This is a genomic window from Jiella pacifica, from assembly GCF_010500815.1.
Lineage (GTDB): Bacteria > Pseudomonadota > Alphaproteobacteria > Rhizobiales > Rhizobiaceae > Jiella > Jiella pacifica.
In genome coordinates, this window is sequence record NZ_JAAAMG010000021.1 from 1 (window position 1) to 103,158 (window position 103,158).

Annotated in this window: 88 protein-coding genes, 2 tRNA genes and 3 pseudogenes; 57 read left to right on the plus strand and 36 right to left on the minus strand. The window is 65.6% G+C overall.

What is annotated here, in order from left to right; translation table 11 throughout:
• Window positions 1-120 (plus strand): annotated as a pseudogene (locus GTK09_RS20655) (IS481 family transposase); the annotation flags it as partial.
• Window positions 121-181: 61 nt separating this feature from the next.
• On the opposite strand, the gene GTK09_RS20660 reads toward GTK09_RS20655, so the two are convergent.
• Both GTK09_RS20660 and GTK09_RS28175 read right to left on the minus strand, forming a co-directional pair.
• Window positions 182-1,381, minus strand: a complete 1,200-nt coding sequence (locus tag GTK09_RS20660; protein WP_246218033.1) for a hypothetical protein — start codon at window positions 1,379-1,381, stop codon at window positions 182-184.
• A gap of 30 nt (window positions 1,382-1,411) precedes the next feature.
• Window positions 1,412-1,606, minus strand: a pseudogene (locus GTK09_RS28175) (HNH endonuclease); the annotation flags it as partial.
• A 354-nt stretch (window positions 1,607-1,960) separates the two neighbouring features.
• Here GTK09_RS28175 and GTK09_RS20665 point away from each other — a divergent pair.
• The 6 genes from GTK09_RS20665 to GTK09_RS20690 all read left to right on the plus strand — a co-directional run bounded on the left by GTK09_RS20665 (window position 1,961) and on the right by GTK09_RS20690 (window position 10,427).
• Window positions 1,961-2,911: an ABC transporter ATP-binding protein gene (locus GTK09_RS20665; protein ID WP_203561141.1), complete on the plus strand. Its 951-nt coding sequence runs from the start codon at window positions 1,961-1,963 to the stop codon at window positions 2,909-2,911.
• Window positions 2,908-3,666 (plus strand): ABC transporter permease, encoded by a 759-nt coding sequence (locus tag GTK09_RS20670; RefSeq protein ID WP_163465295.1) that lies wholly within the window; start codon window positions 2,908-2,910, stop codon window positions 3,664-3,666. Before GTK09_RS20665 ends, GTK09_RS20670 begins: the two co-directional genes overlap by 4 nt.
• Before the next feature lie 287 nt (window positions 3,667-3,953).
• Window positions 3,954-4,409 carry a hypothetical protein gene (locus tag GTK09_RS20675; RefSeq protein WP_163465296.1) on the plus strand — a complete coding sequence of 152 codons (456 nt, stop codon included), beginning with the start codon at window positions 3,954-3,956 and terminating at the stop codon, window positions 4,407-4,409.
• Between the two features lie 185 nt (window positions 4,410-4,594).
• On the plus strand, window positions 4,595-5,833 hold the full coding sequence (locus GTK09_RS20680; protein ID WP_163465297.1) for an efflux RND transporter periplasmic adaptor subunit: 1,239 nt from the start codon (window positions 4,595-4,597) through the stop codon (window positions 5,831-5,833).
• Window positions 5,830-8,910, plus strand: coding sequence for an efflux RND transporter permease subunit (locus GTK09_RS20685; RefSeq protein ID WP_163465298.1), 3,081 nt, complete (start codon window positions 5,830-5,832; stop codon window positions 8,908-8,910). Before GTK09_RS20680 ends, GTK09_RS20685 begins: the two co-directional genes overlap by 4 nt.
• Window positions 8,911-9,584: 674 nt before the next feature.
• Entirely contained in the window at window positions 9,585-10,427 is an 843-nt protein-coding gene (locus GTK09_RS20690; RefSeq protein WP_163465299.1) for a hypothetical protein, read from the plus strand.
• A gap of 268 nt (window positions 10,428-10,695) precedes the next feature.
• Here GTK09_RS20690 and GTK09_RS20695 read toward each other — a convergent pair whose 3' ends face one another.
• Together GTK09_RS20695 and GTK09_RS20700 are read right to left on the minus strand one after the other, a co-directional pair.
• Window positions 10,696-11,595, minus strand: a complete 900-nt coding sequence (locus tag GTK09_RS20695) for a LysR family transcriptional regulator (RefSeq protein WP_163465300.1) — start codon at window positions 11,593-11,595, stop codon at window positions 10,696-10,698.
• Between the two features lie 421 nt (window positions 11,596-12,016).
• A tRNA-Gly gene (locus tag GTK09_RS20700) sits at window positions 12,017-12,091 on the minus strand.
• A 224-nt stretch (window positions 12,092-12,315) separates the two neighbouring features.
• Here GTK09_RS20700 and GTK09_RS20705 point away from each other — a divergent pair.
• The 4 genes from GTK09_RS20705 to GTK09_RS20720 all read left to right on the plus strand — a co-directional run bounded on the left by GTK09_RS20705 (window position 12,316) and on the right by GTK09_RS20720 (window position 14,990).
• Window positions 12,316-12,810, plus strand: coding sequence for a prolyl-tRNA synthetase associated domain-containing protein (locus GTK09_RS20705; RefSeq protein ID WP_203561144.1), 495 nt, complete (start codon window positions 12,316-12,318; stop codon window positions 12,808-12,810).
• A complete protein-coding gene (gene trxA / locus GTK09_RS20710) occupies window positions 12,810-13,838 on the plus strand; it encodes a thioredoxin (protein ID WP_163465302.1) in 1,029 nt (342 codons plus the stop codon). Before GTK09_RS20705 ends, trxA begins: the two co-directional genes overlap by 1 nt.
• A gap of 174 nt (window positions 13,839-14,012) precedes the next feature.
• A complete protein-coding gene (locus tag GTK09_RS20715; RefSeq protein ID WP_163465303.1) occupies window positions 14,013-14,687 on the plus strand; it encodes an LON peptidase substrate-binding domain-containing protein in 675 nt (224 codons plus the stop codon).
• A gap of 111 nt (window positions 14,688-14,798) precedes the next feature.
• On the plus strand, window positions 14,799-14,990 hold the full coding sequence (locus GTK09_RS20720) for a Trm112 family protein (protein ID WP_163465304.1): 192 nt from the start codon (window positions 14,799-14,801) through the stop codon (window positions 14,988-14,990).
• A 75-nt stretch (window positions 14,991-15,065) separates the two neighbouring features.
• On the opposite strand, the gene GTK09_RS20725 is transcribed toward GTK09_RS20720, so the two are convergent.
• Both GTK09_RS20725 and GTK09_RS20730 read right to left on the minus strand, forming a co-directional pair.
• The gene (locus tag GTK09_RS20725; protein WP_163465305.1) at window positions 15,066-15,563 is read right to left on the minus strand and encodes a hypothetical protein; all 498 of its coding nucleotides are present in this window, start codon (window positions 15,561-15,563) and stop codon (window positions 15,066-15,068) included.
• Between the two features lie 436 nt (window positions 15,564-15,999).
• Window positions 16,000-17,910 (minus strand): ABC-F family ATP-binding cassette domain-containing protein, encoded by a 1,911-nt coding sequence (locus GTK09_RS20730; protein ID WP_163465306.1) that lies wholly within the window; start codon window positions 17,908-17,910, stop codon window positions 16,000-16,002.
• Between the two features lie 295 nt (window positions 17,911-18,205).
• Here GTK09_RS20730 and GTK09_RS20735 point away from each other — a divergent pair, with 295 nt between their 5' ends.
• Together GTK09_RS20735 and GTK09_RS20740 are read left to right on the plus strand one after the other, a co-directional pair.
• Window positions 18,206-18,913 (plus strand): P-loop NTPase family protein, encoded by a 708-nt coding sequence (locus GTK09_RS20735; protein WP_163465307.1) that lies wholly within the window; start codon window positions 18,206-18,208, stop codon window positions 18,911-18,913.
• A gap of 192 nt (window positions 18,914-19,105) precedes the next feature.
• Window positions 19,106-20,773: an AMP-binding protein gene (locus GTK09_RS20740; RefSeq protein WP_163465308.1), complete on the plus strand. Its 1,668-nt coding sequence runs from the start codon at window positions 19,106-19,108 to the stop codon at window positions 20,771-20,773.
• 27 nt (window positions 20,774-20,800) lie between these two features.
• Here GTK09_RS20740 and phoB read toward each other — a convergent pair whose 3' ends face one another.
• The 8 genes from phoB to GTK09_RS20780 all read right to left on the minus strand — a co-directional run bounded on the left by phoB (window position 20,801) and on the right by GTK09_RS20780 (window position 29,840).
• Complete coding sequence (gene phoB, locus GTK09_RS20745) at window positions 20,801-21,526, minus strand: phosphate regulon transcriptional regulator PhoB (RefSeq protein WP_163465309.1); 726 nt, start codon at window positions 21,524-21,526, stop codon at window positions 20,801-20,803.
• A gap of 5 nt (window positions 21,527-21,531) precedes the next feature.
• Complete coding sequence (phoU, locus tag GTK09_RS20750; protein WP_163465310.1) at window positions 21,532-22,275, minus strand: phosphate signaling complex protein PhoU; 744 nt, start codon at window positions 22,273-22,275, stop codon at window positions 21,532-21,534.
• Between the two features lie 28 nt (window positions 22,276-22,303).
• The gene (gene pstB, locus GTK09_RS20755; protein ID WP_376768037.1) at window positions 22,304-23,050 is read right to left on the minus strand and encodes a phosphate ABC transporter ATP-binding protein PstB; all 747 of its coding nucleotides are present in this window, start codon (window positions 23,048-23,050) and stop codon (window positions 22,304-22,306) included.
• A 75-nt stretch (window positions 23,051-23,125) separates the two neighbouring features.
• Entirely contained in the window at window positions 23,126-24,448 is a 1,323-nt protein-coding gene (gene pstA / locus GTK09_RS20760) for a phosphate ABC transporter permease PstA (protein WP_163465311.1), read from the minus strand.
• Entirely contained in the window at window positions 24,445-25,935 is a 1,491-nt protein-coding gene (gene pstC, locus GTK09_RS20765; protein WP_163465312.1) for a phosphate ABC transporter permease subunit PstC, read from the minus strand. The genes pstA and pstC overlap by 4 nt, the downstream gene beginning before the upstream one ends.
• Before the next feature lie 170 nt (window positions 25,936-26,105).
• Window positions 26,106-27,155, minus strand: a complete 1,050-nt coding sequence (locus tag GTK09_RS20770) for a substrate-binding domain-containing protein (RefSeq protein WP_163465313.1) — start codon at window positions 27,153-27,155, stop codon at window positions 26,106-26,108.
• Between the two features lie 143 nt (window positions 27,156-27,298).
• On the minus strand, window positions 27,299-28,564 hold the full coding sequence (locus tag GTK09_RS20775; RefSeq protein ID WP_163465314.1) for an ATP-binding protein: 1,266 nt from the start codon (window positions 28,562-28,564) through the stop codon (window positions 27,299-27,301).
• A gap of 157 nt (window positions 28,565-28,721) precedes the next feature.
• Window positions 28,722-29,840, minus strand: a complete 1,119-nt coding sequence (locus GTK09_RS20780) for a hypothetical protein (RefSeq protein WP_163465315.1) — start codon at window positions 29,838-29,840, stop codon at window positions 28,722-28,724.
• Window positions 29,841-30,043: 203 nt separating this feature from the next.
• Here GTK09_RS20780 and GTK09_RS20785 point away from each other — a divergent pair, with 203 nt between their 5' ends.
• The 4 genes from GTK09_RS20785 to GTK09_RS20800 all read left to right on the plus strand — a co-directional run bounded on the left by GTK09_RS20785 (window position 30,044) and on the right by GTK09_RS20800 (window position 35,409).
• Window positions 30,044-31,912 (plus strand): glycoside hydrolase family 15 protein, encoded by a 1,869-nt coding sequence (locus GTK09_RS20785; protein ID WP_246218035.1) that lies wholly within the window; start codon window positions 30,044-30,046, stop codon window positions 31,910-31,912.
• The gene (locus GTK09_RS20790) at window positions 31,899-32,708 is read left to right on the plus strand and encodes an SDR family oxidoreductase (protein WP_163465316.1); all 810 of its coding nucleotides are present in this window, start codon (window positions 31,899-31,901) and stop codon (window positions 32,706-32,708) included. The genes GTK09_RS20785 and GTK09_RS20790 overlap by 14 nt, the downstream gene beginning before the upstream one ends.
• Window positions 32,709-32,852: 144 nt before the next feature.
• Window positions 32,853-33,650, plus strand: coding sequence for an SDR family NAD(P)-dependent oxidoreductase (locus GTK09_RS20795; protein ID WP_163465317.1), 798 nt, complete (start codon window positions 32,853-32,855; stop codon window positions 33,648-33,650).
• A gap of 157 nt (window positions 33,651-33,807) precedes the next feature.
• Entirely contained in the window at window positions 33,808-35,409 is a 1,602-nt protein-coding gene (locus tag GTK09_RS20800) for a putative bifunctional diguanylate cyclase/phosphodiesterase (protein ID WP_163465318.1), read from the plus strand.
• A 234-nt stretch (window positions 35,410-35,643) separates the two neighbouring features.
• Here the strand turns inward: GTK09_RS20800 and GTK09_RS20805 are convergent, their stop codons facing one another.
• On the minus strand, window positions 35,644-36,543 hold the full coding sequence (locus tag GTK09_RS20805) for a polyprenyl synthetase family protein (protein WP_163465319.1): 900 nt from the start codon (window positions 36,541-36,543) through the stop codon (window positions 35,644-35,646).
• A gap of 183 nt (window positions 36,544-36,726) precedes the next feature.
• Here GTK09_RS20805 and GTK09_RS20810 point away from each other — a divergent pair, with 183 nt between their 5' ends.
• Together GTK09_RS20810 and rpmF are read left to right on the plus strand one after the other, a co-directional pair.
• Window positions 36,727-37,416 (plus strand): biosynthetic peptidoglycan transglycosylase, encoded by a 690-nt coding sequence (locus GTK09_RS20810; RefSeq protein ID WP_163465320.1) that lies wholly within the window; start codon window positions 36,727-36,729, stop codon window positions 37,414-37,416.
• Between the two features lie 261 nt (window positions 37,417-37,677).
• A complete protein-coding gene (gene rpmF / locus GTK09_RS20815; protein ID WP_163465321.1) occupies window positions 37,678-37,857 on the plus strand; it encodes a 50S ribosomal protein L32 in 180 nt (59 codons plus the stop codon).
• A 406-nt stretch (window positions 37,858-38,263) separates the two neighbouring features.
• Here the strand turns inward: rpmF and GTK09_RS20820 are convergent, their stop codons facing one another.
• The 3 genes from GTK09_RS20820 to GTK09_RS20830 are packed head-to-tail and all read right to left on the minus strand — an operon-like array spanning window position 38,264 to window position 40,999.
• Window positions 38,264-39,076 (minus strand): cephalosporin hydroxylase family protein, encoded by an 813-nt coding sequence (locus GTK09_RS20820; RefSeq protein WP_163465322.1) that lies wholly within the window; start codon window positions 39,074-39,076, stop codon window positions 38,264-38,266.
• The gene (locus GTK09_RS20825; RefSeq protein ID WP_163465323.1) at window positions 39,063-39,797 is read right to left on the minus strand and encodes an FkbM family methyltransferase; all 735 of its coding nucleotides are present in this window, start codon (window positions 39,795-39,797) and stop codon (window positions 39,063-39,065) included. The genes GTK09_RS20820 and GTK09_RS20825 overlap by 14 nt, the downstream gene beginning before the upstream one ends.
• Window positions 39,794-40,999, minus strand: coding sequence for an FkbM family methyltransferase (locus tag GTK09_RS20830; RefSeq protein WP_163465324.1), 1,206 nt, complete (start codon window positions 40,997-40,999; stop codon window positions 39,794-39,796). The genes GTK09_RS20825 and GTK09_RS20830 overlap by 4 nt, the downstream gene beginning before the upstream one ends.
• A 118-nt stretch (window positions 41,000-41,117) precedes the next feature.
• Here GTK09_RS20830 and GTK09_RS20835 point away from each other — a divergent pair, with 118 nt between their 5' ends.
• Genes GTK09_RS20835 through GTK09_RS20845 form a run of 3 tightly spaced genes read left to right on the plus strand, consistent with a single transcriptional unit; the run spans window position 41,118 to window position 44,330 of the window.
• A complete protein-coding gene (locus tag GTK09_RS20835) occupies window positions 41,118-42,068 on the plus strand; it encodes an NAD-dependent epimerase/dehydratase family protein (protein WP_246218036.1) in 951 nt (316 codons plus the stop codon).
• Entirely contained in the window at window positions 41,998-43,071 is a 1,074-nt protein-coding gene (locus tag GTK09_RS20840; protein WP_163465325.1) for a radical SAM/SPASM domain-containing protein, read from the plus strand. The genes GTK09_RS20835 and GTK09_RS20840 overlap by 71 nt, the downstream gene beginning before the upstream one ends.
• On the plus strand, window positions 43,068-44,330 hold the full coding sequence (locus GTK09_RS20845; protein WP_163465326.1) for a glycosyltransferase: 1,263 nt from the start codon (window positions 43,068-43,070) through the stop codon (window positions 44,328-44,330). Before GTK09_RS20840 ends, GTK09_RS20845 begins: the two co-directional genes overlap by 4 nt.
• A 67-nt stretch (window positions 44,331-44,397) precedes the next feature.
• Here the strand turns inward: GTK09_RS20845 and GTK09_RS20850 are convergent, their stop codons facing one another.
• From GTK09_RS20850 to GTK09_RS20880, 7 genes are all read right to left on the minus strand, one after another.
• The gene (locus GTK09_RS20850) at window positions 44,398-45,588 is read right to left on the minus strand and encodes a class I SAM-dependent methyltransferase (RefSeq protein ID WP_163465327.1); all 1,191 of its coding nucleotides are present in this window, start codon (window positions 45,586-45,588) and stop codon (window positions 44,398-44,400) included.
• A gap of 92 nt (window positions 45,589-45,680) precedes the next feature.
• Window positions 45,681-46,991 (minus strand): glycosyltransferase family 2 protein, encoded by a 1,311-nt coding sequence (locus GTK09_RS20855; protein ID WP_163465328.1) that lies wholly within the window; start codon window positions 46,989-46,991, stop codon window positions 45,681-45,683.
• The gene (rfbC, locus tag GTK09_RS20860; RefSeq protein ID WP_163465329.1) at window positions 46,988-47,518 is read right to left on the minus strand and encodes a dTDP-4-dehydrorhamnose 3,5-epimerase; all 531 of its coding nucleotides are present in this window, start codon (window positions 47,516-47,518) and stop codon (window positions 46,988-46,990) included. Before rfbC ends, GTK09_RS20855 begins: the two co-directional genes overlap by 4 nt.
• On the minus strand, window positions 47,518-48,600 hold the full coding sequence (gene rfbG, locus GTK09_RS20865) for a CDP-glucose 4,6-dehydratase (RefSeq protein ID WP_163465373.1): 1,083 nt from the start codon (window positions 48,598-48,600) through the stop codon (window positions 47,518-47,520). The genes rfbC and rfbG overlap by 1 nt, the downstream gene beginning before the upstream one ends.
• Window positions 48,591-49,364 (minus strand): glucose-1-phosphate cytidylyltransferase, encoded by a 774-nt coding sequence (gene rfbF / locus GTK09_RS20870; RefSeq protein ID WP_163465330.1) that lies wholly within the window; start codon window positions 49,362-49,364, stop codon window positions 48,591-48,593. Before rfbF ends, rfbG begins: the two co-directional genes overlap by 10 nt.
• Before the next feature lie 145 nt (window positions 49,365-49,509).
• A complete protein-coding gene (locus GTK09_RS20875; RefSeq protein WP_163465331.1) occupies window positions 49,510-51,546 on the minus strand; it encodes an O-linked N-acetylglucosamine transferase, SPINDLY family protein in 2,037 nt (678 codons plus the stop codon).
• A gap of 205 nt (window positions 51,547-51,751) precedes the next feature.
• The gene (locus GTK09_RS20880) at window positions 51,752-52,669 is read right to left on the minus strand and encodes a dihydrodipicolinate synthase family protein (protein ID WP_163465332.1); all 918 of its coding nucleotides are present in this window, start codon (window positions 52,667-52,669) and stop codon (window positions 51,752-51,754) included.
• 422 nt (window positions 52,670-53,091) lie between these two features.
• Between GTK09_RS20880 and GTK09_RS20885 the strand changes: the two genes are divergently transcribed.
• From GTK09_RS20885 to GTK09_RS20935, 11 genes are all read left to right on the plus strand, one after another.
• Window positions 53,092-54,135: an HD-GYP domain-containing protein gene (locus tag GTK09_RS20885; protein WP_312869933.1), complete on the plus strand. Its 1,044-nt coding sequence runs from the start codon at window positions 53,092-53,094 to the stop codon at window positions 54,133-54,135.
• Between the two features lie 269 nt (window positions 54,136-54,404).
• The gene (locus GTK09_RS20890; protein WP_163465334.1) at window positions 54,405-54,731 is read left to right on the plus strand and encodes an STAS domain-containing protein; all 327 of its coding nucleotides are present in this window, start codon (window positions 54,405-54,407) and stop codon (window positions 54,729-54,731) included.
• A 132-nt stretch (window positions 54,732-54,863) separates the two neighbouring features.
• On the plus strand, window positions 54,864-55,232 hold the full coding sequence (locus GTK09_RS20895) for a response regulator (protein ID WP_163465335.1): 369 nt from the start codon (window positions 54,864-54,866) through the stop codon (window positions 55,230-55,232).
• Entirely contained in the window at window positions 55,229-57,307 is a 2,079-nt protein-coding gene (locus tag GTK09_RS20900) for a chemotaxis protein CheA (RefSeq protein WP_163465336.1), read from the plus strand. Before GTK09_RS20895 ends, GTK09_RS20900 begins: the two co-directional genes overlap by 4 nt.
• Window positions 57,304-57,804: a chemotaxis protein CheW gene (locus GTK09_RS20905; RefSeq protein ID WP_246218037.1), complete on the plus strand. Its 501-nt coding sequence runs from the start codon at window positions 57,304-57,306 to the stop codon at window positions 57,802-57,804. The genes GTK09_RS20900 and GTK09_RS20905 overlap by 4 nt, the downstream gene beginning before the upstream one ends.
• Complete coding sequence (locus tag GTK09_RS20910) at window positions 57,801-59,909, plus strand: HAMP domain-containing methyl-accepting chemotaxis protein (RefSeq protein WP_246218038.1); 2,109 nt, start codon at window positions 57,801-57,803, stop codon at window positions 59,907-59,909. The genes GTK09_RS20905 and GTK09_RS20910 overlap by 4 nt, the downstream gene beginning before the upstream one ends.
• 234 nt (window positions 59,910-60,143) lie before the next feature.
• Window positions 60,144-62,108, plus strand: coding sequence for a methyl-accepting chemotaxis protein (locus tag GTK09_RS20915; protein ID WP_163465337.1), 1,965 nt, complete (start codon window positions 60,144-60,146; stop codon window positions 62,106-62,108).
• A 69-nt stretch (window positions 62,109-62,177) separates the two neighbouring features.
• On the plus strand, window positions 62,178-62,642 hold the full coding sequence (locus GTK09_RS20920) for a chemotaxis protein CheW (RefSeq protein WP_163465338.1): 465 nt from the start codon (window positions 62,178-62,180) through the stop codon (window positions 62,640-62,642).
• Between the two features lie 399 nt (window positions 62,643-63,041).
• Window positions 63,042-63,929 carry a CheR family methyltransferase gene (locus GTK09_RS20925; RefSeq protein ID WP_163465339.1) on the plus strand — a complete coding sequence of 296 codons (888 nt, stop codon included), beginning with the start codon at window positions 63,042-63,044 and terminating at the stop codon, window positions 63,927-63,929.
• A 10-nt stretch (window positions 63,930-63,939) separates the two neighbouring features.
• Complete coding sequence (locus tag GTK09_RS20930) at window positions 63,940-65,085, plus strand: protein-glutamate methylesterase/protein-glutamine glutaminase (protein ID WP_163465340.1); 1,146 nt, start codon at window positions 63,940-63,942, stop codon at window positions 65,083-65,085.
• A complete protein-coding gene (locus GTK09_RS20935) occupies window positions 65,082-66,833 on the plus strand; it encodes a hypothetical protein (RefSeq protein WP_163465341.1) in 1,752 nt (583 codons plus the stop codon). The genes GTK09_RS20930 and GTK09_RS20935 overlap by 4 nt, the downstream gene beginning before the upstream one ends.
• Window positions 66,834-67,097: 264 nt before the next feature.
• Here the strand turns inward: GTK09_RS20935 and GTK09_RS20940 are convergent.
• Window positions 67,098-67,173, minus strand: a tRNA-Ala gene (locus GTK09_RS20940).
• Window positions 67,174-67,416: 243 nt separating this feature from the next.
• Here GTK09_RS20940 and GTK09_RS20945 point away from each other — a divergent pair.
• The 5 genes from GTK09_RS20945 to ligD all read left to right on the plus strand — a co-directional run bounded on the left by GTK09_RS20945 (window position 67,417) and on the right by ligD (window position 72,693).
• On the plus strand, window positions 67,417-67,719 hold the full coding sequence (locus tag GTK09_RS20945; RefSeq protein ID WP_163465342.1) for a YggT family protein: 303 nt from the start codon (window positions 67,417-67,419) through the stop codon (window positions 67,717-67,719).
• A gap of 23 nt (window positions 67,720-67,742) precedes the next feature.
• Window positions 67,743-68,081: a DUF167 domain-containing protein gene (locus GTK09_RS20950; protein ID WP_163465343.1), complete on the plus strand. Its 339-nt coding sequence runs from the start codon at window positions 67,743-67,745 to the stop codon at window positions 68,079-68,081.
• Window positions 68,078-68,707 carry a hypothetical protein gene (locus GTK09_RS20955; RefSeq protein WP_163465344.1) on the plus strand — a complete coding sequence of 210 codons (630 nt, stop codon included), beginning with the start codon at window positions 68,078-68,080 and terminating at the stop codon, window positions 68,705-68,707. The genes GTK09_RS20950 and GTK09_RS20955 overlap by 4 nt, the downstream gene beginning before the upstream one ends.
• A 179-nt stretch (window positions 68,708-68,886) precedes the next feature.
• Window positions 68,887-69,921 (plus strand): non-homologous end joining protein Ku, encoded by a 1,035-nt coding sequence (gene ku, locus GTK09_RS20960; protein ID WP_163465345.1) that lies wholly within the window; start codon window positions 68,887-68,889, stop codon window positions 69,919-69,921.
• 3 nt (window positions 69,922-69,924) lie between these two features.
• Window positions 69,925-72,693 (plus strand): DNA ligase D, encoded by a 2,769-nt coding sequence (gene ligD / locus GTK09_RS20965; RefSeq protein ID WP_163465346.1) that lies wholly within the window; start codon window positions 69,925-69,927, stop codon window positions 72,691-72,693.
• A gap of 26 nt (window positions 72,694-72,719) precedes the next feature.
• Here ligD and GTK09_RS20970 read toward each other — a convergent pair whose 3' ends face one another.
• A complete protein-coding gene (locus GTK09_RS20970) occupies window positions 72,720-73,871 on the minus strand; it encodes an acyl-CoA dehydrogenase family protein (RefSeq protein ID WP_163465347.1) in 1,152 nt (383 codons plus the stop codon).
• A gap of 106 nt (window positions 73,872-73,977) precedes the next feature.
• Window positions 73,978-75,180 (minus strand): pimeloyl-CoA dehydrogenase large subunit, encoded by a 1,203-nt coding sequence (gene pimC / locus GTK09_RS20975; protein ID WP_163465348.1) that lies wholly within the window; start codon window positions 75,178-75,180, stop codon window positions 73,978-73,980.
• Between the two features lie 275 nt (window positions 75,181-75,455).
• Between pimC and GTK09_RS20980 the strand changes: the two genes are divergently transcribed.
• The 3 genes from GTK09_RS20980 to GTK09_RS20990 all read left to right on the plus strand — a co-directional run bounded on the left by GTK09_RS20980 (window position 75,456) and on the right by GTK09_RS20990 (window position 77,600).
• Window positions 75,456-75,953, plus strand: coding sequence for an SRPBCC family protein (locus GTK09_RS20980; protein ID WP_163465376.1), 498 nt, complete (start codon window positions 75,456-75,458; stop codon window positions 75,951-75,953).
• A complete protein-coding gene (locus GTK09_RS20985; RefSeq protein ID WP_312869934.1) occupies window positions 75,950-76,957 on the plus strand; it encodes a YncE family protein in 1,008 nt (335 codons plus the stop codon). Before GTK09_RS20980 ends, GTK09_RS20985 begins: the two co-directional genes overlap by 4 nt.
• 298 nt (window positions 76,958-77,255) lie before the next feature.
• Window positions 77,256-77,600, plus strand: coding sequence for a hypothetical protein (locus GTK09_RS20990; protein ID WP_203561146.1), 345 nt, complete (start codon window positions 77,256-77,258; stop codon window positions 77,598-77,600).
• Window positions 77,601-77,616: 16 nt separating this feature from the next.
• Here GTK09_RS20990 and GTK09_RS20995 read toward each other — a convergent pair whose 3' ends face one another.
• Window positions 77,617-78,459 (minus strand): quinoprotein dehydrogenase-associated SoxYZ-like carrier, encoded by an 843-nt coding sequence (locus GTK09_RS20995; RefSeq protein ID WP_163465349.1) that lies wholly within the window; start codon window positions 78,457-78,459, stop codon window positions 77,617-77,619.
• Between the two features lie 246 nt (window positions 78,460-78,705).
• Entirely contained in the window at window positions 78,706-79,605 is a 900-nt protein-coding gene (locus tag GTK09_RS21000; protein ID WP_163465379.1) for a quinoprotein relay system zinc metallohydrolase 2, read from the minus strand.
• Between the two features lie 783 nt (window positions 79,606-80,388).
• On the opposite strand from GTK09_RS21000, the gene GTK09_RS21005 reads away from it, so the two are divergent.
• From GTK09_RS21005 to GTK09_RS21025, 5 genes are all read left to right on the plus strand, one after another.
• Complete coding sequence (locus GTK09_RS21005; RefSeq protein ID WP_163465350.1) at window positions 80,389-82,230, plus strand: methanol/ethanol family PQQ-dependent dehydrogenase; 1,842 nt, start codon at window positions 80,389-80,391, stop codon at window positions 82,228-82,230.
• Between the two features lie 313 nt (window positions 82,231-82,543).
• A complete protein-coding gene (locus tag GTK09_RS27600; protein WP_246218040.1) occupies window positions 82,544-83,383 on the plus strand; it encodes a c-type cytochrome in 840 nt (279 codons plus the stop codon).
• A gap of 2 nt (window positions 83,384-83,385) precedes the next feature.
• Window positions 83,386-84,309 (plus strand): substrate-binding domain-containing protein, encoded by a 924-nt coding sequence (locus tag GTK09_RS21015; RefSeq protein ID WP_163465351.1) that lies wholly within the window; start codon window positions 83,386-83,388, stop codon window positions 84,307-84,309.
• A gap of 1 nt (window position 84,310) precedes the next feature.
• Window positions 84,311-84,925, plus strand: coding sequence for a PQQ-dependent catabolism-associated CXXCW motif protein (locus GTK09_RS21020; RefSeq protein ID WP_203561142.1), 615 nt, complete (start codon window positions 84,311-84,313; stop codon window positions 84,923-84,925).
• Between the two features lie 88 nt (window positions 84,926-85,013).
• Window positions 85,014-85,478: a DUF411 domain-containing protein gene (locus tag GTK09_RS21025; RefSeq protein ID WP_163465352.1), complete on the plus strand. Its 465-nt coding sequence runs from the start codon at window positions 85,014-85,016 to the stop codon at window positions 85,476-85,478.
• A gap of 37 nt (window positions 85,479-85,515) precedes the next feature.
• Here the strand turns inward: GTK09_RS21025 and GTK09_RS21030 are convergent, their stop codons facing one another.
• The 3 genes from GTK09_RS21030 to GTK09_RS21040 all read right to left on the minus strand — a co-directional run bounded on the left by GTK09_RS21030 (window position 85,516) and on the right by GTK09_RS21040 (window position 88,467).
• On the minus strand, window positions 85,516-86,292 hold the full coding sequence (locus GTK09_RS21030) for a glutaredoxin family protein (protein ID WP_163465353.1): 777 nt from the start codon (window positions 86,290-86,292) through the stop codon (window positions 85,516-85,518).
• A 148-nt stretch (window positions 86,293-86,440) separates the two neighbouring features.
• A complete protein-coding gene (locus GTK09_RS21035) occupies window positions 86,441-87,598 on the minus strand; it encodes a TDT family transporter (protein ID WP_163465354.1) in 1,158 nt (385 codons plus the stop codon).
• Window positions 87,595-88,467, minus strand: a complete 873-nt coding sequence (locus tag GTK09_RS21040; RefSeq protein ID WP_163465355.1) for a LysR substrate-binding domain-containing protein — start codon at window positions 88,465-88,467, stop codon at window positions 87,595-87,597. Before GTK09_RS21040 ends, GTK09_RS21035 begins: the two co-directional genes overlap by 4 nt.
• 230 nt (window positions 88,468-88,697) lie before the next feature.
• Here GTK09_RS21040 and GTK09_RS21045 point away from each other — a divergent pair, with 230 nt between their 5' ends.
• On the plus strand, window positions 88,698-90,071 hold the full coding sequence (locus GTK09_RS21045; RefSeq protein WP_163465356.1) for an NAD(P)-dependent oxidoreductase: 1,374 nt from the start codon (window positions 88,698-88,700) through the stop codon (window positions 90,069-90,071).
• 198 nt (window positions 90,072-90,269) lie between these two features.
• On the opposite strand, the gene GTK09_RS21050 is transcribed toward GTK09_RS21045, so the two are convergent.
• Together GTK09_RS21050 and GTK09_RS27875 are read right to left on the minus strand one after the other, a co-directional pair.
• A complete protein-coding gene (locus tag GTK09_RS21050; protein WP_163465357.1) occupies window positions 90,270-90,500 on the minus strand; it encodes a type II toxin-antitoxin system HicA family toxin in 231 nt (76 codons plus the stop codon).
• Window positions 90,501-90,558: 58 nt separating this feature from the next.
• Window positions 90,559-90,738: pseudogene (locus GTK09_RS27875) on the minus strand (type II toxin-antitoxin system HicB family antitoxin); the annotation flags it as partial.
• Window positions 90,739-90,816: 78 nt separating this feature from the next.
• Here GTK09_RS27875 and preA point away from each other — a divergent pair.
• Together preA and GTK09_RS21065 are read left to right on the plus strand one after the other, a co-directional pair.
• Window positions 90,817-92,160, plus strand: a complete 1,344-nt coding sequence (preA, locus tag GTK09_RS21060; protein ID WP_163465358.1) for an NAD-dependent dihydropyrimidine dehydrogenase subunit PreA — start codon at window positions 90,817-90,819, stop codon at window positions 92,158-92,160.
• Between the two features lie 321 nt (window positions 92,161-92,481).
• Window positions 92,482-94,929 carry an EAL domain-containing protein gene (locus tag GTK09_RS21065; protein WP_163465359.1) on the plus strand — a complete coding sequence of 816 codons (2,448 nt, stop codon included), beginning with the start codon at window positions 92,482-92,484 and terminating at the stop codon, window positions 94,927-94,929.
• A 99-nt stretch (window positions 94,930-95,028) separates the two neighbouring features.
• On the opposite strand, the gene GTK09_RS21070 is transcribed toward GTK09_RS21065, so the two are convergent.
• Window positions 95,029-95,688: a TetR family transcriptional regulator C-terminal domain-containing protein gene (locus GTK09_RS21070; RefSeq protein WP_163465360.1), complete on the minus strand. Its 660-nt coding sequence runs from the start codon at window positions 95,686-95,688 to the stop codon at window positions 95,029-95,031.
• Window positions 95,689-95,842: 154 nt separating this feature from the next.
• Here GTK09_RS21070 and aptA point away from each other — a divergent pair, with 154 nt between their 5' ends.
• The 8 genes from aptA (at window position 95,843) to GTK09_RS21110 (ending at window position 102,680) form a co-directional block, all read left to right on the plus strand.
• Window positions 95,843-97,171 carry an omega-aminotransferase AptA gene (gene aptA / locus GTK09_RS21075; protein ID WP_163465361.1) on the plus strand — a complete coding sequence of 443 codons (1,329 nt, stop codon included), beginning with the start codon at window positions 95,843-95,845 and terminating at the stop codon, window positions 97,169-97,171.
• A gap of 332 nt (window positions 97,172-97,503) precedes the next feature.
• Window positions 97,504-98,751, plus strand: a complete 1,248-nt coding sequence (locus GTK09_RS21080; protein WP_163465362.1) for a Zn-dependent hydrolase — start codon at window positions 97,504-97,506, stop codon at window positions 98,749-98,751.
• 32 nt (window positions 98,752-98,783) lie between these two features.
• Window positions 98,784-98,987 carry a hypothetical protein gene (locus GTK09_RS21085; RefSeq protein ID WP_163465363.1) on the plus strand — a complete coding sequence of 68 codons (204 nt, stop codon included), beginning with the start codon at window positions 98,784-98,786 and terminating at the stop codon, window positions 98,985-98,987.
• Window positions 98,972-99,361, plus strand: coding sequence for a type II toxin-antitoxin system PemK/MazF family toxin (locus GTK09_RS21090; protein ID WP_163465364.1), 390 nt, complete (start codon window positions 98,972-98,974; stop codon window positions 99,359-99,361). Before GTK09_RS21085 ends, GTK09_RS21090 begins: the two co-directional genes overlap by 16 nt.
• Window positions 99,358-100,809: a dihydropyrimidinase gene (gene hydA, locus GTK09_RS21095; protein ID WP_163465365.1), complete on the plus strand. Its 1,452-nt coding sequence runs from the start codon at window positions 99,358-99,360 to the stop codon at window positions 100,807-100,809. The genes GTK09_RS21090 and hydA overlap by 4 nt, the downstream gene beginning before the upstream one ends.
• A 154-nt stretch (window positions 100,810-100,963) precedes the next feature.
• Entirely contained in the window at window positions 100,964-101,272 is a 309-nt protein-coding gene (locus tag GTK09_RS21100; protein ID WP_163465366.1) for an endonuclease domain-containing protein, read from the plus strand.
• A gap of 139 nt (window positions 101,273-101,411) precedes the next feature.
• Window positions 101,412-102,113 (plus strand): SDR family oxidoreductase, encoded by a 702-nt coding sequence (locus GTK09_RS21105; protein ID WP_163465367.1) that lies wholly within the window; start codon window positions 101,412-101,414, stop codon window positions 102,111-102,113.
• A 234-nt stretch (window positions 102,114-102,347) separates the two neighbouring features.
• On the plus strand, window positions 102,348-102,680 hold the full coding sequence (locus tag GTK09_RS21110) for a hypothetical protein (protein WP_163465368.1): 333 nt from the start codon (window positions 102,348-102,350) through the stop codon (window positions 102,678-102,680).
• Window positions 102,681-103,158: the final 478 nt, after the last annotated feature.

Below are 103,158 nucleotides of genomic sequence, written 5' to 3' on the forward strand. Positions count from 1 at the left end.
CAGGCCGATCTCGACGCCTGGCTCGTCCACTACAACACCGAACGCCCGCACCTCGGCTACCGCAACATGGGCCGTAGGCCAGTCGAAACCGTCATGTCATTCGTCAGTCAAGAAGCTTAAGTGGACACCTTATGTGACGCCTCCGTGCTATTTAGGCTGTTTGCGGCAAAGCTCCGTCCTGTTAGCGCAGGCGCCGCAACAAGGCAGCCTCACTAATGCGCGCATCTGTTTTAGACACACCGTATGGCCGCCTGGAACGGGTTCGAAGCCGCTCAAGTGCTGCATCTAAGATGAAGACTCGTAGTTCTGACGAATATTTATCAACACCACCGTTCTGTCCGAGATCGTTGAGCAGCAGGTGAATGTCGTCGAAAGTACGATGACCAGTCCAGAAATCGATGTCGCGCAGGAGCGAAGCCTCGTCGATCAGTCCTTCTCGCCAATCGAGTTGATGTTTACGTCTCGCATTTGAGCTTGCTTGATTGAGTGCCAGGTTGTCGCCCTGAGGAGCGCGCGAGCTGGCGGCGTCAAGGACCTGGCGGGCTACCCCGAGGAGCGCATCCTCTTCCAGCAAGAGAGCGGCATCGGTCAAATAAGGGACATGTTCGACCCGAGCCGCATCGCAGATTCGCCGTGCCTGATCATGGAAGGCTGTGGTCAGACACCGCGCCCCGTTCTCCTCATCCCTCAGCTGTTCCACAAGGCCCTTCAGGAGGTGGCCAGGAATGAGGTCGTCGGACCATATCTCCGGGGTCGCGCCTGCCTGCTGCCTGACGCTCAACCATTCGGCGAGGCACCGGTCGTGGTAGCGCCGCGCGTTACGGCGAGCATGCGAAACAGCCGCAGGACCATTGGGCCCACAGGCGGCTATCGTCGCGACTCTGAACCAGATGAGAGACAGGAGCCAAAGGCAGCGGATCCGAATTTCGGGCCAGCGGCCCCTGCTCCTTCGAGCAACGGTTAAGCAATCGATCATGCTTCTACGAAGCGAGCGAGGGTCGGCAGTCAACATTGAGATCTCGGCACCCATACATTTTAGGAGCAGATCGATCTTTAGCCGTACTTCCGGTTTTGCTCGTTGCACCTCATCGTCACTCCGCAACAAGGCCGCAAGATGTTCGAATGCGGTGCCATCATTTCGAAGCACCATCGTCCTCAGCCGATACAACGGGATGGTGATGCGCCTTGATCCGAGCTCGTCCGCCAGGGGCCAGCCCCAGACCTGAAAATTCACGCCTCGTCGATTTCCCCAGAGCAAGTCCGCCGTTGCACGTCCCTCAGCGGTTCTTCCTAACGGCTTGCCGCCCATGTCGTCTTCAAAGAAATGCTCGTCCCAATCTTGCCACCTGGGATCAAAGAGGGGAACCTCTTCGTTCGTCATAGTGTCCCAGGCGCGCTGGTGCGCTCCTTTGAAAACGTTACAATTCCGGCACGCGAGTGCTCTGTTCTCAAGCCCATCCACGCCGCCCCGGGCAAGCGGTACGATGTGATCGGGTTCGCCAGAATGCCGGTCACAAGGAGCGTGGCAATACTCACAGCGATAATCGGCTCGCTTCGCAAGCCTCTCGCGATCATCTGGCGTCAAGGGGCGGCCAGACCGCTTCATCCTGCATATCCTCGCTACGATCAAGCCGGTCAAGTAGAGATCGGGACGAGATCCATAGGTTACAAGCCTGTGCACTACGCTTCAATGACCTCGCGCCCATCGGTGGCCCGCGTCTCCAATCATCGGCCGCATGGGGCGAGACGAACAGCCGCCAATGTAAATGGTCTGGATGCAGCGTGATGTTCTGAAGAGCTGTTCCACGATGGCGTTTGCGAACAACGTGGAGCAACGAGCCGCCGCGCTGTTCCCATAGACGGTCGCCGATCGCGAGGCCGCCTTCTCGACCCCCCGTAATGTCCCCGCAATTCGCCAACCGCACGGTCGCCCGCATCAACGACAGAGCGGAGCAAGACCATGTCCTGGACCAAAGCGGATTCCAAGTTGATGGGCGCCATGTGCATTCGAGCGCACGGCCTTACGAAGCGATACGGCGGCAAGACCGCGGTGGACGGGCTGTCGTTTTCGGTCCAGCCTGGCGTCATTACGGGATTTCTCGGCCCCAACGGTGCCGGCAAGAGCACCACGCTGCGAATGCTGCTCGGGCTGATCCGGCCGACGCAGGGAGCGATCACCATCGGCGGTCGTCCCATTGCCGAGCTCGAACATCCGGCGCGGACGATCGGTGCGCTTCTGGATGCCCGCGCGGTCCATCCTCAGCGTACCGCATACGATCATCTGCTCGCTTTCGCGCATGCTGCCGGCCTCGGAAAAGCACGCGTCGACAAGATGCTGGATCTCGCAGGGTTGAGTAATGCCGCGACCAGCCGCCCCGACCAATTCTCCCTCGGGATGTATCAGCGGCTCGGCCTCGCGACCGCCCTGCTCGGCGATCCGGACGTGCTCGTCCTGGACGAGCCGCTCAACGGCCTCGATCCCGAAGGGATCCGATGGATGCGCAGCCTGATGCGGTCTCTCGCCAGCAAAGGACGCACCATTCTGTTCTCCAGCCATCTCATGTCGGAGATGGAGATCACCGCCGACAACCTGATCGTCATAGGCAATGGCCGCCTCATCGCGGACTCGTCGCTGGCCGAGTTCATCAAAGCTCACACGTCGACAGTGGTCTTGGTCCGAACGGCGGCGAGGGAACAGCTCGCCCGCGCGCTGAGCGATGCTGGAATGCGATTCAAGGCCATAGCATCCGACACACTCCACGTCGCCGGGGCCGACCCGTCCTGCGTCGGCGGAATGGCCGCGAAAGAGGGTATCACCCTCGACGAATTGACCACGATTCGCGAACCGCTGGAAAAGGCTTTTCTTCGGCTGACCCGCAGCGTCACCCAGTACGAAGGCCAATTGGCATGAACGTTCTCGGCTTCGAATGGATCAAGATGCGCAGCATATCGAGCCCGTGGCTGACGGCCCTGAGCGCGATCTTTGCGGGAACCACGCTCAGCATGCTGGGAGTATCCGACCTGATCGGCGTTTCACCGGCCGATCTTCCGGATGGCTGGGATCCGACGGCGGAGAGCCTGAAGGGGTTCCTGTTCGCACAGCTGCTCGTCGGGATGCTCGGCGCCCATAGCATCACCTCCGAGTATGCGACGGGGCTAATTGGTACGAGCCTTGCCGTGGTGCCGGCGCGGTTTCGGCTGCTCGCCGCCAAGACAACCGTGGTCTGCGTAATGTCGCTCGGCACCGGCATCGCCACGACGCTTCTCAGCTTCACCGCCATTCAGGCCATGCTGGCGGGTGCCGGACTTGCCTCAGCCGGAATCGCTGATCCGGGCGTAGCCAGAGCGCTCGTCGGCGCTATGCTCTACCTGACGCTGGTCGGCCTGATGGGTCTGGCTGTTGGCGTGTTGACCCGATCGACCACAGCCAGCCTCGCCACGCTCATCGGCGTCACTCTCCTCGTTCCAGCGATCGCCCCCGGGATTCCCGGAGCCGTTGGCGGCTGGTTGCAGCACTATTGGCCCATAAGCTCCGGGCAAGCGGCCTATCGGGTCGTTCCGGTGGACGCGGTGGTCGGTCCCGAACTGGGTCTCGGCATACTGGCAGCAGTGACCGCGGCGGTGGGAACTGCCGCTTTTGTCAGCTTCAGTGTCCGCGACGCCTGATCGAGCACGATGCGACGGCGCGCGAGGCAGGCACGGACCGGCACGTCGCCCATCGCGGCGGCTGGCAGATGACCAGCATGTCGGCCGAGCGCTCCTGGCCATTGGCAGTGGCCGCGCCTTCGTGCCGTGGCCGATCACGCAACGGCTTCACCGCCCGCAGCTCAAAAAGCCTGCCCGCTCTTGCGGAATTATCCAGCCTCGGTCGGACCCCGTAATCCTGCGGCAATTCTCCGCGCCCAGGGTCGCCTCAAGCGGAACAAGCGCAGCGGCAATCAGGGGTGCAACCAATGATGCAGATCGACAAGCATCGCGGGGAACGGCCCCGTCCTGGCGACGCATGTTCTTCCAGCTTCGGTGCACGGCGCCAGCGGAATCTGCGGCCTGGTGCGCTGAGATCGACAGGTCGCACGATCGCCCTGACGGTCGGCCTGCTTTCGGTCGGCAATGCGGGGTTCGCGGCGGCGCCGACACCGGCCGTGAAGGAAGAATGCGGAACTGAGATCCGATCGATGTGCCTGCGGCCATGGCGGCTGACCCCCAGCGCCATTTCAGCCTGCGTCGCGGACCATCAGTCCGAACTCTCTCCGACATGCCAGGACTTCTGGGAAACCGCTCAGATCTGCCAGCACGAAATGGTGGAGGTGTGCGGAGGGCTGAACCCGTTCACGATCAAGAGCTGCCTGCGAAACTCCAAGGCCAAGTTTTCTCCTCTGTGCCAGGAAACGCTGGATATCGATGAATAGCGCTCTTCGCCGCACCGGCCGGATTCGTCGTTCACCACGCTGCCTTCTGCTCCCCAACCGGCGCAGCCTCGACAGTCGACTGCCTCCCCCGATCGACCTGCGATCAAGAGTGCCCACCCGCAGACGCGGCGGCATCGGAGCGGTTTTTACGTTCGGTCGCCCGTCACTTTCGCCTTAGGAAGAAGATGTCTCGATTCTCAGTCATTCTGCTCCTGTCGGGCGTCGCGCTTGTCGCCGCCGGCGCCTTTGTCGGTATCCGCGCCTTGTCTCGTCCGGCGGAGGTGCCGATGGCGAACGAGCCGGCTCGCGTCCCGGCAGTGACGGTCGCAGAAGCTGCGGAAAGAGAATTTGTCCAGCCGGTGACCTTTTCAGGAACCCTCGTTCCACGGGAAGAGGTGCTCATCTTTCCCGAGATCAACGGCTACCGGATCACCCGCCTCGACGCCGAGATCAGCGACCGGGTCGAGGCCGGAACGGTCGTCGCACAGCTCGAAGATCGGACGCTGCACCTCGACGTGGCTCAGGCGGAAGCCGAACGGGCACGGGCCGAGGCCGCAGTCCGACAAGCCGAAAGCCAGATCGCCTCGGCCGAGGCGGGGCTGGCCCAAGCTCAGCAGACGCTCGAGCGAGCCAAGGCGCTGCGAGAGCGCGGCACCGCCACGCAGGTCGCCCTCGACGACGCGATTGCCGCCGAACGCACGGCAGAAGCCAATCGCGATTCCGCGCTGAGTGGCAAGGACGTCGCCGAGGCTCAACTCCGGCAGGCTCAGAACTCTCTCGATATCGCTCGCGAGAAGCTCGCCGATGCTAAAATCAAGGCGCCGGTTTCTGGCGTTATCTCGGCGCGGAGCGGACGAGTGGGGTCCATCGCGACCTCCAGCGTCGACCCGATCTTTCGGATCATCCGCGACGGAGAGGTCGAGGCCGAGGTCAAGGTGGTCGAGACCAGTCTGGGGCTGGTCAGGGAAGGCCAGCCGGCCACGGTGGAGATTGCCGGCCTCGGCCCGGTCGAGGGCCGTGTTCGGCTGATCTCGCCGCAAGTCGACCCCAAGACGCGCCTCGGAACGGTCCGCATCGCGCTGGAGCCGCAGGACGACCTGCGTGCGGGGCTGTTTGCCGGCGGCCGGATCACGGTCGACCAGCGCCGCGACCTCGCGGTTCCGGCAACCGCTGTGATGACCGCTGCGGACGGCGCCTACGTCCTGCGCGTGCGGGACGGCGTCGTCGAACGCCGCAGCGTCGACCCCGGCATGATCTGGCAGGGATGGCGGCAGATCGGTTCAGGTATGGCAGCGGGCGACGAGGTGGTCGCGCAGGCCGGTGCCTTCTTCGACACCGGCGACGCGGTCCGGCCGTTGCGGGCCGACGAAGCGGCGCCTCTCGCCGAAGAGCGCAGCGCCGCTCAGGCGGAGGCGGCACGATGAACATGTCGACCTGGGCGATCCGCAATCCCGTGCCGCCGATCGCGCTTTTCCTGGTCCTGTGCGTGCTGGGACTGATCAGCTTCTTCCGGATGCCGGTGACGGAGATGCCGAATGTCGATCTGCCGATGATCTCGGTCTCGGTCGACCTGCCGGGGGCCGATCCCGCCGAGATTGTCAGCCAGGTGATCCGCCCGATTGAGGCGCAGATCGGCGATGCGGCGGGCGTCCGCCACGTCAGCGCCAAGGCGGCGGACGGCACCGCCAGCCTCACCGTCGATTTCGTCGTCGGCACCAACACGGAGCGCGCGCTGAACGACGTCAAGGATGCCGTGACACGAGCCCGAGACGACATACCCGAGGGCATCGGCGAACCGGTGGTGCGGCGGCTCGATGTCGAAGGCGGCGCCATCCTGACCTATGCGGTCGCCGACCAGACCCGCTCGATCGAAGGCTTGTCCGCCTTCGTCGACGACGTGATCACCCCGGAGCTCCAGGCGATTAAGGGCGTCGGAGGCGTTGTGCGGATGGGCGGTACCGACCGCGAGATCGACGTCGAGCTCGTTCCCGACCGCCTTCTCGCCTTCGGCGTGACGGTGGCCGAAATTAATGCGCAGCTCACCCGGATGAACGTCGATCTCGGCAGCGGCTCCGGGCAGTTTGCCAGCCAGGCCTATTCGATCCGGGCCACGGGATCGGCCGAAAGCGTCGATGCGCTGGCGGCAACGCCGATCCGCTTGGCGTCGGGGGACACCGTTCAGCTCGACGCGCTGGGAGCCGTCACTGAGGACGCGGCGACGCCGGAACGCTTCGCCCTTCTCGATGGCAAGCCGGTCGTCGCCTTCGCCGTGTTCCGCGCGACGGGAGCCAGCGATCTCGCCGCCGCCGAGGCCACGAAAGAGCGCCTGGCGCATCTGTCTCAGACGCATCCGAACGCGCACTTCACGTTGATCGACGATGCGACGGTCTTCACGGCCGCCAATTACGACGCGGCCATGGACACCCTCTACGAGGGCGCCGTTCTGGCGATCGTCGTCGTCTTCCTGTTCCTGCGGGACTGGCGGGCGACGCTGGTGGCGTTCGTCAGCCTGCCGCTCTCCGCCATCCCGACCTTTGCGGTGATGGATCTCCTCGGCTTCTCCCTGAACACGCTGAGCCTCCTCGGAATTACCCTCGTGGTGGGGGTGCTGGTCGACGATGCAATCGTCGAGATTGAGAACATCGAGCGCCACATGCGCTCGGGCCGACCCGCCTTCCAGGCGGCAGAGGAGGCGGCGAGCGAAATCGGCATGACGGTGATCGCGATCAGCCTCACCATCGTCGCCGTATTCACGCCGGTGGTCTTCATGGGCGGCGTCGCCGGGCAGTATTTCGGCCAGTTCGGCATCACCGTCGCCGTTGCCGTGCTCTTCTCGCTGCTGGTGGCGCGTCTGATCACGCCGATGTTCGCGGCTTATTTCCTCAAAAGCCGCGGCGATGCCGGCGAGGCGAAGGACGGCCGACTCATGCGGTTCTATCTGCGCCTCCTCGGATGGACCCTGCGCCACCGGTTCGTTACCCTCGCCCTCGGCGGCCTGATCTTCGCGGGCTCGATCTACTCCAGCACGCTGCTGCCCACCGAGTTCGCGCCGAGTTCGGACATCGGCCGCGCGATCGTGACGATACAGCTTCCGCCGGGCTCGCGCCCCATCGACGCCCGCCGGGTCGCCGAGCGCGCCACGGCGCTCGTGTCGGACGTCCCGGAAGTTCGGAGCGTCTTCGTCGACGGTGTCTCCGCCACCGACCTGACGGTGCGGATCAACTACGGCCAGCGCCACGAGCGGGACCGCCCGGGCCGCGCGATCGATGCCGCCATCGAGGATCGGCTCGCCGCCATTCCCGATACGCGGTTCTTCGTCGCCGGCGGCAATGCGGGGCGCGACGTCTCGGTCAACGTCCTGGGCGACACCGAAGCCGCCACGTCGACAGCTGCGCAAGCCCTTGCCCGGGCCATCGGGCCCTTGCCCGAGCTGCGTAACGTCTCGACCACGGCAGCCCTGATGCGGCCCGAGGTCCGGATCACGCCGATGCCCGAGCGGGCGGCCGAGCTCGGCGTGAGCACTGCGGCACTGGCCGAGACGATCCGTCTGGCGACGCTCGGCGACGCGGACGCGAACCTGCCGCAATTCAACGCCGGCGAAACCCGCATTCCCATCCGGGTCCGGCTGGAGGAGGCGGCGCGCGACGACCTCACGCGCTTGTCGGAGCTGCGCGTCCTTTCCGCCTCGGGCGAGCAGGTGCCGATCGGCGCGGTAGCGGAGGCTCACCTCACCCGGGGACCCAGCACGATCGAACGCTACGACCGCCGCTATCGCGTGGCCGTGGAGGGGGATCTTGCGGGCGGCGCGGTGCTCGGACCGGCGATGGATGCCGTCATGCAGGCCGCCGACAGGATCGATCGCCCTGAGGGGACGTCCGTGCGGGCGGCCGGCGACGCGGAGTTCATGGAAGAGGTCTTCGCCAGCTTCATGGTCGCCATGGGCACCGGAGTCCTGTTCGTCTACGTCGTCCTGGTGCTGCTGTTTGCCAGCTTCCTGACCCCGATCACGATCCTCCTGTCGCTGCCGCTGGCGATCGGCGGCGCGATCTTCGCGCTCGCCCTCTACGGGGCGGGGCTTGGCCTGCCCGTCGTGATCGGCGTGCTCATGCTCATCGGCATCGTCGCCAAGAATGCGATCATGCTGGTCGAATTCGCGTTCCAGGCCGTCGAGGCGGGAGCGGGCCGCGTCCCGGCCGTGATCGACGCGGCGCACAAGCGGGCGCGACCGATCATCATGACGACGGTCGCCATGTCGGCCGGCATGGTGCCGTCCATGCTGACGCGCGCGACGGGCGGCGAATTCCGCGCCCCCATGGCGGTGGTCGTCATCGGCGGCCTGCTCTTGTCGACGCTCCTGTCGCTGCTCTTCGTGCCCTCGCTCTTCATCGTCGTCGAGAGCCTCAAAGACTGGTCCCGGAAGGGCCTCGCCTGGGTTCTCGGCTCCGACCACCACCCGGCGACGGGCGGCGGGACCGAAACGACGGCCGCCACCCCACCCTGAGGCCCTCGCTCGTCGCCGCCCCAGCCGGCCCCGCCCGGATCATCCTGCACGCCCATTCCCGCAAAGATGCATTCACGCATCCTATGGAGCATCCCAATGACCCTTCTGACGACATCCCATCCGAGAGATCATCGGGCGGCGGAGCTGCGCCGCAGCCGCGGAACCGGCCGAGGCCTGCCAACTCTGGCCGGGGCCACCGCGATGGTCGTCCTGTTGGGAGGCTGCGCCTCCCACGGCACCAACGGCAAGTTCTTCGACTATGCCTCGCCGCAACCGCGGGCAGCGGCGACGACAGAAGCCGGCCGGAAAAAGGCCCGGTGGAAACGCCCAAAAGCCGATCGGCCGCGACCCTCCTCGGGTCCTACCGGACGGGCGCGGGCTACGCGGTCCAACCGGAGGTGACGAGCGACGGGCGATACGACACCTACACCTTCACGACCAAAGCCGGCTCCTACACGGTCGCCGGGGACGACCTCGCCCGCAAGCATGTCCAGGAGCTGCTCGCTCTAGATGCTCTCAGGAAGCGCTCGCCGGCCGGAGAGTTCTTCCAGGGCGCCGGAGGCGCCGTCACCCGCCCGGTCGTCGCCGTCTACCAAACCGTGACGGATCCAATCGGAGCGACGGAAACGGGCTATTCCAACATCAAGCGCAAGGTGCATGCCGTCAGGCGCGGCGTGTCCGACGCCGGTGAGTTCGTCACCACGCTCGGCCATCCCGCGCCGAAGCGGCCGGACCGGGAAGACGACAGCCTGATCGAAACGTTCGTCGGCATCGCTAAGGCGAAACGCCGCCTCGCGGGGCAACTGAATGTCGATCCCTATACGCATTATTTGCCGCTTGCCGACGAACTCGGCAAGGTCGCGTCCTATTCGGCGGTGGGCGGCTTCGGTATCGACAAGGCGCTCGGCTTTGTTCCCGGAGTCGGCGGCATGGTCATCTCCGGACTCGGCACGCTCGATTCCGTCACCGACCGAACCCTCGACCTCGACCCCGGCGAAAGCGCCGCAGCCAATCGCGAGCGCCTTGAAAAGCTGCGCATGCCCGAAAAGACCATCAACGAGCTGTTGTTGAACGACAAGCTCACGCCGACGGAGAAAACACAGGCCGTCGGCTATCTGGTCGCCCTGTCCGGCACATCGGGCCTGTCCAGCCTTGCGTCCTTCGTCGCCACCAGCGACACGCGGCGCGATGCGTTTGCCGCGGTGCAGGCGCTGGCCTACATCGCGTCGCGCGTCGCCAAGGACGACCGCATCGCAGGCTTGCATGTCATCGACGACATTCCGGTTGTCACGGTGGGCGGCGGCAAGAACGTTGCTGTCTTCACAGCCGATGCACTCGCCTGGACCCCCCGCAATGCCGATCAGCTGACGAAGCTCACCCGCCTCGTCCCGGGCGGTGGCAAAGCAGGCGGCGATCGGGAATTGCGCATTTCGGGAGACGTGTCGGCCTTAGCCACGAAGGAATTGCGACGTCTCGGATGGGCGGTGAAGGCGAACTCCTTCGCCGCGTTGCGTTGATCAGCCGAACATGAAGGGCGACGTCGATGGTTGGGCCGGATTCGCTTCCGCCTCGTTCTCGAAGCAGCGCGCGAGACGCGCTGCGGAATGACGCCTACCGCCGATCCGACGAAGTGGTGAAGCTCGCGACGTCGGCTGCGTCAGCCGTGAGAGTGGGCGCTAGGAGCCGCGTCCGCTGTCGGCGATTGTTCGATTTGTTTAGGAAGAGTGCGTTGCCTCCGACTGTGGCGCCTGGTCGCCGCCGAGTGCCGAATGCGAGCAGCCGACTTCAGCGGGCGAGAGCGCGGGCAAGGCTGACGAGACGGCGCAGCGCGGGATTGTCGTTCTTGGCAGACCAGACGGCCATGTATGGAAGGATGTCCTGCGGAGCCTTCAGTGGACGAAGAACGAGTCCCGGGAATCTGACCGCTGCCCAAGATGCCTGAACGACAGTGATTCCTTGCCCCAAGCAAACGAGAGCCATCAACGTTTCGCCGCAAGCCTCCTTCAGTTCGATGTTCGGGTGGATCGCGTACGTTGCCGTCCGACGCAGAATGCAGTCGCGAACCTCTGGTCCCGTAGAAAATCGGCTCACGATGAAGTGCTCTGTTATGATGTCGGGCCAATCAAGCCTTCGCCGACGGGCAAGATCGTGCTTGCCCGGGAGGGCGACATATACTCTCTCCTGCCACAGTTCCGCGGATTCGCATCCCTGCACCAGTCCTGTGCCTGGGATGAACGCAATGTCGAGCCTGTGCGACCGGACAGCTGCTATATGTTCCTCACGGCTGCCATCGCAGATGTCGATGCGGACTTCCGGATGCCGTTCCAGGAACATGGACACGGTGGTCTGGACAAATTTGCTAATGGGCGGCGAGTGGAGGCCGACGCGAACCGTTCCTGTGTCTCCGCGTCCAGCCCCCATTGCGGCGCGCTGCGCCTGACCCAACTGTGCAAGTGCCGGTCGCACTTCGCTGAGGAACTGTCGGCCGGCATTGGTGAGTTTCGTACCTGTGCTGCGTCGTTCGAGTAGCGAAACGCCCAGCCTGTCCTCGAGGCGCAGGACAGCGCGGCTGACACTGGACTGCCTTGTGCCTAGGGTTTCCGCGGCCCTCCGAAAGCTCTCGTGCTCAGAAACCGCGAGGAAGCAGTGGATCTCGTCCAGTCGGAGGAAGGGCTTCGGTTCCATTTTATCTGCCGCCCAACTACTCTACACGAGGGGAAAGCTGGCAATCTGGCGGACAGGCTTTATGGCCGTGACACTCAACGGCGATTGCTGGCGTTTCCGAATGCATGGGGTCGTTCCGGTCGACCGATCCGCTCGCACGCCGAGCCTCTGCTCAGTGGCAGGCACACGGTGCGCACCTTATAGGATGCATGATAGCATCTTATCAGGTGGGGAGGCGCCGTCAATAAGCTCCCCGCTGCTATCTCCGTGCCGCTGCATTGTCGTTTGGCTGCGGATCAAAGCGCCGAACGCGCGCCGAACTGTCCGGCGACTTTCTTCCGGCTGCATAGAATGTGCTTTGGAAGAGGTCCTAGACTGCAATTCAAAGCAACGTAAGCGCCGCCTTTGGCAGCGTAACTCATTGGAACTAAATAGGAAATTTTGGAGCGGGCGAAGGGATTCGAACCCTCGACCCCAACCTTGGCAAGGTTGTGCTCTACCCCTGAGCTACACCCGCCCGCTCCGTGCGGCGTGGGTAACCAGCGCCGCGGACGGGCGGTATATGACGGAAAGAATCGGACAATGCAACACTGAATTTGACGACGCGGGAAAATCGCCCGAGGAGCCGCCGGACTGGCCGCGACGGGGTTCACCGGGAGCGCGCCGTCGGCTATTGCCGGAACCGTTGAATGGCAGGCGACAGCGAGGGGACAGGCCTTGGCGGCGACGCGTGACGAACTGATGACGTATCTCGGCGGTCTCGGCATCGAGGTTTCGACGCTCGATCACCCGGCGCTTTTCACGGTCGCCGAATCGCAAGGCCTGCGCGGCGAGATCGCCGGCGGGCACACCAAGAACCTCTTCGTGAAGGACAAGAAGGGGCGGCATTTTCTCGTCGTCGCCGAAGAGAGCCGGGCGGTCGACCTGAAGTCGCTGCACAAGGTGATCGGCGCGCAGGGGCGGCTGTCCTTCGCCGGCGGCGAGGCGATGATGGAGATGCTGGGTGTCGAGCCCGGCTCGGTCACGGCCTTCGGCGTCCTCAACGACCGGGACGGCCGCGTCACGGTGGTGCTTGATGAGGGCTTGCTTGCGCACGATATGGTGAACTGCCATCCGTTGACGAACACGGCGACGACGACGATCGCCACCGACGGATTGATGACATTCTTCCGATCGACCGCGCACGAGCCTCTCGTCGTCCGGCTCGACGGTGAAACGCTTGAGGGGCGGGACTGATGAGCGACAATCCTTACGGCAATCCCTATGGCGGCGGTTTCGGCCAGCAGACGGTCGGCCAGGGGCCCTCTCAGGCGCCGGCCCAGCGTCAGCCGGCCGCATCCCAGCCGGGCGGGCTGCAGGGCCTCGGTGCTTCGGCTGCGGTCTCCGATGCCGATCTGATCAAGGAGACGACGACGGCGAAGTTTGCCGCCGACGTCGTCCAGGAATCGCGCCGACAGCCGGTGCTGGTCGACTTCTGGGCGCCCTGGTGCGGCCCTTGCAAGCAGTTGACGCCGATCCTCGAAAAGGCGGTCAGGGCGGCCGGCGGCAAGGTGAAGCTGGTCAAGATGAACATCGACCAGCATCCCGCCATTGCCGGTCAGCTCGGCGTCCAGTCGATCCCCGCCGTCTTCGCCTTCGTCGGCGGCCAGCCGGTCGACGGCTTTATGGGCGCGCTGCCCGAAAGCGAGGTCGCCGCCTTCATCCAGCGCCTGACCGCCGGCCAGCCGGGCAACGAAGACCCGATCGGCGAAGCGCTCGAACAGGCGAACGCGCTGCTGGCGGCCGGCGACGTCGGCGATGCCGCCCAGCTCTTCGGCGCCATTCTGCAGCATGAGCCCGGCCATGCGGGCGCCGCTGCGGGGCTTGCCGAATGCTATCTCCAGACGGGCGATGCGGTGCGGGCCGAGGCGGTCATCGACCAGGTTCCGGCCGACAAGGCCGAGGATCCCGCCGTGGCGGCGGTGAGGACCAAGCTGAAACTGCAGCAGGAAATCGCCAAGCTGGGCGATCCCGTGCAGCTTCAGGCGCGCCTCGAAGGCAATGCGGACGATCATCAGGCCCGCTTCGACCTCGCTCTCATCGCCAATGCCAAGGGCGACCGGCAGACGGCGGCGGGCCATCTGCTCGAGATCATGCGCCGCGATCGCAGCTTCGGAGAGGATGCCGCGCGGCTGAAACTCCTGGAGTTCTTCGCGGCCTGGGGCCCGACCGATCCGGCGACGAAGGAGGCGCGGCGCCGGCTCTCTTCGCTGCTGTTTTCATGACACCGGACGGCGGCGGCTGGCACCGGCAAAGGGTGCGCGGACAGTTGCCCGGGAAACGATCGGCGGGCGACGCCAAACGCCGGCGTGATCGCTGGATAGGCGGCTACCCGCACGGGAGCCCTTGAGATTGCCCGCCGCCCTTCCACATCCCGGGAAGGTCGAGGGAGGCAATCTTTGGTTCAGGCGGGCAACTTCAGCTATACGGACGAAACCGATCTGCCGGCGACGATCCCGGTCTTTCCGCTGACCGGGGCGCTGCTCCTGCCGGGCGGGCAGCTGCCGCTCAACGTCTTCGAGCCGCGCTACGTCATGATGATCGACGACGCGCTCGCCGGGGCGCGGATCATCGGCATGGTCCAGCCGAGCCTCGACGGCGCTCTCAGGGCCGACGGCGAACCGAAGCTCTGCGAGGTCGGCTGCATGGGCCGGATCGTCTCCCTCGCCGAATCCGGCGACGGCCGCTACATCATCAATCTGCAGGGCATCGCGCGGTTCCGGATCGTCGAGGAAGCCGCGGTCAGGACGCCCTATCGGTCATGCCGCGTCGCCGCCTTTCTCGGAGATCTCGACGCCGGCCAGGGCGAGGAGGAGGTGGACCGCGAAGGCCTGCTGCGGGCCTTGCGCCGCTTCTTCGAAGCCAACGAGATGGAAGCGGACTGGGACTCGATCGCCAGGGCTTCGAACGAGACCCTCGTCAATGCGCTGTCGATGATGTCGCCCTATGGCGCGGCGGAAAAGCAGGCGCTGCTCGAAGCCAGCGATCTGAAGATCCGAGCCGAGACGCTGGTCGCCATCACCGAGATCGCGCTCGCCCGCGATGGCGACGACGGCTCGACGACGCTGCAATGACCGGGCGGATGCGATCGGGACACCGTCACGGCGTGAGCCGGACGGCCGACGCGTGACTTTGCGACGGGCCGTGCTAGAAGCTGCAGCCTGACGCCAAGCGGACGGGATGCCATGAGCGAACGCAACAAGGACGGCCAGCCGGACCCCAAGCTCCTCGAGCTCCTGGTCTGTCCCCTGACCAAGAAACCCCTCGTCTACGATCGCGCCGCCAACGAGCTGATCTCGAAGGCGGCCAAGCTGGCATTCCCGATCCGCGACGGCATTCCGATCATGCTGCCGTCCGAGGCGCGCGAGATCGAGTAGAGTGGCCGACTTAACAATAAGTTTCCTCTCGTTCATTTTCCCTGGGCTCTGACGACCAGCTGCGCTGCTGTTTTATTAGGGTGAGAGCAAACGCTGCTTTTCGTTGAGAAAGACACGTGCACAGATTTCGCCGAAGGAACTGTCAACGATGGTTGAGGATACCTCGTCGCTCAATAAATCTTTGCTGCTGAAAATCGAGAGGCAGTGCGCGCGCCAAAGAGAGTATCGCTCCGGATCAGCTCGCATGTCAGCTGCTTGAAAATAGGAAAGAAAAAGTGATACGGAAAATACCATAGCGCAGATTGGTATTAAAGCGCCCTTCGAGCGGTCTACACCAAAAAGATATGTAACAAGCGCGCCAATTAGACTGAGCGCGGCAGCGATAACTTGACCAGCTACGCCAACGCGACTGAGGCCGCCGATAAAGCCAGCGGTTGAGGCAATCATCGATATTGCGGCCAAGACGGCAAAGACTGTGAGCCTCTCCGAATTGCTGACAAATCCAGCCACCAACACCCAAGATAGGACTGTGACACCGGCGCCTACCAAAAGCCAGTACGGGACGACACTCACGTTTGTCCTTCCCGAAATATGAAAGTCTCGCTTTCCATCGACCTGTCAAAATCGAACGTCGTATCGGGCATCATCGTAGTTGAATGAGGGGTTCGAATATAATCCGTCGCTCCGCAAAGAGTGGCTCGGAAATTTTTCAGTTTTTCCGGAAGAGCTGATACGCAAGAGTCAAACTCAGATCTTTCATCCGGCTCGTTTCCTAATTTGAGCGGCGTTTCGGGCTGTTCTGTATTTGTCGATGACGTTCCGTCGCGGCCTTGGGCAAACGAAACGTTCGATATCGCGCTGCAAATGCAGACTACTATCGACGGTATGATCCGAGTTTGTAGACGTCCCAACTTCTGTATCCGTCTCGTCATCACTTCGGTACAGAATGCAACATCACTTATCGTAATGCAACTCAAAATAGATCACTAGCTTGCTGCCTATCTCGCGGTTACTCCGCCGCCATGGCGGCGTCGTGTTCGGCGGTCAGCCCCAGCCAGTCCTCCTCGCAGGATTCCAGCGTCTTCGCCGCCTCGGCCCTCTGCTTGTTGAGGCTGGTCGCCCGGGCCGGGTCCTTGGTATAGAGCGCCGGGTCGGCGAGCTTCTCGTCGAAATCGGCGATGGTCTTCTGCAGCCGCGAGATCTGGATCTCCAGCTGGCTGATCTTCTTCTTGAGCGGTTTCAGCGCCTCGCGCCGTTCGGCCGCCTGGCGGCGCTGGTCGACCTTGGAAACCTGCGGCTCGACGATCTCGACCGGCTCGCTCCCCGCACCCCCCGCTGCGCCGCCGCCGGAACGTGCGCCGGAGAGGATCAGCTTCTTGTAGTCTTCGAGGTCGCCGTCATAGCGCGACACCGTGCCGTCGCCGACGATCCATAAACGGTCCATCGTCGCCTCGACCATGTGGCGGTCGTGGCTGATCAGGATGACGGCGCCCGGATAGTCGTTGAGGGCATGGACGAGGCTCTGGCGGGCCTCGATGTCGAGATGGTTGGTCGGCTCGTCGAGGATCAGGAGGTTCGGCGCGTCGAGGGTGGCGAGGCCCATCAGGAGCCGCGCCTTCTCGCCGCCCGAGAGCTTCTCGGCGGCGGTGTCCATCTTCATCGTCGGCAGGCCCATCTGCGCGACCTTCGCCCGGACCTTCGGCTCCGTCGCGTCCGGCATCATCCGGCGCACGTGCTGGACGGCGCTTTCGGCGGGCCGCAGATCGTCGATCTGATGCTGGGCGAAGAAGGCGATCTTCAGCCCCGGCGCGCGCGTGACCGTCCCGGCCTGTTCCTTCAGGCGCTCGGCGAGGAGTTTGGCGAAGGTCGACTTGCCGTTGCCGTTCTGGCCGAGCAGGGCGATGCGGTCCTCGGTGTCGATCCTGAGGTTGAGGTTGGTCAGGATCGGCCGGCCGGGCTGGTAGCCGACCGAGACGTTCTCCATGCGGATGATCGGCGAGGCGGCCTGCTTTTCCGGTGCCGGAAAGACGAAGGGCGTGACGTTCTCCTCGACGATCGACTGGATCGGGCCCATCTTTTCCAGCGCCTTGAGGCGGGACTGGGCCTGACGCGCCTTGGACGCTTTCGCCCGGAAGCGCTCGACGAAGGCCTCCATGTGCTTTCGCGCCGCATCCTGCTTGGCGATCGACTTCTGCAGGAGTTCGATCTTCTCGGCCCGCTGGCGGGCGAACTGGTCGTAGTCGCCGCGATAGAAGTTCAGCTTCTGCTGATCGAGATGGACGATCGAGGAGACCGCGTTGTTGAGGACGTCGCGGTCGTGGGAGATAACGAGGACGGTGTAGGGGTAGCGCTGGACGAAGTTTTCCAGCCAGAGCGTTCCCTCGAGGTCGAGATAGTTGGTCGGCTCGTCGAGGAGCAACAGGTCCGGCCGCGAGAACAGAACGGCGGCAAGCGCGACGCGCATGCGCCAGCCGCCGGAGAAGGACGAGGCCGGCCGGGCCTGGGCCGCCATGTCGAAGCCGAGGCCGGAGAGGATCGAGGAGCCCCGTGCCTCGGCCGAATGGGACTCGATGTCGGCGAGGCGCGTATGGATGTCGGCGATGCGCGTCGGATCGGTGGCCGTCTCGGCTTCCTGGAGCAGCGCCAGCCGCTCGGTGTCGGCCTTCAGCACGATCTCGATCAGCGATTCTTCCGTGCCCGGCGCCTCCTGCGCCACCTGGCCGAGCCGGGTGTTCTTGGGAAAGGACACCGACCCCGTCTCCGGCGCGAGGTCGCCGGTGATGACGCGGAACAGGGTCGACTTGCCGGCACCATTGCGGCCGACGAGCCCCGCCTTCGTGCCGGTCGGCAGCGTCAGGCTGGCATGGTCGATGAGCAGGCGCCCGGCTACGCGCGCGGTAAGGTCGGTAATCTGAAGCATGGTGGCCTTTTGCCATGCGGCGGGTCAGGGCGAAAGGGGGCAGCAGTGCGATCGGATGGGAGAGATGCGCCTGCCGCGCAGCTGCAGGGCGAGGCAAAAGCTAACCGCCCCTTAAGCTTCGCCCAAGCTGACTGACATTAACTCGTGCGATCAATTCGTTCGCACTGCCAGACCGCCGCATCGCCAGCCGACAGCCCGAACGATCTTCCGCTCGCCCGCCGGCGCCGCGTTCTGCGGAACGCGGCTGTCGACCCATCCTCCGCGTGTCCGTTCGGGAACGCAGAAAGGCCTTGCCATGATCTCCGTCGTCTCGGTCGGCTCGCTCAAGACCGCCGGTTCGTCCACCGTTGCCCTCACCTTGGCGAGCGTCGCGGCGGCCGCCGACATTCCCGTCCTCGTCATCGATGCGGCGCGCGACGGCGATCTCGCCGCCTGGGCGAAACTGGCCGGCCTCCCGACGAAGATCACGGTCGAGCGCGGCCGCGACGAGGCGACGATCGAAAAGCTGGTGCGCGCGGCCCGCAAGCGCGGCGACCTCGTCGTCATCGACGCCGGCGACGAGGCGGCGACGATCCGTCTCGGCGCGAAACTCTCCGACCGCGCGGTGATCCCGGTGCGGTTCTCGCCGGTCTCGGCGTCCTACGCGGTCGAAACCGACCGACTTCTCGGCAAGGATGCGGGCCGTGGCCGGCGCTCGCGCGACCGGTGTTTCGTGGCGAGCGCCGTTGCGACCATTCCGAGCCGGATCGCCCGCAGCGTCGAGGCGATCATCGAGGCGTGCGACACCCCGCGCCTGCCGATCGGCCTCGTCCAGCGCGCCGCTTACGAGGCGCCGTTCCTTTCCGGCGGGACGATCTTCACGCTCGACGAGGAACAGGCGCCAGGTCTCGACCGGGCCCGCGCCGAGGCGGCGAGCCTCGCTTACGAGATCGGCATTCTCGGCACCCGCGAGGGCAGGACGCGCCCGGCGAGGACGGCCGAACGGGTGCTGGAAGCTGCCTGACCAATTCTTCCGCAGAAATGCGGACGAAGTGCGAGGCGCGGGCTCCCGCCGGGGCCCGCGCCTCGCGTCTTTGAGGGGGGCGGGTTGCGGGCGTCGAGCCGCCTTGCAAAGCCCGTCCCGGCAACCCCATGTCCGCCCTGCTTGGCGTCGAGCGAACTTTTACGCTAACGTCAAAGTCAGGGAGGAACAAAGATGAACAAACCATGGCTCGGGCACTATCCGGATGGGGTGCCGTCGGATCTCGGCGAGGTCGGGTACCGCTCCCTGGCCGAGCTCTTGGAAAACGCCTTTCAGACCCATGCGGAGCGCGACGCCCTGCATTTCATGGGCGCGTCCTTCACCTATCGCCGCTTCGGCGCGCTGGCGCGGGATTTCGGCGCCTATCTGCAGGGCCTGGGGCTGCAGAAGGGCGACCGCATCGCCCTGATGATGCCGAACGTGCCGCAATATCCCGTGGCGATCGCCGGGGCGGCAATGGCGGGACTGACCATCGTCAACGTCAATCCGCTCTACACGCCCGGCGAGCTGGCGCATCAGCTGAAGGATTCAGGGGCCAAGGCGATCGTCGTCCTCGAGAACATGGCGGCGACCCTCGAAAAGTGCCGCGCCAAGACCGAGGTCGAGCATGTCGTCGTCACCGGCCTCGGCGATCTTCTGCCGAGAGTGAAGGGTGCGATCGTCAACTTCGTCCTGCGCCGGGTGAAGAAGATGGTCCCGGCCTACGACCTTCCCGGCGCCGTGCGCTTCAAGCGCGCTCTTTCCATCGGCAGGAAAGGCATGGTGAGAACGCCCGCCATCGCGCCGGACGACATCGCCGTCCTGCAATATACCGGCGGGACGACCGGCGTCGCCAAGGGTGCGATGCTGACACACGCGAACATCGTCGCCAACGTCCTGCAGTCGCAGATGTGGAACGCGCCGGCGCTTAAGCAGCTGGCGCCGGGCGAACAGTCGATCGTCGTCTGCGCGCTGCCGATCTACCATATCTTCGGCTTCACGGTGAATCTGATGCTGTCGGTGCGCAATGGCGGTGCGGCGATCCTGATCCCCAATCCTCGCGACATCCCGGCGCTGCTGAAGGCGATCAAGCCGTTCCGCTTCCATTCGTTCCCGGCGGTCAACACGCTCTACAACGCCATCGCGCTGCATCCGGAGGCCAAATCCGTCGACTGGTCCGCGATGAAAATCTGCCTTGGCGGTGGCATGGCCGTTCAGGCGGCGACGGCCGAACGTTGGAAGAAAGCCACCGGCGTTTCGATCTGCGAGGGCTACGGCCTGTCCGAGACCTCGCCATCGGCCTGCTGCAACCCCACCGACCGCTCCGAATATACCGGTACGATCGGCGTGCCGCTCCCGTCGACGGATCTCGCCATCCTCAACGAAGAGGGGGCTCACCTCCCCCCGGGCGAGGTCGGCGAGATCGCCATTCGCGGGCCGCAGGTGATGGCCGGCTACTGGAACCGGCCGGAGGACACGAGGGCGGTGATGACCGCGGACGGTTTCTTCCGCTCCGGCGACATCGGGGTGATGAGCGAGGACGGGGTCTTCAGGATCGTCGACCGCAAGAAGGACATGATCAACGTCTCGGGCTTCAACGTCTATCCGAACGAGATCGAAGAGGTGGTGACGCAAATGCCGGGCGTCGTCGAGGCCGCGGCCATCGCCGTTCCCGACGAGGCGTCGGGGGAGGCGGTCAAGCTCTTCGTCGTCAGGAACGACGAGGCGATCGGCGAGGACGAGATCCGGTCCTACTGCAAGGCCAATCTGACCGGCTACAAGCGGCCACGCATCATCGAGTTCCGGGACGAACTGCCGAAATCGCCGGTGGGCAAGGTGCTCAGGCGGGAACTCAGGAACTGAGGCGGGCCGACGCCATCGTTCGGCCGCTCAGCCGGCGGCCTTCTCCTTGCCCGCCTTCGCGCCGGTGAAGTTCTCGTCGAGCGCGTAGCCGGCGCCGCGCACTGTGCGGATCGGATCACGCTGGCGGCCGCGGTTGATCGCCTTTCTGAGGCGTCCCACATGGACGTCGACGGTGCGCTCGTCGACATAGATGTCGCGGCCCCAGACGCCGTCGAGCAGCTGTTCGCGCGAGAAGACCCGGCCGGGCGACTGCATGAAGAATTCGAGCAGCCGGAATTCCTTGGGGCCGAGCTTGATCTCCCGGCCGGCACGGCGGACCCGGTGGGTCTCGCGGTCGAGGTCGATGTCGCCGGCGCCGAGATGGGTGGCGATCTTTTCGGGCTTGGCGCGCCGCAGCATCGCGCGGACCCGGGCGACCAGTTCCGGCGTCGAGAACGGCTTGACGACATAGTCGTCGGCGCCGACGGAGAGGCCGCGAACCCGCTCCGATTCCTCGCCTCGGGCCGTCAGCATGATGATCGGCAACCGGTCGGACCCCTCGCGCTGGCGAAGCCGCCTGCAGAGTTCGACGCCGGACAGACCGGGCAGCATCCAGTCGAGGATCAAGAGGTCGGGCAGCTCTTCCTTCAGCCTCAGGTCGGCATCGTCGCCGCGGGCGATGACGTCGACCGTGTAGCCTTCGGCCTCGAGGTTGTAGCGCAGGAGAACGCCCAGGGCCTCCTCGTCCTCGACCACGGCGATGCGGGTGTTCATCCGGTTCAGGCTCCGTTTCCACCGGGCGCCGGCGACGTCGTCACGTCGGTGTGGGCCAGCGAAGCCGTCTGATCGTCCTTCGGCCGCTCCGCTGCCATCTGTTCGCCGGTCTTGATGTAATAGACCGTCTCGGCGATGTTCGTCGCATGGTCGCCGATGCGCTCGATGTTCTTGGCGGTGAACAGAAGATGCGTGCAGGCGGTGATGTTGCGCGGATCTTCCATCATGTAGGTGAGGAGTTCGCGGAAGATCGACGTATAGACGGCGTCGATGCTCTCGTCGCCGTCGCGCACGGCCATCGCCTGCTTCTCGTTGCGGGTGGCGTAGGCGTCGAGGACTTCCTTCAACTGCTCGAGCGCGAGTTCCGACAGATGCTCGAGGCCGCGCACCAGCTGCATCGGCTGGGAATGCTCATGCACGGCGATCACCCGCTTGGCGATGTTCTTCGCCAGGTCGCCGATCCGCTCGAGATCGTTGGAGATGCGGATGGCGCCGACGATCTCGCGCAGATCGACCGCCATCGGCTGGCGCTTGGCGATGGTGCGGATCGCCCGCTCGTCGACTTCCCGCTGGACGGCATCGAGAAGGACGTCGTCGGCGACGACCGACTGCGCCAGGGCCCAGTCGGAGCGCATCAGCGCGCTGACCGACTGTTCCACCATGCGCTCGGCCTGGCCGCCCATCTCGGAGATGCGGCGGATGATGAACTTCAGCTCGTCCTCGTAGGAGGTGACGATATGTTCGGCCATTTGCGCGGCCTCCTTCGTGGTTGGAACGTCAGCCGAAGCGGCCGGTGATGTAGTCCTGCGTGCGCTTGTCGTCCGGGTTCGAGAACATCTTCTCGGTCGGGCCGACTTCGGCGAGGTCGCCCAGATGGAACATCGCCGTCAGCTGCGAAACGCGCGCCGCCTGCTGCATCGAGTGGGTGACGATGACGATCGTGTAGTTCTCGCGCAATTCGTCGATCAGCTCCTCGACCGTCGCCGTGGCGATCGGATCGAGCGCCGAGCAGGGCTCGTCCATCAGGATGACTTCCGGCGAGACGGCGATCGCACGGGCGATGCACAGGCGCTGCTGCTGGCCGCCGGAAAGGCCGGTGCCGGGCTCGTCGAGACGGTCGTGCACCTCGCGCCAGAGGCCGGCCTTGCGAAGGCTGGTATGGACGATTTCGTCCATCTCCTGCTTGGAGTGGGCGAGGCCGTGGATCTTCGGTCCGTAGGAGACGTTCTCGTAGATCGATTTCGGGAACGGATTGGGCTTCTGGAACACCATGCCGACCCGGGCCCGGAGCTCGACCACGTCGATGTCGGGATCGTAGACGTCCTCGCCGTCGAGCAGGATCTTCCCCGCGACCTTGGCGGAGTCGATCGTGTCGTTCATCCGGTTGAGACAGCGCAGATAGGTGGACTTGCCGCAGCCGGACGGGCCGATCAGCGCAGTCACCTGGCGTTCGGGAATATCGAGCGTGATCCCGTTCAGCGCCTGCTTGGCGCCGTAATGGACGATCACGTCCTTGCTCGTCATCTTGATCGGTCTGGAAGCTTCCACGGCCGGGCCCTTGTGCAATGTCGCTTGAATGTTTTCCATCATCGAAGGCTCCTACCAGCGGCGCTCGAAGCGGCGGCGAAGCAGGATCGCCGACACGTTCATGATTGCAAGAAAACCCAACAGGATGATGATCGCGCCGGACGTCCGTTCGACGAAGGCGCGTTCGGCTTCGTTGGCCCACATATAGATCTGCACGGGCAGGGCCGTCGACGGGTCGAGCGGCGTCGACGGATAGTCGGCGACGAAGGCGACCATGCCGATCAGGAGCAGCGGTGCCGTTTCGCCGAGCGCCTGGGCAAGGCCGATGATCGTTCCGGTCAGAATGCCGGGCATGGCCAGCGGCAGGACGTGGTGGAAGACCGTCTGGTTCTTCGACGCGCCGAGGCCGAGGGCCGCGGCTCGGATGGATGGCGGCACGGCTCGCAGCGCCGCGCGCGTCGCGATGATGATGGTCGGCAGGGTCATCAGCGTCAGCACCAGCCCGCCGACCAGCGCAGCCGAGCGCGGCAGGCCGAACCAGTTGATGAAGACGGCAAGACCCAGAAGACCGAAGACGATCGACGGCACGGCCGCGAGATTGTTGATGTTGACCTCGATGAGGTCGGTGAATTTGTTCTTCGGGGCGAATTCCTCGAGATAGATCGAGGCGGCGACGCCGATCGGCAAGGCGAGGACCAGGACGATCAGCATCATGTAGAGCGAGCCGATGATGGCCACGCCGACGCCCGCCGTCTCGGCGCGCGAAGAGGCGCCGGAGGTGAACAGGCCCCAGTTGAAGCGCTGCTCGATCGCCCCCTGCTGCTCCAGCTTGTCGATATATTCGAGTTGCAGGTCGCTGATCGGGCGGCGATTTTCGGGAACGTTGAGATCGTACTGGCCCTTCAGGGCGCTGTCGAGCTCCGAGCTGGCATAGAGCCAGACGTTCTCGGTGGTGCCGATCACCGACAGATCGTTCATCACGATGTCGCGCAGGGTGACGCGGGTGCCGGAGGAGATCAGGCCATTGGCGGCGCTTACCGCCTTCTTGTCGTCGGCGGAGATGCCGAGCAGCTGGATCAGGCCGTCGCGGGCGAGCTGCGGATAGTTCGCCATCAAAAGCTTGGTCTGGCTGTCATTGGCCTGTTCGGCGGTGCCGATAACCTGCTCGGAGAAGGTGATCGGAACCTGGATCTCGGTCTGCCAGAAGGCCGTGTAGCCCTTCGAGAAGATGCTCCACATCAGCATGACGAGGAAGCCAAGGCCGATGGCGATGGCGATGATGCCGTAGGCCTTGAAGCGCCGTTCGGCGGCGTAGCGCTTCTTGATGCCGATGTCGCGTCTCGGCTTGCGGCCGGCAGCCGTGTCGGCGATGCCGTTTGCGGTGGCGTCGCTCATTCGTACTGCTCCTTGTATTTGCGCACGATGTAGAGGGCGTAGACGTTGAGGCAGAGCGTGATGACGAACAGCGTCATCCCGAGGGCGAAGGCGACGAGGGTCTGCGGCGTGTTGAACTCGAGGTCGCCGGTGAGCTGTGCGACGATCTTGACCGTGATCGTCGTCATCGGCTCGAAGGGGTTCAGTGTCAGATTGGCGGCGACGCCGGCGGCAAGGACGACAATCATCGTCTCGCCGATGGCCCGCGAGGCAGTGAGGAGCACAGCCGAAACGATGCCGGGCAGGGCGGCGGGGAGAATGACCCGCTTGATCGTCTCCGAGCGGGTCGCCCCGAGGCCGAGCGAGCCGTCACGCAGCGACGTCGGAACCGAGGTGATGATGTCGTCCGACAAGGAGGAGACGAAGGGGATCAGCATGATCGCCATGACGAGGCCGGCGGTCAGGACGCTCTGGGCCTCGATGAAGCTGACATAGTTGCCGCTGACGAGGCCGCTGATTTGCGCCGACAGGTCCCGCAGGAACGGGCCGACCGTGATCAGGGCGAAGAAGCCGTAGACGATGGTCGGGATGCCGGCGAGCACCTCGAGCAGCGGCTTGACGATCGAGCGGGTCCTGTTGTCGGCATATTCGGCCATGTAGATCGCGGCGAAGAGGCCGATCGGCACGGCGATCAGCATGGCGACCGCACCGATGTAGAGCGTGCCTGCCAGAAGCGGGATGAAGCCGAAGCTGCCGGCGTTGCCCGACGAACCGACGTTGGAAAAGCGCGGCTCCCAGACCGTGCCGAAGAAGAACTCGGCCGGCGAGATCCGCGAGAAGAAGTCGATGGTCTCGAACAGCATCGAGAAGACGATGCCGACGGTCGTCATGATGGCGATCGACGAGGCGGCGATGAGCGCGCCGTTGACGATCCGCTCGACGTTGTTGCGGGCCCTCAGCCGCGGGGCGATCTGGCGGTAGGACCAGAACGTTCCGGCGACGGCGACGACGAAAACCACGAGGGTCATCGCCCAGCGGCTCCAGAACTGCAGGGAGTTCAGCTGGAGCGCCAACGGGACCATCCAGTCGGTGGCTGCCGAAGCGGTCGGGATGCCGCGATTGCGCAGGAGGGCGGTGACGTCCGCGACCGGCGTCGTGTCGGTGATCGTCGCCCGCTCGTCGTCGGGCAGGACCCTGAGGCCGGTGCCGATGGATTCGACGATGCCGTAGGCGAGGCCCTCTGTCAGCTGCGATTGCGCGAGGACGCCCTCGGGAAAATTGCCACTGACATTGGTCGAGATGACGATCGGCGAGACGATCAGCCAGACGGCGAGGGTGAGCAGCGCCGGGATGATCCCCCAACAGGCCACGAACGAGGCGTGGTAGGTCGGCCGGGAGTGCATCTTGACGCCGTCTTTGCCCACGAGAGCGCGGGATCGCCTATAGGCCATGACCGCGCCGACGAGGCCGATGACGAAGACGATGGGAATGATCGTGAAGGTCGACACGGGGGCACTTTCGCCGAAGGAATTCCGGGGGACAAGGGGTTCGGTGCGGCGTGACGTCCTGTGGACGGCACGTGTCGATCACCCTCGTACGGCGAATCCGCTGGCCACGATTGCGGCCAGCGGAGGAGATCGCTCGCGGGGCGAGACGATCCGTTCGAGCCGTGGCTCGATCAGGACTTGGAGCCGAGGGCGGTGCCGTTCTCGAAGTTCGAGATCTGCTCTTCACGCTCATTGGCCGGCAGGGCGACCAGGCCGTAATCGACGGTCGGCGAACCTTCGCCGGTCATCTGCTCCGACAGGAAGAACTGGACGTATTCCGACAGGCCGGGAACGACGCCGAGATGGGCGCGCTTGACGTAGAAGAACAGCGGACGCGACACCGGATATTCGCCCGACGCGATCGTCTCGGCCGACGGGACGATGTCGTTGATCGTGGCGACCTTCAGCTTGTCCTGGTTCTGCTCGTAGAAGGCGAGACCGAAGACGCCGATCGCCTGCTTGTTGGCTTCGATGCGGGCGAGGGTCTCGGTGTAGTCGCCGGAGATCTCGGAAACCGAACCGTCGTTACGGACGGACATGCAAGCCTCTTCGGCCGCATCTTCGTCCATACCGGACTTCGTGAACGCTTCCATCGCGCCCGAGTCCTTGCAGCCCTGCATCAGGACCTTTTCTTCGAAGACTTCGCGGGTACCGTGGTTGGAAGCCGGGATGAAGGCGGTGATCTGCTGGTCCGGGAGCGACGCGTCGACCTGGTTCCAGGACTTGTTCGGGTTCTCGACGACCTTGCCGTCCTGGGGAACCTTGGCGGCCATCGCCTGGAAGACCAGCGCCGGGGTCAGCTTGAAGTCCGGGCCGGAGGCCGACGAGGCGAAGACGATGCCGTCATAGCCGAACTTGACTTCCGAGATCTCGGTCACGCCGGCGTCGGCGCAGGCCTTGATCTCGCTCTCGCGGATGGAGCGCGAAGCATTGGCGATGTCGATGGTGTCGGGACCGACGCCAGCGCAGAACTGCTTGAGGCCGGCCGAGGAACCGCCCGACTCGACGACGGGGGTCTGGTAGTCCGGGAAGGTCTCGCCGAAGTTCTCGGCGACGATCTGGGCGTAGGGAAGCACGGTCGAGGAACCGGCGACGTGGATCTGCTGGTTGCTCTGGGCCTGGGCCGAACCAATGAAGGCGGCGGTGCCGAGCGCGAGGCCGGCAATGAAGGTCTTGTTCATAGAGAGGGTACTCCCTGAGGGATTTCGGTTCGAACCGTGTTTCATCAGCCGATCTGTGCGGCTGTGGTTCGCGGCTCTTGCTAAAGCCTGCCGACCAAACCCTTATGACAAAGACATAACGGTTTTACGACGCTCCAAGTCGTTCAGGAATATGATGATTCCAGATTCTTCGGCGCGGCGAGCGGAATTTCTGTCGCAATCGGGAAGCGGGCGGTGAAGGTCGAGCCCTGACCTACGACGGAATCGACGATCAGCCGGCTCTTGTGGCGCAGCAGGATGTTCCGGACGATTGACAGGCCGAGACCGGTGCCGCGCTTGGAGCGCGACGCGCCGGCATCGACCCGGTAGAAGCGCTCCGTCAGCCGCGGCACGTGCTCGGCCGGAATCCCGGGTCCGAAGTCGCGCACCGAGGCATCGATGACCTGTTCGCCGCGCTCGCTCGTCCGCTGGATCGAAATTTCCACGCGACCGCCGTCGCCGGCGTATTTGCAGGCGTTCTCGACCAGATTGGCGAAGACCTGGATGAGTTCGTCCTCGTCGCCGACGACCGGCATCGGTTCTCCGGGCTGGGTGAATTCGAGCGTCAGGCCGAGATCGTCGGCGAGCGGCTGCATCTGCGCGCGCACCTTGCCGAGCGCCGCTGCGAGGTCGACCCGCGATTGCGGCGCGACGTGGCGGCGCATCTCGATCCGGGAGAGGGAGAGGAGGTCGTCGATGAGGCGGGACATCCGGCTCGCCTGTTCGCGCATGATCTTGAGGAACTGCTCGCGCGCCTCTCGATCGTCCCGTGCCGGCCCCTGCAGCGTCTCGATGAAGCCGGACAGCGATGCCAGCGGCGTGCGCAACTCGTGGGAGGCGTTGGCGACGAAGTCGGTGCGCATGCGTTCGACCCGCCGCTCGGCAGTGCGGTCGTGAAAGAGCACCGCGAAGAAGCTCGGCCGCATGCCCTGATAGGCCGGGATGGGGAGAATCTCGACGAGCCAGTGACGCTCGATCGGGCGGCGCTCGTCCAGCGTGGCACTCCTGGCGACGGAATCGGCGATCGCTGCCTCGATCGAGGCGAGGAGCTCGGGCGAGCGAAACCGCAGCGACAGGGGATCGGCGAGCGCCATGTTGCCGAAGGCGACGGCCGAGACCGGGTTGCGATAGCGGATCAACAGCTCGCGATCGACGATCAGCGCCGGCTCCTGCAGCGCCTCGAGCACGGCCTTCATGCCGCGATCGGGCCAGATTTCCTCGTTGGCCCGGATGTCCGGATTGGACTTCTTCGAACGCTCGCGCGCCGGCCAGTGAATGGTCAGGAGAAGCACCAGGAAGACGCCGGCCGAAGCGAAGGCGGCTTGCGGGTGGAGCGCCGCCAGCGCCAGGAGGGCGAGTGCCGCGATGAGCGTGAGACGTTTGCTGCGCATGGCCTCGTCATGGATCGTTCGGTTCGAAGGGCGGATCGCCCCGCTGCGGCGCGTCGCCTCCCCGTCCTACGAATCGGGCGGCCTGCCCGGCTCTTCGATAGCATGCGATTGTGAAAATCGAGATTGCCTCTCCGCCCGCCCGCCCTGCGGCTGGGGCTCAGGAAGAGGGGCGGAGCCTCAGCCCGTAGAAGAGAAGGTCCCCGCCACCGCTTCCGACCGAAGGATCGATGGCGATCTGCCCGCCCGTCACGGCTTCCGGCGGGAACTGCAGGTTGAACAGGAAATTCTCCTCCGGAAGGGCGGTGGTGAAGCGCTGGCGACCGCAGACCGTCTCGCCGCCGAACAGGCAGCGCAGCGTGAATTCGCGCGGTTTGCCGTCGGGCGAGCCGACGATGATCTCCGCCTGGGCCTTCTGGCCGGCAAAGCGGCGTGCCGCCTCGCCGGAAATCGGCAGTTCGATTTCTTGGACCGCCGCATCCGCCGCATCCGCCGTCCCGTCCGACACACCGCCGTCGGATGACTGCACGAGCTTCACGACCGTCCTGCCACCTTCGCTCGCGACCGTCTCGATCGCCTCGTCGCTGGCGGCGAACTCGGCGAGCACCTGCGGAGAGTAGAGGTCGAGCCACTCCGTCGCCGCCGACGTTTCGCCCGTCACGTCGGCATTCTCCCGGATGGCGTCGGCGACCGTCAGGGTCTCGTCGCCGGCATTCGCCCCGGCAGTCTCGCTCGGGCCGCTCGAAGAAAAGAAGGGGAGGGCGATCCAGATCGCTACGCCGACGAGAAACAGGAGCAGAAGCACGATGAGCGGGCCGATCAGCCTGCTTCCGGTCCGCCGATCGGCGTCGGGCGCACCGGTCTCCTCGTCATCCGCCTCGGCGGCGGCGATCCGCTCGTCGCGGTCGAGCGCCATCGTTTCGTCAGGCCCAGCGCCCGGGATGAAGCTGCCGGATGCCCCCTTCGTCGTTTCCGTGGCGCGGCTCTCGCCCTCGCTGCGATCACCGGCCGCGTCGGCCGCCTCCAGCCGGTCGTCGTCTTCCGGCCCGACCTCGGAGGGATCATCGGTCGTGCCGAGATATTCGTCCTCGATGGTCTCGATGGCACCGATCAGGTCGCGGCGATGGCGATCCCGGGCCTCGTCGGACATTCCGTTGGAGGTTTCGAGCCGCAACAGCGCCCGTTCGGCGGCCTCATAGATCTCGAGGCGAAAGTTCGGATCGGCGCGATCGCCTTGCTCCAAGGCGCGCCGCAGACTGGTTTCGATCGCGCTTGTCAAAAATCGTCAGTCCCTTGCTCGCGAGCCGCCGCTTCGAGGCTCGCCACGACCACGCAGCAACGCCTTGATATGTATCAGCCTGCAGAGCGGTTGCAAATTCTCGTGAAGGGCTGCTCACCGCACTGCGTCAAAAACGCAGGGGTTTACCCTCACGCGGCCGGGCCGATCTATCCTCGGGTGACGCAACTTTCCCCCGGAAGACGATGGCCGACGATCCCACACCCGACGTTCCCAACCGTATCGCGGCGCATGGCGTGATCGGCGACATGAACACCGTCGCCCTCGTCGCCGAAGACGGGACGATCGACTTCTTGTCCCATCCGCGCATCGATTCTCCGACGCTGTTCGCCGCCCTTCTCGATCCGGCAAAGGGAGGGCGTTTCGCCTTCCACGTCGAGGACGGTACGATCACCTACCGTCAGATCTATCTTCCCGACACCAATATCCTGATCAGCCGCTTTCTCGGCGACGAAGGCATCGGCGAGGTCTGCGACTACATGCCGATCGACGGCTCCGGCCGCATCGTCAGGCGGGCCAAGGCGATCGTCGGACCGAAGACCTTCCGGCTCGAAGTCTCGGCCCGGCCCGACTACGCCCGCGCCACGCCAACGCTCACGCCGGTCGAGGGAGGCGTGGCGATCGCCTGGACGGGAACCGACGGGAAAGCGTGGCAGGTGACGCTCTACGCGTCGTTTCCCCTCGATATCAGCGGCTCCGACATCAACACGACGGTCGATCTCAAGGAAGGCGAGGACTGCTGGGTGGTCCTCTGCCCCGGGCGCCCGGAGCAGCCGCCGGTCTCCAACCGCTATGTCCGCCGGTCATTTTCCCATACCCGCGACTTCTGGCACAAATGGGTCAACCGCGGCAGCTACCCGACCTTCTGGCGCGAGCTCGTCGTGCGCTCGGCCTTGACGCTGAAACTTCTCACCTCGTCCGAATACGGCTCGATCGCGGCGGCTGCGACCTTTGGGCTGCCGGAGGTTCTTGGCGGGGAGCGCAATTGGGACTACCGCTATTGCTGGGTCCGCGATTCCGCCTTCACGCTCTATTCCCTGTCGCGGCTCGGCTATTACGACGAGGCAGAGGCCTTCATCCACTTTCTGATGGAGCGGGCCGTCGAAACCGGCGAATCGGGCATGCAGATCATGTACCGGATGGACGGCGGCGAGGAGATGCCCGAGTCCAATCTCGATCAGCTGGCAGGCTACGACGGATCGCGTCCCGTGCGGATCGGCAACGCCGCCTATCAGCAGCGCCAGATGGACATCTACGGCGAGTTTCTCGACGCGCTCTACATCTCGACCAAGGCGCGCGGCAAACCGGCCTATGCCGTTTGGGCGAAGATCTCCCGCGTCGTCGACTGGCTGGCACGCAACTGGCACCTGCCGGATCGCGGCATCTGGGAAAGCCGGGGCGAGCCGAAGGAATATCTCTCTTCGCGGCTGATGTGCTGGGTGGCGCTGGACCGGGCGCTGAGGATCGCCGACATCCACTCGCTGCCGGCGGACGTCCTCTGCTGGCGCGACGAGCGCGACAAGATCCAGAAGACCATCATCGAGGAATTCTGGAACCCGGACGTCGGGGCTTTCACCCAGTTCAAGGGCTCTTCGACCCTCGATGCCGTGGTGCTTCTCATGCCCCTGGTCAAGTTCATCAATCCGCGCGATCCGATGTGGACCTCGACTTTGAAGGCCGTCCGCCGGCACCTCGTGCGCGACTGCCTCGTCAAGCGCTACATCAACACCGAGGAGAACGACGACGGGCTGGGCGGCGAGGAGGGCGCCTTCACCATCTGCTCCTTCTGGTACGTCGAATCCCTGGCGCGCACGGGCTACGTCGCCGAAGCCCGTCTTCTGTTCGAAAAGCTCCACACCTATGCTAACCATCTCGGCCTGTTCTCCGAGGAGCTGTCGGAAACCGGCGACCATCTCGGCAATTTCCCCCAGGCGCTCACCCATCTTTCGCTGATCTCCGCAGCCATCTGGCTCGATCGATCGTTGAACGGAAACAAGGCCGATCCCGGCTATTTCGAGTTCAAGATGATGGAGGATCCCGATGGCATCTTTTGACCCGGCCCGTCTCGACGGACAGGCAGCGCTCGTCACCGGCGCTTCGTCCGGCATCGGCCGCGCATCGGCGATCGCTCTCGCCGCTGCCGGCGCGAGTGTCGCCGTCAACTATCGCGGCAGCCCCGATCAGGCCGACGCGGTCGTCGCCGAAATCGAAAAGGCCGGCGGCCGAGCGGTCGCGGTCCAGGCCGACGTTTCGAAGGAGGACGCGGTGATGGCGATGTTCGAGGCGGCCGAAGACAGACTCGGACCGCTCGACATCGTTGTGTCCAATGCCGGCATCCAGAAGGACGCCAAGATCGCCGAGATGACCCTCGACGACTGGAACGCGGTGATTTCGGTCAACCTCACCGGCGCCTTTCTCGTCGGCCGCGAGGCGATCCGCCGGTTTCGCGCCAAGGGGCGCCGGCCCGACGTCAGCCGGGCGCTCGGCAAGCTGGTGTTCGATTCGTCCGTCCATCAGCTCGTCCCCTGGGCGTTCCACGTGAACTACGCGGCATCCAAGGGCGGCATCCATCTGTTGATGCGCTCGCTCGCCCAGGAAGTCGCCGAGGAAGGCATCCGGGTGAACGCCGTCGCACCCGGTGCGATCGCGACCGCCATCAACGCCGAGGAACGCCAGGACAATTCCACGGGCATCGAGAAGCTGATCCCCTATGGGCGGATCGGCGACCCGGACGACATCGGCCGCATCGTCGCCTGGCTGGCCTCGGACGCGGCGGACTACATCGTCGGCCAGACGATCTTCGCCGACGGCGGCATGTCGCTCTATCCAGGTTTCCGGGGCAACGGCTGAGCCGGAGCGCCCTGCGCGGCCGCACATTCGGCATACGGTCCGACCTCGGCGCCGGCGAGGTGGCGCGTGCGCCAGGTCGGCCCCGTGCGACTTTCGGGCAGACCTGCTAAAGGCGTTTCGACAGGCTGAAGAAGGAGCATCACCATGGCACTCGACGGGCGCGTCGCCATCGTCACCGGAGGCGCGAAGGGGATAGGCTACGCCGTCGCCCGACGGTTTCTGCACGACGGTGCGAAGGTCGTGATCGCCGACACGGACGAGAAGGCCGGCAATCTCGCGGCCGAGGAACTGGGTGATCTCGGCGACGTCATCGCGGTCGGCTGCAACGTCGCAGAGCGGCTCGACGTCCACAATCTCCTCGCCGCTGCTCTCGATCGCTTCGGCGACGTCGACATCCTCGTGAACAATGCGGGCATCGTCCACAAGGCCGATTTCCTCGAACTCGACGAGGCCGACTTCTCGCGCGTTCTCGACGTCAACCTGAAGGGTGCGTTCCTCTGCGGCCAGGCGGTGGCAAGACACCTGGTCGAGAAGGTGAAGGACGGCGGCCCGGCCGGCGCCATCGTCAACGTGTCGTCGGTCAACGCGGTCTTCGCGCTGGCCGATCAGGTCGCCTATTCCGTCTCGAAGGGCGGCATCAACCAGCTGACCAAGGTCATGGCCCTGTCGCTCGCGCCGCACGGCATCCGGGTCAACGCAGTCGGCCCGGGGTCGATCATGACCGATCTCCTCAAGGGGGTCGTCTCCGACGAAGCGGCGATCCGCACGGTTCTGTCCCGCACGCCCCTCGGCCGGATCGGCGAGCCGCGGGAGATCGCCGCGATCGCCAGCTTCCTCGCCTCCGACGAGGCGAGCTACATCACCGGACAGACGATCTATGCCGACGGGGGCCGGATGCCGCTCAACTACACCGTCAAGGTCGGCCCCCGCGACGAGGAATGAGGCTGCGGCCGGCGCGCGGAGGCGAGGGGCCGGTACCCTTGCCATTGGGACGGCGGCAGACACGATCGGTGCAAACGTTCGGGCTACTTAGGGAGTTTGTTAAGGGAATCATGCGACGAGCCGGTGGCAAACGAGCCGAGATCGAGCAAGTTTCCCGATGGTTCATCATCGCCAACCCGCGCGCCTGAAGCGGAGCTTCCGGTCGATCGTGATCGTCGTCGGCCTGATGATCTTGATCCAGGCGGGAACGGCTTGGGCGTATCTCGACATTCAACGCTTGGTCAGCTGGATCTTCGCCCTGCAGGCCGCCCTCGGTACCGTCGTCTTCTTCGGGCTCTTCGCGATGCGGCGGACATTCCTGTCGATCCTCGCCGAGGAGGATCGGATCAACCGAGACCGAGCGCGGACATACCGCCATGACAGCGTCACGGGCGCGCTCAACCGCGCCGCCTTCATTGATCTCTGCGAGACGGCACTGCGCACACGCAAGCCCGGCTGCGGCTACTTCCTCCACATCGATCTCGACTATCTGAAGCGCATCAACGACAGCCTGGGCCACGCCAAGGGCGATGCGGCACTCCGGCACGCGGCGGAGATCGCCAGAGGGCTGGCGCCGGATTCGGCCTTCGGACGGCTGGGGGGAGACGAGTTCGCGCTGTTGGTCATGAACCGGCCGCACGGCGAGGCGATGGCGTTTGCCGAGAGATATCTCGCGCAACTGGCGATGACGTTCTGGCACGAGAGCCAGCCGATGAGCCTTTCCGCCTCGATCGGCCTCGCCCGGATCGAGCCGGATGTCGTCGGCTTCGACGAACTCGTCCATCGCGCCGATCTCGCGCTCTACGAGAGCAAGCGCAACGGCCGCGGTCAGGCGACGATGTTCGAAGACGAAATGCTGCGCGAACTCCGTCATACCAGGAGGGTCGAGCGGGATCTGCGGGCGGCGATTCTGCTGGGCGAACTGGAACTCGTCTATCAGCCGCTCGCCACGGCCAACGGCAGCATCGTCGCCTGCGAGGCGCTGGTGCGTTGGCGCCATTCGCTGCGGGGGGTGATCCCGCCGGCGGAGTTCATTCCCGTCGCCGAACGCACGATCCTGATCGACCACCTCGGCGAATTCGTGCTCCGGCGGGCCTGCTTGGACATGCAGGCTTTTCCGGAACTCATGTTCGGCGTGAATTTTTCGGCCAACCAGTTCAAGCGCGACGGTGTCGTCTCGATGGTCGAGGCCGTGCTCGCCGAGACCGGCACGTCGCCATCGAGGCTGGTTCTGGAGATCACCGAAAGCATGGCGATGAGCGACGACGAGGACGTCCGCAGGCGGCTCACGGCGCTGCGCGGGCGCGGCGTCAGGATCGCACTGGACGACTTCGGTGCGGGCTTCACCGGCTTTGCCTATCTCCAGTCCTTCCCGGTCGACGCCATCAAGATCGACCGGAGTTTCGTCTCGAAGCTCGGCACCAACTCGGCTTCCAACGTGCTCGTGACCGCGTTGGTGAACGTCGCCCATGCGGCCGGCATCCGCGTCGTGGCGGAGGGCGTGGAGACCGAGGAGCAGCACCGGCTCGCCAAGGCGGCCGGCGCCGACATGTTCCAGGGCTTCCTCCTGGCGCGCCCGATGGGGCTGACGGCGCTGGGTGAGCACCTCCGCGAGAAGAATGCCGCATCCGCGGCGCAGGGCGGCGTTCAGGCCCGGACGCCGCCTCGGCCTCTGACGTTCCTCGCGCCGGCCACCGAACCGCGTCTCAAGATCGGCTGAGCCGGCAAACGGCCCGGGCGGCGTGGCAACTGCGGGCAGAAGCGCCGAGGCCAGCCGGAAGACGTATCCGAAGGTTCGGGGCTGGAACCGTGCCGGCCTGCGCAAGCGGGCACCGCCTTCGTCATCGTCAGCAGGTCGGTCGGCCAGAGCGGCCCGCGAGTGGCTCGCGAGCGGGTCGCCGACCGACGGGTGGGTTCATTCGCCCGGGTGGGACGACAATTGCAGCGCCGTGGCTCAGTGCTTGCGGTACGACACGAAGCGGGCGGCCTCGACCAGGATGGCGCCCCGTTCGCCGAACGGCTCGACCATCTCTTCCGCCCCTTTCACCAAGGCCGCAAGACGATCTTCCAGCGCCCGCTTGCCGTAGATCTGGGCGAGGGTCTGCTTGCCCTGCTCGCGGTCCTTGCCGATCGTCTTGCCGACGATGGCGGCATCGCCCGTCTCGTCCAAAAGATCGTCGGCGAGCTGGAAGGCGATGCCGACGTTTTCGCCGTAGCGGCGCATGCGGGTGCGATCTTCCTCGCTCGCCCCGGCGACGAGGGCGCCGGCTTCGCAGGCGTAGGAAATCAAGGCGCCGGTCTTCATCGCCTGCATGCGGGTGATCTCGATCTCGGAGCGCGGCTTGCCGTTGGCCTGCATGTCGAGGATCTGGCCACCGACCATGCCGGGCGCACCGGCCTTCTTCGACAAAAGCGTGATCAGCTTGATCCGGGTCTCGGCGGAGATCGCCTCCACCGAGGCGACGAGGCCGAAGGCAAGCGTCAAAAGGGCGTCTCCGGCGAGAATCGCCGTGGCCTCGTCGAAAGCCTTGTGCACGGTCGGCTTGCCGCGGCGCAGGTCGTCGTCGTCCATGGCCGGCAGATCGTCATGAACCAGCGAATAGGAATGGATGCACTCGACGGCGAGAGCCACCTGCATGGCGGCCTTCGGATTGCCGTCGAACAGCTTCACGACCTCGCAGAGGAGAAACGGCCGCAACCTTTTGCCGCCGTTCAAGACGCCATGCCGCATGGCGTTCAAGAGATGATGCGGCGTGCCTGCGACCAGTTGGTTGGACGAAAGAGTGTCGTCGAGGAAATCCCCTACGGCCGAGGCGCTGGTCTTGAGTAATGCTTCGAATTCCCCGGTCTTCATCGAACTGTCCTCTTTCGCTCTGGCTATCTTAATATCATTGTGGGAGATTTTTCGCTGGCCATCTGAGAGCCATTGCGCCGGCTTTATACCGCCGATAAGTAAAGGTTGCCCTTTCGGCGCGTCAGCCCTTTCGCGCTTGTCCCTGCCGACCCGCCCCCATTTGATCGTGCCGATGATCCCGAGATGTTCAAAACGACGAAGCGCATAGCCGCCTGGGTGACGATCGTGCTTGTCGTCCTGGCGGCGATCCCGCTGGTCCTGACGCCGATCTACGCGATTCGCGGCGTTCATCCGGTCTCGACGCTGATGCTGTGGGACGAGGTCACCGTCCGCCCGGTCCTCAGGGACTGGGTGTCGATCGACGACGTCGCGCCGGTTCTCCTGCACTCGGTGATCATGTCCGAGGACGGGCAGTTCTGCCGCCATCGCGGGGTCGACTGGGGCGAGATGCTGGCGGTGGTCGACCAGGCGCTCGACGGCGAGGAGACCCGCGGCGCCTCGACGATCACCATGCAGACGGTCAAGAACCTCTTCCTGTGGAACGACCGCTCCTTCGTCCGCAAGGCGATGGAACTGCCGCTGGCGATCTATTTCGACTTCGTCCTGTCGAAGCGGCGGATCCTGGAGATCTACGTCAACATCGCCGAGTGGGACACGGGCGTCTACGGTATCGAGGCGGCGAGCCAGCACTATTTCGGCAAGCCGGCCTCGCAGCTGACGGCCCGCGAGGCGGCGCTGATCACCGTGTCGCTGCCGGCGCCGGACGCCCGCAACCCCGCCAATCCGAGCCGGACCATGCGCCGGCTGGCGCAGCGGGTGGAACGTCTGGCCAAGGCCTCGGGGGCCTATGTCGGTTGCCTCGACGCGGGTTGAGGCCGGGAGAGCCGGGGCTGCGCCGAGCGGCCGTCGATGCTGGTCCGCTGGCTCTTTTCTTTTCCCCGCATCTTTGCTATGGGCAGCCTCGAATTCCCGCCATGCCGGTATTCCCGATACGGCCTTTGCTGCCGCATCGAAGCCATGCGGCGGAAATACCGGTCGCGGGCGCCGAAAGCTCTCGGCGAGCCGGGCCCTGAAGACGAACGAACAGACGAGACCGGTGCCGGGTTCGAGCCAGCGCCGGCAATGGAGCAGACCATGGCCGTACCCAAACGGAAAGTATCCCCGTCGAAGCGCGGCATGCGCCGCTCGGCCGACGCCCTCAAGGCGCCGACCTACATCGAGGACAAGAATTCCGGCGAGCTTCGCCGTCCGCATCACATCGACCTGAAGACGGGCATGTATCGCGGCAAGCAGATCCTCGCCGTCAAGGACTGAGAACACCGGGCCGACGGCGTCCCGACACGGGGCGCCTTCAGCTGGGCGGGAATTTTCAAGCGGTGAGTGCTCGGCTGCGATGCGCCGAGAGCGCGCCGCTCCGAATCGATCGAGAAGCCGGGTCTGCCCGGCTTTTTGCTTGTCCGGAGCCCCCGTGCCGAGGGACATGGACGCCGAGGTCTCCGTCCGGCGAGCGCATCGCGATCTTCGACGCCAGACGACTGGCCCGACGACGATCCCGCTGGTCTGAAGTCCCCGCGGCGATGGTGCTCGAACCTCTTGGCGCCGGTCGAGACCGGGGCCGGCGGTCCCGTCCGGAGTCCGCCGGATCCCTCCGGGATGTCGGGTCCGCTCGATGGCCGCGCGGGCTTGATACACGGCCCGGTCTGATCGATCGGACCGCGTATCAGACCCGCTTCAGGAAGCCGTCCCTGGAGGCGGTGATCATCAGTCTGTTCTCGATGACGGCGTCGGTGACGAAATCGAGCGGCGCGCCGTCATGGCCGGTCGTGCCGCCCTTGCCGACGAGTTCGAGATAGGCCCGCACGGCGGTCTTCGGATTGTTTCCCTTTCCCCAGGGGCGGTCGGCGCACATGTCCTGCGGCAGGTCCTCCACGCCGGTGTCCCAGACGACGCAGTAGGACCCCTTCGAGGTCAACGGCGCGTAGAGCTTCAGCTCTTCCAGGACGTGCTCATGGGTGTGGTTGGAATCCAAAAACACCATCACCCGGTCGTAGCCCTCGGCATGGGCGCGGATCTTGTCCGCGATCTCCGGAGCGAGCGACGAGCCTTCCAGAAGATGGATCTTGTGGCGCATCGGATGGGCGTCGAGACCCGAGCGATTGTGGGCCCGGATGTCGATGTCGACGCCGACGACCTTGCGCCGGCTGGCGCGCGGATCGAGCGACGTCTGCGCCTCCACGGCGTCGCAATAGTCGAGCATCGCCAGCATCGACGCGCTCATCACCAAAGAGCCGCCATGGGCGATGCCGGTCTCGATCACCAGGTCGGGGCGGCAGGCCCAGATCAGTTCCTGGATGGCGTAGATGTCCTGCGGCACCTGGACGATCGGCCGGCCGAGCCAGGTGAAGTTCTGGGCGTAGTTGTAGCGGATCGCTTCGCGTACCCAGACGTCGGAAAGGCCGACGAAGCCCCTGTCGGACCCGGCCCGGGCGATGTTGTCCGACACGAAGCGGCGAAAGGTCTCAACGGGATCCATGGGGTCCTCCGGCTGTGCTTGCATGAATGTCCCACCAGCGGGTGCGGGGGGCGAGGCGGTTGCCGGCGCGGTCGCGGACGGTGGTGGCGTAGAGTTCGACGAAATCCTGCCGCTCCAGCCACTCGCCGGGCACGTCCTCGCCGAAGGGCCCCGAGGAGCCCGCTGGAAACCGGTGGGAGATCGCCGGGTCGTCAAGCGTCGGAACGCGCGACTGGTCGAGCAGCTTGAATCGCTCGTAGCCGGCCCGCGACAGGGTCTCGACATAGTCGAAGCCGAAGCGGCAATCCTCGACGCTGACATAGGTCGGCCTGACCGGGGCTTCGGCGAGCTGGTCCAGCACGATCCCGTCGACGCCTTCGACGTCGATCTTGAGATAGTGCGGCACGCCGTAGCGCTGGAACAGTGTGCCCAGCGTCACGGCGGGAACCCTCACCGGCCGGGTGGCGGTGTCCTCACGGCCGGCCCAGCCGGGCTCGATGCTGCTCCAGTGATCGTTCGCCTCGTTGACGAGGAAGGTCACCTCGCCCTCGCTCGAAAAGATCGCGGCTTCGACGATGGTGAGGCGGCCCGATTCGATCGCTTCCGCAAAGCGCCGGCGGCATGTCGCGACGAGGTCGCCATTGGCTTCGAGGGCGACGACGGCAAATCCCTTGGCGAGATAATAGGCCGTATCGTCGCCGTTGTTCATCCCGAGATCCATGACGAAGGCTTGCGTCTTCATGAGGTCAGGCGCTCCTTCGGGATGGCATAGACGACGGCGCCGGTGCCGCAATAGCCGTGGCTGCGCATCGACACCGCATAGTCTTCCAGGGTCCGCATCAGATGAAGCGGCGTGTCGATCAGGCCGGCGGCGTCGTGATAGACGGTGGCGATCAGGATCGGCCGGTTCCGCGCGATCGTCTCGCCCGCACCTTTCAGCGCATCCAGTTCGCCGCCTTCCAGATGCAGCTTGACGACGGTCGGGTCGAGGCCGAGCGCGTCGATGGTCGTGGCGTCGCGCTCCATCTGACCGGTCGGGGCGATCTGCGAGGCATAGCCGAGACCGTGATGAAAGCGCACCGGTCCCGGCCGATCGCTCAGCACTTCGTCGAGAATGGTGACGCGGCTGTGCAGATCGGACGGCCACGTCTCGCTCGCAGCTTTCAGCATCCCCAGGCTGCCGGGATCGGGCTCGATCGCCCAGAGCCGCTCCATCGCGCCGTTGAAAGCCCCGAAGAAGCGCGGCACCAGCTCGCCATGATGGGCGCCGCTGTCGAGGATGCGCTCGCCGGGACGGATGGCGCCGAGAACCTCCGGAATGAAAAAGCGGTCGCCGGTGGTGACGGGTGCCTCCGGAAAGTCCCACTCCTCGCGGGCGAGCCGCCAGGCGGCGAAGCGCAGGTAATGAGCGCGGGAGTGATCGTCGGCAAGGCCGTTCAGAACGTCGCCGGCATCCTCGATCGCCGCCGGACCCAGCGGGTATGCGAACCAGCCGTTCGACAGAGGATGGCGATGGCGGAAGCCTTCGGCGACGTCGTAGAAGGGGACCACCGCGCCCCAACCCTCGGCGAGCAACTGGTCGCGCAGGGGCACGAAGGGCGCAGTCACGATCGAGACCGCGAGCAGCGCCTGCGACCTGGCGTCGGAAGGAACCTCGTCCGGACGAAGCACCGGCAGGCCACCCCATTCCGGCGCCCCTTGTTGGGCTTCGGCATTGCGGTCGACGACGCCGGCCACCTCCTGGCCGACGAAGTCGCAGTGGGTCCGGGCGAGCCGGCCGAGATTGCCGGCGCCGTAGAGCCAGAGATCGCGTCCTCGGGCAGCGACTGGCCCACCGGCCGGGGCGCGGCGATTGGCCTCGCCAAGGAGGGCGAGGGCCGTCGCCGGGTCCGGCAGGGCGTGGAAGGTCCGGGCGGCGGATAGGCCCGAGAAAGCGGCGTCCATCTGATCGTCCGGGGCTCGAATTGAAGTCCCTTATGGCGAACCGGTCTCGCGCAGAGCTTGCGGCCCGGCGGAAAAGATGGAACGGAGCCTCGGTGGAAAGACTTCAAACAACTTTGTGATGCTGACGATGTCCCTGACGGCCACCCAGCCAAAGCGCGTTCTTCTGACGGGTGCGACGGGTTTCGTCGGCCGGCATATCCATCGGGCGCTCATCGAAGACGGCCATCAGGTGCGGGTGCTGATCCGCCCCGGTTCGGCCGATCGCCTCGCGGCGGCGGCGGACATCCTTGAGACCGCCGATCTCTTCGCCGAAACGTTTCCCCATCTCGTGGCCGCCTGCGAAGGCGTCGACACGCTGGTTCATGCGGCCTGGTTCGTCGAGCCCGGCCGCTATCTCGAAGCCGAAGAGAACCTTGCCTGCCTTTCCGGCAGCCTGGCGCTCGCCCGTGCGGCGGTCGAGGCCGGCGTCGCTCAGGTGATCGGCATCGGCACCTGCTTCGAATATCAGCTCCCGTCCGACCGCCTCACGGTCGACTCGCCGCTGAGGCCGGAAACGCTCTATGCCGCGACGAAGGTCGCGCTGTTCACGGCGCTGGAGCGCTATTTCGCTGGAAAGCCGGTCCGCTTTTCCTGGGCGCGGCTGTTCTATCTCCATGGCGAGGGCGAGCATCCGAACCGGCTCGTTCCCTATGTCAGGGCCTGTCTTGCGGAGAAGAAGACGGCAAAGCTCTCCGCCGGCACGCAGCTGCGCGACTTTCTCGACGTCGCCGAGGCGGGGCGGATGATTGCCAGCATCGTATCGCGTGAACAGGCTGGCGCAATCAACATCTGTTCAGGTCGCGCCATCACGCTCCGGGCCTTCGTCGAGGAAATCGCCGAGGAAACCGGTCAGCGCGATCTGCTGGAATTCGGCTCGGCGCCCTTGCGTCCGGGTGATCCGGCGGCCGTCGTCGGCGTGAGCAATCTCGCGCCCCTGGTTCCCGAACGAGCGATACACGATGAAAGCCGAGATCAAGCCGCGCATCAATCTCGAGGACCGGACCCGTCTCGAGACGGTCATTCCACTTAAGACGCCGTTCATCGTCTTCGTCGATCCGGCCAGCGCCTGCAATTTCCAGTGCACCTTCTGCCCGACCGGCCATCGCGACATGATCCGCGATACCGGCCGCTATCAGGGCGCGATGAAATACGAATTGTTCCAGAAGATCGTCGACGACCTTGGGCAATTCGACAAGCCGATCAAGGTCCTGCGGCTCTACAAGGATGGCGAGCCGTTCCTCAACAGGCGCTTTGCCGACATGATCCGCTACGCCAAGCAAAGCGGCCATGTCGACTATATCGACACCACCACCAACGGCACCTTCCTGACGCCGGATCGGCTCGGCCCGGTGCTCGAAGCCGGCCTCGACAAGATCAACATCTCCGTCGACGGCATGAATCGCGAACAGTACCAGCGCTTCACCAAGGCGAATTTCGACTTCGAAGGCTTCGTCACGAACGTCCGCTGGCTCTACGAGAACAAGGGCGACTGCGAGATCGTCGTGAAGATCCCCGGGGAGCTGATCACCGAGGCGCAGCGCCAGGAGTTCTTCGACACCTTCGGCGATCACTGCGACCGCATCTTCATCGAGAATTTCGCCCCCTGCTGGCCCGAGTTCGACATCGAGGCCCATACCGGCATCAAGATCTCGACGGGCATCTATCAGCAGACGATCGGCAATACCGATACCTGCCCCTACATCTTCTACGGCTATTCGGTGAATGCCGACGGCCTGGTCAGCTCGTGCTTCCTCGACTGGGAGCGCAAGCTGGTCATCGGCGACGCGCGCGTCCAGTCGATGAAGGAGATCTGGAACTCCGACAAGATGAACGCGCTGCGGCTCCAGCATCTTGAGGGCCGGCGCTGCGACAACGGCGTCTGCGGCGGCTGCGGCCAGCTCACCCACTGCCTGCCCGACAACATCGATCCCTATCGCGAGGAGCTGCTCGCGCGGTTCCGGCAGAAGGTCACGCTCGATCCCTCGGTGCCGGCTCCGGGCGGCCTGAGGCGGCTGCCGGAAGCGGCCGAATGAAAATCCTCCACGTCGCGGCCCATCTCGGCGGCGGCGTCGGCAAGGCCCATGCCGCGCTCGCTGAAGCCCGGCGGGACATGGGATCGACGGAGCGGCACGGCTTCCTCCTTCTCGAACGGCCGGAAGATCAGCGCTTCGCCGAGAGCATCGCGGCGGCGGGCTCAGAGGTGGTCGTCTGCCCGTCGAAGGCCGAGACCATCGGCCTCGTCGCCGAGGCGGACATCCTCCAGATCGAATGGTGGGGCCATCCGCGGATCTACGAATTCCTGGCGCGCACCGCCTTGCCGGCGCACCGGCTGGCGCTCTGGTGCCATGTCTCGGGCCTCGCCCCGCCGGTCATTCCGGCGGCCCTGTCGCAGCTCGCCGACAGAACCGTCTTCACCTCGCTTTGTTCCTTCGAGGCGGCCAATCTGCAGGTCGCGATCGCCGATCGGCGGGAGGGGTTTGCGGTGGTAAATTCCGGCTTCGGCTTTCCCGCCCGCTCCCATTCGTCGAGGCCGCAAGATGGCGAGCTCGCCTTCGGATCGCTCGGCACGCTGGATTTCGCCAAGCTCCATCCGGGCTTCTTCGACGTCGTCGACATGGCGACGCAAGATCTGCGCGTCCGCCTCTTCGGGCGTGTCGATCCGAATGGCGCGGTCGCGGCCAGGGCGGCGGCCATGCGCGATCCGGCGCGGGTCGTCTTCGAAGGTCATGCCGAAGACCCGGCCGAGGCCCTCGCCGGCCTCGACGCCTTCCTCTACCTTCTCACCCCCGACCATTACGGCACCGGCGAAAACGCCCTCGTCGAGGCGATGTCCCTCGGCCTCTGCCCGCTCGTCCTCGCCAATCCGGCGGAGCGAGCGATCGTCACCCATGGCGAGACCGGGCTCGTCGCGACGAGCATCGAGGATGCCCGCCGCTGGCTCGACTGGATGGTCGAAAATCCGGACGCCGTCGCAAGGCTCGGGGCGGAAGCCGCGCGCCGGGTTGCCGCGAGCCATTCGCCAAGGGCCAGCGTCGCCGCCTTCGCGGCGATCCACGCGGGTCTCATGGAAGCGCCGAAGCGGCCGCGCAACTTCGTCGAAGCGCTCGGGGAGACGCCGGCAGAGTGGTTCGCCACGAGCCTCGGCGGCCCGCTTGCGGCGGCAAAGGCGCGGCGCGACCGCGCCGTCGCGCAGCTCCTGGCGCCGACGCCTGCCAAGGGAAGCCTCGGCCATTTCAGGCGATGTTTTCCCGGCGACACCGGGCTCGCGCAGTTCTCCGCGCGCCTGCCTTAAAGGACAGCCGTCACGGTCGGCCGGCTGCCTCGCCAGTCGGTCAGGTTCCGCGTTGCAGCCCAAGCGGCTACGCCAGCACGAGGATGTCCTCGGAGGGCCAACCGAGCCTTTCGGCCTCCGCGGCGATCGGATCCCCGGCCATGTAGGCGCAGACGACGAGCCCTTCCGAGCCCTGCGGCGGCGCGGCCGGTCGGATGGGGAGCCCGTCCACCGTCAGATCGTGCTTGCCGCGGTTGCGGTCGAAGAGGCGGACCGGCTGGCGCTGCGTCAATTCCGCACCGAGCCGCGCCCAGAGATTGAGGAACTCGAGGCTGATACCCCAGAAGGCCAGGCGCTCATGGCGTCCGGCGAAGGCCCTGACGGCTTCCGCCTGTTCGTCGAAGGCGCGGGTCTCGGCGCCGATATGGTCCGGCAAGGCGTCGTGCGGCGCACCGGCGGGGTCGAGCGCGATAGGGCTTTGCGTCTTGCGGGCGATGACCATCAGTGACGGATAGGCCTTGCCGGCGCGCATCGGCATGTGCGAGCGCATCGCGCGCTGGACGGCGAAGCCGTTGCGCGCCAGGATCGCCGCCAGCGACGCCTCGGTGAAGTGATAGACGTGCTCCTTCATCGCCAGCCAGAACATCGTGCCGACCCGGGCTTCGCCGGCGCCATAGTCCGGCGCGTCCGGCACCTCGACGAACAAGAGCCCGTCGTCGGCGAGGACCCGGGAAGCCTCCTTCAGGACGGCGTCGGTGTCGAGGATGTGCTCGAAGACGTGCAGATAGGACAGCATCGACTGGCTGGCGTCGGCGAGCGGCAGGTCGAGCGCGCTGCCGCCCTTGGCCGAAACGCCGGCCTCGCGCAGCGTCCGCAGGCTGGTCTCGTCGAGATCGACGCCGAGAAGCGGCAGGCGAGGGTGCCGGGTTCTCAAATGACGTAGCATGCCACCCCGCGAGCAGCCGACGTCGACGAGGCCGGCGCGGCCGATGATCTCGCCGAGATCGGGCGCCAGAAACTCGTCATAGCGCTCGTAGCGGAAGAGGTCTTCCGGCGTATTGCCGCCGACACCGACGCCGGTCATCTCCGCATAGATGCAGTCGTCGGCGTAGTGCCGGGCGATCTCGGCGTCGGAGAGCCCGGTATCGACAACGCCGAGGCCGCAGGCCCGGCAGTGGCGGATGACGCCGGAGCGCGAGAACAAAGATCCGTCGAAGTCGCGGAAGGCGATGTCCGCGATCGGGCGGGCGGTCTCGCCGCAGGCGTGGCAACACGTCATCGAATGGCGTTCCTTGGCGGATTCGGCGCAGATAAAGTGGATCGCGTCGGGTCCCGGTTGGGCGACGGATGCGGGAGGGCGGCCCGGTTCCGTCAGAGCGGAAAGTTCACCTCGATGTCATGGGCGCTGACGACGAGGCCGGTCTCGAAGCCGGCCTCGAGGAGGTCCCGCCGCATCGCCTCGTCGCGGACGAAGGCAAAGGTCGTCTCCGGTGCTTCGCCTCCGGTCAGGGCCTCGCCGCTCACGACCGCGATGTGCGGCTTCAGGCCCAGGTCGCGGAGATCCGTCTCGAACGTCGCGATGTCCTCGATGCCGAAGACGGCCAGACGCTCGACCTCGGCGATGCCGTTGGCCAGTTGCGCGAGGATCTGCGCCTTGAGGCGTGGCAACAGCGTGTCGAGACCGGCGATGTTCTGGACGCTGGCGGGATTGAGGTAGCTGAGCCGGGCGATCAGCTCGTAGGCTCGCAGATAATCCCGCCGCCCGAGCCAGAGCCGCAGCGAGACGTGCATGCGCAGGTGCAGGAAATGGTCGACCATGCCGCGGAAGATCGAACCGAGCTCGCGGTCCGGCGTCAGCCCGTGCCGCTTCAACAGGCTGAAGATCATGAACTCGATGCCGCCGCGGAAGGCATCCCAGTTGTGGAGATTGTCGTGGGTGCCTTCCTGATGCCGGTTCGGCATCACCGGCGTCAGCGTCACCGAGCGGTAGTAGGGGACGTCGCGAAAGGCGATCGGTCCTTGCGAGATCATCGTCGCGAGATAGGCGAAGGCCCAGTAGCAGAACTGCGGCGCCGAGACGAGTTGGCGCACGGCCTCGGCCCGATAGATCGCGATCTCCGGCATGACGTGGTGGTCGACCAGCATCTTCAGGAGTTCGATCTCCTGGCCCGGCGCGAACAGCTGAACCGGCTTCGGCAGCCGGAAGAACTGACCGTGGGCCTTGCCGGCTTGCGCGTCGTAGATTTCCCAGGGCGTATAGAGCGCGCGGATCTCCGGATTGTCCCGCATGAAGCGGATATTGTCCGCCAAGGCCTCGGGAATGATCAGGTCGTCGTCGGCAAGATAGACGAGGAACTCGCCGCGGGCATGGCGGAAGGCGCTGAAGAGGTTCGACAGGCGCTTGTTTTCCTCCTGCCGGAAATAGCGGATCGGCAGGCCCTCGGCGATGAAGCCCGCGACGATCTCCGGCGTCTCGTCGGGCGAGCAATTGTCCGAAACGACGATCTCGTAGGAGAAGTCGAAGGCCTTCGCGACTTCCCGGATATGCGGGAACAGGTGCCTGAGGAAGTTCGCCCGGTTGTAGGTCGGCACGCAGATGCTGAGGACGACGTCGGTGGACGCGTCGGCGTTCGCCCTCGGCTTTGCGGTGGACAGCTTGGCGGGATCGACGATGATGTTCATGATGCATAGTCCTCGGCGCTGGCGTCGCGCGGTGAAATGACTTGCGGCTCGGCAGGCCAGGCGATCGAAAAGGCGGGGTCGTCCCAGCGCACGGCGCGGGACGCCTCGGGCGAGTAGTTTTCCGAAACGAGGTAGAAGGCCTCGCAGTCGTCGGTCAGGGTCAGAAAACCGTGGGCGCAGCCGACGGGGACGTAGAGGGCATTGCGCCGGTCGGCGTCGAGTTCGACGGCGACATGGGCGAGATAGGTCGGCGAATCCGCCCGCAGATCGAGGGCAATGTCGAAGAGCCGGCCGCGGGTTGCGCGCACCAGCTTGGCCTCGCCCTTCGGCGCCTCCTGCCAATGGAGTCCGCGCAGCGTGCCCTTCTGCGGGTTGAACGAGGTGTTGGTCTGGACGAAGCGATCGACGAGACCCTTGGCCGCAAAGGTCTCGGCGCAGAAGGTGCGGGCGAAGATGCCGCGCTCGTCGACGAACGGGTCGGGCTCGACGACATAGGCTCCGGCGACGGCGGTCTCGACGAAACGCATCAGGCGGCCTCGACCTGTTCGAGCTGCAGCTTGTCCGCATAGGCGGAGATCTGCGCCATCGTTATGGCGCGCATGTCGGCGCCGTCCCGATGGGCGCGATACCAGTCGGCGGTAAAGGCGAGGGTCTGTTCGAGCGACAACAGCGGGCGCCAGCCGAGGGTCTCGGCGGCGAGCTTCGAGGACAGGCGAAGATGCTGCGCCTCGGGCGGATTGATGCCGGCAGCGGGCAGCCAGGGCAGGGGAAGATCGAAGGCCTGGCCGAGCGTCTCGGCGACCTTGGCGACGCTGGCGAACTGCGCCGGGTCGGGGCCGAAGTTCAGCGCCGCAGGCACGGTTCCCGGCCGCGTTGTCAGGGCCTCGGCGAGCGCGAGATAGCCGGCCAGCGGCTCGACCACGTGCTGCCAGGGGCGGATGGCCATCGGCGAGCGCAGCCGCAAGGGCTCGCCCTTGGCCATCGCCCGGACGAAGTCGGGGATCAGCCGGTCCGCGGCCCAGTCGCCGCCGCCGACGACATTGCCGGCGCGGGCGGTGGCGATCGCCGGGCCGCCGGACGCGAAGAAGCTTGCCCTGAAGCTGTCGACGACGAGTTCCGCCGCGGCCTTGGAGGCGCTGTAGGGGTCCTTGCCGCCGAGCCGGTCGGCTTCCTCGAACGGCCTGCCTGCCTCGTCATTGGCATAGACCTTGTCGGTGGTGACGACGACGACAGCTTGAAGCGCAGAGGCGCGCCGCAGCGCCTGGAGGAGGTTCACTGTCCCCATGACGTTGGTCGAGAAGGTCGCGACCGGATCGTCGTAGGAGCGGCGCACCAGCGCCTCGGCGGCGAGATGGAAGACGATCTCCGGCTGCGCCATGGCGACGAGCCGTTCCATCGCGCCGAGATTGCGGATGTCGCCGATGTGGTGGGTCTGGCCCTCGAAGGGCGCCAGCATCCGGTGGAGCGAGGGATTGGTGTCGGGCTGAAGGCCGACGGCGGTGACACGCGCGCCGAGCCGCTCCAGCCAGAGGCTGAGCCAGGCGCCCTTGAAGCCGGTCTGGCCGGTGAGGAGGACGCGGCGTCCCTGCCAGAAGCCGCTCACGACCAGAGCCTCCACGGTGCGCGGCCCGATCGCCAGAGTTCCTCCAGATGATCGCGCTCGCGCAGCGTGTCCATCGGCTGCCAGAAGCCGTCGTGACGATAGGCGGCGAGTTCGCCTTTGGCGACGAGCTGCTCGAGCGGCCAGCCTTCGAAGGATGTCCGGTCGCCGTCGATCAGATCGAGGACGGAGGTTTCGAGGACGAAGAAGCCGCCATTGATGCGCTGCCGGTTGGCTTCCGGCTTTTCGACGAAGGCGGAAACCTGATCGCCCTCGATCTCGACGGTGCCGAAGCGCCCCGGAGGGGCGATGGCGCACATCGTCGCCTGCAGCCCGTGCGACTTGTGGAAGGCGACCTCGGCCGCGACGTCGACGTCGGCGACGCCGTCGCCATAGGTCATCAGGAAGGGCTCGTCATCGTTCAGGAACGGCCTGATCCGCTTCAGCCGGCCGCCGGTCATGGTATCAAGCCCGGTATCGACGACGGTGACCTTCCAGTTCGGCCGCTTCGAGTGGTGATACTGGATGGTGTTCTTGCCGAGGTCGACCGTGATGTCGGAATGGTGGAGAACCAGATTGGCGAAGTATTCCTTGATCTGGTAGCTCTTGTAGCCGGCGCAGATGACGAAATCGTCGAAGCCGAAATGCGCGTAGATGCTCATGATGTGCCAGAGGATCGGCTTGTCGCCGATCTCGACGAGCGGCTTCGGCCGCATCGTCGTCTCTTCGCTGAGCCGCGAGCCGCGCCCGCCGGCAAGAATGACGACCTTCATGCGGCGACTCCGGATTGGTGGGCGGGCCAGTAAGACTTGATGACGTTTTCCGGCGTCGAATATCTCATTGCGGAATCGGTCGGCTCTGCTTTTCGTTGGCGACGAAGTAACGCGAAAGCACTTGTGCGAGCCTGAAGCAAAGCCGCTAGCCTGCCGCCGCGCCGTCGATCCGAACCACCGCCGGCGCTTCGCCGTCGAGCCAGCGTCGGTGGACGGCGCGGTAGGCGGCTTCGAGATCGCGGGTATAGGCGCGGCTGTCGAACAGCGGAGCGCCGGCGCGGGTGGACACGAGCTTGTGCCTCAGCGCGCCGAGCCGCCCCGGATCGCGGGCGAGGGCGAGGGCGAGGGCCTCGTAGGCCTCGTCCGATTGCGTGACCAGTTCCGGCAGGCCGGCCGCCGTCAGGACGCTCGCCGCCACCCTTGCGGCGAACTGCTCGCCGATCCGCGTGACCAACGGCAGACCCGCCCAGAGCGCGTCGCTCGCCGTCGTATGGGCGTTGCAGGCGAAGGTGTCGAGGAAGAGGTCGGCGTGGCGGTGGCGGGCGAGGTGCAGGAGATGGGGGAGGGCCGGCGCGAAGACGAGCCGGGCGGGGTCGATGCCGTGTGCCACGGCAGCCTTCTTCAGGTTCGCTTCGGCCGGACCGTTGGAGCGGAACAGCCAGAGCACGCTGCCTTCGACGGCCGAAAGCAGCCGCATCCAGATGGCGAAGTCGCGCGGCTGGATCTTGTAGGTGGCGTTGAAGGCGGCGAAAACGAAGCCATCATTCGGAAGCCCATGGTCGCTGCGGCTCGACGGATCGGCCGGAACGATGCGGCTGTCGTCGGTCGGTTGATAGCTGTGCGGCAGATAGACGATCTTCTCGGAATAGTGGGCTTGGTGGCTGTCCGGGATCAACACGGGATCGGCGACGAGATAGTCGATGAAGGGCGCGCCCATCGTGCCCGGAAAGCCGAGATAGTTGATCTGCACGGGCGCTGCCCGGCTGGCGAAGATCTCCGGCCTGGCGTTCTTGGTGTAGCCCTTGAGATCGACGGCGATGTCGAGCCCGTCTTCGCGCGCCAGTTTCGCGATCTCGGCGTCGGAAAGCCGGTGGACGTCGCGGTAGCGGGTGGAAGTTTGCGCCAGCCGCGCGGTGATCGCGCCGCCTTCCTTGCCGCCGAAGGAATAGAGATTGATCTCGAAGGCGTTGCGGTCGTGATGTTCGAACACCCGCGAGATCAGATAGATGGTCGCGTGGTTGTGAAAGTCGGCGGAGAAATAGCCGATGCGGATCGGCCCGTCGCGTCGGGTCGTGCGCGGCAGGGCAGGGGCCGTCGGGAACCGCCGCGCCCAGGCGTGCGAACGCTCAAGGCCGCGGGCCGGGCAATCGTCGAGCGCGAGCAGGGCGAAGGGCTCGACCGGCGACCCCTCGATGCCGAGCGCCTCGATCCCTTCCAGATGGGGACGGGCGGCGTCGAAGTCGCAGAAATGGCCGAGCTGGTGGAGGAGGAGCGCGCGCGCCCGGTCTTGCGACGGATCGATCGCAAGGGCCTTGCCCGCCTCCTCGACCGCCTCGGCGCCCCGACCGAGCTCCTGAAGCGTCGCCGCCATGAGGAACCGCGGCTCAGCGTCAGACGGCCGCGCGCGGGCCAGTTCATGATAGACCGCGAGCGCCTCCTCCCGCCGGGCACTCTGGCGCAGGAGATTGGCGAGATTGAACTTGATGTTGCCGTTGTCCGGGGAAAGCTGCGCCGCCGCCGTGTAGCATTGCAACGCCTCGGCGACGCGTCCCTGGACCTTCAGCGCGACGCCGAGATTGCTCATGGCATCGAGGTTCTGCGGATGGATCGCGAGCGCCCGGCGGAAGCTCGCCTCGGCGCCCGGCGCGTCGCGCAGGGCGAGCTGCGCGGCGCCGAGGATGTTGAAGAGTGTGAAGGAGCGCGGGAAGCTCGCCGCCAGGGCCGTAGCGGCGTCAATGACCAGGGCGTGGTCGTTGCGGTTATAGGCCGCCTCGAGCGTCTGCAGCTTGGCGACCGGCGGATCGCCGATGCGCTGGAGCAGCGATTGCAGAGCGGCGGCGACGCGCCGATTTTGCGGGAATTGGCCGAGAAGCTGCGAATAGACGTCCGCCGCGGCGTCCAGCTCGCCCTTCTTTTCGAACTTGCGGGCCTTGCCGACCGCCTTCTCCAGCTGCAGTCCCATCGCTTCCAGATCGCTGTTTCACGGGAAGCGGCAGAATGACCGACGGAGCTTGTCTCCGTCTGACGTCACCGAAGAAGGAGGGGAATGTCGAGGCGCGCCTTGCCGGATCGACGCGATCATGCCGCGCGCCTGCTGTCGCTGGGGGAGGCGATTGGGGCGCGGTGATCGGCGGCCGGCTGGCCGTATCGATCGCCGCGCTCGATCGTTAGTGCCCCCAGCGCATTGCGACGGGCTCGAGCGGCCGCAAATGGTCGAGGAGTTCGGCACGGGTTTCGGGGGAAAGCGGCGGCACGGGATGACGGCTGAACTCCGAGGCGAAGACCTTGCCTTCGACCATCGCCGCCTTGGCGGCGCGAAAGCCGCACTGGCGGTTCTCGTGATTGACCGCCGGCAGAAGCCGCTGATAGCCGGCCGCCGCCGCGGGTCGGTCGCCGTTCAGATGGTCGAGCACCACCGAACGAATATGCTCGGTGATCATCGCCGAGCACATCGTGCCGCGGGCACCCGCGTCGAGATCGGCGAGCATGGTGATGCCTTCCTCGCCGTCGAAGGGCGCCTCGATCGCTTCGCCGCCTTCGGCGATCAGCCGGCGAAGCTTGGCTGCGGCGCCCGCGCATTCGATCTTGAAGAGCTTCACCATCTCGATCTCGCGGGCCATCCGGACGAGCAGCGGCACCGGCAGCTCGACGCCCGACAATGGCGCGTCCTGGATCATGATGGGAATTCCCACCTCACCGACCCGCGCCACCTGCTCGAAGGTCTGCTCGGGCGTGCCCTTGAGCAGCGCACCGTGGTAGGGCGGCATCATCATCACCGCGCTTGCGCCGAGGTCCTTGGCGAGCCGGGCGCGAGCGACGGCGATCTGCGTCGCATAGTGCGAGATCGTCACGATCACCGGCACCCTGCCTGCAATGTGTTCGAGGCAGAGCCGCGTCAGCGTCTCGCGCTCGTCGTCGGCGATGAGGAACTGCTCGGAGAAGTTGGCGAGGATGCAGATGCCGTCGGCGCCCTGGTCGGCGATGCAGTCGAGCACCCGCCGCATGCCGGGAAGATCGAGGGTCCCATCGTCGTTGAAGGGTGTCGGAGCGACCGGCCAGGCGCCGGTGTAGGACATGGAAGTCATGGTCGAACGGGGCTCGTCGTGGCGGGGTGGAAGCGGCAAGGGTTGAAAAAGCCCAGGCATCGACCGCCGAAAGCATCTGCTGCGGGCGACGTTTGCCGTTCTATTCCCTGCCCATGCGAAGCTCAAGCCGGATGCTGATCGCCACCACCGGAGGAGCGTTCGCCCGTCGAACGGGATCGCGATTTTTCCGAAACGAGATCGCAGGCCCGGCGATGATCACGAGCCGGAAGTCAGGGATTGCCTATCGCCGGTCGGCTTGTGCGCTCGCACTGCTTCCAGGCGCGCGACAGTGCTGATTGCGGCGCTTCAAGAAAAAACTTCCGATTTCAACCGCTTCCAGAGGGCGTTTAGGAGTTTTTCAATTTTATGTAGCTGAATGAGAACAACACTGCAATGTGAATGGGCCCGTCGGCATGCGCGTGATGGTCATCGATGACAGCAGATCGAGCGCCGCTGCCATCGCCAACAAGATAGACGAAATTCCCGGACTCTCGTCGGCAGTCTGCCTCGATCCGGAGGTCGCGTTGCGCGAGTGCGAGCACGATCAGTTCGATCTCGTTCTCGTCGATTACATCATGCCGAAACTTGACGGCGTGGAGGTGTTGAAGACGCTTCGCAGCCTCGAGGCCTACCGGCTCGTTCCGATTATCATGATCGCCTCGACGATCGGCAGGGACGTGAAGCTTCAGGCCATTCAGGCTGGCGCGACCGATTTCCTCAGCAAGCCCGTCGACTGGGTGGAACTGCAGGCGCGCGTAAGGAATCTCGTCGCTCTCCGGCAAGCCCAGATCGAACTCGCCGACCGGGCCCGACAACTGTGTGCCGAAGTTGCGACGGCGACGGCCAGACTCGTGGCGCGTGAGGAGGAAATCATCTGGCGCCTGGCGCGGGCGATCGAATTTCGCGACGGCACGACCGGTGAGCACGTCTCGCGTGTTGCCGCGATCTGCCGTCTCATTTCCGACCAGATGGGGCTGGGGCCCGAACGCGGCCGGATACTCTATCTCGCGGCGCCGCTCCACGACATCGGCAAGATCGGCATCTCCGATACGGTTCTGCAGAAGCCCGGCCGGCTGACGCCCGAGGAGATGAACCTCATGCGCCGCCATGTCGAGTTCGGGGCGCAGATCCTCGGCGACGCCACGACGGAGGTGGTGCGTGTCGCCGCCTCCGTGGCCGCGACTCATCACGAGAAGTGGGACGGCAGCGGCTATCCGGCGGGCCTGTCGGGCGACGCCATCCCCCTCGAAGGGCGGATCACCGCCATCGCCGACGTCTTCGATGCGCTCTGTTCCGAGCGCCCCTACAAGGCTGCCTGGCCGATCGAGAAAGCCTTCGCGGAGATCGTCTCCTGCAGCGGCAGCCATTTCGATCCCGCCTGCGTCGACGCCTTCGTCGCCTGCTGGCCGCAGATCCGCTCTCTCATGGGATCGGTCGCAGCCTGCGAGGCGACGGCGGCGGCTTAATGGCGTCGGCAAGCCCACGCCGATCAACCTGAAACTGCAATTCCTCTCGACTGTCGGCAACGGTTTCTGCCGTTACTGCAGCATGTCGTCGATATTCCGCTCGTTACCGTCGACAGCTGCCTGAATAGCTGAGGCGAGGATCGTGCGTATGCAATGACGCCGTTGAGCACTTAGTCGGCGCAGAAGTTTCGGCGGTTTCACATGTCCGCCGTTAGGGGAATCTTGAAACTCTCCTCGTACCTCTCGAATACAACGATGGAACGAGTAACATGAGCCGAGCCGGTCAAGTCGAAATCGAAAGTCCAACTGACGAATCTCGCGTTTTCGAGCTCGCCGGCGACTGCAATATTCGCAACGTTGCCGAAGTCGCTGCAGCATTTCAGCAGTGCACCGGCGATCTCCTGGTCGACGCCCGGGGCCTGACCGGCGTCGATGTCGCGGTCCTTCAGCTTCTCGTTTCGGCTCGCAAGTCCACCGCCGCCGGCGGCCGATCCATGCGGGTGGCGGCGAGCGCAGGGGGCGCTCTGGACCTTGCCGTCGAGAGGGCGGGGCTCTCACCGATGCTTCGCGACGTGCTGGTCCCCGAGCTCCCGTAGTCCCTCGTCTTTCCCGGATCCTGCCGATTGGAGGCCCGGGCGGCCGCCGGCGAGCAGGAAAGGGGGTCCTCTGCGAAAGGCTGGACCGGCCGCGGAGGGAAGATTTTACGCTTTCATTCATTGGAGCTTCTCATGAGCAAGACGATCTTGATGGTCGACGACTCGGCTTCGGTCCGGCAGATGGTCGGCATGACGCTCAAGCAGGCCGGCTACAGCGTCGTCGAAGCAGGCGATGGCCGCGAGGCCTTGCAAAAGGCCACGGCGAGCCGCGTCGACGCCGTCATCACCGACCTCAACATGCCGGGGATGGATGGGCTTTCGTTCATCCGGGCGTATCGGGCGACGCCGGCGAGCAGCGGCGTGCCGATCGTCTTCCTGACGACCGAATCGGACGAAGGCCTCAAGGCACAAGCCAAGCAGGCGGGCGCCACCGGCTGGATGGTGAAGCCCTTCAAGCCCGATCAGCTCCTGGCGATCATGCGCAAGGTCGTCGGCGCATGAGCGACCTCGATCCCGCAGAGGTCTTCCGCCAGGAAGCCGCCGATCTCATCGAAACGCTGGAACAGGCGCTTCTCGATCTGGAAAAACGACCCGACGACGGCGAACTCGTCGGCCTTGCCTTCCGCGCCCTGCACACGCTGAAGGGCTCTGGAGCCATGTTCGGCTTCACCGCCGTCTCCGAGTTCATTCATGAATTCGAGACGGCCTTCGATCGTGTCCGCAAGGGCGAGGCTGCGGCCGATCGCCGGCTGATCGCCGCCGCCCTCGAAGCGCGGGACCATGTGGCCAGGTTGATCGACGATCCCGACGTCGACCCGGCACGCGGTCAGGCGATCCTCGCCGCGCTGAAGGTCGCCGTCAGCGGCGAGGCGCCAGCGCTCGGGGCCCCGCAGCCGGAGCCGGCGGCAGCCGTCATGGCTGCGGCTGCCGGTCCGTCGGCGGGCTGGCGCGTCCGCTTTCGTCTTCCCGCCGATGCCCTGACGCTCGGCACCAACCCGCTGCTTCTCCTCGACGAATTGCGGGCGCTCGGGCCCTGCGACGTCCTGGCCGAAGCCGCAGAGGTGCCGACGCTCGACCGGCTCGAGCCGCAGCAGTGCTATCTCGCCTGGGACGTGACGCTTCGGGCCGCAGTGCCGCAGGAAGCCGTCGACGACGTCTTCCTGTTCGTGCGCGACGACATGGATCTCCTGATCGAGCCGCTGGCGGCCCACGGGGCGCAGCAGCCGGAGCAGCCCGACGCGGCGACGGCCGCTGCGGCCGCCCTTGCTGCCGCAGCGGGCCTTCTGGACGAAGCTGTCGCGGTGACGCCGCCTGCCAAGGCGGATGCCGTGCCGGCCGGGCACCTGCCCGCGGGCCCGGCGCGCTCCTCGGCCGTCAAGGTCGAGCGCAATGCGACGTTGCGGGTTCCGGCGGAGCGGCTCGACGAGCTGATGGACCGGGTGGGTGAGCTCGTCATCGCCCAGGCCCGGCTCAGCCAGCTCGCCGAAACGATCCACGATCCTGCGCTGGTGAATGTGGCCGAAGAGATCGAGCGGCTGACCTCCAGCCTGCGCGACACCACCATGGGCACCCGCATGGTGCCGATCGGCTCGCTGTTCGGTCGGTTCCGCCGGCTCGTCCACGACCTGTCCGAGGAACTCGGCAAGTCGATCAATTTCGTCACCGAGGGCGAGGACACCGAACTCGACAAGACGGTGATCGAGCAGCTGGCCGATCCGCTCGTCCATCTCATCCGCAATTCGATCGATCATGGCATCGAGAATCCCGAGCGGCGCGCCGAAACCGGCAAGTCGGCGACGGGGACGCTGCGCCTGTCGGCGAGCCATCGCGGCGCCGAGGTCGCCATCACCGTGTCCGACGACGGCGCGGGATTGAACGGCGAACGCATTCGCCGGCGGGCCGAGGAAGCCGGGCTGCTCCTGCCAGGCCAGGCGATCTCCGAAGGCGAACTCAACCGGATGATCTTCCAGCCGGGCTTTTCGACGGCCGCGCAGGTGACGTCGCTGTCCGGACGCGGCGTCGGCATGGACGTCGTCAAGCGGACGATCGACGGCCTGCGCGGATCGATCGACGTCGACACCCGACCGGGCAAGGGCTCGACGATGACCTTGCGCCTGCCGCTGACGCTGGCGATCATCGACGGCCTGCTCGTGCGTGTCGGGCAGGATCGCTACACGATCCCGCTCGCCGCCGTCGAGGAGTGCCTGGAACTGCCGACGGGCGTCGACGGCGACGCACGCGGACGCAGCTTCCTCAACCTGCGCGGCGATCTCGTGCCCTTCCTCAAGCTCAGGCAGGTCTTCAACACCGAGGGCCGGCCCGATCCGTTCCAGAAGGTCGTGGTGGTGGCCTCCGATACGACGCGCGTCGGGCTCGTGGTCGACCAGATCATCGGCAACAACCAGACCGTCATCAAGCAGCTTTCCCGGCTGCATTCCGGCCTGAAGACCTTCTCGGGCGCGACCATCCTCGGCGACGGGACGGTCGCCCTCATTCTCGACGTCATGAATCTCGTCGCCTTCGGCCAGAAGCTGGAGGAGCGCCGCCGCGCCGAAACCCTCGGACGGGCAGCATGAGCGACATCCAGGAGACCAAAGGCATGCATGCCCTCACCATCCGGCTCCAGGACGAGATGTTCGCGCTCGAAGCGACGCATGTCCGCGAGATCCTCGACCCGGTCCCGATTACCCGCGTGCCGAATGCCGGCGACTTCGTCGGCGGCCTGATCAACGTGCGCGGCAGCGTCGTACCGCTCGCCGATCTGCGGGTCAGCTTCGGCATGGACCGGCCGCCGCCGGACGCCGACACGCGGATCGTCGTCATGGAGATCGATCTCGACGGCGAGCCGCTGGTGGCGGGCATCCTCGCCGACAAGGTCTACGACGTCACCGACATCACCGCCGCCTCGATCGAGGACGCGCCGCGGGTCGGCATGCGTTGGCCGGCCGAATTCGTCCGCGGCATCGGCCGCCGCGACGACGACTTCGTCATCATTCCCGACATGAACCGAATCATCAGGGCAGAGGGAGACAGGTCCTCGTCCCTGGCCGCGAACGAAAGGACCGATCGATGAGACTGACCCTGAAGGCCAAGCTGGGGGCAACCTTCGCGGTCATCGTGGCGCTGTCCGGCATCAGCATGTTCGTGGCGATCCAGAACCTCGGCAATCTGAACCACTCGATCGAGGGCATCGTCAAGGGCAACGCCGCCCGCAACGACCTCGCCGCGACCATCAACGCCCGCACGCTGCGCATCGCCCGCGACGAAAAGAACTACATCCTCGCCGATACCAAAGCCGACTTCGACCGCTTCGGCGGACAGATTGAGAAAGAAGAGGCGGCACTCCGCGAGGAGGTGGCGAAGTTGCGGGAGATGTCGAGCGAGGCCGGCAAGCCGCTCGTCGACACCTTCACCGAGACCTGGAACGGCTTCATGGCGGAGCACGAGAAGGTCGAGGACCTCGCCGATCTGAACTCTGGCATGGCGGCAGTACGAAAGGTCGAAGAAGCCGGCAAGCTGATCGGCGCGGCGCTCGATCCCTATCATGGCATGATCGAGCGTCTGCGCGTCGCGGCGACGAGTGGCAGCAATGCAGCCGCCTTCGATGCCTATCAGGCGGCGATCGGCTTGGAGGACACGGTCGACCAAGTCGCTCTCGATCTGCGCAACTTGATCCTGAGGATGAGCGATCCCGAGGCACAGAAGTCGTTTTCTGACGCCCTCGAGGCTGACATCGCCCAACTCGGCCGCGAAATCGACAGTGTCGGCGCGCGACTGCCCGTCGGCGAGAGAGCCACCTTCGCCGCCTTCAAGGACGGGATTGCGGCTTGGCTGCCGGCCGTCAAGGAAGCTCAGCGGATCGCCATCGAAAACGGTGAATACTTCGCCTTCAAGCTCGCCAACGGTGATGCGGCCGAGGCCCGGCAGAAATCGGTCGATGCCCTCAACGCCATCATCGACCTGAACGGGCGCCAGATGGCCGAGGCGAGCGCCGCCGCCGAGGATCTCTACGTGTTCTCCCGCAACCTTCTGCTTGGGCTTCTGATCGGCTCGACCCTGCTCGCAGCGGCTGCCGCGACCTGGATCGTCCTGAACATCAGCCGGGCGATCGCCAGCGCTCTCGGCCTCGCCCGTTCGGTCGCCGACGGCGATCTCGACGCCACCGCCTCGGTCAAGACCAACGACGAGATCAAGGATCTCATCGACGCCCTCAACGCGATGGTCTCGAAGCTGAAGAACGTCGTCGGCGAGGTGACCGGTGCGGCGCGCAACGTCTCCTCCGGCAGCCAGGAAATGTCGGCCGCGGCCGAACAGCTGAGCCAGGGCGCGACGGAGCAGGCTTCGTCGACGGAGGAAGCGTCGTCTTCGATGGAGGAGATGGCCTCGAACATCAAGCAGAACGCCGAGAACGCCCAGCAGACGGAGGCGATCGCAAGAAAGTCCGCCCGCGACGCCCAGGCGAGCGGCGAGGCCGTGGGCAAGGCCGTCAGCGCCATGGAGACGATCGCCGAGAAGATCCTGATCGTCCAGGAGATCGCCCGCCAGACGGACCTTCTGGCCCTCAATGCGGCGGTCGAAGCCGCCCGGGCCGGCGAGCACGGTCGTGGCTTTGCGGTGGTCGCCTCCGAGGTGCGCAAGCTTGCCGAGCGCAGCCAGGCGGCCGCCCAGCAGATCTCCGGCCTGTCCGGCGATACGGTGAAGGCGGCGCAGGAGGCCGGCCAGATGCTGACCCGGCTGGTGCCGGACATCCAGCGCACGGCCGAACTGGTGGCGGAGATCTCCAATGCCAGCCGCGAGCAGAATGCCGGCGCCGCGCAGATCAACACGGCGATCCAGCAGCTCGACAAGGTGACCCAGCAGAACACGTCGGCCGCCGAAGAAATGGCCTCGACGTCGGAAGAGCTGGCGAGCCAGGCCGATCAGCTCCAGCAGGCGATCTCATACTTCCGGCTGCAGCAGTCGGGCGGCGTCGCCGAAAGGCCGGTCAAGCGTGCGGGCGGCTTCGCCAAGTCGTCGGGCCATCCCGTCGCCGACATGCAGAACGCCATCCGCGTCGCGGCGCCCGCGATGTCGGGCAGCCGAAGCGCCGCCAGGAAGGGCGGTGGCTTCGAACTCGACATGGACGATCTCGGTGACGAACTCGACAGCCGGTTCACCCGCAACGGCCGCGCCGCTTGATGGATTGAGTGCGACGGCTTCATCCGCCCGAGCTGGCAAGGAAGCCCGCCCCGCAGGGGCGGGTCGAGCATGAGATTTCAGGCGAGCTCCCCACGAGGGGCCGCCGAACCACCGCCGACCGAGGCTGCCTGACGGAGCCAATGCGCGGTGGCAGCATGATCGTCCCCGCAAGGGGTGGGTATCGCGGATGCGACGGAGCGCTGCTTCCGTCGAGCGCCAGAGGACACAGGGAACATGAAACTTTCACTCAAAGCAAAATTCGCCGCCGCCTTCGGCTCGCTGCTTCTCCTGATGATGGCGCTGGGGGGCCTGGCGATCGTCAAGATGAGCGACATCAACGACGCCTCGACGGTGATCGCCGAGAACTGGCTGCCGAGTGTCGACGCGGTCAACCGCATCAATACCGACACCTCGGATCTGCGCATCCTCGAATATCGGCATGTTGCCGCTCTCGACCCAGCGGCGATGCGGGGGATCGAAACCGAAACGGCGGAACTGATGTCGAGGCTGAAGGAGCACAGGGCCGCCTATGAGGCGCTCATCTCCTCGTCCGAGGAGCGGGCGCTCTATGGCCAGTTCGACGCCAAGTTCTCCCAATACATGACCCAGCACGAGCGGATGATCACTCAGTCGCGGCAGAACCTGAACGATCAGGCCGTTGCGACCCTGGACGGAAGCCGCAGCCTGTTCGACGACTTCTCGAGCGACATGCTGCAACTCGTCAACATGAACAAAGACGGCGGCAGGGCGGCGAGCGACGCCGCGACCGTGGACTACGACAACGCGCGCACGATCGTCCTGGCGATGATCGCCTTCGCCCTTCTCGTCGGCGTCGGCGTCGCCGTTCTCGTCAGCCGCAGCATCCTGAAGCAGCTCGGCGGCGAGCCCGACTACACCGTCTCCATCATCCGGGAGATCGCGGTCGGCAATCTTTCGGTCGAGGTCGCCACGGCCAAGGGCGACACGACGAGCCTCCTCGCCAACGCCAAGACCATGATCGCCAATCTGAAGGGCGTCGCCGGCGTCGCCGACCAGATCGCTGCCGGCGATCTCTCGGTCGAGCCCAAACCCCTGTCGGACAAGGACACTCTCGGCCTCTCCCTCGAGCAGATGGTCAAGAACCTCAAGCAGTCGGCGGCGGTGGCGGATCGGATCGCCGCGGGCGATCTGACGGTCGACCCGAAGCCCCTGTCGGACAAGGACACGCTCGGCCTCGCCCTGCAGAGCATGGTCCAGCGCCTGCGCGGCATCATCGCCGACGCGCTTTCCGCCGCGCATAACGTCTCTTCGGGCAGCCAGCAGCTCTCGGCAAGCTCCGAAGAACTTTCGCAAGGCGCGACGGAGCAGGCGTCGTCGACGGAGGAGGCTTCCTCGTCGATGGAGGAGATGGCCTCGAACATCAAGCAGAACGCCGACAACGCCCAGCAGACCGAGACGATCGCGCGCCAGTCGGCCCGCGACGCCCAGGCGAGCGGCGAAGCCGTCGAGAAAGCCGTCAAGGCGATGGAGACGATCGCCGAGAAGATCCTGATCGTCCAGGAGATCGCCCGGCAGACCGATCTTCTCGCCCTCAACGCCGCGGTCGAAGCGGCACGGGCCGGCGAGCACGGTCGCGGCTTCGCGGTGGTGGCCTCGGAGGTTCGCAAGCTCGCCGAGCGCAGCCAGGCGGCCGCCCAGCAGATCTCGGGTCTGTCCGGCGATACGGTAAAGGCGGCGCAGGAGGCCGGCCAGATGCTGTCCCGGCTGGTGCCGGACATCCAGAAGACGGCCGAACTCGTGTCGGAAATCACCAATGCCAGCCGCGAGCAGAATGCCGGCGCCGCACAGATCAACACGGCGATCCAGCAGCTCGACAAGGTGACCCAGCAGAACACGTCGGCCGCCGAAGAAATGGCCTCGACGTCGGAAGAGCTGGCGAGCCAGGCCGATCAGTTGCAGCAGGCGATCTCCTACTTCCGGATCGAACAGACCGGTGCCGGCGGGATGGCGGTGGCCACGGCGCCGCGCAAGGCGGTTGCCCGCAAGAAGATCGGCGGTCTCGGCGTCGCCGAAATGCACGACACGATCCGGGCCGCAACGCCGTCCATGAGCGGCCTCGGTCGCGGCGCCAGAGCCACGGGTGGCGGCTTCGACCTCGACCTGAACGACGGCGGCGACGAGCTGGACAGCCGCTTCACCCGCAACGGCCATGCGGCATAGCCCTCTGCAATTTAACCTGCCTCCGGCCTTCGGCCGGAGGCGACGTCCAACCTGATGCGAGGGATCGTGATGGCCGACCACACGCAATATGTGACCCTGGGGGTCGCCGACAGCCTCTTTGCGGTTCCGGTGGCCCGGGTGCAGGAGATCCTGGAGCCGCAACCGCTTGCGAAGATGCCGCGGGCGCCGGCCGACTTCCTCGGCGTCATCGACGTTCGTGGCCAGAGCGTCCCGGTGACCGATCTGCGCCTGCGGCTGGCGATGCCGGCGGCCGAGGACACGCTCGACACGCGCATCATCGTGCTCGAGGTCGAGATCGGCGGGGAGCAGCGCAAGGTCGCGCTGCGGGCCGACCGGGTCTTCGAGGTGGCGGAACTCGACGCCGGTTCGCTCGAACCACCCGCCCGGATGGGAACGCGCTGGCAGGCCGACTGCGTCGCGGGGGTCGGTCGGCGCAACGGCGCCTTCGTCACGGTCTTCGATCTCGACCGGCTGTTCGTCGAAGACGTCGAGGCGAACGTCGCCGCCGCCTAGAGAATGATCCCGAAAAGTGAGACCCGGTTTTCGGACAAGATCATGCGACAACGAGATGTTGGAGCGGGATGCCGATCGAAGCTGATCTCATCCCGCTCTCAGAAATGATCGCGAAGAGCGAGAGCCACTTTTCGAGACGGGATCACGCGGCGACGAAATGACCGGCGGGAGACCGATCGCGGCCGACCCGGTCGCTCGCGCGACCCGACTTCGCTCAAGCTTGGTGAATTAGCAGTTGGTTCGCGGCCGGTGGCCGAGACTCGGGCCGACGGACGCAACGACGCGACCTTGCCGGCGAATGGCAGCGACGGCCGTGCGGCGCCGCCACCGTCCGGTTCCGGATTGGCGTCGGCGTGGGCTCGACGGCCTCTTCGGCGCGTCGCCAAAGGAAACATGGAAATGGCTCTTTCTTCTACGGTCGACGAGGGTGGCCGGGCTTACCGCCCGGCAGTCGTGAACGATCAGATCGCCGCGGCCGACTTCGAGCGGCTCGCCACGCTCGTCACCCGGCACACGGGGATCAAGCTGCCTCCGGCCAAGCAGCTGATGATCGAGGGACGCCTGCGCAAGCGCATGCGTGCCTGCAATCAACCGAATCTATACGCCTATTGTCGTTTCCTGTTCGATCAGGGCGGGCTCGAATCCGAGATCACCCATCTGATCGACGTCGTGACGACCAACAAGACCGATTTCTTCCGTGAGCCCGACCATCTCCACTATATGGAAAACCGCATGGTGGATGCGCTTCTGGCGCAATCCCGGTCTCGCCCGCAGCTCAAGGTCTGGAGCGCGGCGAGTTCCAATGGTGCCGAAGCCTGGTCGATCGCCATGGTGCTCGAGGACATCGCCCGCAAGCGCCGAAACTTCAGCTACGCCATCCTCGGCACGGACATCTCGACCGTCGTCCTCGAACAGGCCCGCCGGGCGGTCTATCCGGTCGAGGCGATGGAGCCGGTTCCAACCGACAAGCGGCAGCGCTACGTGATGGAGAGCCGGGATCCGGAGCTTCGCGGCGAGGTGCGGATCGTCCCCGAGCTGCGCCAGCGCGCCCGCTTCGACCGGATGAACCTGATGGACACGCAGTATCCCTATGACCGGGACGTGGACATAATCTTCCTGCGCAACGTTCTGATCTATTTCGAGAAGGCCGATCAGGAAGCGGTCGTCGCCCGGCTCGTCGGCCATCTCAGGCGGGGCGGATATCTCGTCGTCGGCCATTCCGAATCGATGGTCGTCGTCGAGAAGAACGTTCGGCAGGTCGGGCCGACCGTCTTCCAGAAATCTTGAGGAGGGATCGATGCCAAACACAGCCTCGACGGATGGCGGCGGGAAGATCCGGGTCCTGATCGTCGACGATTCCGCCTCGGTGCGCGCCACGCTCAGCGCCATTCTTGCCGATGATCCGCAGATCGAGGTGATGGGGGCCGCCGCCGATCCTTACCTTGCGGCCGAAAAGATCCGCCAGCAGGTGCCGGACGTCCTGTTCCTCGACATCGAAATGCCGCGCATGGACGGCCTGACCTTCCTCAGGAAGATCATGGCGCAGCGCCCGATACCGGTGGTCATCTGTTCGAGCCTCGCCGCCGAGAATTCCGACGTGATGATGGAGGCGCTCGCCGCCGGCGCCGTCGACGTGATCACCAAGCCGCGGGTGAGCACGGCGCAGTTCCTCAACGATTCCCGCATGCTGATCTGCGACGTCGCCAAGGCCGCGGCCCATGCGCGGGTGCGCGCCGGAGCGCGTCGCCAGCCGAAGATGGTGGTCGAGGCGAAGCATCTGGCGGACGTCGTCGTCCCGCCGATCTCCGAAACTCGTGCCGCATCGCTGCGTCGCTCGATCCCCAAGACCGAGCCGATCGTCTGCATCGGCGCATCGACCGGCGGCACCGAGGCGCTCGCGGCGGTCCTGATGCGGCTGCCGGCGGCAAGCCCGGCGATCCTGATCGTCCAGCACATGCCGGAGAACTTCACGGCGGCGTTCGCCCGCCGGCTCGACGGCATCTGCGCGGTCGCGGTGAAGGAGGCCGCCGACGGGGATCATGTGCTCGCCGGCCGCGTCCTGATCGCCCCGGGCAACCGGCACATGCTGCTGCGCCGGGCCGGCAGCCGATATACGGTGGCCATCGAGGAGGGCCCCTATGTCTGCCGCCATCGCCCGTCGGTCGACGTCATGTTCCGCACCGCCGCGCAGAACGCCGGCGCCAACGCGATGGGCGTGCTTCTGACCGGCATGGGCGACGACGGCGCCCGCGGCCTTCTGGAAATGCGCGGCATGGGATCCCACACGGTCGCCCAGGACGAGGAGACCAGCATCGTCTTCGGCATGCCCCGCGAGGCCATCGAGCTCGGGGCTGCGCAAAAGGTCCTGCCATTGCACAAGGTCGCCGAGGAGATCCTTCGCCATTGCGCCGCGACCGCCCAGACTGCCCGGGTCGCCTCGTGAGCGCGCTGGCTGCCTTCCCCAGCCGTGCCTTCGGCGAAGACGAATGGCGCGACGCAGCTGCGCCCCTGGCGCCACCGCGCGAAGAGCGCCAGAGGCTGAACGGTGCGATCGCCGAGGTCGAACAGATCTTTCTCGGTATCGGCGAGCGCCTCGTCACCTGCGTCGGCGTTCTCGGAGACATGCAGTCGGCCTTTGGCGCCGTCACCACGGCGCATGCCAGCCCGGAACTCGCCTCGGCGGAAGCCGCTATCCGCGCCCTCGTCAGCGAATGCCTCGATCTCGTCGAGCGCCTCAATCACGAGCGCTCGCTGATCCAGCGGCTGTCCCGGGCGCTCGCGGCGGCCGCTCCGCAGATCGACGAGTTGCGACAGACGGTGGCGATGATCGCGGCGATCGCGATCAATGCACGGGTGACCGCCGCCGGAATGCGTGATCACGGCAATTCGGGGCTGACCGTCTTCACCGACGACGTGCTGGAACTGTCGAAGCGCGCCTCGTCGGTGGTCGACGAATTGCAGCAGGGGCAAGTCCGGCTGCGCAGGCTGCTGTGCGATGCCTCGGGCCGGAGCGAGGCCTTCGAGCGGAACTTCCGCACCGCCACGGAGATCCTGAGGGAGCGGATCGAGGCCGACCTTCACGGCGCCGTCGCCGAGCGCAGCCAGGCCGGCAAGGTCGGATCGTCCGCGACGGCGGCATCGCAGGAGATCGCCCAGGAGGTTTCCACCATCGTCGCCTCGATGCAGATCGGCGACAACACCCGCCAACGTCTGGAGCATGTCACGGCTGCGCTCGCCATCGCGCGCGACCATGCCGCGGCCCGGCCGACGATCCTGCGGCTGCAGCTGGCGCAACTCGCCGATGCCCGCGACCACCTCGTCACGGAAACCAGCTACATCCGCGAGTCGATCCTCGTCCTGTCGCGCAAGATCGACCGTTCCTTCACCGCCCTGAAAAACGACCTCGCCAAGGCCGGCGGAGCCGACCATCCCGGCGCCCAGCGCCTTGCCTCGGACGTCGCCCAGGCCGCGGCGGAACTATCGCAATCGGAAGCCGAGCATCAGCACGTCGAAGCGTTGGCCCAGACGATCGGTGGCGACGTCGAGATGTTCAGCGCCTGTTCCAGCGAGATGCGGACGCTCGAATTCGAGATGCGCCTGGTCAGCCTGAACACTGCCATCACCTGTTCCAATCTCGGCCGGGAGGGAAAGGCGCTCGGCGTCGTCTCCCTGCAGATGCGCGAACTGGTCGGCGAGATGGTGGCGCGATCCGAGGCCGTCGCCGGGGCACTTTCGGAACTCGGCACGATCGCCGCCGAACTTTCCGAGGTGCGGCGTGCTTCGGCCGAACGGAGCATGGCGACGCTGGTCGCCGAAGCCGAGCGCAGCCTTGCCCTTCTGCAGACGGTCGGCGGCCGGCTGGAGACCGTCGGGACGGTCCTCGCCGAGCTCGGCGAAAGGGTCGCGGTGCTGACCTCCGACGCCGGGGCGGCGCTCGGCAGGCTGGATGGGCTCGTCGACGATCTGACGGCGGTCGAGGCCGATCTGGCGATCGACGCCGAGGACGAGGCGGAGGAGTGCGAGGCACCCTCGCACGACCATGTGGCCCTGTTCGCCGAACTTCGCTCGGCCTATACGATGGAGGTCGAACGCCAGGTCCACGACGCCGTGCTCGGTGGCCATAACCCGCCGGTCACCGACGATGTCAGCGCCGACGACGGCGCGGCCGACGTCGATGCCATGCTGTTTTGAAGCCGGATGAGGGCGCGCCGGCACCGCTTCGACGGCAGGGGCGATCAATGGGCAAGGACACTGACGGGCAACGACACTGACGCGCGCACTCGTCGGGGAGGGAATGGGCATGGCGCAGAACTCGGAGGTTGTCCGACCGCAAGCACGGATTGCGAGGAACGTCCCTGTGGTGCGGTTCCGCGCCATGCAGATGGCGACGGCAGCTCGAGCCGAATTATGCGGCGAACTGCTCGGAACGTCGGATTATCATCGAAAATGAGGCATTGGTGGAGCTGAGCGGGATCGAACCGCTGACCTCGTCATTGCGAACGACGCGCTCTCCCAACTGAGCTACAGCCCCGTCCACCGATGCGAAGCGGCTTGTAGAGCTTCCGGCCCGCTTCTGTCAACGGGCTCGGCGCGAGTTCGCGGCCGGATCTGGAAGGCGAGTCGGCGCGACCCCGGCGCGGCAGTTTCGAGCTTGGTCCGGACGGGCGGTCCAGCGCCCGTCCACCGATGCGTTAACGCTTCGGAAGCCCTGCTGCTTGCGCCCAGGTGACACGATGTCTACATCCGCGGAGACCGAAAACAAGGCACGGGATCAATGCTGGCAGTCACCTTCGTCCTCTACCAGGCGCTCAATCTTTATTGGTGGATCGTCATCGCCTCGGCCATCTTGTCCTGGCTCTATGCCTTCAACATCGTCAATCCGGGCAATCCCTTCGTCGATGCCATCGGCCGTTTCCTGTGGCAGATGACCGAGCCGGTCTATCGCCGCATCCGCCGCTTCATGCCCGATCTCGGTGGCATCGATCTGTCGCCGCTGGTGGTCCTCTTCGCCATCATGTTCCTGCAGTATTTCATCGTGGTCTACGTCGATCCGGCGATCATGCGGGCGGGCGTCTGAGCCGGCCGTCTGGCTTCTGACCAATGACTGGCCGGGACTTCTTCCAGGTCGACGCGGAAGGTATCCTCCTGTTCGTGCGGGTGACGCCCCGTGCTTCGAAGGATGCCGTGGAGGGCCCGGTCGCCGATGCCGACGGTAACGAACGCCTGGCGGTGCGGCTCCGCGCCGTCCCCGAGGACGGCAAGGCCAACAAGGCGCTGATTGCGCTGCTCGCCAAGAGCTGGAAGATTCCCAAATCGACCATAGACGTCGTGTCGGGTACCACCATGCGCCAGAAGACGATCAGGCTGGCCGGAGCCGATGGCGACGTGGTGGCGATCCTGCAGGCGATCGGCAAAGGCGAGGGAGGTCACGGGTCATGAGGGCAGGTCTTCTGCAAAGGGCAGTGGAGGGCGAGACGCTCTTCGGCACGGCTGTGAGGTCGGGTCTCCTCGCTTTCGCGGCGCTGCTGTCGCTTGCCGGGGCGCCGGCAGGCGCCGCGGGCATCGACAGCGCCTATACCAAGCTGAAGCTCGATGCCTGCGCGGTTCTGAAGGAATACGAGGAAGGCGGCGGCGTCGACCTGAAGTGCGACGGCTACAAGAAAATCCCGGTCTTCGTCTCCGAGGGCGACCTGCGCACGGTGGTCGCCTTCGGCAAGGACAGCCGGAACGGCGGCACCTTCGGGCCGTTCAATTCGCCCGGCGAGACCGTCGAGTGGCGGCTTTCCGGGGGCGAGCCCTTCGCAGCGATCCTGCGTTTCCACGTCGATCCCGGCGACGGCTCGGGCAAGACGGTAAGCGTCCTCGGCATCTACACGATCGGCGGCAAGGGGCGGGAGAGCTGCCCGGTCGGCTATGTCGATGCCAGCGTCAACGCCAATGCCAACGTCCTGGCCCGGAGGGTGGCGGACGAGGATGTGCGCGGCTTTGCCTGCGGGACGGACAGGCCGCGCTATCATGGCAAGGTGAGCGAACTCGGCGGCACGGCGACGGCCGTTCAGCGGTGAACGGTGACGACGGAGGGTGAGGATCCTCTCTCGGGGACCGCAGGAAGGGGCGCATCGGGTCTCGGTGAGCGCGTCCCGAAGCGGCGACGACCCGTTGCCTGAGAAGGCGGCGTTGACTCTGCGTGAAGAATCTTCCGACAGCCGCTGAACCACTCGCCGTGATTCCCGTTTGGCGAGTCATGAGCACCCCACGCGCCTATTGGACCGGCCATATCCGGCTGTCTCTCGTCTCCTTCCCGGTTCGTCTCTTCGCCGCGACGAGCCCGGCACGGACGATTCAACTCCACCAGTACGACAAGAACACCGGGCAGCGAATCCGCTACCAGAAGGTGTCGGAAAAGGACGAGGACCCGGTCGAGAGCGACGACATCGTCAAGGGCTACGAATATGAGAAGGGCCGCTACGTCCCCATCGAGGACGAGGAGATCGAACGGCTGAAGGCCGAGAGCAACCACGTCATCGAGCTGACCCAGTTCACCGACGCCGCCGACATCGATCCGATCTATTACGACCGGCCCTATTACATCGCCCCGGACGAGGACGGGGTGCAGGATGCCTATGTCACGATCCGCGAGGCACTGCGCAAGGCGAAGAAGGTCGCCCTGGGGCGGATCGTCATTGCCGGCAAGGAGCGGATCGCGGCGATCAAGCCCTGCGGCGACGGGCTGATGCTGGAGACCCTGCGCTATGCGCAGGAGGTGCGCGATGCCACGAAATTCTTCGACGAGGTGAAGGGCGGTGCCGCGATCGACGACGAGCAGCTCGAACTCGCCCAACTCCTGATCGACAAGAAGTCCAAGCCCTTCGATCCGAAGTCGTTCCACGACACCTATCAGCAGGGGCTGATGGAGATCATCAAGGCAAAGGTCGCGGGCAAGGAGCCCCAGGCGGAAGAGGCGCCGGAGGAAGACGGCGGCAACGTCATCGACATCATGGACGCGCTGAGGAAGAGCCTCGAGCAGTCGGGCGGCAGCGGCAAGGGGTCGAAGGCCTCTGCCGGTGCGAAATCCTCCGCTTCGGGGACGAAGGCCGCCGGGTCGAAGTCCGCGTCGTCGAAGACCTCTTCCTCGTCGAAGGCGAAATCCTCAGGATCCGCCAAGTCCGGCTCGAAAGCGCCCGCCTCGAAGAGCACTTCGTCCGGCGACGGGAAAACGTCGTCGAAGACGGCCGCGAAGAAATCGGGTGGCCGGTCGAAGAGTTCCAAGGCAGCGTAAGCGATGGCCTCGCTCGAAACCTACAATCAGAAACGCAACTTCTCCCGCACGAAGGAGCCTCAGGGAAAGGCCGATGGCAAGGCAGGACGGAAGGCCGGGCAAACAGAGGGTCGGGGCTATCTCGTCCAGAAGCATGACGCGACCCGGCTGCATTACGACTTCCGCCTCGAGCATGACGGGGTGCTGCTCTCCTGGGCCGTCACCAAGGGGCCGAGCTACAACCCCTCGGACAAGCGCCTCGCCGTCCGCACCGAGGACCACCCGCTGGATTACGGCTCCTTCGAGGGCACGATCCCCAAGGGCCAGTATGGCGGCGGCACGGTCATGCTCTGGGACACCGGCACGTGGTCGCCACTTGGCGACGTCGCCGAGGGGTTGGAGCGGGGCGAGCTGAAATTCGAGGTCTCCGGCGAGCGGCTGAAGGGCCGCTGGGTGCTCGTTCGGATGAAGCCGCGAAAGAAGGAAAAGCGCGAGAACTGGCTGCTGATCAAGGAAAAGGACGATCTGGCCCGTCCGGATGAGGACGGCGAGGACTTTCTTCAGGGCGAGACGACCAGCGTGAAGACAGGCCGCTCGATGGAGGAGATCGCCGTCGAGGAAGGCGGCGAGGGCGGCGACCAGTGGTCGAGCGACGCGACCCGCGGCAAGGGCGGCCGGACGTCCGCTTCGGGCCGGCGCAAGGGCAAGGCCGAGAGGCCGAAGGCGGCGGCAGGATCCAACGCGAAGAAAGGAAGCGGGGCTGCGAAGGCCGTCTCGCTGGATGCCCTCGCCGGGACCTACGGCAAGCCGCAGCTCGCGACCCTCGTCGACGAGCCACCGCAGGCCGAAGGCTGGCTGCACGAGATCAAGTTCGACGGCTATCGCCTGCTTGCCCTGGTCGGCGGCGGCGAGGCGCGGCTGCTCACCCGCAACGGCAAGGACTGGACGGCAAAGTTCGGCCGCCTCGCCAAGACGTTCGAGAAGCTCGACGTCACCGACGGGGTCTTCGACATGGAGGCCGTGGTTCTCGATGATCACGGCCGCTCCGACTTTCAGATGCTGCAGAACGTCCTGTCCGAGGAGACCGACCGGGGGATCGTCGCCTTCGTCTTCGACTGCCTGCATCTGGATGGCGAGGACTTGACAGGCGAGCCGCTGACGAGCCGCAAGGAGCGGCTGAAGGCGGTTCTCGGTGACCAGGGAAAGCAGGCGAAATCGATCCTGCGCTATTCAGACCACATAGAGGGCAAAGGCGACCAGATGATCGCCCGCTCCTGTTCGATGGGCCTCGAGGGCGTGATCTCGAAGAAGGCCGATGCGCCCTATCGCGCCGGCCGGACGAAGAGCTGGCTGAAGTCGAAATGCATCAAGCGGCAGGAATTCGTCATCGTCGGCTTCACCAAGGCTGCCGGCGGCGCCCGGGCGATCGGGGCGCTGCATCTCGGCTATTCGGGCGACGACGGTCTCGTCTATGCCGGGAAGGTCGGCACCGGCTTTTCCGACGTCTCGGCCCAGGCGCTGCGCGACCGGCTGGACGCGATGACCCGCAAGACGCCGCCGGTGGAGAACCTGTCTGCCGCCGAAAAACGCGGTGCGACCTGGGTGACGCCGACGCTGCTCTGCGAAATCGCCTTCACCGAATGGACGAGCGAGGGAAAGATCCGCCACCCCTCCTTCAAGGGCCTGCGCGACGACAAGCCGGCCGAGGAGGTGACGCGAGAGACGCCGCAGGACGAGGAGGAAGCGGTCGAGGAAGCGGCAAGCGAGGCCGCCGGGAAAGGCGAGACGTCGAAGCGCACGGCTGCGAAGCGTTCATCTGTAAAGCCCGCGAAAGCCGCGGCATCCGAGGCGAAGCCGGCGGCGAAGTCCGAGCCCGCGCCGAAGAAGAAGCGGTCGGACAAGCCGATCAGCGTCGCCGGCGTGACGATCACCCATCCCGACCGGCCGATCTTCGGCGAGGAGGACGGGCCGACCAAGGGTGATCTTGCAGAATATTACGGCAAGGTGGCGAGCCTGATCCTGGCCGACATCGCCGGCCATCCGGTGTCGATCCTGCGTTGTCCCGGCGGCGTCGGCGAGGAGTGCTTCTTTCAGCGCTCAGTCGGCAAGGGCTGGGGCGCGGAGATCAGGCCCGTCGACGTCACCCATGACGGCAAGACCACCGAGTATTTCCATGTCGATGACGAGAAGGGGCTGCTCGAACTCGCCCAGATGGGCGGCATCGAACTGCATCCCTGGGCCTCGGAGGTGGGTAAGGTCGACGTGCCGGACCGCCTCGTTTTCGATCTCGACCCGGACGAGGGCATTCCCTTCGAGGCGGTGAAGCTGGCAGCCCAGGATCTCGGCAACCGCCTGGATGGGCTCGGCCTCGACAGCTTCGTCAAATGCACCGGCGGCAAGGGGCTCCATGTGGTGGTGCCGATCACCCCACGCCGCGAGTTTCCCGAGATCAAGGCCTTCGCCGCGGCCTTCGCCGAAAAAATGGTCCGCGACGCCCCGAAAGCCTATGTCGCGACGATGTCGAAGGCCAAGCGCAAGGGCCGGATCTTCATCGACTATTTCCGCAACGACCACGCGGCGACGTCGATCGCCGACTATTCGGTGCGGGCCCGGCCCGGCGCCCGCTGCGCCGTGCCGCTCGCCTGGGAGGAACTCGACGGCCTCGAATCCGCCGACGCCTTCACCATGGAGCGGGTGATCGCCCGCATCGAGGCGGGCGATGCTTATGAACGGCCGACCACGCGCCAGTCGATCACCAAGAAGATGCAGGCCGCGCTCGGGTTGAAGGGCTGAGGGAGCCCGGCTCCAGGGCCGTCCGATCAGTCTCGCTCATCCATCCCGCCAGCGTCCGCCACGAGCTTGAGATGATGGTCCGCGTCGCCGAAGGCGAGGTCGATCATCGCCTGGCGCTTGAAGTGGTGGGCGATCTCGTACTCCATGGTGACGCCGACGCCGCCGTGCAGCTGCACGGCGTTCTGGCCGATGAAGCGGCCGGAGCGGCCGATCTGCACCTTGGCCGCCGAGATCGCCGCGCGCCGCGCCGCCTCGTCTTCTTCCCCGGCATTCATCGCCGCGAAGATCGCCATCGACCGGGCCTGTTCGAGCGCCATGTACATCTCCGACGCCCGATGCTGCAGCACCTGGAAGGCGGCGATCGGCACGCCGAACTGCTTGCGCTCCTTGATGTAGGCGACGGTCAGCTCGACCATCCGCTCCATCGAGCCGACCGCTTCGGCGCAGAGCGCAGCGATGGTTTCGGCCTCGATCCTGGCGATCGCGGGCCAGGCGCCTTGCGGGTCGCCGAGGACTGCGTCCTGGGACACGAAGACATTCGCGAAGGACAGCTCTGCCGCGCGCATCCCGTCCTGGGTTTCGAAGCCCCGGCGCGTCAGGCCCTCGGCATCGGCCGGAAGGTGGAAGAGGCCGAGCCCCGCCGCCTCGCCCGGCGCGCCGGCGGTGCGGGCGGCGACGACGAAGCCGGTGGCCGTATCGCCGTGCAGCACCAGGGTCTTCTCCCCGTCAAGCCGGTATCCGCCGGCGTCCGGCCGGGCCGTCATGGCGATCCGCGCCAAGTCGTAGCGGGTGCCCCGTTCGGCGAAGGCGAAGGCGAGGCGGGACGATCCCTCGACGAGGCCGGGGACGATCGCGGCCCGCTGCTCGGCCGTGGCGGCATGGCGCAGCGCCGCGCCGGCCATGACGACCGAGGCGAGGTAAGGCTCGACCACGAGGGCGCGGCCGAACGCCTCCATGACAATCATCGTCTGGACCGGACCGGCGCCGAGGCCGCCGTCCTCCTCGTCGAAGAGGATGGCGAGGAGGCCGAGCTCGGCGAAGGACTGCCAGATCTTTTCGGAGAAGCCGACGGCTTCGGCCCGGTGCTTCTCGCGGGCCTCGAAGCCGTATTCGGCGCGGAGCAGCCGGGTGACCGAGTCCTTGACGAGGCTCTGTTCCTCGGAGAGATCGAAATCCATGGGGTTCCTCCCGGAAATTGTCGTCGATGGCCGGCCGCTTTTCCTTCGACGTCGGCGTCGACTTGATGTTCTGACGAGGCGGTGCCGAGGTCAGCCGAATCGAGGCTCAAAGCCCCAGGATCGCCTTGGCGATGATGTTCTTCTGGATCTCGTTGGAGCCGCCGTAGATCGACACCTTGCGCATGTTGAAATAGTTCGGCGCGATCGGGGCGGCGTAGTCCGGGCCGACCGGCGGCTCGTTGCGGCCTTCGATTTCCTCGGCTTCGTAGGGCAAAGCGAAGGGACCGATCGCCTCCATCAGGAGTTCGGTCGTCGCCTGCTGGAGTTCGGTGCCCTTGATCTTCAGGATCGAGGAGGCCGGGTCCGGCTTGCCGTGGCCCCGCCGCGCCTCGGCGGAGACGACGCGAAGCTGGGTCATTTCCAGCGCCTTCAGTTCGATCTCGACTGCGGCGACCTTCTCGCGGAACCGTGGGTCGTCCCACACGACGCCGGTGCCGGCCGGCTCGGCCTTGGCGATCTCCTTCAGCCGGCGGATGCGCTCCTTGGTGGCGCCGACGCCGGCGATGCCCGTGCGCTCGTTGCCGAGCAGGAATTTGGCGTAGTCCCAGCCCCTGTTTTCCTCGCCGACGAGGTTGTCCGCCGGCACTCGCACATCATCGAAGAACACCTCGTTGACCTCGTGGCCGCCTTCGATGGTGCGGATCGGACGGACGGTGATGCCCGGCGTCGTCATGTCGATGAGAAGGAAGGAGATGCCCATCTGCTTCTTCGGCGCGGCGGGATCGGTGCGCACCAGGCAGAAGATCCAGTCGGCATATTGGCCGAGGGTGGTCCAGGTCTTCTGGCCGTTGACCACATATTGATCACCCTCTCGGACGGCCCGCGTCGACAGGCCGGCGAGGTCGGAGCCGGCGCCGGGCTCGGAAAATCCCTGGCACCACCAGTCGTCGAGATTGGCGATGCGCGGCAGGAAGCGATCCTTCTGCTTCTCCGACCCGAAGGTGTAGATCACCGGCCCGACCATCGAATGGCCGAAGGGCAGCATCTGCGGGGCGGGCGCCCGCTGCATCTCGTCGAGAAAGATGTACTGCCGGATCGGGTCCCAGCCGGTGCCGCCAAATTCGACCGGCCAATGGGGGACGGACCAGCCTTTTTCGTTGAGGATGCGGGTCCAGCGCACCAACTGGTCCTTGGAGACGTGGCGCCCGGCGCGCAGGGTCTCCTGCGCGTCCTTCGGCACGTTCTCGGCGATGAAGGCGCGTACCTCTGCACGAAATTCGGTCTCATCAGGGGTGAATTTCAGGTCCATCGATCGTCCTCCCGTTTTTGCGGCTGGTCATAGGGGCCTCTCGCCGCCGCTTTTGGCTTTCCGCATGCATCCGCCGGGTCAGCGCTTCAAGCACATTAATTGACGCGAACGTAAGAGTAAATTCGCCACCACGCCTCCGGTCGACAGCCGGGACTTTTCCTCGTGCCAGGATGTGACTAGGGTTCGCGCGACCATTGGTTCGGGCGGGCACCGAATCGCACAGAGGAGAGTGGTCTTTGTTGAGAAGATTGGCGGCCTTCGTCGTCGCGCTGTTGATGCTGCCGGGGCTCGCCGCGGCCCATGGCCCGACGCGCCAGAAGGCGAGCGAGACGATCACCATCGATGCTGCGCCGGACAAGGTCTGGGCGGCGATCGCAGATTTCGGCGACATGTCCTGGCATCCGCGGATCGCCATGGTCGACGCGCCGAAAGGCAACGAGAAAGGCTCGGTGCGGACCCTCGGCTTCACCTCCGGCGGATTGATGGAGGAGGAACTTTCCAAATACGACGCCGAGAAGATGACCTATTCCACCTTCATCGGCCATGTGAACACCGACCTCCTGCCGGCGACGAACTATTCCGCGACGATCACCGTCAAGCCGGCCGACGGCGGGGCGAAGTCGGAGGTCACCTGGCGCGCCGCCTTCTATCGCGGCTATCCGAACAACGAACCGCCGGCCGAACTCAATGACGAGGCGGCGGTGAAGGGGGTGAGCGCCTTCATCACCGAGGGGCTGGAAAGCCTGAAGAAAAAGGTCGAATCGGGCTCGTGAGCGGGCGCTTTCATCGGTGGCGCCGGGAGACCGTGTTCGGCCTCGCCGCGTTCGTCGCATTTGCCGGGGGCGGGCCCGCGTCTGCCGGCGACGTCGGCTATGTGACCAGCCAGGAAGCCGAAACGCTCTCCTTCGTCGACCTCGACCGGATGAAGGTCGAGGCGACGATCAGCATCCCCGGCAAGCCCGCCGGCATCGCCGTCAGCCGCGACGGCCGCCGCGCCTATGTGTCGCAGCCGGACTCGCGGCAGATTGCCATCGTCGACACGGTGTCCCGCAAGCTGATCGGCGAGGTCGACGTCGGTGGCGGGCCGCTGGGCATCGCCGTTCATCCGTCGGGCTCGCCGGTCTACGTCGCCGACTGGTATTCCCACTCGCTGCTTCTGGTCGATCCGGAAAAGCGGGCAGTCGTCGGAAGTTTCGAGACCGGCCAATCGCCGTCCGGCGTCGTGGTGTCGGCGAGCGGCGAGGTCGTCGTCACGGCCGACCGGGATTCCAACCAGATCTCCTTCTTCGCGGCCAAGACCGGCGCGGTGATCGCACGGGTCCCCGTCGGAGAGCGCCCCTTCGGCGTGTCGTTTTCGCCGGACGGCGCCCGTGTCTATGCGGCGAATGTCGGCTCGAACAGCGTCAGCGTGGTGGATGCGCGGGGCCATTTCGTCATCCGCACCGTGCCTGTGGGCTCGCACCCCTACGACGCTGTCGAGACGATGGATAAGGTCTTCGTCACCGATCAATATGGCGGCACGGTCACCGTGTTCGATCCGGCAAGCGGCGAGCGGATCGACCAGCTCGACTGCTGCGACTATCCAGAAGGCATCGCGCCCGGCACCGACGGGGCCCACGTCTATGTCGCCAACTGGTTCGCCAACACGCTGGTGAAGCTCGATGCGACAAGCCTTAAGGAGGTCGGCAGCGTCGACGTGCCGGACGGCCCGCGGGCCTTCGGCGCATTCGTGCGGGCAGCGCCCGCAGCGCCGGAGGGCGAGACGGGAAGCGAGTGACCGGCGGAAAATCGGGAATCATTCCCGCCGAAATTTGCGGGACAACGGCCCTGACGCTCGCTCTGCGGGAGGCACGACGGTTTTCGGGCCGCAGGTAACGAAAGGCGCGGCCATGTGCCCGCCCGCTTCGGGAGGAAGCCAGATGACGTCCATTCTTCACATGCGTTCGGCGCTTGCAGCGCTCGCGCTCGCCGGATCGCTCGTCGCCGGGCCGGCATTCCAGGCCGGTGCCCAGACGAGCGCGGCACCGGGCACCGGGCCGGAAAGCCCGGCCGCCGGCGATGCCGCGGCAAACACCATGAGCGGCGAGGCGGCGGGCGCCACCCGCATCCCGACGGAACCGGCCGAGCGCACCTCCGTCACCCGTGGCGACTATCCGACGGCGGCCATCGCCGACTATGTCTTCGCCTGCATGGCGACCAACGGCGAGACCCAGTCGGCGCTCGATCAGTGCTCCTGCTCCTTCGACGTCGTCGCCTCGATCATCCCCTATGATCGCTACGTCGAGGCCTCGACCTGGCTTTCCATGCGCCAGGTCACCGGCGAGAAGGGGGCGCTCTTCAAGGAGTCGGCCGAGTCGAAGGCCGCGATCGGCGACCTTCGGCGCGCCCAGGCGGAAGCGGAGATCCGGTGCTTCGAATAGACGGCCTTCGCTCTCTCTACGATTGTTCGCCCGTGAAGGTCTTCTCGAACACCTTGCCTTCGGTGTCGGAGGCCTTCGCATGGAACGGGCCCGCGGCGTCTGCGCCATAGGCGAAGCGGAAGCTCGGATCCTCCGAGATCGAGATGCCGCCGGTCATGGTGAAGAGCGGCCTGCCGCCCTTGTCGACTTGAAGGTCGGTGACGAAGTGGGCGGGGATGTAGAGCAGCGTCACCTGGTCCTTCTGCAGACCCGAATTGTTGGGGTGGCGGATCATCAGTTGCGCCTCGTGGACCGACGCCCCGTCGGCGTCGAATTGGCGCATCTTCATCTTTCCCATCTCTTTCGCCGCGACCTCCGGATCCTTCGCCGCCGGCGCGGCGCAGCCGCCGGCCGCCTTCACGAAGGTCTTGGTCACGAAGAGCTTGCCGTCTGCCGTCTCGGCGACGGCGTGGATGTCGGTATAGGCATTCACCCGCACCCTGGTCGACAAGGTGCGAATGTCGGCGCCCTGTGCAAATTCGAAGGTGGCTGCGACGGGCGAAGGATTCTCGTCGATGACGAGGGTGACCTTACGCACGTCCATCTTCGGATCGAAGCTGAGCGTCACCGGCACGATGGCCGGATCGGTCGCCCGCTTCGGCGCCTCGATGGCGATGGTGTCCGTGCCTTCGACGAGTTCCCTGTCGCCGAAGAGGTCCGGCCTCAGATCGGCCCAGGCCGAGCTCGCTTCGGCGGCCTTCTGTTCCGGCGAGAGCGCGGTTTGCGCAGCGGCCGGTCCGGCAATCGCCAGCACGAAAATCGCCGATGCGGCGAGGGCTGCGCCCCGGGACGTCGTGCGATTCCTGCCGTTCCTGGTCATGACTTTCCTCCCATGGATCTTCGATCTGATGGCGCGCGAACTCCCATTCGCGTCGGCGGTCAGAATTCAAGGCGCTCCGACCGCCGCTCTCACAGCCTCCGTCGCAATGTCGCCCGCCTTGGCCTCTGCGGCAAGCTTCGAGACTTTCACGGAAGTGGGAACGTCCCGATGCCGACGTCACCGCCTTGCCGCTCTGCGGCGCGGCCCCACCGTTCGCCTGGGAGTTATCAACGACGCGGCGGGAGACTATTCCCATTCGAGTTCGGCATAGGCCGCGGTGGCATTGCGCGGATTGTAGTCCGCGAACAGCTGCCACTCCTGGCTTTCGCCGGCCGCTGCATCGGGAACGGCCTCGGCGAGGGGAATGCCGGCGGCGATCGCCCTGCGGATATCGGCGGCCAGGGTTTCGAGATAGCGGCGTTCCGGCTCGAGCGCCTCCGGCCACGGCGCGCTCACCGGGCCGTGGCCGGGCACCACCCGCTCCGCCGGGATGGCCATCAGGTCCGGGATCTGCGCCAGCCAGCCCTTGAGGCTGCCATCGAGCACCGGACAATGGTCCATGAAGACGAGATCGCCGGCAAACAGCGTCTTGGTCTCCTCGTCATAGACCGTCAGGTCGTTGTCCGTATGGGCGGTCTGCCAGGCCTTCACGACGAGGGTCCGCCCGCCGAGGTCGATCCGACGCTCGCCCTCGACGGTTTCGTCCGGCAGAGTGATCGAGACTTCGGCGGCCAAGTCCGGCCCGATCTGCGTCGCCATCGACTGCTGGTAGAACTCGGCGCGGGCCGCAAGCGCCGCCGGCAACCGGCGATGACCGACGATCGTCGCGCCGACGGCGTCGAAGACCTGATTGCCGAAGACGTGGTCCGGATGCATGTGGGTGTTGATCAGGAATCTGACCGGCTTGTCCGTGACCCGGCGAATCGCTTCGAGCGCCGCTTCGCCATCCGCCACGCTGCCACCCGAATCGATCATCGCGACGGCGTCCTCGCCGACGACGAAGCCGATATTGGCGATGGCTCCCTGATTCGCCGGCGTCTCCTCGGCGACGAGGCCGTGGCGGACGTAGACGCCGGCAGCGATTTCTTCGAAGGCCGAAGCCGCAGCGGCCGATTTGCCCGCCGGCCAAACCCCCAGAATCGCCATTGCCGCGATTGCCAGGCATGCGGCGCCGCGAGCCCTTGCTCTCTTCACGTCTTTCTCCCTCGTCCCCGGCGGCAGCCGCGTCGCGTCCCGGCGCTCGTCGTCCAGGCCGGTCGCGGCTGGGACGCACGGCGCTCGGACCGCCTGGCCACAGCTTTCGAAGCATGAACCTCGATGGTGCATCTGCATAGCTCGGCCTGCGGCATGATGGCATTGTACCGCAGTGCAAAAGCGACCTTGCTCAGTAAAAGCGCTTCCGCGCGCGGCAATATTATGCGCGGTGTTCCCTTGATGGTTTCACCCGTCGAGAGGGTGAATCCGGCCGCTTCTGTCACGTTGGGGAGGAAATTCGCCGAGAAAACCAAGTCCCGACGGCAATTTTGTTTGATCCCAGAGGGCCGAGGCGTCAAAAGCCTGGAGTAAAACGTCAATGTGACGCGCAATCACAACGACCTATGCCTCAAAGGTTACGCCTCGCCAGTATGCGTCAATGCGCCATATCGCCAGAGACTATTGTGCAGCGCACCTAGAAAAACTCCAGATCGATGCTTGCGCAGGAAAAATTCCCGCACTAGGGTGCGTCTCATGGTTTCCGGCTTCAAGATCGGGGTGTTGGGAGCGCCCCGAATCTCGAAGGCCACTGGTAGGGTATACATCAACGGTGCCCACCAAGACCCCTATTGGAGGTCGTGACACGCTGCCGGAAGCCTTCCCCATTCATCGCTGGAATCGTGCCGGTGCCATCCGTGGTCCTGCGCGTGCATCAGTCCCATGGGAGGATTATTCATGCTTAAGACCATTACCAAGGCGGCGCTCGCTTCGAGCCTGCTAATCGCGCTTGGCGGCGCTGCTTCCGCCGAGGGCCTCGTCGAGATGGAAAAGAATCCGTCCAACTGGGTCATGCCGACGGGCAACTACGCCAATCACCGCTACTCCGAACTCGACAAGATCAACAAGGACAACGTCGGCAAGCTCGTTCCCGCATGGTCGTTCTCGACCGGCGTTCTGCGCGGCCACGAGGGCAATCCCCTGGTGATCGGCGACACGATGTACGTGCACACGCCGTTCCCGAACATCGTCTATGCCCTGGATCTGGCGAACGATGCCACGATCAAGTGGAAATACGAGCCCAAGCAGGACCCGAACGTCATTCCGGTCATGTGCTGCGACACCGTCAATCGCGGCGTTGCCTACGCTCCGGCCGAGGGCGACCGTCCGGCGATGGTCATTCTCGATCAGGCCGACACGACCCTGGTGGCGCTCAACGCCGAGACCGGTGAAGTCGTCTGGTCGGTGAAGAACGGCGACGCCTCCAAGGGCGAGACCGGCACGATGGCGCCGATGGTCGCCAAGGACAAGGTTCTCGTCGGCATCTCCGGCGGTGAGTTCGGCGTCCGCGGCCGCATGACGGCCTACAATCTCGCCGACGGCAAGGAGGCCTGGAAGGCCTACTCGACCGGTCCGGACGAGGAGATGCTCGTCAGCCCGGAAAACACCATGGTCCTGGGCAAGCCGGTCGGCGCGGATTCGTCGCTGAAGAGCTGGGAAGGCGATCAGTGGCAGATCGGCGGCGGCACGACCTGGGGCTGGGTGTCCTATGATCCCGACCTGAACATGGTCTATTACGGCACCGGCAACCCCTCGACCTGGAACCCGGCGCAGCGCCCTGGCGACAACAAGTGGTCGATGACGATCAATGCCCGCGATCTCGACACCGGCGAGGCCAAGTGGCTCTATCAGATGACCCCCCACGACGAGTGGGACTATGACGGCGTCAACGAGATGATTCTCGCCGACGTCACCGTCGACGGCCAGGACCACAAGGCCCTCGTCCACTTCGATCGCAACGGCTTCGCCTACACCATGGACCGTGAGAGCGGCGAACTGCTCGTCGCCAAGAAATACGATCCGGCGGTGAACTGGGCGACCGAGGTCGTCATGGACAAGAGCTCCGACCAGTACGGCCGGCCGCAGGTCGTCGACCAGTACTCGACCGAGCACAACGGCGAAGACGTCAACACCACCGGCGTATGCCCGGCGGCGCTCGGTACCAAGGATCAGCAGCCGGCGGCCTATTCGCCGGAGACCAAGCTGTTCTACGTGCCGACCAACCACGTCTGCATGGACTACGAGCCGTTCCGGGTCGCCTACACCGCCGGCCAGCCTTATGTCGGCGCCACGCTGTCGATGTATCCGGCTCCGAACAGCCATGGCGGCATGGGCAACTTCATCGCCTGGGACGCCGGCAAGGGTGAGATCGTCTGGTCGCTGCCCGAGCAGTTCTCGGTGTGGTCGGGCGCTCTCGCCACCAAGGGCGGCATCGTCTTCTACGGCACGCTCGAAGGCTATCTGAAGGCGGTCGATGCCAAGACCGGCGAGGAACTCTACAAGTACAAGACCCCGTCGGGCATCATCGGCAACGTGATGACCTACGAGCAGGACGGCAAGCAGATGGTCGGCATCCTGTCGGGCATCGGCGGCTGGGCCGGCATCGGCCTTGCGGCGGGCCTCACCGATCCGAATGCCGGTCTCGGCGCGGTCGGCGGCTATGCCTCGCTGTCGAAATACACCGCGCTCGGCGGTCAGCTGACGGTCTTCACCGTCCCTGACCAGACCGCGGCGAAGTAACAGCCACGACGGCAGACTGAAGAGACGAGCCCCGCGATCTGTCGCGGGGCTCGTTCATTGAAGAGGTCCGGAAACTGGGACATCTTCCCGATTTCAGAAGCCCTGCAGGTCTCGCTGCGTGCCGCGTTCGTTCTTGGAATCGACGCAAGGATCGCGCAGCGGCGAGCCTGCTCGGAAAATCCGGTGGCAGCCCGTGGAAGCCGGCGATTGCTGCAGCAAAATCGACCGGTCGGTCGGACGAAGTCAGCAAGCCAGGACGCCAGGCAGGCCCAGAAGACGATGCGCGTGTCGCGCCAGTATGTTGAGGAAATGCATGACGACCAAGATGACTGCACTCGCCGGCGCCCTGGTGCTTTCGGTTTCCGGTCTTGCCTTTGCGCAGAATTCCGGCACCACCATCGTGCCCCAGGGCCAGACCACAGGCGGGGCGGCCGCCGCGGCGGCGACCTCCGGCGGCGGGTCGGCGGCACAGGAGCCGGCCGCAGCGTCGGGTGGAGCGGCCGCGACGGGCGGCGCGGGCGCAGCCACCGCAACGTCGGGCGGCAGCGACAGCCAGGCGGCCAGCGGCGGCAACGCGGCACCGGCGGCCGGTGAGGGGGCAGAGGCGGCTGCCGGCAAGGAGCCTGCCAGCACCCCCGTTTCGGGCGACGCCCAGATGGCCGATGCGGCGCACATGAAGCCGGACGCCCATCCGTCCAAGGACACCGCGACGGAAGGCAACGAGGCGACCGAAGGCGATCTCGGCAAATACACCGACCCCAGCGGCAACCCGACCTATCTCGTCGACGCCGACGGCAAGGTCGACTGGTACACCTGGCGCGGCTACAAGAAGTACATGGCGAACTGCATGCAGTGCCACGGCCCGGATGGTCTCGGCTCGTCCTTCGCGCCCAACCTGACCGACCAGCTTCAACAGCTGAGCTACTACGACTTCGCCGGCATCGTCGTCAGCGGCCAGCAGAACAAGTGGAGCACCAGCGGCAATTCGATCATGCCCGCCTGGGGCGAAGATCCGAACGTCATGTGCTCGATGGACGCGATTTACATCTATCTGCGTGCCCGCGCCGATGGCGTCGTCGGCCGCGGCGAGCCGAAGCGGATCGGCAACAACAAGGCTGCGCAGGACGAGGAATACAGCTGCCTGGGATTCTGATCATGACGCTAAGCACCAGCCTGAAGACGATCCTCTCCGGCTTCGCCGTCCTCGCCGCGCTTTCCAGCGCGGCGCTGGCGCAGGTCGACCGCGAATTCGGCGGCGAGATCGAACTCGTCGATCCGGATGTGTTGCGGGTCTGCGCCGACCCCAGCAACATGCCGTTCTCCAATGAGGCCGGCGAGGGGTTCGAACAGGCCGTCGCCGAGTTTCTCGCCAAGAAGCTCGGCCGCAGCGAGGTGACCTACAGCTATTTTCCGCAGGCCACCGGCTTCGTGAGAATGACGCTCGGGTCCAATCTCTGCGACGTCATCATGAGCTATCCGCAAGGTGACGAACTCGTCCAGAACACCAACGCCTGGTATCGCACCGCCTATTCTCTGGTCTATCCGAAGGGCGGCGATCTCGATGGCGTGACGGTTCTCGAGGATCCGAAACTGAAGGGCAAGCGGATCGGCGTCGTCGCCGGGACGCCGCCGGCCACCTACATCGCCAAGGCCGGCCTGATGGGCAAGGCCAAGCCCTATCAGCTGATGGTCGACACGCGGGTGGAGAATTCCGCCAAGTCGATGATCGACGATCTGGCCGCGGGCGACATCGACGCCGCCGTCCTGTGGGGACCTCTGGCCGGCTACTACGCCAGGGAAGCCGACCAGGAATTCGCGGTCGTGCCCCTCACCCACGAGGGCAAGGGACCGGCCATGGCCTTCCGGATCACCATGGGGGTCCGCCCCGCCGACCAGGAGTGGAAACGGACGCTCAACCGGGTCATTGCGGCGAACCAGAGCGAGATCAACGACATTCTCCTGTCCTACGGCGTCCCTTTGCTCGACGAGCAGGACCGGCCGATCGCGCCGTCCGGCAAGGTCGCCACCCCCGCGGCGCCGGCCGGGAACGGGGCGGATGCCCCGGGCTCGAAGGGCTGACATGGCCCGCCGGCGCAGAGTCTGGAGGGCCGGCGCCGGGGCTGCCGCGGCGATGCTGGTGGTAGCAAGCCTCGCGACGGCTGGCCCGGCGCCCGCCGTTGCCGCCGAGACCCCGGCCGAAAACCGGCCTGTCGTGCCGGAGCCCGAGGGCTACCGCATGGGGGACTATCGCACCTCCGTGCCGGAGACGCTGACGGGCGGGACGGTGGTCCAGACGCAGGAGGCCATCCGTCTTCACCAACAGGGCGTTCCGTTCGTCGACGTCCTGCCACGTCCGCCGCGGCCGAAAAACCTACCGAAGGAGACGATCTGGCGGCCGGAACCGCGTCGGGACATTCCGGGTTCAATCTGGCTGGTCGACACCGGCTATGGCGAACTCGCCCCGGTGATGGAGCGCTACCTCATGGACGGGATCGCCCGCGTGACGAAGGGCGACAAGACGGCCCCTGTTCTTTTCTACTGCAAGCGGGACTGCTGGATGAGCTACAACGCCGCCAAGCGGGCGCTCGCGGCGGGATACACCTCCGTATACTGGTATCCCGACGGCACCGAAGGCTGGGAAGAGGCCGGCCGGCCGCTGGAGAAGCGCGAGCCGGAGCCGCGCCCGGACGAATGAGCGAGCCTTGCGGGTGCCGAGGCCGTGATTTGCTTGGGGTGGCGCAATCCGTAACCTCCTGCCGGACGCAATGCGAAGGAGGCCCGAAATGCAGAACCGAACGACGGCACGAATGCGAAGTGCCTGTGCGGGGGCGATCGTGGCACTTGCCCTCGCCACGTTCCATGCCGAGGCGGGTGAACCCGTGACGGTCTATGCCTCGCCCGATTGCGGCTGCTGCGCCGCCTGGGCACGCCACGTCGAGGACGCCGGTTTCGACGTCACGGTCGAGCATCTCGCCATGGCCGAGCTTCAGGGCAAGAAGCGGACTGCCGGCATCCCGCCGCACCAGGCATCCTGCCACACCGCGCTGGTCGGCGGCTACGCGATCGAGGGCCACGTGCCCGCCGCCGAGATCGCCAAGCTGCTCGACGAGCGGCCCCAAGCTGTCGGCCTTACGGTTCCGGGCATGCCGGCCGACGCTCCCGGCATGGGGACGGGCCGCGAGCCCTACGACGTGCTTCTCCTCAGGCCGGACGGCTCGACCGAGATATTCGCCAGCTATCCGAAGTGACGCGGCCGCCGGCGACGCGCGGCGTCGTCCGGTGCGCTCAGCCGCCCCAGACCATCATGCGGATCGGCATCCACAGGCCCATGCCGATCATCACCAGGTTTTCGGTCAGGGAGACGAAGCCGAGCGGCACGTTCGACCCGCCGCCGACGCAGGCGCATTTCAGCTCCCGCTTCTGGACATAGACGGCGTAGAATACCGAAACGGCACCGATCGTCCCGATGACCAGCGCGATGGGGGCCGACAGCCAGGTCAGTGCCCCGGCAATCATCAAAAGCCCGGCCAGCGTCTCGGCGAAGGGGTAGATCTTGCCGTAGCGCACCCACCGCTTGGCGAGGAGGTCGTAGTTCAGGAACATGGTCGAGAAGCTCTCCACGTCCTGGAGCTTCTGGATGCCGAGCAAGGTCATCGAAATCGCGAAGAACCACTCGATCGCCCGCAGGGTGAAGATCGTGTCGTAGACAGCCCAACTGATCGCGAGCCCCATCAGGAAGGCGACGGAGAAGATTGCGATCACTGGCTGGTACGTGGTGTCGTCCGCAGACTTGACCGCCTTGCCGAAGTGCTCGCGCAGCTCGGTATAACCGCCGACGCGCTCGCCGACGATGAAGGTCTGCGGCGTCGTCTCGACGTCGTGCTCCGCCTTGAAGGCGTCGGTCTCCTCGCGGCTGGTCAGCCAGTGATCCTCGACCGCGTAACCCTGACGCTCCAGGAGGTCCTTGGACTTCAGCCCGAAGGGGCAGACATGTTCCTCCATGACCATCCGGTAGAGGACGGCGCGCTTCTTCGAGTCCGGCGAAAGGGAGGTTGTGTTCATTGGCTCTTTCCGTCGTGGCTGGGGCACGCTGAGGGCGCGTTGCCCGATGGGGTGCGACGGAAATGGGGGTTCCAGTGGCTGGAAGGTCAAGGGAACTGCCACGATGCGGCGGGCCTCGTCCCCGACGGAGTGAAAGCCGACCGGCGCCTTACGGCGTCGCGGGGATACATGGTGAGACGAAGAGATGGCCCTTCCATGCGCCGGCCAGAGTCCTGGCCCCGACGACGGTCCACATGACCGTCAGGGCCATCGTCAGGAGGGTTCCGACGACGCCGAAGAAGGCCATGTCGAATGTCGTCGCGAGCTTGAAGGTCGCGGCCGTGTAGACGCCGAGTGGGAAGGTATATCCCCACCAGCCGAGATTGAACGACACACCGGCGTGCCAGTATTGGACGGTGATCAGCGTCGCGAGGAGAAGCCACCACAGGCCGAACCCCCAGAGGGTCAGCCCGGCCACCGCGCCGATGCCTTCGGCCGTCGTGCCCATCGTGCCGAGACCATGGGCCGCCAGGATCTTCGGGGCGTCGGCGCCAAGCAGCAGCATGCCGAGCGCCCCGGTGCCGATCGGGCCGAGGGCCAGCCAGGACGAGGCTGCCATGCTCTCATGCGGCAGTTTGTGCAGGGCCATGCGCAGGATGAGGATGGCAAGAATCGTGAAGGCGACCGGCACCGAATAGGCCCACAGCACGTAGGACGTCAGCAGGACCACGAGTTGACCGGCCGGATCGGTGAGATGCGGCGCCAGCAAACCACCCGAAGCGCCCGCCACTTCCGCCGCGACGACCGGCAACAGCCACACCGCCGTCATCTGGTCGAGCCTGTGCTCGTGACGGGTGAACATGAAATAGGGGATGACGACGCCGCAGCCGAGCGCCATCGCGACGTCGATCCACCAGAGCGCATGGGCGATGGGAACGATGCCGTCGCCAAAGCGGGCGATGCCGAAGGCGAGGCAGCCGTTGATGATCGTCGCAAGGCCCATCGGGATGGTGCCGATGAACATCGACACCGTGTTGTGGCCGAAGATCCGCTTCGCCTCGTGGCCGAACATCGCCCAGCGCGCGGCATAGAGCGCGGTGAAGACGCCGTAGAGGCCGATGTTGAAGAACCACAGCGCTTCGCCGAGCGGCGCAAGAGCCGGGCCGGCAAGGGGAACTTGCGGCAGCATCAGCGCCAGTATGCCGGTTCCCATAGTCGCGGCGAACCAGTTCGGGGTGAATTGCCGGATCACCTGGCGGGGGTGGTCCAACTGCGTCAGGGGACGAAGAGCTGCAAGGAAAGAAGCGGGGCTGGCGTTCGCGTTCATGATGGATCCTGGCTCAGAAATCGCACGAAGGCGTCCGACGCGCGGGTGCCATGGCGTTCCTTGTGGCGGAGCGCAAAGAACGGCCGGGCTGGTAGCTCGAAAGGAAGGGCGTGGAGACGCCCGGCCGTGACGGACGACCTGACGACGAATTCCGACAGGACGGCGACGCCCGCATCGGCTTCGACTGCGCCGCGAACTGCTTCGTTTGAGGGCAGAGTCATGGCGATTTCGAAGCCTGCGGGCTCGAGCCCGAGCTGGCGGACGACGTCCTCGAAGGACGAGCGCGTGCCGGAGCCGCGTTCCCGGACGATCCAGCGAGCGGCTGCAAGCCATGGGACGTCCACGCTCTCGACGGCGCGGGCCGAGACCAGCATCAGTCGATCCTCGCCGACCCGCCAGTCGGCCAGCGCCGGCGCATCGACGACGCCCTCGACGAAGCCGAGTTCGGCCGTTCCCTCCACGACCTTGGCGGCGGCGCCTTCGGTATTGTCGATCAACAGCTGGATTTCGATCTCCGCAAAGCGTCGATGGAAAGCGGCAAGCCGGGTCGGCAGCCAGTAGCTGGCGATGGTCTGGCTGGCCACGAGGCGGAGCGTGCCGCGCCTGAGTTCGCCGAACTCCAAAAGCAGGCGCTCGGCGGCCTGCGCCCGAGCGAGGACCGCCTGGGCCTCCACGAGGAACAGCGCCCCTGCCTCGGTGAGTTCGATGCCCCTGCCGACGCGGTCGAACAGCGCCGTGCCATGCCGCGCCTCAAGGGAAGCCACGGCGTTGCTGGCGGCAGACTGGGTCACATGCGCCGCCTCGGCGCCGCGCGTAACGTGCTGGCGTTCGGCGACGGCGACGAAGATGCGAAGCTGCTCGAGGGTCATCGCGGCAGGGTAAGGGGCGGTAACCGTTCATTCCAATGAATTGTTCAGCTGATTCCAATCCGAAAAAGAGATTGGTTCTCCTGCCAGTCGATTTTTGACCAAACGATAAAAAATTTGACGTCCGACGAAAATGGAATCATTCTGCTTTTCGTCTGAACGAGCGCCGCCTGCGCGGGCCCTCCGAGGCAAGGACGGGGCTCGGACGGACCAGCCGGAAGGGGATGAACGCGATGACCGACCCCGCAAGACCCGATATCCAGTCAGGCCGCCTGCCGGCCGAGGCGCTCGCCAGGGGATTCTCCGATCTTCACCCGGCGCTCGAGCCGCATGAAGTCCTCGTCGAGGCCGACCGCTGCTATTTCTGTTACGACGCTCCGTGCATGCAGGCCTGCCCGACCTCGATCGACATTCCGCTGTTCATCCGCGAGATCCAGGCCGGCAATCCGATCGGTGCGGCGAAGACAATCCTGTCGGCGAACATCCTCGGCGGCATGTGCGCGCGGGTCTGTCCGACCGAGACGCTGTGCGAAGAAGTTTGCGTGCGCGAGGTGGCGGAGGGCAAGCCGGTACAGATCGGCCTCCTGCAGCGACACGCCACGGACCTGATGATGGAAACCGGCCACCATCCGTTCGAGCGCGCCGCGCCGACTGGACGGCGGATTGCGGTGGTGGGCGCCGGCCCGGCCGGCCTCTCCTGCGCCCATCGCCTCGCCATGCTCGGCCACGAGGTGACGATCTTCGAGGCGAGGCCAAAGCTGGGCGGGCTCAACGAATACGGCATCGCCGCCTACAAGGCGACGGAGGATTTCGCCCAGCGGGAGGTGGAGTTCCTGCTGAAGATCGGCGGGATCACCATCGAAACCGGCAAGGCGCTCGGCCGCGACATCCATCTGGCCGATCTGCGCCGCGACTACGACGCCGTCTTCCTCGGTCTCGGCCTTGCCGGCGTCAACGCGCTTGGGCTGGCCGAGGGCGAGGACCAGATCGGCACCCGTGACGCCGTCGCCTGGATCGCCGATCTGCGCCAGACGGCGGATCTCTCGGAACTTCCCGTCGGCCGGCGGGTGGTGGTCATCGGCGGCGGCATGACGGCGACCGACGCGGCGGTGCAAGCCAAGGCGCTCGGCGCCGAGGATGTGACCATCGCCTATCGCCGCGGCCGTGAGCAGATGAACGCAAGCCCTTACGAGCAGGAAGTGGCGGCCACGCGGGGCGTCCATCTGCGCTTCAACCTGCAGCCCAAGCGGATCTTCGCCGAGCACGGCCATGTGACCGGCATCGAGCTGGAGCGCACCCGCATCGAGGCAGGCAAGCTGGTGCTGACGGGCGAGACGGTTACGATCGAAGCCGACCAGGTGTTCAAGGCGATCGGTCAGAGTTTCGTCGCCGACGGCACCGACGGGGAGGGCGCGGGAATCGCCCTGGAGCGCGGCCGCATTCAGGTCGACGCCGCACGGCGGACGTCCCTCGACGGCGTCTGGGCCGGCGGCGACTGCATTGCCGAGGGCGAGGACCTCACCGTCGTCGCCGTCGAGGACGGCAAGATCGCGGCCATGGACATCCACTCGGCCCTGACTGCGGCGGAGAGGGTAGCTGCGGAGTGATGCCATGGGCGAGATGACGCGGGTCATGTCCTCCAAGCTTCAGGCGCTTGCACCAAAAGGGCCGAGGAAGCTCTGTCGAAATCTCCTGCGCCATTGGACCGAGATGCGTGTCGGGAGAGTGTTGGACCGGACACGCAATCGACCTGCAGGGACGCATCGCGCGAGCCTTTTCCTGAGGGCGGCGAAAAAGCCTCGCCGTCAAAGCAGATCGAGGAATTCCTCCGTCGTCAAACCCGACCTATCGAGTATGGCGCGCAATGTGCCGGTCGGCAGGTCGCGATTGCCATGGACGGGCTCACTGACCTTCGAACCCGGCCGCTCGGGATGCCGCAGGACATGGTGGCTGCCGCTCACCCGAAGAACCACGAATCCGCCCCGTTGCAGGGCCCGGACGATCGTCTTCCCGCTGAGCGCAGGCAGCGACGGCATATCGAGCCGCTTGGGAGACGGACACCTGTCGAACCAGTGGGACGACGTCCTCCGGGATCGGTTCTCCTTCGTCCCGTCTTACGTCGAGGCAGAGAGCGATGGCATCTTCTGCCATTCGCAACGCGTCTTCTTCCGTCTCGCCGTAACTGACGACTTCCGGCAGCGCCGGGACGAGGACCGTGAAGCCGCCTTGCGGCTGCGGCAAGAGATTGATCGTGTATCGCCGTTCCTCGGCCATGTCCTTCACCCGCCTCTGCCCCGGAGCGGAGCCCGCCCGAATTTCAATTCTGCCTTGAGATGAAGAGGACTATCGCCGATGGCCGACCTGACGACAAGCTTCCTCGGCATCTCCTCGCCGAACCCGTTCTGGCTCGCCTCGGCGCCGCCGACCGATAAGGAATACAACGTCCAGCGCGCCTTCGAGCAGGGCTGGGGTGGGGTGGTCTGGAAGACGCTGGGCGAGGATCCGCCCATCGTCAACGTCAACGGCCCGCGCTACGGGGCGATCTGGGGGCCGGACCGCCGGCTGCTCGCCCTCAACAACATCGAACTGATCACCGACCGGGCGCTGGACACCAATCTGGAAGAGATCGCCAGGGTCAAGCGCAACTGGCCGGACCGGGCGATGATCGTCTCGCTCATGGTCCCGTGCGAGGAGGCGCCCTGGCAGAAGATCCTGGCCTTGGTCGAACAGACCGGCGCCGACGGCGTCGAGTTGAATTTCGGCTGCCCGCACGGCATGAGCGAGCGCGGCATGGGCTCGGCAGTCGGCCAGGTGCCGGATTACATCGAAATGGTGGCCCGCTGGTGCAAGCAGCACTCGAAGCTGCCGGTCATCGTGAAGCTGACGCCCAACATCACCGATATCCGCTATCCGGCCCGGGCGGCAAAGAAGGGCGGGGCGGATGCCGTCTCGCTGATCAACACGGTCTCGTCGATCATGTCGATCGACCTCGACAATTTCGCCCCGACGCCGACGATCGACGGCAAGGGCTCCCATGGAGGGATGTGCGGTCCGGCGGTCAAACCCATGGCCCTCAACATGGTCGCCGAGATCGCCCGCGACCGCGAGACCGCCGGCATGCCGATCTCCGGCATCGGCGGTATCACCACCTGGCGGGACGCGGCGGAGTTCATCGCGCTCGGCTGCGGCAACGTCCAGGTCTGCACGGCGGCGATGACCTACGGCTTCAAGGTCGTCAAGGAGATGATCTCGGGCCTGTCCGACTGGATGGACGAAAAGGGCTTCGCCACGATCGAGGACTTCCGCGGCCGGGCCGCGCCGAACGTCACCGACTGGCAGTATCTCAACCTCAACTACGTCACCAAGGCGCGGATCGACCAGGACAAGTGCATCTCCTGCGGCCGCTGCCACATCGCCTGCGAGGACACCTCGCATCAGGCGATCACCAGCATGGTCGACGGCAGACGCCGTTTCGAGGTGATCGACGCGGAATGCGTCGGCTGCAATCTCTGCGTCAATGTCTGCCCGGTCGAGGACTGCATCACCATGGAGCAGATCGCCGGCACCGATCCGAGGACCGGCAAGCCCATCCCGGAAGAATACGACAACTGGACCCGGCACCCCAACAATCCGATGGCGGCCGAAAAGAAGCAGCATGCGCCGGCGCCGGTGACGATGCCGGATGCGGCCGAATAGCGGTCTGCGCCAGCTGCACGAGAGATCTCTTCGGCAAGCATTGCCTTCCGTAACGACTCTGGAAGCGGGGCCGCGAGCGGCGGGCCGCTTCCCGGCCGCAGGCCGCCGGCCGCATTGCCCATGTGCCTTCGTCACCTCGACAGCCGGTTGGCGGAACGCTGCGGCCAAGAGAGTTCTTTGCTTTGTCGCCGCCGAAAAAACATGCGGAGATCTCGCCGTAACGCCGAAGTAACTTTGCCGGGAGCATAGTGCGCCTCTGGCGAGGGCTCATGCTTCATCTGCCGGTGAGTGTTTCATGTTCAATGCCGAGAAAGACGCGTAATGTCGATCAAGGTGAGGCTCATCCTGGGCTTTCTCGTATTTGCCGGCCTGACGACCACCTTCGGACTGCTGTCCTATCGCGGTCAGCTCGATGCCGTCGAGAAACTGGCCTCCTTCATCGACGCGGGGGTCGAACCGCTGACGCAACTCCAGAAGAGCCTCGTCGACATGAACGAGGTTCGCAGCCGCATCGAAAGCCAGATTCAGGTGGAAGGCGAGGCTTCGAGACGCGTGGCGATCACCGGTCGCGGTCTCGAGGAGGTGCTGGCGGCAGTCGCCGACGTCCGTAAAACCGTCGGCATCGCTCTTCAGTCCGAAATCCCCGAGGAGGCCAAGGCCGATCTCCGCGGCCTCGTCTATTCGCTCGGGCTGATCGAGACCGGCTATGCTTCGGTTTCGAAGCCGACGGTGATGCGGGAATTGGAGAAGGTTACCCTTGGGCTGCAATCGTCCGTGCGGATCCTGCGCGCCGATCTCGATGCGCGGGGCGAGGCGGCCGACCAGTCGTTCGAGGGCGGAACGCTGCAGCAGGCACTCGGCCTCGGCGCCGTGCTCTTCGCCATGCTCGGGCTTCTCGTCTATCTGATCCGTTCGGTCTCCTCGCCGCTGCGGCGGCTCTCCGAGACCGCCCAGGCGCTGGTCGCCGGCGCGGACGACCTGACGATTCGGCCGACCGGCCCCGGTGAGATCCGCAGAGCCTTCTCGGCCCTCAAGGACATGCAGGATCGGTACCTGGTCCTGCAGTCGACCCTCGACGCCAAGACCGACATGCTTTCGACCCAGATCGAAGCCCAGCAGGGACAACTGCAGGCGGCGCTCGACAACATGACCCAGGCGCTCTGCATGCTCGACGGCCAAAGGCGGCTCCTGCTCTCCAACGGCGTCTTCAACGAGCGCTTCGGCGAGTTCGACATCCTGACGCCGGCCAAGAAGTTCTTCTCCGATCCGAACCTGACCGGTTCCTTGCGGGAGAACGAAAACGATTCCATGCAGATGACCATGCCTGACGGGACGATCCTCGAGGTGAAGCGCCGGGGCATGCCGGGCAAGGGGCTGTTGATCACCTTCGAGGACATCACCGAGCGCGAGCGGATCTCCAAGCGCCTCAAATATCTCGCCGGCCATGATCAGTTGACGGACCTTCCCAATCGGCGGCAGTTCGGAGAAGAGCTCGATCAACTCCTCAAGACGGCGCGCAAGCCGTTTGCGCTCGTCGTCGTCGACCTGCGCAATTTCAAGTCGATCAACGATACCTACGGCCACCCGCTCGGCGACGCGCTGCTCAAGGCGTGCGGCGATCGCCTGGCCGGCCTCGTCGATGCGAGGGCCAGCGTCGCGCGGCTCGGCGGCGACGAATTCGCCGTCATCGCGCCGCAGGCGAAGTCCGCCGCCGAGGCGAGTGCGCTCGGCGCCTCGATCGTCAAGGCCTTCGCGGAGCCGTTCGAAGTCGAGGGCCGGCGCATCTTCGCCTCGGTAAGCGTCGGCATCGTCGCCCATGATCCGAGCGTCACCGAGGCCGACGGCATCAATGCCGACATCATGCTGCAGAACTGCGACCTGGCGCTCTACAGGGCCAAGGAGGAGCGCTCCGACAGTGGCGCCTTCGAACTGTTCGAACCGGCGCTGCGGGCGAATCTGAAACAGCGCCGCGAAATGGAGCTGGATCTCAAGGCAGCGCTCGATGCCGAAGAATTCGAGCTCTACTACCAGCCCTTCGTCGATATGGCGGACAAGCGGGTCAGCGGCTTCGAGGCGCTGTTGCGCTGGCGTCATCCGGAGAAGGGCATGATCTCTCCGAGCGTCTTCATCCCGCTGGCGGAAGAGGCCGGGTTGATCGAAAGGTTGGGGGTCTGGTGCCTGGAGACGGCCTGCGCCGAGGCGGCGACCTGGCCGGAATCGATGACGATCTCGGTCAATCTCTCGCCCATGCAGTTCAAGAGCGCGACGCTCCTGTCCGACATCGACCGGGCGTTGAACAACTCGGGTCTGGCAGCAGAACGGCTGCAGATCGAGGTCACCGAGTCGCTGTTCCTCGACGAGAGCGACCGCGTCCTCGACATCCTGAAGGAGATGCGCCGGCGCGGCCTGACGGTCTCGATGGACGATTTCGGCACCGGCTATTCGTCGCTCGGCTATCTCAGCCGCTTCTCCTTCAACAAGATCAAGATCGACCAGTCCTTCGTCCGGGACATGGGACGGGCCGAGAATATTGCCATCGTCCGTTCGGTGATCGGCCTGTCGAAATCTCTGAACATGCAGGTGATCGCCGAGGGCATCGAGACCGAGGATCAGATGCGCGCGCTTTTGGCCGAAGGGTGCCGCGAGATGCAGGGCTACTTCTTCTCGACGCCGCAGCCAAAGGAAGAATTGCCGCGGGTCATCGCCGACATCACCAATCGCTGGACCCGGGACCTCGGCGTCGCGGCCGAAAAGACCCTGGCGGCATGAGCGGGGGCCGAGCGGCCCCGAGATTCCCTGCTCCGGCAACGGGACGAACTTCGCGTTCGGGGACGCCGGCGGCGAAGGCCGTCGGGGTTGGACGGTGGCTTACATGCGCGGGCGGATGCCGTTGAGGACGATGGAAAGCACCGCCTGGGCGGTCTGCTCGCGAAAGCCGGGCTTGTCGACCTGTGAACCGAGCACCGCCCGGATCTGAACGTCGAAATCGGCATAGTGCTGGGTCGCCGCCCAGATCATGAAGATGAGGTGGACCGGATCGACCGGCGCGAGGCGGCTCTCCGAAACCCAGCGTCGGATGACGCCGGCCTTTTCGTGGACGAGCTCGCGCAGCCGGGTCTCGAGAAAGTCGCCGATCACCGGCGCCCCGGCCAGGACCTCGTTGGCGAAGAGCCGCGAGGCCGCCGGCCGTTTCGCCGACATGTCGAGCTTCAGGGTGATGTAGCGGCGCAGCTCCTCGATCGGATCGCCGGCCGGATCGATGGCGGCCAGCGGCGCCAGCCAGTCGGCCAGTGTGTGCTCCAGCACGGCGCGGTAGATGTCCTGCTTGCGCCGGAAATAATACAGGAGGTTCGGCTTCGACATCTCCGCCTTCGCGGCGATCTGATCGACGGTCGAGCCGCGGAAACCGTGAATCGCGAAGACTTCCAGCGCCGCCTCCAGAATGATCTCGCGGTTGACCGCCTGGATCCGCGTCGGCTGGCGATGATTCGCAAAGATGCCCCCACGATCTTCGACTTTCGCTTCCAAATCTGATCCCTCTTTCGCCCCGCCGGCATCCTTGCGAGCCTCCGGCGATTGCGCTTGACCGGTTCCGGGGGAGCTTCTAGCCTCCGATTTTACCAAATAGTCAAGAATCCGGCTGCAAGCGCAAGCCCGCCCGGATCGATGAAGGCAGCAATCGATGAACGAGCAGACGCGGATTGCCCCCAACAATCTCGAGGCCTTCTGGATGCCGTTCTCGGCCAACCGGCAGTTCAAGCAGGCACCGCGCATGTTCGTCGCGGCGAAGGACATGCACTATACGACGAGCGACGGCCGGCAGGTGCTGGACGGGACGGCTGGCCTCTGGTGCGTCAATGCGGGCCATTGCCGCCCGAAGATCACCGAGGCGATCCAGCGCCAGGCGGCCGAGCTCGACTACGCCCCGGCCTTCCAGATGGGCCATCCGAAGGCGTTCGAACTTGCCTCGCGGCTGGCGACGATCGCGCCGGAGGGCCTCGACCACGTCTTCTTCACCAATTCCGGCTCCGAATCCGTCGAGACCGCGCTGAAGATCGCGCTGGCCTATCATCGGGCCAAGGGCGACGGGGCACGGTTCCGGCTGATCGGCCGCGAGCGCGGCTATCACGGCGTCAATTTCGGCGGCATCTCGGTCGGCGGCATCGTCGGCAACCGCAAGATGTTCGGCACGCTGCTCACCGGCGTCGACCACATGCGCCACACCCACGACCCGGAGCGCAATCCCTATTCCAAAGGCGAGACCGAACACGGCGTCGATCTTGCCGAAGATCTCGTGCGCATCGCCACGCTGCACGATCCCTCGACGATCGCCGCGGTCATCGTTGAGCCGGTCGCCGGCTCGACCGGCGTGCTGCCGCCGCCGAAGGGCTATCTGAAGCGTCTTCGCGAGATCTGCGACCAGCACGGTATTCTCCTGATCTTCGACGAGGTGATCACCGGCTACGGCCGCATGGGCACGGCCTTTGCGGCCGACTATTTCGGTGTGACGCCGGACATCATGATCACCGCCAAGGGCCTGACCAACGGCGTCATCCCGATGGGCGCGGTGTTCGCCTCGGGGAAGATCCACGACGCCTTCATGTCTGGGCCGGAGCATCTGATCGAATTCGCCCACGGCTACACCTATTCCGGCAACCCGATCGCAGCCGCCGCCGGCCTCGCGACGATGGAGACCTATCTGGAAGAAGGCCTGTTCGAGCGGGCCAAGGCCCTGGAGCCGGTCTGGGCCGACGCCATCCATTCGCTGAAGGGCACCCGCCACGTCATCGACATCCGCACCATCGGCCTCATCGGCGCGATCGAGCTGGAGCCGATGAAGGGCGAGCCGACCAAGCGGGCATTTGCGGCTTTCGTGAAGGCCTTCGAGGAGGGCCTGCTGATCCGCACGACGGGCGACATCATCGCTTTGTCGCCGCCGCTGATGGTGAGCGAGGACCAGATCGGCGAGGTCGTCGAGACGTTGAGGAGGATTCTCCAAACGCTTGAGTGAGTGTCTGCGTGCCCGGTGAGGATGCAGTCGAGGATGTCGGATCTGGATCCGGCGAGCATTGACGAAAAAGGCGCTGCCCCCAAAACTTCGTCATTCTCGGGCCCCGTCCCGAGAATCTAGGGGCCGTTGCCGCAGCACCGGCGGCTTCGGCCTTCTGCAACTGAAGCGAACGGTGCCCGACGATCCCTGGATTCTCGGGACGGGGCCCGAGAATGACGACGCGGAGAGGTTCTGCGCCCGCTCCTGAGCTGTCACGGCGAGCGGTAGGCTCAATGCCATGAAAGACCGCTGCGCCGCCGTCTCGTGCAGCCCCTTCCGAAAAGGACACCCCCATGAGCCAACTCTCCAACCTCCAGATCAACGGCGACCGGCTCTGGGACGCGATCATGGAGATGGCGAAGATCGGTCCGGGCGTCGCGGGCGGCAACAACCGTCAGACCCTCACCGACGAGGACGGCGAGGGGCGGAGGCTCTTCCAGTCCTGGGCGGAGGCGGCGGGCATGACCATGGGCGTCGATACCATGGGCAACATGTTCTTTACCCGCGAGGGGACCGATCCCGAAGCCCTGCCGGTCTATGTCGGCAGCCATCTCGACACCCAGCCGACCGGCGGCAAGTATGACGGCGTCCTCGGCGTTCTCGGCGCGCTGGAGATCGTCCGGACGCTGAACGATCTGAACATCAAGACCAAGCATCCGATCGTCGTCGCCAACTGGACGAACGAGGAGGGGACGCGCTTTGCCCCCGCCATGCTCGCCTCCGGCGTCTTTGCCGGCATCCACGAGGAGAACTGGGCCAAGGCGCGGGTCGACGCGAAGGGCAAGTCGTTCGGCGACGAATTGAAGCGCATCGGCTGGGAGGGCGAGGAGAAGGTCGGCGAGCGCAAGATGCACGCCTTCTTCGAGCTGCACATCGAGCAGGGGCCGATCCTGGAAGACGAGGGCATCGACATCGGAGTCGTCACCCACGGCCAGGGGCTCTACTGGCTGGAGGTGACGCTCACCGGCAAGGAGAGCCACACCGGCTCGACCCCAATGTACAAGCGCCGCAATGCCGGGCTCGGCATGGCGCGGGTGATCGAGCTCGTCCACGAGACGGCGATGGACTATCAGCCCAATGCGGTCGGCACGGTCGGCCACATGGACGTCCATCCGAACTCCCGCAACATCATCCCCGGCAAATGCGTCTTCACCATCGACATCCGCTCGCCGTCGCTGGAAACGCTGGAGGAGATGCGCGAGCGGATCGAGGACGGGATCGACACGATCTGCGAGGCGCTCGACATCGACGTGTCCGTCGATGAGGTCGGCCATTTCGACCCGGTCACCTTCGACGCGGGATGCGTGAAGGCCGTCCGCGATGCCGCCGAGCGCCTTGGCCTTTCACACACCAACATCGTCTCCGGCGCCGGCCACGACGCCTGCTGGATCAACCGCGTCGCCCCGACGGCGATGGTCATGTGCCCCTGCGTCGACGGCCTGTCGCACAACGAGGCCGAGGAGATCACCAGGGAGTGGGCGCGGAACGGCGCCAATGTGCTGATGCATGCGGTGGTGGAGACGGCGGGGGTGGTGGAGTAGGATCGGGGCGTTCAGGAGACAGGAGGTTCGCCATGGATGATCCGCGCAGTCAAAATTCGCGATCCGACGATGTGGGGAATATCTCGACGGTGGCGGCATGGCGCGCAGCCAAAGCCGATCCGAACTATCGACAGGAAGCCGATCGCCAGGCTCGCAGCGCCGCGCATGCCGATGTCGAAGATCGCGTCATGGAATGGTGCGAGGGAATCGCTGCCGAAGCATGGGACGACCTGTGAGCTTTCGGCGCGGCGACTTCGTGACCGCGACTTTCCCCGGCGACATCAAGAAGCCCCGGCCTGGCCTGATCCTGCAGGCAGATGAATATATCGCAGGCCATCACACGCTGCTCGTCTGCCCGCTGACCACCTATCGTTCTGAGGCTCGTTTGTTTCGCCCGGTCTTCTTCCCGTCGCCGCAAAACGGGCTCGAGCACCGATCCGAGGCGATGATCGATAAGCTGAGCCCTGTTCGTAACGACGGCATTCGCCAGCGTATCGGGACCGCGACGCACGAAGAACTTTTGACGATCGAGCTTGCACTCATCACCATCACAGGGCTCGATCGCTATCTTGTCTTTGACGAGCCGACCGAGAAGGAAATCCAGCCATGACCACAGTCATCAAGGGCGGCACCATCGTCACCGCCGATCTCACCTACAAAGCCGACATTCTGATCGACGGCGAGACCATCGCCGCAATCGGCCCGGACCTGTCCGGCGACGAGGTGATCGACGCCTCCGGCGCCTATGTCATGCCGGGGGGCATCGACCCGCACACCCATATGGAAATGCCCTTCATGGGCACCCATTCGGCCGACGACTTCGACACCGGCACGGCGGCGGCGCTGTCCGGCGGCACGACGATGACGGTGGATTTCTGCCTGCCGGCGCCGGACCAGGGGCCGATGGAGGCCCTGCAGGTCTGGTTCCAGAAGGCCGGGCCGGCGCGCACCGACTATTCCTTCCACATGGGCGTCACCTGGTGGGGCCAGAAATTCTTCGACGAGATGCCGCAGGTGGTGGATGCCGGCATCAACACCTTCAAGCATTTCATGGCCTATAAGGGCGCTCTGATGGTGAACGACGACGAGATGTTCGCCTCCTTCACCCGCTGCGCCGAGATCGGCGCGATGCCGCTGGTCCATGCCGAGAACGGCGACGTCGTTGCCTTCCTGCAGCAGAAACTGATGGCGGAAGGCAATAACGGGCCGGAGGCGCACGCCTTCTCCCGGCCGCCTGAGGTCGAGGGCGAGGCGGTGAACCGGGCGATCATGATCGCCGATCAGGCCGGTGTGCCGCTCTATGTCGTCCACACGTCGTGTGAACAGGCCCATGAGGCGATCCGCCGGGCGAGGGCGAAGGGCATGCGGGTCTATGGCGAGCCGCTGATCCAGCATCTCGTCCTCGACGACGACGAATACCGCCATCCCGACTGGGACCATGCGGCGCGCCGGGTGATGTCGCCGCCCTTCCGGGACAGGAGCCACCAGGATTCGCTCTGGGCGGGCCTTGCCTCGGGCTCGCTGCAGGTCGTCGCGACGGACCACTGCGCCTTCACCACCGAGCAGAAGCGCATGGGGCTCGGCGACTTCACCAAGATCCCCAACGGCACCGGCGGGCTGGAGGACCGGCTGTCGGTGCTCTGGACCAAGGGCGTCGTGACCGGCCGGCTGACGATGAACGAGTTCGTCGCCGTCACCTCGACCAACATCGCCAAGATCCTCAACGTCTATCCGAAGAAGGGCGCGATCCTCGTCGGCGCCGATGCCGATCTCGTCGTCTTCGACCCGAAGGCGACCAAGACCATCTCGGCGAAGACCCAGAAATCGGCGATCGACTACAACGTCTTCGAGGGTGTGGAGGTGACCGGCCTCGCCGTGATGACCTTCTCGCGCGGGCGCCTCGCCTACAAGGAGGGTGACGTCAGGGCCGAAAAGGGCGACGGCCGCTTCGTCGAACGGCCGGCGAATGCACCCGTGAACAAGGCACTGTCGACGTGGAAGGAGCTCACGGCGCCTCGGAAGGTGGAGCGGACGGGCATTCCGATGAGTGGGGTGTGATCTGGACGGCAACGTTGGAACGCTCGCCGTTCCCCTCCCCCTTGTGGGGAGGGGCAGGGGTGGGGGTACACTGGCGGCTTGGGAGAAGCTGGATCATGCCGACGCGCATCGAGCGCAGATCCGTCGAGAGGGCGCGCCAGCTGCGCGCAAGACGATGACGGACGGCGAGACGCGCCTCTGGCATGAGTTGAAGACGTTTCGGCGGCACTTTGGCATCCATTTCCGCAAACAGGCGCCGATCGGACCTTATATCGCGGACTTCGCCGCTCATGCCGAGCGTCTTGTGATCGAAGTCGACGGCGAGTTTCATCAACGGCCGGATCGTCTGGCGCGGGATGCTGTTCGGGATGCGTGGCTGAACCGACAGGGTTACAGGGTCCTTCGTTTCAGCACCGGAGACATCAGCGACGCCTTCGACGGATGCATCGAGGAGATCATGGGCGTTCTGGGACTGAAGCGGTGAGAACCAGCGCCCTGACCCCCACCCCTACCCCTCCCCACAAGGGGGAGGGGCGGGCATGGCAGTGAGCCCTCGGCCTTGATCTGATCGCCCGGCGACGGGCAGCATGCGGGCGCAACGAATCGAAGGGAACGTGCGTCAGATGACCGAAAAAGTCGCCATCGTCACCGCCGGCGGCTCCGGCATGGGCGCCGGCGCTGCGCGAAAGCTCGCGGAGAAGGGCTTTCGCGTCGCGATCCTGTCCTCTTCCGGCAAGGGCGAGGCATTGGCGAAAGAACTCGGCGGCATCGGCGTCACCGGCTCCAACCAGTCGCATGACGACGTCCGCCGGCTGGTCGAGACCGTCCGCGATCGCTGGGGCCGGATCGACGTCTTGGTGAACAGCGCCGGCCACGGGCCCCGCGCGCCGATCCTCGAGATTTCCGACGAGGACTGGCATCGCGGGATGGAGGTTTATTTCCTCTCGGCGGTGCGACCGGCGCGGCTCGTCGCGCCGATCATGGCGGCAAACGGCGGCGGGTCGATCATCAACATCTCGACCTTCGCGGCCTTCGAGCCGAGCGAAGTGTTTCCGACCTCGGCCGTTTTCCGGGCCGGCCTTGCCTCGTTCACGAAACTGTTCTCCGATCAGTATGCGGCGAAGAACGTCAGGATGAACAACGTCCTGCCCGGCTTCATCGACAGCCTGCCGGAGAAGGAGGCCTTCCGCGAGAAGATCCCGATGGGCCGCTACGGCCATGTCGAGGAGATCGCCGAAACCATCGCCTTCCTCGCCTCCGACGGGGCGGCCTATATTACCGGCCAGAACATCCGGGTGGACGGCGGCATCACGCGGTCGGTGTAAGCTGCGTCCACCTTAGACGCTCTGGGCCCGCACGGCCCTTTACCCTCATGGTGAGCCTGTCGAACCACGAGGGTAAGGGGCTCCAGGCCGCGCCAGGCGCCCCTCGCCCTTAGACAGGCTCAGGATGAGGGGCTACTGGGGAGGTCGCGGTCCAACCTGTCGAAACAGGGCATGGCCATCGCCGCCAAAGCCGCTATAGCTTGGCCGCACATAATCTCTCAAAGGATGCAAGGCATGAATTCGGCGGCGATCCTGTGGCTGGCCGGCGCGGTGCCGGTGTTTCTCGCCGCGGCCTCGGCGACGCGGTCCTACGTATCCAACGGGCTGCCGTGGGTGCTCGTCGGGTCGTTGACGCTCTACTGCGTCGGCAATCTGATGATGGTGAAGCTGATGCGCGAAAGCGGTCTCGGCGTCGCCATCTCGGCCTCATCGGTCGCCCAGCTGATCCTCATCAACGTCATCGCCTTCGCCGTCTTTCAGGAGCGGCCGCCGGTCACCCAGCTGATCGGCATGGGGCTCGGGCTGATCGGCTTCGTGCTGATGCTCTGGCCGCAGGCCAAGGGGTGAGGGCGCCCGCCGGGAGCGGCTTGGGGCCGGGACCAGGACGTCCTCGGCGCCCAGGCTATTGCCTTCAGACAACTCGTCTAGCCTCGTCCAGAGTGGCATGCAGCGCGACATCGGCGTGAAAGAACGGTCGCAAAGCTTGAGGCCTCGTCATCCCGGGCTTGACCCGGGATGACGAGGCGGTGATGCTTCCATCCGTTCTGCGGCATCGGTGCGGCGCGCGAGCAACCGACCGTGGCGCCCGGTGAGGAGATTCGTGAATTTTAGACAAGCAGCCCGGGAGATTGACTCCTGGTGGGCGTGTATCAAGCTCGCACGGTGCTCGAGCGTGATCCTAGTGGCGGCGGTCGAAGAGTCGTCCGTGAAGAAAGCTCGTCAAGCGGCGTCGGCGGTTTGACGGGTGCCGAATAGGCTGATGATCGCGATCTGGATGAAGGCGACAAAAAGCTCCAGCCAAGCGAGGATGCGGCGGAAGTTGTAG

Coding starts and splice junctions, on each gene's coding strand:
- GTK09_RS20660 (WP_246218033.1), bottom strand. CDS start 1,381: ATGACGAACGAAGAGGTTCCCCTCTTTGATCCCAGGTGGCAAGATTGG.
- GTK09_RS20665 (WP_203561141.1), top strand. CDS start 1,961: ATGTCCTGGACCAAAGCGGATTCCAAGTTGATGGGCGCCATGTGCATT.
- GTK09_RS20670 (WP_163465295.1), top strand. CDS start 2,908: ATGAACGTTCTCGGCTTCGAATGGATCAAGATGCGCAGCATATCGAGC.
- GTK09_RS20675 (WP_163465296.1), top strand. CDS start 3,954: ATGATGCAGATCGACAAGCATCGCGGGGAACGGCCCCGTCCTGGCGAC.
- GTK09_RS20680 (WP_163465297.1), top strand. CDS start 4,595: ATGTCTCGATTCTCAGTCATTCTGCTCCTGTCGGGCGTCGCGCTTGTC.
- GTK09_RS20685 (WP_163465298.1), top strand. CDS start 5,830: ATGAACATGTCGACCTGGGCGATCCGCAATCCCGTGCCGCCGATCGCG.
- GTK09_RS20695 (WP_163465300.1), bottom strand. CDS start 11,595: ATGGAACCGAAGCCCTTCCTCCGACTGGACGAGATCCACTGCTTCCTC.
- GTK09_RS20705 (WP_203561144.1), top strand. CDS start 12,316: ATGACGTATCTCGGCGGTCTCGGCATCGAGGTTTCGACGCTCGATCAC.
- trxA (WP_163465302.1), top strand. CDS start 12,810: ATGAGCGACAATCCTTACGGCAATCCCTATGGCGGCGGTTTCGGCCAG.
- GTK09_RS20720 (WP_163465304.1), top strand. CDS start 14,799: ATGAGCGAACGCAACAAGGACGGCCAGCCGGACCCCAAGCTCCTCGAG.
- GTK09_RS20730 (WP_163465306.1), bottom strand. CDS start 17,910: ATGCTTCAGATTACCGACCTTACCGCGCGCGTAGCCGGGCGCCTGCTC.
- GTK09_RS20735 (WP_163465307.1), top strand. CDS start 18,206: ATGATCTCCGTCGTCTCGGTCGGCTCGCTCAAGACCGCCGGTTCGTCC.
- GTK09_RS20740 (WP_163465308.1), top strand. CDS start 19,106: ATGAACAAACCATGGCTCGGGCACTATCCGGATGGGGTGCCGTCGGAT.
- phoB (WP_163465309.1), bottom strand. CDS start 21,526: ATGAACACCCGCATCGCCGTGGTCGAGGACGAGGAGGCCCTGGGCGTT.
- phoU (WP_163465310.1), bottom strand. CDS start 22,275: ATGGCCGAACATATCGTCACCTCCTACGAGGACGAGCTGAAGTTCATC.
- pstB (WP_376768037.1), bottom strand. CDS start 23,050: ATGACGAGCAAGGACGTGATCGTCCATTACGGCGCCAAGCAGGCGCTG.
- pstA (WP_163465311.1), bottom strand. CDS start 24,448: ATGAGCGACGCCACCGCAAACGGCATCGCCGACACGGCTGCCGGCCGC.
- GTK09_RS20770 (WP_163465313.1), bottom strand. CDS start 27,155: ATGAACAAGACCTTCATTGCCGGCCTCGCGCTCGGCACCGCCGCCTTC.
- GTK09_RS20775 (WP_163465314.1), bottom strand. CDS start 28,564: ATGCGCAGCAAACGTCTCACGCTCATCGCGGCACTCGCCCTCCTGGCG.
- GTK09_RS20785 (WP_246218035.1), top strand. CDS start 30,044: ATGGCCGACGATCCCACACCCGACGTTCCCAACCGTATCGCGGCGCAT.
- GTK09_RS20790 (WP_163465316.1), top strand. CDS start 31,899: ATGGCATCTTTTGACCCGGCCCGTCTCGACGGACAGGCAGCGCTCGTC.
- GTK09_RS20795 (WP_163465317.1), top strand. CDS start 32,853: ATGGCACTCGACGGGCGCGTCGCCATCGTCACCGGAGGCGCGAAGGGG.
- GTK09_RS20800 (WP_163465318.1), top strand. CDS start 33,808: ATGGTTCATCATCGCCAACCCGCGCGCCTGAAGCGGAGCTTCCGGTCG.
- GTK09_RS20805 (WP_163465319.1), bottom strand. CDS start 36,543: ATGAAGACCGGGGAATTCGAAGCATTACTCAAGACCAGCGCCTCGGCC.
- GTK09_RS20810 (WP_163465320.1), top strand. CDS start 36,727: ATGTTCAAAACGACGAAGCGCATAGCCGCCTGGGTGACGATCGTGCTT.
- rpmF (WP_163465321.1), top strand. CDS start 37,678: ATGGCCGTACCCAAACGGAAAGTATCCCCGTCGAAGCGCGGCATGCGC.
- GTK09_RS20820 (WP_163465322.1), bottom strand. CDS start 39,076: ATGGATCCCGTTGAGACCTTTCGCCGCTTCGTGTCGGACAACATCGCC.
- GTK09_RS20825 (WP_163465323.1), bottom strand. CDS start 39,797: ATGAAGACGCAAGCCTTCGTCATGGATCTCGGGATGAACAACGGCGAC.
- GTK09_RS20830 (WP_163465324.1), bottom strand. CDS start 40,999: ATGGACGCCGCTTTCTCGGGCCTATCCGCCGCCCGGACCTTCCACGCC.
- GTK09_RS20835 (WP_246218036.1), top strand. CDS start 41,118: ATGCTGACGATGTCCCTGACGGCCACCCAGCCAAAGCGCGTTCTTCTG.
- GTK09_RS20840 (WP_163465325.1), top strand. CDS start 41,998: ATGAAAGCCGAGATCAAGCCGCGCATCAATCTCGAGGACCGGACCCGT.
- GTK09_RS20845 (WP_163465326.1), top strand. CDS start 43,068: ATGAAAATCCTCCACGTCGCGGCCCATCTCGGCGGCGGCGTCGGCAAG.
- GTK09_RS20850 (WP_163465327.1), bottom strand. CDS start 45,588: ATGACGTGTTGCCACGCCTGCGGCGAGACCGCCCGCCCGATCGCGGAC.
- GTK09_RS20855 (WP_163465328.1), bottom strand. CDS start 46,991: ATGAACATCATCGTCGATCCCGCCAAGCTGTCCACCGCAAAGCCGAGG.
- rfbC (WP_163465329.1), bottom strand. CDS start 47,518: ATGCGTTTCGTCGAGACCGCCGTCGCCGGAGCCTATGTCGTCGAGCCC.
- rfbF (WP_163465330.1), bottom strand. CDS start 49,364: ATGAAGGTCGTCATTCTTGCCGGCGGGCGCGGCTCGCGGCTCAGCGAA.
- GTK09_RS20875 (WP_163465331.1), bottom strand. CDS start 51,546: ATGGGACTGCAGCTGGAGAAGGCGGTCGGCAAGGCCCGCAAGTTCGAA.
- GTK09_RS20880 (WP_163465332.1), bottom strand. CDS start 52,669: ATGACTTCCATGTCCTACACCGGCGCCTGGCCGGTCGCTCCGACACCC.
- GTK09_RS20885 (WP_312869933.1), top strand. CDS start 53,092: ATGGTCATCGATGACAGCAGATCGAGCGCCGCTGCCATCGCCAACAAG.
- GTK09_RS20890 (WP_163465334.1), top strand. CDS start 54,405: ATGAGCCGAGCCGGTCAAGTCGAAATCGAAAGTCCAACTGACGAATCT.
- GTK09_RS20895 (WP_163465335.1), top strand. CDS start 54,864: ATGAGCAAGACGATCTTGATGGTCGACGACTCGGCTTCGGTCCGGCAG.
- GTK09_RS20900 (WP_163465336.1), top strand. CDS start 55,229: ATGAGCGACCTCGATCCCGCAGAGGTCTTCCGCCAGGAAGCCGCCGAT.
- GTK09_RS20905 (WP_246218037.1), top strand. CDS start 57,304: ATGAGCGACATCCAGGAGACCAAAGGCATGCATGCCCTCACCATCCGG.
- GTK09_RS20910 (WP_246218038.1), top strand. CDS start 57,801: ATGAGACTGACCCTGAAGGCCAAGCTGGGGGCAACCTTCGCGGTCATC.
- GTK09_RS20915 (WP_163465337.1), top strand. CDS start 60,144: ATGAAACTTTCACTCAAAGCAAAATTCGCCGCCGCCTTCGGCTCGCTG.
- GTK09_RS20920 (WP_163465338.1), top strand. CDS start 62,178: ATGGCCGACCACACGCAATATGTGACCCTGGGGGTCGCCGACAGCCTC.
- GTK09_RS20925 (WP_163465339.1), top strand. CDS start 63,042: ATGGCTCTTTCTTCTACGGTCGACGAGGGTGGCCGGGCTTACCGCCCG.
- GTK09_RS20930 (WP_163465340.1), top strand. CDS start 63,940: ATGCCAAACACAGCCTCGACGGATGGCGGCGGGAAGATCCGGGTCCTG.
- GTK09_RS20945 (WP_163465342.1), top strand. CDS start 67,417: ATGCTGGCAGTCACCTTCGTCCTCTACCAGGCGCTCAATCTTTATTGG.
- GTK09_RS20950 (WP_163465343.1), top strand. CDS start 67,743: ATGACTGGCCGGGACTTCTTCCAGGTCGACGCGGAAGGTATCCTCCTG.
- GTK09_RS20955 (WP_163465344.1), top strand. CDS start 68,078: ATGAGGGCAGGTCTTCTGCAAAGGGCAGTGGAGGGCGAGACGCTCTTC.
- ku (WP_163465345.1), top strand. CDS start 68,887: ATGAGCACCCCACGCGCCTATTGGACCGGCCATATCCGGCTGTCTCTC.
- ligD (WP_163465346.1), top strand. CDS start 69,925: ATGGCCTCGCTCGAAACCTACAATCAGAAACGCAACTTCTCCCGCACG.
- GTK09_RS20970 (WP_163465347.1), bottom strand. CDS start 73,871: ATGGATTTCGATCTCTCCGAGGAACAGAGCCTCGTCAAGGACTCGGTC.
- pimC (WP_163465348.1), bottom strand. CDS start 75,180: ATGGACCTGAAATTCACCCCTGATGAGACCGAATTTCGTGCAGAGGTA.
- GTK09_RS20980 (WP_163465376.1), top strand. CDS start 75,456: ATGCTGCCGGGGCTCGCCGCGGCCCATGGCCCGACGCGCCAGAAGGCG.
- GTK09_RS20990 (WP_203561146.1), top strand. CDS start 77,256: ATGAGCGGCGAGGCGGCGGGCGCCACCCGCATCCCGACGGAACCGGCC.
- GTK09_RS20995 (WP_163465349.1), bottom strand. CDS start 78,459: ATGACCAGGAACGGCAGGAATCGCACGACGTCCCGGGGCGCAGCCCTC.
- GTK09_RS21000 (WP_163465379.1), bottom strand. CDS start 79,605: ATGGCGATTCTGGGGGTTTGGCCGGCGGGCAAATCGGCCGCTGCGGCT.
- GTK09_RS21005 (WP_163465350.1), top strand. CDS start 80,389: ATGCTTAAGACCATTACCAAGGCGGCGCTCGCTTCGAGCCTGCTAATC.
- GTK09_RS27600 (WP_246218040.1), top strand. CDS start 82,544: ATGACGACCAAGATGACTGCACTCGCCGGCGCCCTGGTGCTTTCGGTT.
- GTK09_RS21015 (WP_163465351.1), top strand. CDS start 83,386: ATGACGCTAAGCACCAGCCTGAAGACGATCCTCTCCGGCTTCGCCGTC.
- GTK09_RS21020 (WP_203561142.1), top strand. CDS start 84,311: ATGGCCCGCCGGCGCAGAGTCTGGAGGGCCGGCGCCGGGGCTGCCGCG.
- GTK09_RS21025 (WP_163465352.1), top strand. CDS start 85,014: ATGCAGAACCGAACGACGGCACGAATGCGAAGTGCCTGTGCGGGGGCG.
- GTK09_RS21030 (WP_163465353.1), bottom strand. CDS start 86,292: ATGAACACAACCTCCCTTTCGCCGGACTCGAAGAAGCGCGCCGTCCTC.
- GTK09_RS21035 (WP_163465354.1), bottom strand. CDS start 87,598: ATGAACGCGAACGCCAGCCCCGCTTCTTTCCTTGCAGCTCTTCGTCCC.
- GTK09_RS21040 (WP_163465355.1), bottom strand. CDS start 88,467: ATGACCCTCGAGCAGCTTCGCATCTTCGTCGCCGTCGCCGAACGCCAG.
- GTK09_RS21045 (WP_163465356.1), top strand. CDS start 88,698: ATGACCGACCCCGCAAGACCCGATATCCAGTCAGGCCGCCTGCCGGCC.
- GTK09_RS21050 (WP_163465357.1), bottom strand. CDS start 90,500: ATGCCGTCGCTGCCTGCGCTCAGCGGGAAGACGATCGTCCGGGCCCTG.
- preA (WP_163465358.1), top strand. CDS start 90,817: ATGGCCGACCTGACGACAAGCTTCCTCGGCATCTCCTCGCCGAACCCG.
- GTK09_RS21065 (WP_163465359.1), top strand. CDS start 92,482: ATGTCGATCAAGGTGAGGCTCATCCTGGGCTTTCTCGTATTTGCCGGC.
- aptA (WP_163465361.1), top strand. CDS start 95,843: ATGAACGAGCAGACGCGGATTGCCCCCAACAATCTCGAGGCCTTCTGG.
- GTK09_RS21080 (WP_163465362.1), top strand. CDS start 97,504: ATGAGCCAACTCTCCAACCTCCAGATCAACGGCGACCGGCTCTGGGAC.
- GTK09_RS21085 (WP_163465363.1), top strand. CDS start 98,784: ATGGATGATCCGCGCAGTCAAAATTCGCGATCCGACGATGTGGGGAAT.
- GTK09_RS21090 (WP_163465364.1), top strand. CDS start 98,972: ATGGGACGACCTGTGAGCTTTCGGCGCGGCGACTTCGTGACCGCGACT.
- hydA (WP_163465365.1), top strand. CDS start 99,358: ATGACCACAGTCATCAAGGGCGGCACCATCGTCACCGCCGATCTCACC.
- GTK09_RS21100 (WP_163465366.1), top strand. CDS start 100,964: ATGACGGACGGCGAGACGCGCCTCTGGCATGAGTTGAAGACGTTTCGG.
- GTK09_RS21105 (WP_163465367.1), top strand. CDS start 101,412: ATGACCGAAAAAGTCGCCATCGTCACCGCCGGCGGCTCCGGCATGGGC.
- GTK09_RS21110 (WP_163465368.1), top strand. CDS start 102,348: ATGAATTCGGCGGCGATCCTGTGGCTGGCCGGCGCGGTGCCGGTGTTT.